Raw genomic sequence first — 110,017 nt, forward strand, 5'->3', positions numbered from 1 at the left:
CCCGCAAGGGGGAGGGGCGTTGTTGATCGCACCGCCCTAGTCCAACACGCCCGTGAGAGCATCGCGCGGGGATCAAAATCCTTTGCCCTCGCCTCCCGATTGTTCGACCCCAAGACCCGGGAGCGGGCATGGCTGCTCTATGCCTGGTGCCGCAAGTGCGATGATATCGCGGACGGGCAGGACCATGGCGGCACGTTGCGGGGCGTTGCCGACGGTCAGGCGCGGCTGTCGATTATCCGGGCGCTGACGGACGCGGCGCTGCAGGGCGAGCCGACCGGCGACCCCGCCTTCGACGGCTTTGGCCTGGTGATGCGCGAATGTGCTATCCCAGAGCGCTATGCCCATGACCTGATCGAGGGCTTCGCGCTCGACGCCCGCGAGTGGCGGCCGCGTAGCGAAGCCGACATGCTGCGCTATTGCTATCATGTCGCGGGGGCGGTCGGCTGCATGATGGCGGTGCTGATGGGTGTCGACCCGTCTGATCAGGCGACGCTCGACCGCGCATGCGACCTCGGGCTTGCCTTCCAGCTCGCCAATATAGCGCGCGACATCAGCGAGGATGAGGCGGCCGACCGCTGCTACCTGCCCGAGGAATGGCTGGTCGAGATGGATATTCCGCCCGGCGAGCATATGAAGCCGTGGGTGCGGCCACGCCTTGCGCTGCTGGCGCGCCGGTTGGCCGACATGGCGGCGGACTATGAGCAGAGCGCGCGCCATGGCACCGGCGCGCTGCCGGCGCGTGCCGCCTGGGCAGTGCTGGCGGCAGCGGGCATCTATGGCGATATCGCGCGAGAGGTGGCGCGGCGCGGCGAACATGCCTGGGATCATCGGGTGGTGACATCGAAGGCGGGGAAGCTTGGCTGGGTGCTGCGCGCGGGGCTGCAGGTCCCGGGTTGCGCCCGGCGCTGGCCTGCCGCGACACCGCGCCCCGACCATCTCTGGCGCCGCTCCGCCTGAACGAAAAAAAGGGCCGATACTTTCGTACCGGCCCCAGGGTTGTTCGCAGGAGGAACAAGGTGAGGCGGGCGGGCCTTATTGGGTGGCCCGCCCGCCCTGCCAATCTCATGGGTTGTAGGCGCGCTCGCCATGCTCGCCGAGGTCGAGGCCTTCCAGTTCGACTTCGCGGCTGACGCGGAGGCCGGTGACCGCCTTGGCGATGAAGATGGCGATAGCGGTGCCGATCGAGGCCCAGACGATGGTCGTGAGCACCGCTTCGATCTGGACGATCAGCTTGGCGCCCATGTCATAGTCCGCAGCGCCCGGGCCGCCCAGCGAGGGCGAGTAGACGATGGCGGTGCCGATCGCGCCGATCATGCCGCCGATACCGTGGATGCCGAAGGCGTCGAGCGAGTCGTCGTAGCCGAGCTTCGGCTTCATGACGGTGACGGTATAGAAGCAGACGACCGAAGCGACAGCGCCCAGGACGATCGCGCCGAAGGGACCCGAATTGCCCGCTGCCGGGGTGACCGCGACCAGGCCGGCGATGATGCCCGAGCAGAAGCCCAGGGCCGAACCCTTATGGCCGTTGATGCGCTCCGCGAGCATCCAGAACAGGCCGCCCGCAGCCGTTGCGACGAAGGTGTTGATCATGGCGAGAGCCGCCGAACCATTGGCCTCCAGCGCCGAGCCGGCGTTGAAACCGAACCAGCCGACCCACAGCAGGCCGGTGCCGACGCCGGTCAGCGTCAGGCTGTGCGGCGGCATCGGTTCGCGGGGGAAGCCCAGGCGCTTGCCGAGGATGAGGCAGGCGACCAGCGCGGACACGCCAGCGTTGATGTGAACCACGGTGCCGCCCGCGAAGTCGAGCGCGCCGGCCTTGAAGAACAGGCCGCTCGCCGCCCACACCATGTGCGCGATCGGGAAGTAGACGATGGTCAGCCAGACGGCTGCGAACACCATGACGGCCGAGAATTTGATACGCTCGACCACGGAACCCAGCACCAGCGCTATGGTGATCGCGGCGAAAGTCATCTGGAAGCAGATGAACACATATTCGGGGATCTCGACCCCAGCGGTAAAGGTCGCCGCCTGCGACGCCGGTGTGACGCCCTTCAGGAAGGCCTTGTCGAAGGTAGCGATGAAATTGCTGAGGCCGTTCGTATGATCAGGACCGAAAGCCAACGAATAGCCGTACATCACCCAGATCAGCATCGCGAGACATGCGACCGCGCCGACCTGCGTCATGAGCGAGAGCATGTTCTTGGTACGGACCAGACCGCCGTAGAACAGGGCGAGGCCGGGCAGGATCATCAGGAAGACGAGGACGGTGGAGGTCATCATCCAGGCGGTATCGCCCTTGTCGACCGTGGCCGCGGGCGCCGCCGCCTGTGCCCAGGCGGGCATCGCGGCGAACAGCGAGAGGCCGAGCCCGCCCGCGACGCCGCATAGTTTCTTGGAAAAGGTCATCAATTCCCCCCTTACAGTGCGGTTTCGCCGGTTTCGCCGGTACGGATGCGCACCGCCTGCTCGACATCGAGGACGAAGATCTTGCCATCTCCAATGGCGCCGGAATTGGCCGCTGCCTGCGTCGCCTCCACGACGCGCGGCGCGAGGTCGTCGTCGCAGACCACCTCGATCTTGATCTTCGGAACCATGTTGGTCGAATATTCGGCCCCGCGATAGATTTCGGTCTGCCCCTTCTGGCGGCCGAAGCCCTTAACCTCGCTCACCGTCATGCCGGCGATGCCGAGCGAGGAAAGTGCCTCGCGGACATCGTCAAGCTTGAACGGCTTGATGATAGCCATGACAAGTTTCATGTCGCCCCCTGTAACTGGTGTGCAGCCAAGTACCAGCAAGAGGCGTGCCAAAAGGTGAAAAGGCGTGTTTTCTCAGCTTTTTTGGAAGGCCGGTTTCAGAAGCCGCCGAATTTTTGGGCAGCCGAACCCTGCTGCCTAAAAAATGGGCAGAGGCCTGGAACTTATCCTGCTCCCGCGAAGGCGCTCGAACGGGACTACTGGCTCATGAGAGGCTGGATCAAATAGCCGAACTGGGTTCCTGCCTTCGCAGAAGCGCGTGTCCTACCAGTCTCCGCCTTGTTCGACGGCCTGTTGCTCCTCGGGCAGCGTCTTGCGCCCCAAAGCCGCATTCCGGTGCGGGAACCGGCCGAACCGCTCGATAATGGCTGAATGCTGCCGCGCGAAGTCGAGGGAGCGGTCATCGCCCGCACCTTCGAACAGGCTCAGCGACAGTCTCTGGTCGTCCATATCCTCGCTATGCTGGAACGGCATGTAGAAGAAGAGCCGGCCCGCGCCGCCGATCTGGATGTCATAGCCCTGCGCGATGGCGCCGCGCGCGACATCGCGGGCCAACCCGTCGGTGGCGAAGGCCTGCGCCGATCCGCGGAACATGTTGCGGGGTAGTTGGTCGAACAGCAGGACCGCTGCCAGCGCATCATCGGCACGGACGAGAAAATCGGTCGCGGCGACATGGCGCTTCTCTTCCCACAGCGCGGCAAAGCGATCCGCGCATTGGCGGTCCAGCGCAACGCCGCCGTTCCACCAGCGCTCCTCGCCCACCTGATTGAACCAGAAGTCGAGCAGGGCCGCGGCCCAATCGGCCGTCACCGCATCATGGCTGTCGGTCAGCATGTTCATGAGGGATCAAAGATGGAGCGGCGCTCCGGTTCCTCGACCCACGGCGTCGGCGGCTCAGGTCGCCGTGCCGCCCACTGTCAGCCCCTCCATCAGCAGGGTAGGCTGGCCCACGCCGGCGGGCACGCTCTGCCCGCCCTTGCCGCACATGCCGACGCCCTCGTCCAGAGCCCAGTCATTGCCGATGCCGATCACCTTGGTGAGCGCGGTCGGCCCATCGCCGATCAGCGTCGCGCCCTTGATCGGCTCGCCCAGCTTGCCATTCTCGACCTTGTAGGCCTCGGTGCAGGAGAAGACGAACTTGCCCGACACAATATCGACCTGACCGCCGCCAAAGCTCTTGGCGAAGATGCCCGACTTCATGCGGGAGAGGAGTTCGGCCGGGTCGTCCTGCCCGCCCTTGATGAAAGTGTTGGTCATGCGTGGCATCGGCGCATGGGCATAGCTTTCGCGGCGGCCGTTGCCGGTGGGCTCGACGCCCATCAGCCGGGCGTTCAGCCGGTCCTGCATATAGCCCTTGAGAATGCCGTCCTCGATCAGCACATTCTCGCGGGTCGGCGTGCCCTCGTCATCGATCGAGAGCGAACCGCGACGGTTCATGATCGATCCGTCATCCACCACTGTGACGCCGGGCGCGGCCACCCGCTCGCCCAGCCGGCCGGAGAAGGCGCTGGTGCCCTTGCGGTTGAAGTCGCCCTCCAGCCCGTGGCCGATCGCCTCATGCACCAGCACACCGGGCCAGCCGGGGCCGAGCAGCACGGTCATCTCGCCCGCAGGCGCGGCGACGGAGCGCAGATTGACCTGCGCCTGGGCGAGCGCCTCGTCGATGGCGCGGCTCCAGATCGCGGGGTCCATCACCTGATCGTAGAGATAGCGGCCGCCGATGCCGAAGCCGCCGGATTCGCGACGGCCATTCTCCTCCAGAATGAGGGAGACGTTGAGCCGCACCAGCGGGCGGATGTCGCTCGCGGTGAAGCCGTCGGCGCGGACGATCTCCACCACCGACCAGCTGCCCGAGAGGCTGACCGACACCTGCGCCACGCGCGGATCGCGGGCGCGGGCGGCGGCATCGATCGCGGCGCAGAGCGTCACCTTCTCGGCGAAGGGCACGATCTCCAGCGGATTGGCGTCGGTGTAGAGGTGGCGGTTGGTGTGCTGCGGCGGCGGAGCGGGCGCGCCCTTCGCGGGATCGAGCAGCGTCAGCGTCTCCGCCGCCCGGCGGATCGCCGCCTCGCTGATGTCGTTCGCATGGGCAAAGCCGGTCATCTCCCCCGACACGCCGCGCAGGCCGAAGCCCGCATCGGTCGAATAGTCGGCGGTCTTCAGCCGGCCGTCATCGAAGCCGAAACTCTCGCTCGCCCGATATTGCAGGTAGAGTTCGCCATCGTCGCAGCTTTTGAGCGCGTCGGCGGTGAGGCGGCGAGCGCCGTCCGGATCAAGCAGACCCGCACGATAGAGAAGGCCGCGGGCATCGGTGAACTGAGAGGCGATTTCGGTCATACCGCCCGATATAGGAGCGGTCGCCGTCAAGCCCAATGAAAATCACGATTGCCGCTTATTCGCCGACGTCGGTCGTTCCCGTAGGGGGGCGGACCCTCCCAGCTTACAGCCGTAAGCACGCGCGGGCGATGGACCCCACCTGCGCGGCGATGACAGGCGCCGGGCTAGCGCTGCTTAAATGCTGGCGCTGGAGGGGATGTCGGGCAAGCCGGCGACTTCTGGCGTGTCGGCCGGCCCGCCGATCAGCACGAAGCGGCGATCGCAATAGCCGCAATCGACATAGCCGTGCTCGTCAATTTCCAGGAAGACGCGCGGATGGCCGAGGGCTGCGGGGATGTCGCCGGAGCCATCGCAGGCAACGCGGGGCTTGGTGACTCGAAGGATTTCGGGCGGCTGGATCATGACCGCCGATTAGCAGCGGCGGCGCGGCGCCGCAATATGGTGGTACAGCAGGAAGGATGGTGGGCGATGACGGGCTCGAACCGCCGACATTCTCGGTGTAAACGAGACGCTCTACCAACTGAGCTAATCGCCCCCGTGGGGATTTCTCGGCGCTTCTAGGCTTATTCGGCTGCTGGTCAAGGGCACATTTGCGGAACGGATCGGAGAGAGAAAAGCAAAAGGACCTGTGAGTCCCGAGCTGTTCCCGAAGTCTATCCGGAGGACGGAGGTGCCTTACAAATGTCGGTGAAGAGCCACAGGTGGCCGCGCCACTAGAAGCCGAGCAGTTGATCCAGCGCAGCCAACAACCGGCGCTCGTTCGTCGGCTTTCCGGCGTTTGGGACGCCCGCTAAGACGTCGCCGCCATATTGTTCGGGACAGGCATAGGCGGTCGCCACAGCGAACGGAATGCTGTTCGCCTTCAGTGCCACGGCCACCGGGGTTACGAGTTCCCTGCCAAGATTGACGTCGAGAAGGGCGACCAACGGCAATTCGACCTCTAGCAGAGCCAGCGCCCCTCTGACGGTCGCCACCGGGCCAATGACCCGCCATCCGTGTCGTTCAAGTAGAAGCTGGAGGTCCATCGCTATGAGATATTCATCTTCAACGATCAGGACCGTCTTCTGCATCATTCGCTGTCAGTCTTCGGGAGAGGCACTCCCCAGCGGAATGACGATCTCGGCGTTAAAACCGTCGATGGCAAAATCCAGTTCCACCTGCCCGTGCAGGTTGTAGGCCGCCGCCGATTGGATGAGGCGGGTTCCATAGCCGCTCGCCGCTGGGCTGGCCACTGGAGGGCCGCCGCTTTCGGTCCACTTGATCCGTAGCGTCTTGCCGCCTTCCTCCACCAGCCAACTGACACGCACCTGGCCGGTCGGCACCGACAGCGCGCCGTACTTCACAGCGTTTGTCGCTATCTCATGCATGATAAGGCCCAGCGACATGATGATGTGCGGAGCCAGCACCACAGGTTCGCCGGGCTGGATAAGGACGGCATGGGGATTTGCGGAATAGGGCGCCAATATGCTACCGAGCAGTTCCGCGAGGCCACTCTCTTCTTGCTCGGCGAAGGCGAGGTTCTCGGCCTCGATCAAGGCAGCAAGCCGCCCTAGAAAAGCGTCACGATATTCCTCAGCCGTTCGGCCTTCTGCAGTTGTGTGACTGGCCAACGATTGTATCACGCCGAACAGGTTTTTCATGCGGTGGCGGAGTTCGCCAAAGAGCAGGTCCTTGGCGACGTCGCGCCGACGCTGATCAGTTGCGTCCATGATGGACACCAACATGGAACGGCTGCCCCCATCCGGCTGGTGTAAGGTGCGCGCGGTCAGCAGCATGGTTCTTCTGCCGAGGGCGGGAAAATCGTGCTGGACCTCGTAATTGATGATCGCGGTCGCCTTCGGGATCACCTCCTCAAGCAGGTGGCGTAGCTCCGGAATATCCCACTGGCCATTGCCCAGCTCGTAAATGGGCTGGCCGATTGTCTCATAGCTGCTGACGCCGAAGGTTTTGAAAAACGAGCGGCTGGCAGCTTGAACGCAGAGACTAGCGTCCAGTACCAGTAGCGGTTCGGCTACCGTATCCACGATGCCCTGCGCCTGAGCGTGGTTGGTGCGAAGAAGGCGATAGAGATCGTCGGTGTTCATAGAGGATGTGTCGCACCGAAATGTGGATCAGACAATATCGATGGGGGCAATCGCCCGACATCCTCGGTGGCCGCAAATCTACGGCAATCGGGCCGCTGGTCAAGCGGGACATGGCTTCAGGCGCAGCGGAAACGGCGGCTGGCGACGAACCACTGGCTGATCGCGTCCACCGCCCGGTCGGCAAGCGCAATGAATACGCGGCGACCGTCATGCGGATCGGCCTGCCGATCGACAAAGCCCCGCTCCGTCAGGGTGCGGATCCAGCGCAGCGCCGTCGTCGGCGGCACGGCCGACGCGATGCACAGGCTGGACACGGACACGCGCTCATGCTCCAGCCGGGCGGCGAACAGGTCGAGCAGCATGTCCCAGGCCGGATCTGCGAACAGGTCTGAGGGCATATACTCCTCCCGAAGCCGCCGGGCGCGCAACAGGTCGCGCACCTGAGCCGCCTGGATCGGCGCGGTATCGGCGGACTTTTTCGCGCTGCCGATCGGCTCCAGCGCGGGCATGCCGATATAGTCGCTCGGCTGGTCGGAGATGCGCGGGCCAAGATCGAAGGAGGGCGTCGCCTGTCGAGGGCGCAGGGTCAGCGCTTCGAGCGTGCGGGCAAGGCGGCTCACCTCCTCGCTCAATTGCTGCAGCCGCACGCCATCGCCATCGCGATTGGCTTCATGAAGCGTGTGCGAAGGCGCGTAGCTGGCGGCCGCCAGGAGCGCGGCGGCAAGGTCGGCATGATCAGGCGAGCACAGCAGCTGCGTCCGTTCGCTGCGGAGACAGGCATAAGCGAGGTCCAGCGTGTCGATCCCCGCGACCGTCACCACCGGCATTTCATTCTGAAGCGCCATGGTTTCAAGCTGAACCAGCAGCCGCTCCAGCATCGCGGTGCGGGCCGGGCAGAAGAGCAGGACGATGTCGCAGCCCACCTGCGCATCCAGCCGGGCGCAAGCATGGTCCAGCGGTACCGCTCCCAGAAGCCGCAGGCCCGCCGCTTCGCTCAATGCGCGCACCTCCTCGGCACACATATCATCGGCCAGGATCAGCAGCCCCTGCCGGTCATCCCTCGCCCCCAGCGGCACGTCGAAAGATGAGCCCAGACCTGGCTGAAAATGATCCATTTCCATGAAACTCCCCTGACGCTGTTCCGCCCAGCTTAGCGGATTATGACCGCAGCGCAGCCCAACCATCCTCCAAAATGAAGGAGAATGCACCGGAAGCGTCTTTTTACTGACGCTGGAGAAGCCAACGAAAGCGCCTTGCCGTACAGGAACAGCCAAAATGGAGGCAGCATCGGTCGCAAATGGCGCAAGCGGGACGGCGCGCCTGCTTCATCCGAAATGGATGAAGTTTTGCGTATATTCAGACCGCCGTGCGCCGCGCGAAGTCGATGTAGAGGGTGCGCAGCCGCATCGCCACCGGGCCGGGCGTGCCGTCGTCCACCGTCTGCCCATCGATGCGGACGACCGATTGGCAGAGAGTGGAGGCGCTGGTGATGAAGGCTTCCCTTGCGGCGAGTGCCTCCGCGACGGTGAAGGCACGGCGGATGACCGACAGGCCGCTTTCCTCAGCCAGCGCGGTCAGCGCCGCACCCGTGCAGCCGGCAAGCACCGCCTGCGAATAGGCGCGGGTGACGATGCCTTCGTCGGTGACGATGAAGGCGGTGGAGGACGCGCCCTCGGTCACGAAGCCGTCCTCGACCATCCAGGCCTCCTGCGCGCCAGCGTCGGCAGCAGCCCGCTTGGCGAGCGCCTGGGCGAGCAGGCCCACGCTCTTGATGTCGCGCCGCGCCCAGCGCAGGTCGGGCATGGTCGCGACCGCGATCCCGCTGTGGACGGCGGGCGCATCGAGGAAGGACTTGACCTGCGCGAACAGAAACAGCGTCGGCTCAATGCCGGGCGAAGGGATGAAGTCGCGCGTCTCGTCGGCGCCGCGCGTCAGTTGCAGATAGATCAGCCCCTCCGACAGATCGTTGCGGGCGATCAGTTGCTTCTGGACCGCCTCGACGTCTTGAAGCGGCAGCGGCAGGCGGATGCCGATCTCGCCATGCCGATCTCGCCCGCCGATCGTTCCAGCCGCGCCAGATGGGACGCGCTGTCGACCAGCTTGCCGTCAATCACCGCCGCCACCTCGTATACGCCGTCCGCGAACAGGAAACCCCGGTCGAGCGGCGAAATGCGGGCCTCGGCCAAGGGCAGATAGCTTCCGTTCAAATAGGCGGTGGACATGCGGGGGAAATCCCTGGGAGAAGAAGGAGCGTGCCCCCTGCTGTTGCGCGCAGGGTGGCCGCCGTCAAGCGGCCTTGCCGCGCAGCGCCTGTTGCCGCCGCCTCTGGACCGACGAGCCGATGCCCAGCGATTCGCGATATTTGGCGACGGTGCGGCGGGCGATGTCCATGCCTTTGCCGCGCAGCATGTCGACCAGCGTGTCGTCGGACAGGATGGCGTCGGGCGTCTCGGCCGCGATCAGCGCCTTGATGTGGCTCTTGACCGCCTCGGCCGATATCGCCCCTTCCCCGCCGGCCACAGCGACGCCGCTGGTGAAGAAATATTTGAGCTCGTAAAGCCCGCGCGGGCAGGACAGATATTTGTTCGAAGTAACGCGGCTGACCGTCGATTCATGCATCCCGATCGCGTCGGCGACCGCCTTGAGCGTCAGCGGCTTCAGATGCTCGACGCCCTTGCGGAAGAACTCTTCCTGGCAGCGGACGATCTCGGTCGCGACCTTGATGATGGTCTTCTGCCGCTGGTCGAGCGCCTTCACCAGCCAGTTGGCGCTGGCGAGGCAATCGGCCAGCCACGCCTTGGAAGCCTTGTTCTGAGGCCCGGTAGCCAGCTCGACATAATAGCTGTGGTTGATCAGCACGCGCGGAAGGGTGGCGGCATTGACCTCGATCGACCAGCCGTCGCGCGTGGGCCGCACGAACAGGTCGGGCGTGACCGGGGCGGCGGTATCGGTCGAATAGCGCAAGCCGGGCTTCGGGTCATAGGCGCGCAACTCGCGGATCATGTCGGCGAAGTCTTCCTCATCGACGCCGCAAATCCGGCGCAGCTGCGGCAGCGCGCCCCTGGCGAGCAGGTCCAGATTGGCGAGCATCTTCGCCATGCAGGGGTCGTAGCGGTCCGCCTCCTTCGCCTGAAGGGTGAGGCATTCGGCGAGCGAACGGGCCCCCACCCCGGTCGGATCGAAGCTCTGGATCAAGCCCAGCACCCGTTCGACCGACTGGAGCGCCACGCCCATGCCATGCGCGGTTTCGAGCAGGTTCGCCTCCAGATAGCCCGCCTCGTCGATCTGGCCGATCAGTTGCGTCGCGACGGTCAGGTCCATGCCCGACAGGCTGCTGCGCGCCTGATCCATCAGATGTTCCTGAAGCCCCTGTTGCGGATTGGCGAAGCTGTCGAAATCGGGCGCCTCGCCGCTGCCCTCGCGCAGTATATCGAGGCTGCCAGCGCCTGAAGCGGCGGCGGCAACGCGGTCGGCGGGGCCATCATCGATGAAAGTTTCGGCAGCGAAATCAACGTCGAGCGGGGAGTCGGCTGCGCCCAACCCTTGGCTGATCAGATGATCGGCATCGCCGATTTCCGCAGGGAGCGCGGGCGCCTCGATCTCGCGGTCTATCCCGTCGGCGGGCGGATTGCGGTCTTCACCGGCAGGCGCGGATTCGAGCAGCGGGTTCTTCTCCAGCTCGCTTGCGACGAACGCCTCGATCTCCAGATTGCTCAGCGCCAGCAGCTTGATCGCTTGCTGAAGCTGCGGCGTCATCACCAGCGACTGGCTCTGCCGCAGGTCGAGGCGGGGCGCGAGCGCCATCAGCCGCTTCCCCTGCCGTCCGATGGGGGGAGAGGCGCGCCCGTCATGCTAGAGCGAGAAATTCTCGCCCAGATAGAGGCGGCGCACATCGGCATTGGCCACCAGTTCGGTCGGGCTGCCCGCGAACAGCACCTGCCCGTCATAGATGATGCAGGCGCGGTCGACGATTTCCAGCGTCTCGCGGACATTATGGTCGGTGATGAGGACGCCGATGCCGCGGGTCTTGAGTTGCTTTACCAGGTCGCGGATGTCGGCGATGGACAGCGGATCGATGCCGGCGAAGGGCTCGTCCAGCAACACGATGGAGGGGTTGGCGGCAAGCGCGCGGGCGATCTCGCAGCGGCGGCGCTCACCGCCCGACAGCGCCATGGCGGATGAATCGCGCAGCCGCGTGAGCCCGAACTCGTCCAGCAGCTGCTCCAGCCGCGCCGTACGCGCAGCCTTGTCCGGTTCCGCCAGTTCGAGCACCGCGCTAATATTCTGCGCCACCGTCAGGCCCCGGAAGATGGAAGTTTCCTGCGGCAGATAGCCGAGGCCCAAAATAGACCGGCGATACATGGGCAGGCCGGTGATATCCTGCCCGTCGAGGACGATGCGCCCCTGATCCGGCCGCACCAGCCCCATTACCGAATAGAAGCAGGTCGTCTTGCCCGCGCCATTGGGGCCGAGCAGGCCGACGACCTCACCCTTGCCGACGGTGAGCGACACGTCGGTCAGGACGGCGCGCTTATCATAGCTTTTGGCGATGGAGATGACGGAAAGGCCATCGCCTACTTCCTGGGGAGGAAGCGGTGAAGCTGGCGCAAACCGGTCCTGCATCATCACATCGTCCATAACGCGTCCTTGCTGCCACATGGTTGAAACCGGTCGATCAGGCATTCCCGGCGGCAATTGGCAAGCTTTGTGCATGGGATCGCCGCCGGGGCAAGGAGAAAATAATTTCCCCTGCCCCATAGCCGGGATTTGCCGGGACATCGGGATGCCGCAGTCAGCTTTCAATGGCCTCAGCGGCAGGCCGTCAACCCGCCGCGACCGGATCAGCCGCGATCGAGTGCGATGTCGGGTGCGTCCTCCGCCTTCATGCCGATGACATTGTAGCCCGCATCGACATGGTGCACTTCCCCCGTCACGCCCGAGGCAAGATCGGACAGGAGATAGAGGCCGGCCCCGCCCACATCCTCGATCGTCACGTTGCGACGGAGCGGGCTGTTGAACTCGTTCCACTTCATGATGTAGCGGAAATCGCCGATGCCGCTCGCCGCCAGCGTCTTGATCGGCCCGGCGGAAATGGCGTTCACGCGAATGTTTTCGGGACCAAGGTCCATGGCGAGATATTTGACGGAGGTTTCAAGCGCCGCCTTCGCCACGCCCATAACGTTGTAGTGCGGGATGACCTTTTCCGCGCCATAATAGCTCAGCGTCAGCAGGCTGCCGCCTTCCGCCATCAGTGCGCGGGCGCGCTTGGCGACGGCGACGAAGCTGTAGGCGGAGATGTTCATCGTCATGAGGAAGTTTTCGAGGCTGGTATCGACATATTTGCCGCGCAGCTCGTTCTTGTCGGAATAGCCGATGGCGTGAACGACGAAGTCGAGCTTGCCCCAGCGGCCCTTGATCTCGTCAAAGGCGGCGTCGAGCTTGTCCATGTCGGACACGTCGCAATCGATCAGCAGGTCGGAGCCCAGCTCCGCCGCCAGCGGCCGCACGCGCTTGGCGAGAGCCTCGCCCTGGTAGGAGAAGGCCAGCTCCGCCCCCTGTGCATGCAGCGCCTTCGAAATGCCCCAGGCCAACGACTTGTCGTTCGCGAGGCCCATGATCAGACCGCGTTTTCCCGCCATCAAGCCTGTCATTATGTCGTCCCGTTCCCTTTATCGACAGGCGCTGCCGCCTTGACTTCCTCTTCCGGGAATTCCGCCAGCGCCGCATTCAGTTCCGCGCCAATTACCACGCCAAGGCCAACGAGAAAGAAAAAAATGAGTGCAATCATGACGCCAGCCAGACTGCCATAGGTCATGGAATAGCCGCCGAGCAGCGAAAGCGTCGGCGGAAGCAGCATGGTGACGGCATACCACCAGAGCGCCGTCGCCAGCGCGCCCGGCCATTTGGGGAAGCGCGGGTCGCGATACAGGCTGGGGGTCAGGGAGACAAAGAGGTAGTAGAGCGCGACGCACAGGATCGCCATCGGCGCCAGTCGGGTCAGCGCGACGATCTGGATCGCCTGATCCGCGAAGGGCAGGATCTGATGCAGGAACTGGTCGATACCGGTGATGGCGACCTGAAGCGAGAAGGCGAACATTACGGCGAAGACGCTGATCAGGGTGATGCCGATCGAGGTCAGCCGATAATGGATGAAGGAGCGCGTGCTTTTCGTGCCATAGGCCCGCCGCAGAATGTCGCGGATCGTCTCGATCAGGCTACCGACCGTCCACAGGCCGACAAGCCCGCCGAACCAGAGCAGCGGCCCGGTGCGGGCGGTCAGCACGTCGATGATCGGCTTCTTGATGACGTCGGCGACGCCGGGCGGCACCGTCTGCAAGAAGGCGCTGACCGCCGCCAGCCCGTCCTGCGAGCGGCCGAAGATGCTCGCCACCGCCGCCGCGACGATGAAGAAGGGGAAGAGCGTCATAAGCGACAGATAGGCGAGGTTCCCAGCATGGATGAAGCCGTCGCTATAGGTGCCGATCAGGACGCGCTTGGCGATCTCGAACGGATAGGTGCCGGGCCTTACCTTGTCGATCTCCCGATCGAACCGGTCACGGACGCGCCCCGTGATGCGGTGGCGGCGGCTCTCCGGGGTGTAGGGCGAATGCGGCATCCTGCCCTAAACCACTCAGACGCCCAGATGGGTCCGCACGGCGCGCCTGTCCTGCCAGTTCTCGACCAGCGATTGCAGCGTCGGGTCATCGGCGGGAATGTCGATCATGAGCGTGACGAGTTGGTCGCCGCGCTGGCCGCTCTTCCCCGTGAAGCCCTTGCCGCGCAGCCGCAGCGTTTTGCCAGACGTGGCGCCAGCCGGAACGCCGAGCATCACCGGACCGTCGACGGTCGGCACCTTCACCTTGCCGCCCTTCACCGCCTCATCGAGCGTGATGGGGAGGTTGAGCAGCACATTGTCGCCGTCCCGCTCGAAGAAAGCGTGCGGTTTCACCTCGATCGTGACGATGGCGTCGCCCGCGCCGGCCGGCCCCGCCTGTCCCTTGCCGGAAAGGCGCATCTGCGTGCCCGTCTCGACGCCGGCAGGCAGTTTGAGGTCGATGGTCTTGCCGTCCTGCAAGGTAATGCGCTGCGGCGCCAGTGTCGCTGCGTCGACGAACTGCACCGCGAGGCGGTAGGTGACGTTCGCCCCCTTTTGCGGCGGGGCGTTGCGGCCAAAACCGCCAAAGCCGCCCCCGCCGCGCCGGCCAGCACCGCCGCCGCTGAACAGCCCTTCGAAAATATCGCCGAAATCCGCGCCTTCCTGGAATTCGAAGCCGCCGCCCTGACCCGGCCGCCCACGAAAGCCGCCGCCCGCGCCGCCGCCAAAGCCGAAGGGCGCAGCCGGATTGCCGTCTGCGTCGATCTCCCCCCGGTCGAAGCGCGCCCGCTTGTCCTTGTCGGACAGCAGGTCATAGGCACTGGTGACGGCCGAGAATTTCTCGGAAGCCTTGGGATTATCCTTGTTCCGGTCGGGATGCAGTTCCTTGGCAAGCTTGCGATAGGCCGACTTGATCTCTGCCTCGCTCGCGCCGCGCGCGATGCCCAGGGTGGAGTAGGGGTCCGCCATTGCTGGTGATTCATCCTTCTTGAGAAACAATTGAACGCTTTGGTCCCTATGTGGCGAAAGCGGGCGTTTCGTTCAAGCGCGGGGCAGCCTGTATCGACATGAGCCCGGCGCGCGCCTAGATCAGGGGCATGACCACCAATCCCTTCGCCCTGTTCGACAGCTGGTATGCGCAAGCGCGCGACAGCGAGATCAACGACAGCAACGCCATGGCGCTGGCGACGGCGGACGAGCGCGGCCGTCCCTCCCTTCGGATGGTGCTGCTGAAGGGCCATGGGCCGGACGGTTTCATCTTCTACACCAATTTCGAAGGGCGCAAGGCGGGCGAGTTGCTCGTCAATCCTCATGCGGCGCTGCTGTTCCACTGGAAGTCGCTGCGCCGCCAGGTTCGGATTGAGGGACCGGTGGAAGTTGTCGACGACGCCAAGGCCGACGCCTATTTCGCGACCCGCAGCCGTGACAGCCAGTTGGGCGCCTGGGCGTCGGATCAGTCGCGGCCGCTCGAATCGCGGCAGGTCTTCATGGCGCGCTATGAGGAAGCGCAGCTGCGCTTCGCGGGCGGGCCGGTGCCGCGCCCGCCCCATTGGTCGGGCTTTCGCGTCCGACCCGAGCGGATCGAGTTCTGGCAGGACCGCGAACATCGGCTGCACGAACGGCGCCTGTTCGAGCGCACCGATACTGGCTGGAGCGAAGGGCTGCTCTATCCGTAACCGGCCTTCCCCGGCCAGAGCAGGCGCGGAAACAGCCTTCCTTGTTCGTCTAACCCCTCGCGACCAATTCTACCCCCGATTGCAGGTGGTTCGGCCGCCTGTTACGACGTGGCGGTCCGTTGGGCAGGCGCGGAATAAGGGAATAAGATGCGAAATCGACTGACGGCGTTCATCCTGATCGGCATGCTGCTGGGGGCGGTGGTGGGCTTCGCCACCAATATGTGGGTGGCCGGCGACAAGGTGCTGGCGAAGGACATCGCCGGCCATTTCCACCTGCTGGCCGACATTTTCCTGCACCTTATCAAGATGATCATCGCGCCGTTGGTCTTCTCCACGCTGGTCGCCGGGATCGCGCATATGGGCGACAGCGCGGCGCTGGGCCGGATCGGCGGGCGGGCGCTCGCTTGGTTCATCATCGCCAGCCTCATCTCGCTGACGCTGGGCCTCATCTTCGTCAATTTCTTCGCGCCGGGCGAGGGACTGAACTTGGTCCGATCGGGCGCGGAATCCGGCGTCAACACCGAAGGGCTGAACTTCCGCGACTTCATCCTGCACGTTTTCCCCACCTCCATGGTCGGGGCGATGGCGGAAAATTCGATCCTGCAGATCGTCGTCTTCTCGCTGTTCGTCGGCGTCGCGCTGACCGCCATCGGCGAGAAGGGCAAGCCCATCGTCACCGTTATCGAGGCGATGGTGGAGCTGATGCTGCAGGTCACCGGCTATGTCATGCGCGTGGCACCGCTGGCGGTGTTCGGAGCGCTGGCGTCGGCCATCACGACCGAGGGGCTGGGCGTGCTCAAGACCTTCGGCGAGCTGGTGGGCGAATTCTACCTGTCGCTGTTCGCCCTTTGGGTGCTGCTGTGCTGCGCGGGCGCGGTGTTCCTCGGTCGGCGGATGATAAGGCTGCTCCGCTATGTGCGCGAGCCGCTGCTGATCGCCTTCTCGACCGCCTCATCGGAAGCCGCCTACCCCAAGATGCTGGAGCAGCTCGACCGCTTCGGCGTGCCGCGCCGCATCTACAGCTTCGTGCTGCCGCTCGGCTATTCGTTCAATCTCGACGGGTCGATGATGTATTCGACCTTTGCGACCATCTTCATCGCGCAGGCTTATGGCATCGACCTGCCGATCGCCACGCAGATCACCATATTGCTCGTACTGATGGTCACCAGCAAAGGCATCGCCGCCGTCCCGCGCGCCTCGCTGGTCGTGGTGGCCGCCACGCTCGGCCAGTTCGACCTGCCGGTGGAGGGGGTCGCCTTCGTGCTGGCGGTCGATCATTTCATGGACATGGGCCGCACCGCCACCAATGTGCTGGGCAATGCCATCGCCACCTCCGTCATCACCAAGTGGGAGGGGATGCTGGAGGTAGAGGAACCGGACTATGTGCCCCATCCCAAGGCACCGGCTCAGACGGCCGCCCACGGGCGCGCGGGGCTGGCGCTGGCGCCTGACATGGTCGAGGACGAACGGCAGGGCTGATCTACCAGAGAACGCCCCGTTCGGGCGTCCGCGGTTCGGGCGCTGCGTCGCCGATCGATTGCGAAAGGTCGATCTCGATCGTGCGGCACATGGCCGAAAGCGGGACGTCGTGCACCGAATTGGCGAAAGGATCGACAAGATCGTCGCCGATGCGCAGCACCGCCAGGAACATGAGCCCGGCGATCGTCGAACCAAGCGGCGTAGCGAAGCCCAGCGTTTCCACCAGGCCGATCGGCAGCAGCACGCAGAACAGATGCGTGAAGAAGGTCGGCAGAAAGCGATACTGGACCGGCAGCGGCGTATTCTTCAGCCGTTCCATGCCGCCCTGCGCATTGGCCATATCGACCAGCACCGCCTCCATCTGCGTCTGCTGGATGGTGTCGATCCAGCCCTGCCGCCGGGCAAGGTCAATCCGCCGCCCGGTACTGTCGAGCAGGCCGTTGGCCGGATTGGCGCGTGCCAGCGCCAGCCCCTTGTCGCGCTCCTCTAGATGATCCGTGACCGAGGCATCGATCGGCTGTCGCCGCAACTGAAGGCGCAGCGCGTTCACATAAGCAATCTGACGCTTCACGATCTCCCGCTTTAGATCGCGCGCTTCCGGGTCGGGCAGGAAGTTGCGGGTGGAACGCGCCAGGCTGCGCGAGGCGTTGATCATGGCGCCCCACAGGATCCGCCCTTCCCACCAGCGCTGGTAGGAGGAGTTGCTGCGAAAGCCGAGGAACAGGGCCAACGCCGAGCCGAACAGCGTCAGCGGCAGCTGCGGCGCGGTAAAGGGAAGCAGATAATAGGTTATGGTGACAGCGCAGTCCCACATGAACAGAAGCGCGAGCGGTTTCCACACTTCACTGGCCAGCCGGTGCAGGCTGGGTACGGCATTGACGATCATGCATGTCTCCGGACGAAAGGGACGCCAACGCCCGAGGGACGCAAAAGGCTATTCAAGCCTCGCTTCAGCTTCGCTTCCCTGCCGCAGCCCAATGAGCGAGACTGCGCGCGAAACCCGCAAAGCCGCGCTCCAGCGCAGCGCCGCCGTCGCCATGGGGGCGGCCCTCGGCATCCAGCGTGTCACCGATCTGGCCGACGCTCAACCGCTCGGGAATGACCGCCATGCCCATGGCGCTGAGCGTCACCGTCCAGGCGGCGTGGCTGTTGACGCCGGCATAGCGGCCCATCGAATAGCTGACGATGCCCGCAGGACGGCGGTCGAACTCCTTGAGATAATGGTCAACGAGATTCTTGAGGCCCGGCTGCACGCCGCGATTATATTCCCCTGTGACGAACACGAAGGCGTCCGCGGCGCTCAGCCGCTCCGCCAGCGCGGTCATGGCGGCGGGCGCTTCTCCGGCCGGATAGTCGCTGTAGCGCAGGTCCAGCATGGGCAGGCCGACAGCCATGGCGTCGACCAGTTCGGCCTTGTGGCCGAGGCTTCCAAACCCCTTCATCAGATAATCGGCGAGGCGGATGCCCAACCGGCCGCGGCGATAGGAGCCGTAGAGAACGAGGATGTCGAGCGGCATGGGAGCCTCCGTGGTGAGAGGCTGATGTTTTCCCATGAATGGAGCAGAGCGTCCAGCTTCTGGAGACGAACGACGTGCGCCTGTGGAGGCAGGAAACCAGTTCCAGCGTCCGCCAATCCAAGCATCGGCCGGACTGGGTTTCTGCATTCGCAGGAACCCAGATAGCGTCAGTCAGCGCAACTTCGCGATCGAAAGCCCGTCCTGCTTGGCACGGGCTTTCACCGATTCCTCGCTGCGGGTGAGCGCCTTGGCGATCGCCTTGAGCGCCATGCCCTTCTTCGCCAGCGTGTGAAGCTTTTGCAGCTCGTCCGCCGTCCAGGGCTGTTTGTGACGCTCGAAGCGGTCGCCGGCCATGAGTCTTCCTTTGTTTGGAACCGCATCGGCCCGCTCCCCACCCGGCCACCCGACGGCAGTATCATATGGGCGGTCGGGTGGGGGGAGCGGGCCGGTGCCGATCTGTTTCAGCTCAGCTGAACCAGCATAGCATCAGTCCGCGAACGGGTCGCGCACAAGGATGGTGTCGTCCCGCTCGGGGCTGGTGGAGACGAGCGTCACCGGGCAGCCGATCAGCTCCTCGATCCGGCGGATATATTTGATCGCCTGCGCCGGAAGGTCGGCCCAGCTGCGGGCGCCGGCAGTCGTGTCCTGCCAGCCTTCGATATCCTCGTAGATCGCTTCCGCCTTCGCCTGGTCCTGAGCATGGGCGGGGAGATAGTCGAACGTCTGGTCGCCGATCCGGTAGCCGGTGCAGATCTTCAGCGTCTCGAACCCGTCGAGCACGTCGAGCTTGGTGAGCGCGATGCCGGTGACGCCCGAGACGGCGACCGACTGGCGCACCAGCACGGCGTCGAACCAGCCGCAGCGGCGCTTGCGCCCAGTGACCGTGCCGAATTCATGGCCGCGTTCACCGAGGCGCTGGCCGACGTTATTTTCCTGCTCGGTCGGGAACGGACCGGAGCCGACGCGGGTGGTGTAGGCCTTGACGATGCCCAGCACGAAGCCTGCGCCGCTGGGGCCAAGGCCAGTGCCGCTCGCCGCCGTGCCGGCCACCGTGTTCGACGAGGTGACGAAGGGATAGGTGCCGTGATCGATGTCAAGCAGCGTGCCCTGCGCGCCCTCGAACAGGATGCGCTTGCCTTCCGCCTTCGCCTTGTTGAGCGTCAGCCATACGGGCTGCACGAAGGGCAGGATGAAGCCGGCGATGTCGCGCAGCTCCGCCATCAGCGCCTCGCGGTCGATCGGCGCTTCGCCGAAACCGGCGCGGAGCGCATCGTGGTGCGCGGTCAGGCGGTCCAGCTGGGGACCGAGATCATCGAGATGGGCGAGGTCGCACACGCGGATCGCGCGGCGGCCGACCTTGTCCTCATAGGCCGGGCCGATGCCGCGGCGGGTGGTACCGATCTTGCCGGCGCCGCTCGCATCCTCGCGAAGGCCGTCGAGGTCGCGGTGGAAGGGCAGGATCAGCGGGCAGGTTTCCGCGATCTGGAGGTTGCCGGGGTTGATCATCACCCCCTGCCCCTTGAGCTTCGCGACCTCATCGCGGAAGTGCCATGGATCGAGCACTACGCCATTGCCGATGACGCTGAGCGTGCCGCGCACGATGCCCGACGGGAGCAGCGAGAGCTTATAGACATTGTCGCCGACGACCAGCGTGTGTCCGGCATTATGGCCGCCCTGGAAGCGGGCGACGACGTCGGCGCGCTCCGACAGCCAGTCGACGATCTTGCCCTTGCCTTCGTCGCCCCACTGGGCGCCGATCACGGTTACATTTGCCATGGATACAGACCTCCGCCCGCCGCGCGGACCGGCCATGCCCTTCGACGGGACTCGGCATGCCGATAGGATCAATTGGGCGGAATTCGCCCTGTTGCGGGGCGCGCGTTAGCCGCGCTGCCCCAGCGGGTCAAGTCAGTAAGGCCGCGGTTCGTCGCCGTCGAGCCAATGGGTGCAGCGCAGCGCCTCGCCATTTTGATCAGGGCTGAGCGCCGCGAGCGTGCGCCAGCCCTCCCCGCGAAGCTGCGCGGCCCGGCCTGAGTCGTAGTGCAGCGGCAGGAACAGCCGCTTGGGACTTTCCCGGCCGAAGCCCGCATCGATCAGCGGATCGGGATAGAGGGAAAAGCCGATGGCGGGTTCTTCCGAACCGTCGGCGCGGGCGATGGCATAGCTGCCGCCCCGGCCGATCTCCCCGACGAAACCGTCCGCGAAGATCGAGAAGCCGAACCAGTTCTGATATTCAAAGCCGTGCCGCTCGGTCGGATCGAGCGTCAGGGTGATGTCCCAGCCGATCGGCTTCGCGATCGCGCGCAACCCCGCGATTCGGCCGTCCATCGCGCCGCCGAGTTGCCTGTTCAGCGCCTCGAGCTTTTCCATGGCGGGATGAAAGGGACCGGTCGCTTCGATCAGCGGCAGGTAGGCGGCGGCGGCCGGACCGAGCGCGGCAAGCGCGCCCGCGTCCTTCGCATCGAGTTCGGCGCGGACCGCTTCAATCTCGTGCGGCGCGAGGGGCAGCGGTCCCGCAGCGAGGCTGTCGATCAGGTCGGGCAGGGTGAAATCGATGGTGATCCCGGTGACGCCCGCGGCTTGCAGCGCCTCGATCGCGACATTCACGATCTCGACCGCGGCGGCGATGCTGTCGCTGCCGATCAGTTCCGCGCCAAGTTGCAGCCGCTCGCGCTCAGGCCGAAGCTGGTTCGCGCGCAGACGGATCACCGGACCGCCATAGGACAGGCGCAGCGGGCGCGGTACGCCGGCAAGGCGCGTGGCCGCGATACGCCCGATCTGCGCGGTCATGTCCGGGCGCAGGGCTAGGCTGCGTTGCGAAACCGGATCGACGGCGCGAACCAGGTCCTGCGCGCGCATGGATTTGAGGCGGCCGACCAGCGTGTCCTCGAACTCGGCGACGGGCGGCATCACCCGCTCATAGCCATGCGCCGCGACCGTATCGAGCACGCTGCGCGTCAGCCGCGCGGAAGCTTCGGCCTGCGGCGGCAGGCGGTCGGAAAGGCCTTCGGGAAGGAGGCCGGGCGGGATGGCCATTACAGCTCCCTCCCCCCTAGGGGGGAGGGTCGGGGAGAGGGGGCATCGCGCAACGCCTGCGCGATGGCGCCAAGCACGCCCTCAATATTTCCCATCACATCCGGGTTGCCGAAACGAAGCACGCGATATCCTAGCGATTCCAGAAATTCCGTTCGTCGTGCGTCATAGCGATCTTTGAAGCAATGTGTATCCCCATCGATCTCGATGATGAGCCTCGCGGCCTTGGAGGCGAAATCGACGATGTAGGGCGCGATGATTGTCTGACGGGTGAACTGCTGATTTTCAAAACGGTTGGCGCGAAGCGCTAACCAGAGCTTTTGTTCTGAGGGGGTGGGTTGGCGCGCATTTGCCTCGCGCGCTCCTTGAGCTTTGGGTCGAGACGCAATCTTGCCTCCCCCTCTCCCAAACCCTCCCCCCGAGGGGGGAGGGCTTTTCGGGTTGTTACGCGAAGCGCAGCAGCTTCACCGTCTTGACGCCTGCGAGCTTGCAGATGTCCGCCAGCACATCCTCGTTAACCGCGCCGTCGACCGAGAGCAGCAGCACGGCTTCGCCCCCCTGGTTGCGGCGGCCGAGGTGGAAGGTGCCGATGTTGACGCCCGCTTCGCCCAGCGTGCTCCCCAAGCGACCGATGAAGCCCGGCGCGTCCTGGTTGACGATGTAGAGCATGTGGCCGGCAAGGTCGGCTTCGACCTTGATGCCGAACAGTTCGACGAGGCGCGGCTGCGAATGGCCGAACAGGGTGCCCGCAACCGACTTGTCGCCGCTTTCCGTCTTCACCGTGACGCGCACGAGGGTCTGGTAGTCGCCTTCGCGGTCGTGGCGCACTTCGCGCACGTCGAGACCGCGTTCCTTCGCGAGGAAGGGCGCGTTGACCATGTTCACCGTGTCCGAATAGACGCGCATCAGGCCGGCGAGCACCGCCGCGGTGATCGGCTTCTGGTTGAGCTCGGCGGCATGGCCCTCGACCTCCACCGCGACGCTCTGGATGCGGTCGCCTTCGAGCTGGCCGACGAGGCTGCCCAGTTCTTCCGCGAGCGCCATATAGGGCTTGAGCTTCGGGGCTTCCTCAGCGGACAGCGACGGCACGTTGAGGGCATTGGTGATGCCGCCATCGAGCAGATAGTCGCTGAGCTGCTCGGCAACCTGAAGCGCGACGTTGACCTGCGCTTCGTCAGTCGACGCGCCGAGGTGCGGGGTGCAGATGAAGTTGGGGGTGCCGAACAGCGGCGATTCCTTGGCCGGTTCCTGCACGAACACGTCGAGCGCGGCGCCAGCGACATGGCCTGCATCCATGGCTTCCTTGAGCGCGGCTTCGTCGATCAGACCGCCACGGGCGCAATTGATGATGCGCACGCCCTTCTTCGTCTTGGCGAGATTTTCCTTGCTCAGGATGTTGCGCGTCTGGTCGGTCAGCGGCGTGTGCAGCGTGATGAAGTCCGCCTTCGCCAGCAGCGTGTCGAGATCGGCCTTCTCCACGCCCATTTCGACGGCGCGTTCGGGCGTCAGGAAGGGATCGAAGGCGACGACCTTCATCTTGAGGCCGAGCGCGCGGCTGGCGACGATCGAGCCGATATTGCCCGCGCCGATCAGGCCCAGCGTCTTGCCGGTGACTTCCACGCCCATGAAGCCGTTCTTGGGCCACAGGCCCTGCTGCGTCTGGGCGTTCGCCTCGGGCAGCTGGCGGGCCAGCGCGAACATCAGGGCAATGGCGTGTTCGGCGGTGGTGATCGAGTTGCCGAACGGGGTGTTCATCACGATCACGCCCTTTGACGAGGCGGCCGGAATATCGACATTGTCGACGCCGATGCCGGCGCGGCCGATGACCTTGAGGTTGGTTGCGTGGTCGAGAATGTCCTTCGTGACCTTGGTGGAGCTGCGGATGGCGAGGCCGTCATATTGGCCGATGATCGCCTTCAGCTCGTCAGGGGTCTTGCCGGTGATTTCATCGACTTCGACGCCGCGTTCACGGAAGATCGCGGCGGCACGGGGGTCCATCTTGTCGGAAATAAGTACCTTGGGCATCTGTGTTTCCTAAATTTCATCGTCATCCCGGACCTTATCCGGGGTCCCGCTTGACTGCGGGCGGACATGAAGAAGCGGGACCCCGGCTCAAGGCCGGGGTGACGCAGTTAAGCTAATCAGCCAGCCTTGGCCGTCGCATAGGCCCAGTCGAGCCAGGGGCCGAGCGCTTCGATGTCCGCCGTCTCGACGGTCGCGCCGCACCAAATGCGCAGGCCCGCCGGAGCATCGCGATAACCCGCGACGTCATAGGCGGCGCCTTCCTTCTCCAGCAGAGCCGCGAAGCTCTTGATGAAGGCTTCGTCCGCGCCTTCCACGGTCAGGCAGACGCTGGTGGTCGAGCGGGTGGCCGGATCGGCGGCGAGATGGCCCAGCCATTCACGCTCTTCGACCAGCTTGTTCAGCGCCGCTGCATTGGCGTTGCTGCGTGCGATCAGGCCCTGAAGGCCGCCCAGCGACTTGCCCCATTCCAGCGCGAAGATCGCGTCCTCGACCGCCAGCATGGAGGGCGTGTTGATCGTCTCGCCCTTGAAGATGCCCTCGGCCAGCTTGCCCTTCGCCATCAGGCGGAAGACCTTGGGCAGCGGCCAGGCGGGGGTGTGGTTTTCCAGACGCTCGACCGCGCGAGGGCCGAGGATCAGCACGCCATGGCCGCCCTCGCCGCCCAGCACCTTCTGCCAGGAGAAGGTGGCGACGTCGATCTTGGTCCAGTCGATCTCATAGGCGAAGACCGCGCTGGTAGCGTCGGCGAAGGTCAGGCCTTCGCGGTCGGCCGGGATCCAGTCAGCGTTCGGCACGCGCACGCCGGACGTGGTGCCGTTCCAGGTGAACAGCACGTCATGGGCGAAGTTCACACCGTTCAGGTCGGGCAGCTGGCCATAGTCGGCGCGGATGATCGTGGGGTCGAGCTTCAGCTGCTTGGCAGCGTCCGTCACCCAGCCTTCGCCAAAGCTTTCCCAGGCGAGCGTCGTCACCGGGCGGGCGCCGAGCATGGTCCACATCGCCATTTCGAAGGCGCCGGTGTCAGAGCCCGGGACGATGCCGATGCGGTGCGTTTCGGGCAGATTCAGCAGCTCGCGCATCAGGTCGATGCAGTAGGCGAGACGGGTCTTGCCGATCTTGGCGCGGTGCGAGCGGCCGAGGGATTCGGCGCTCAGCTTGTCGGCGCTCCAGCCCGGAGGCTTGGCGCAGGGACCGGAAGAGAAATAGGGGCGAGCCGGCTTGGTTGCGGGCTTGGCGGCAGGCGCAATGGTGGCGTCTGCGGCGAACGTTTCAGTCATGTACTGCGTCTCCTTACAGAGAGCACGCGCGGCGTTGGGACCGCGTGGCCCGCCGGCCGAACTAAAGTCTTCGCCCCAAGAGTCAAGCCGTCAACGAGTCCGGATGATGGTCTGGACGCGACGAACCGTTGGCGATGTTAACGCAAGGCCCAGCATGTCGTGGTAAATGGTCAAGTCATGACTATGCGGGTGTGGGGAAAAGCGGTTTATCGCCAGGCGGGACTGGCGGCGGTCACGGCGGCCGGGCTGACTCTGGCGGGCTGTGGCGGCGATCTGGTGCCGCGGGGCCGCGTCGAACGGCCGTCCAAACCGGTTAAAAGAGCCGCCCGACACCCCGCTCCGCCGACGATGGAAGTGCGCCAGTGCATGGCGAAGCTGACGTCGCAATCGGTCGCCTTCACGCCCCTGCCGGACCAGAATTTCGGCGGCGGGTGCAACGCGCTGGGCAGCGTCAAGCTGCTCGACATCGGGGTTCCGACCAGCAATCTAGGGGCCATGACCTGCAATCTCGCGGCCAATTTCGCAGCCTGGGCGCGCTACGGCGTGCAGCCCGCCGCGCGGCTGATCCTGGGCGCGGAGATCGAAAGGATCGAGACGTTCGGCACCTATAATTGCCGGCCGATCGCGGGCAGCGGCAGGCTGTCCGAACATGCGCACAGCAATGCCGTCGATGTGTCGGCCTTCGTCCTGAGTGATGGGCGGCGAATTTCCATCGAAAAGGACTGGAACGGCGACAGCCGCGTGCAGCAGTTCCTGAAGATCGTGCATGCCAGTGCTTGCAAACGATTCCGCACGGTACTGAGCCCCGATTACAACGCGGCTCATCACGATCATTTTCATTTCGACATGGGCGGAAAAGGTGGCTTCTGCCGCTAAGCGCCCTTGGCTTTGCCGCACGCCGCCCTAAGTTGGAGCTAATGACAAGACAAGAAATCGAAGAGCGCAAATTCCGGCCCGCGCGTCAGGAAGCTGCCGATGCCCGCAAGACCGTAGGCACTCCCCAGACCAACAGCGCCGCCTACCGCCTGGCCTTTCAGGATACCGAGTTCCTGCTGCGCGAGGATCTGCGACCGGTGCGGTTCCAGCTGGAACTGCTGAAGCCGCAGCTGCTGATGGACGAAGCGGGCATCGAATCGACTTTCGTCTTCTACGGATCGGCCCGCATCCCCGAGCCTGAACAGGTTCAGGCGCGGATCGATGCCGCGACGACCCCGGACCAGCGGCGCATCGCGGAGAATCTGGGCAAGAAGGCCCGCTATTATGAGGAAGCGCGCAAGCTGGCCCGGATCGCTGCGGAATATCCGGTGAACGAGGCGGGGTGCCGCCATTTCGTGGTCTGCTCAGGGGGCGGGCCGTCGATCATGGAGGCCGCCAATCGCGGCGCGGCGGACGTGGGCGCGCAGACGATCGGCATGAATATCGTGCTGCCGCACGAGCAGGCGCCCAACCGCTTCGTCACGCCGGAGCTGAGCTTCCAGTTCCATTATTTCGCGCTGCGCAAGATGCACTTCCTGCTGCGCGCGCGGGCGCTGGCGGTATTTCCTGGCGGCTTCGGGACGTTCGACGAGATGTTCGAGCTGCTGACCCTGATCCAGACCGGCAAGATGAAGCCGATCCCGGTGCTGCTGTTCGGACGAGACTTCTGGACGCGCGTGGTGGATTTCGAGGCGCTGGCTGAAGAGGGGGTGATTTCGCCCTCCGACCTCAACCTGCTGACCTGGGTGGAGACGGCCGAGGACGCATGGGCGGCGGTGCAGACCTTCTATGAGGATAGCGCCGCGCCGGGCTGCGGGTGACTGCACAACTTCAAAGTCCCGTCATTGCCGCGAAGGCGGGAATCCATTTCCGGACCTAACGCCAAGCACAGCCGTTGGGAGATGGATCCCCGCCTGCGCGGGGACGACGATTAAGGAGAGGTGTTGCAAGGCGTCGGCCCTTGCCCTCCCCGCCCGGTAGGACTAGGGCGCGGCCATGCGCGCGGACCTTGCCCATGTCGACAGCTGGATCTTCGATCTGGACAATACGCTCTACCCGGCAAAGGCGGACCTGTTCGCACTGATCGACGTCAAGATGGGCGAGTTCATCCAGGGCCTGCTCGGCTGCGATCCCGAGGTCGCGAAGGCGACCCAGAAGCGCTATTTCATGGAACATGGCACGACGCTGTCGGGGCTGATGCACCATCACGGCATCGAGCCGCGCGCTTTTCTGGACTACGTCCATGACATCTCGATGGACCGGCTGGAAGTGGACGAGGCGCTGAATGCCCATATCGCCGCGCTGCCGGGCCGGCGGCTGATCTTCACCAATGGCGACGGCGCCTATGCCACGCGGGTGCTCGACAAGCTGGGACTGACCGGCGCGTTCGAGCTGATCCACGACATTCAGGCCTGCCAATATGTGCCCAAGCCTGATCCGTCCGGCTATGCCGAACTCTGCCGCGTCCACAAGGTCGACCCGACCCGCGCCGCCTTTTTCGAGGACATGGCGCGCAACCTGAAACCCGCCAAGGCGATCGGCATGACCACCATCTGGGTCAATAACGGCTCGGAAGCCGGCAATCACGAGCATCATCCCGACTTCATCGATTTCGAAACCGACCATCTGACGCCGTTTCTGGCGAGCATCTTGTAAGGACAGGCCATGAGCAACGAACTGATCGCGACCATCGACGCCGCTTGGGAGGACCGGGCCAATGTCAATCTTAAGACCCAGGGCGCTGTGCGCCAGGCGGTCGACAAGGCGCTGGCGCTGCTGGACAGCGGCGAACTGCGCGTCGCTGAGCCGACCGCGGATGGCTGGCAGGTCAACCAGTGGGCGAAGAAGGCGGTGCTGCTGTCCTTCCGCCTCAACGACAATGTCATGATCGACAATGGCCCGGGCGCGGGCCATTGGTGGGACAAGGTGCCGAGCAAGTTCGCCGGCTGGGACGAGGCCGCCTTCCGCGCCGCTGGTTTCCGTGCGGTGCCGGGCAGCTTCGCCCGCGCGGGCGCGCATATCGCCAAGAATGTCATCCTGATGCCGAGTTTCGTCAATATCGGCGCGTTCGTGGACGAGGGCACGATGGTCGACACCTGGGTGACGGTCGGCAGCTGCGCGCAGATCGGCAAGAATGTCCACCTGTCGGGCGGCGTCGGCATTGGCGGCGTGCTGGAGCCGCTGCAGGCCGATCCGGTGATCATCGAGGATGACTGCTTCATCGGCGCGCGGTCGGAAGTCGTTGAGGGCGTGCGCATCGGCAAGGGTTCGGTGCTGTCGATGGGCGTGTTCATCGGCCAGTCGACCAAGATCGTCGATCGCACCACCGGAGAGATCTTCATGGGCGAAGTGCCGCCCTATTCGGTGGTCGTGCCGGGATCGCTGCCCGGAAAGCCCCTGCCCGACGGCACGCCCGGACCAAGCCTCTATTGCGCCGTGATCGTGAAGCGGGTCGATGCGCAGACGCGGTCGAAGACCGGGATCAACGAGCTGCTGCGCGACTGAAACTGAAGGATTAGGAATTGCGTGCTCCTGCGAAGGCAGGAGCCCAATTCCGCCCTCTGATCTGGGCTCCTGCCTTCGCAGCACGGATGCTGAAGCCGCAAGGTTGAACATACTGGATGCGAGCGGCTCGAAAGCCTACATAATCCCCCATGCCGCCATCCACACCCGACAATAGCCCGCTCCCGCCCGTATGGGAGACGATGCGGCGCTTCTTCCCCTATCTCTGGCCGGCCGATGCGCCTGCGTTGCGACGGCGGGTGGTCATCGCCATGGCGCTGGTGCTGGTGGCGAAGATCGTCAGCCTCGCCATGCCCTTCGCCTATAAGGGCGCGGTCGACCGCATGGTGCCGGGCATGGAGGCGGGCGCCAGCCTCGCCATCGCGCTGGTCGTCGCCTATGCCGGCGCGCGCTTCGGCAGCGTGCTGTTCGACAATCTGCGCAACGCCATTTTCGAACGCGTCGGGCAGGAAGCCGGCCGGCGGCTGGCGGACGATGTGTTCGTGCATCTGCACCGCCTGTCGCTGCGCTTCCATCTCGACCGGCGCACCGGCGCGGTCACCAAAATCGTGGAGCGCGGCACGAAGAGCATCGACACGATGCTTTATTTCCTGCTGTTCAACATCGCGCCCACGGTGCTGGAACTGGCGGCGGTCTGCGTCATCTTCTTCTGGAAATTCGGCGCAGGGCTGGTCGCGGCGACGCTGGTGATGGTGGGCCTCTATATCTGGTTCACCCGGACGATCACCGAATGGCGCAACCAGCTGCGGCGCGACATGGTGGACATGGACACCAGCGCCGTCGCCCATGCGGTCGACAGCCTGCTCAATTTCGAGACGGTCAAGTATTTCGGCGCGGAAGAACGCGAAGCCGCCCGTTACGGCACTGCGATGCGGCGCTATGCCAATGCGGCGGTGAAGTCGGAGAACAGCCTTGCCTGGCTGAATATCGGCCAGTCGCTGATCACCAACCTCATGATGGCGGGCGCGATGGGCTATACGGTCTGGGGATGGAGCCGGGGGCAGTTCTCGACCGGTGACGTGGTGCTGGTGAACACGCTGCTGAGCCAGCTGTTCCGGCCGCTCGACCTGCTCGGCATGGTCTATCGCACGATCCGGCAGGGCCTGATCGACATGGAAGCGATGTACAAGCTGATCGATACGGAAACCGAGATCAGCGACGCGCCCGGCGCGCCGATGCTGCATGTGGAGGCGGGCGAGGTGCGCTTCGATCATGTGCATTTCGGCTATGATCCTGAGCGCGAAATCCTGCATGGCGTCAGCTTCACCGTGCCGGCCGGCAAGACACTTGCGATCGTGGGTCCGTCAGGCGCGGGCAAATCAACCATCGCCCGCCTTCTCTTCCGCTTCTACGACATTCAGGGCGGCCGGATCAGCATCGACGGGCAGGATATCGCGCAGGTGACGCAGCAATCGCTGCGTGCCGCGATCGGCATCGTGCCGCAGGACATGGTGCTGTTCAACGACACGGTCGGCTATAATATCGGCTATGGCCGCGACGGGGCGACCCAGGCGGAAATCGAGGCGGCGGCGAAGGCGGCATCCATCCACGACTTCATCATGGGCTTGCCGCAGGGCTATGCCACGCGTGTGGGCGAGCGGGGCCTCAAGCTTTCGGGCGGCGAGAAGCAGCGGGTGGCGATTGCCCGGACGCTGCTGAAGGACCCGCCGGTGCTGGTGCTGGACGAGGCGACCAGCGCGCTCGACAGCCGGACGGAGACGGAAATCCAGGATGTGCTGCGCAGCATTGCGCGCAAGCGCACCACGCTGATCGTCGCGCATAGGCTCTCGACAGTGGTGGAAGCCGATGAGATTATCGTGCTGGAACGCGGGCGGATCGTGGAGCGCGGCCGCCATGCCGATCTGGTGCGCGCCGATGGCCTCTATGCCGCCATGTGGGCGCGGCAGGCCACCGAGCGGTCGGACATGGCCAGCGAGCCGGTGATCGACGATCATATCCCCGGGGTTGAAGCGGTTGAGCGAACGGGATGAGGGAGCAGGTCTGATGGCGAAGGCAGGAACGCGGCTGGCGGTGGACCATCCCTGGCGCACCATCATCTGGTGCCTCGCCGCCGCGATCCTGCTGATGCCGCTGGTCGCGATGCAGTTCACGGACGAGGTGCGCTGGACCGCGTGGGACTTTGCGGCGGCAGGCGGGCTGCTGATCGGCGCTATCGGCCTGTATGAGGTCGCCGCGCGCGTCCTGCGTGATCGCCGGCTACTGCCTCTGATCGCAGCTGTGCTGATGCTGATGGTGCTGCTGATCTGGGCGGAGGGCGCGGTCGGTATCTTCGACTGAAGGCTGCAGATCGGGCCACAGCCTTCAGCCTGATGGCGATTTAGCGGTTGGTGACAGTCGTCGTGGTCTTCTCCACGACAGAGGCGCGGACCGGCGCTGTCGTCTTCTTGCGCACGACCTTCTTCGGCACCGTCTTGCGCACGGTGGTCACAGGCGCGGTCTTCACGGTTTCGGTGGTCACCGTCGTGGTCGCCGGCGCTGGCGGCGTCGCCAAGGCGGCAGCGCGGGCCGCTTGCGCGTCGGCGGCGGCGGAAGCAGCGGCCCGTTCGGCCGCGTCAGCGCGGGCATTGGCGGCGGCGGCATCCTGCTGCGCCGCGGCGGCGGTCGAGGCCTGGACCTGCGCATCCGTTTCCGTGCGCGCCTGGCTGCGGCCGATCGCGGTGTCGGCAAAGCCCTGCGCCTCGATCGCCGCCTTGATGGCATTCTGTTCCTTGCCGCTCTTCAGATTTTCCTGAGCCAGCCGCAGCGAGGCCTGCGCCTTTGCCAGCACGGCCGGGTCGAAGTCGCCGGCCTTCAGCTTGGCAGCCGCGTCGATCTTGCCCTGCGCCTGCGCAATGGCGGCGAGCGCCCGTTCCTCGTCCCCTGCCAGTGCGGGGCCGCTTGCCAGGAACAATGCCGAGGCTGCGGCCATGGCGCGCAGGGAATAGCCGAACTTACGCATATTCTCTCCTGTAGACGTTGGTGGCCGGGAAAACGTGCCACCCGCAGGGGAGGTTCCGAACCGTTACGGACCGAGAAAGGGCGCCGCGACTTCCGGGGGCACGCGCAGGATGCGGCCGCTGTCGCGGTCGATGATCGCCCAGGTGGATTTCGCCGCCACCTTCACCTTGCCGTCGGGGCCGGTGAAATCCATGTGCCGGTCGAACCGGGCACCGCGCGGACCTTGCGGAATCCAGGTGCGGGCAGTCACCGCCTCCCCCTCCCGCACATTGCCGCGATAGTCGATCTCATGCCGTGTCACGACCCAGACATAGGCGTCCAGATGCTCCGGCGCGGCGTCGCGGGTCCAATGCTCGGTCGCGACCTGCTCCATCCACTGCACCCAAACCGCATTGTTCACATGGCCGAGGACGTCGATATGCTCGGGTCCGGCGGTGATCCGGGTTGTGTAGGTGGACGCCATCAGCTCTCCACCCCAAGCTGCCAGAGAATGAAGGCGAACTCCTCGGCGGTTTCGTGCAGGCTTTCGAAGCGGCCCGATTTGCCGCCATGGCCCGCGCCCATGTTGGTCTTGAGCAGCAGGACCTTGTCGTCCGTTTTGGTGGCGCGCAGGCGGGCGACCCATTTGGCCGGCTCCCAATAGGTGACGCGCGGATCGTTGAGGCCGGCGGTCACCATCAGTGGCGGATAGTCTTGCGCGCGGACGTTGCTGTAGGGGTCATAGGAGCGGATCGTCTGAAACGCCGCCCGGTCCTCGATCGGGTTGCCCCATTCGGGCCATTCGCCCGGCGTCAGCGGCAGCGTCTCGTCCAGCATGGTGTTGAGCACATCGACGAAGGGCACATGCGCCACCACCGCGCCCCACAGGTCGGGATCGGAGTTGATGACCGCGCCCATCAACTCGCCGCCCGCCGATCCGCCGGAAATGCTGATGCGGCCCTTCGCCGTATAGCCGCGCTCAATCAGGCCCTTCGCCACGTCCACGAAATCGGTGAATGTGTTGGTCCGCTTGTCGAGCTTGCCGTCCAGATACCATTGCTGGCCGAGATCGTCGCCGCCGCGGATATGGGCGAGGGCGAAGGCGAAGCCGCGGTCCAGCAGCGACAGGCGGCTGGTGGAGAAGCCGGGCTCCATGGCGATGCCATAGGCGCCATAGCCGTAGAGATGCAACGGCGCGCTCCCGTCGCGGGGCAGGTCCCTGGGATAGACGATCGACACCGGGATGTCCGTGCCGTCGCGCGCTGGGATCATCAGCCGCTCGGTGGCATAGCGGCTCGCGTCGTAGCCGGAGGGGATTTCCTGCACCTTCAGGACCTCAAGCTCGCCGGTCGAGAGGTGATAGTCGTAGATGGTGTCGGGCGTGACCATCGATTCATAACCGATGCGCAGCTTCGTCACGTCATATTCGGGATTGTCGTCCAAGCTGGCGGAGTAGCTCGCTTCGGGGAAAGGGATGCGCTTCGCCTGATGAGTGGCGTAATCGCGCAACTCGATCTGGTCGAGGCCGTCCTGCCGACCCTCGGTCACATAGAAGCCTTTGAACAGCGTGAAATCCGTGAGGTAGAAATGGGCGTCGGCGCCGATCACCTCTTCCCACTCGGCGGGCTTTTCCAGCGAAGCCTTCACCAGCCGGAAATTGGGATGGGTGTCGTTGGTGCGGATGTAGAGCGTGCCCTCATGCTCATCGACATCATATTCGCGGCCAGCTTTGCGCGGCGCGACCAGCAGCGGCTCCGCCAGCGGATTGTCGGCGGGCAGCAGCCACACTTCGCTTGTCACATGATCGCCCGTCGCGATGACGATCCACTTTTCCGATGATGTGAGGCCGACCGAAACGCGAAAGCCCTCATCATCCTCGTGGAACAGCTCGACATCGCTTTCCACCGGCTGCCCCAGCCAGTGGAGGCGGGTATTGTCGGTGCGCCATTGCTCATTGGCGATACCGTAGAGCAGGCCCTTGCTGTCGCTCGTCCAGACGAGCGAGGACAGCGTGTCGGGAATGACCTCCGGGAGAAGCTCGCCAGTGAAGAGGTCCTTCACCCGCGCCTCGAACCGCTCCGAGCCATTATTGTCGATGGCGTAGGCGAGATAGCGGCCGTCGGGGCTGACCGAGAGGGCGCCGAGGCGGAAATAGTCGTGCCCTTCCGCCAATGTCGGCTCGTCCAGGATCAGTTGATCCTCGCCGCCTGCCACGGGCCGCCGATACCATTTGCGATATTGGGCGCCAACGTCGAAGGCGCGCCAATAGACATAGTCCCCATCCTTCTGCGGGACGGACCTGTCATCCTCCTTGATGCGGCCCTTCATCTCGGTGAACAGCGTGTCGAGCAGCGGCTTGTGCGGCTGCATCGCCGCCTCGAACCAGGCATTTTCTTGGTTCAAGTAGGCGAGCACATCCTTGTCCGTCACCTCCGGATAGCCGGGGTCGCGCAGCCAGGCATAGGGGTCCTCCACGGTGATGCCGTGATGGGCAATGCTGTGCGGGCGGCGGGCGGCGACGGGCGGATGGTTCGAAGCGGTCATTCAGGGTCCTGATCTGGTCGAAGTCGGGCGCTGGCATCTGCGCCCTGCCCTGCTTATGTTGGCTATGGCAGGGCCAGCGCAAGAGGGCCCTATGATCCAAGGGGTTTGCGATGTCGACTTATGAGGACCGTCTGAAGGCTTTGCGGGCGCAGCTGGCGCGCGTGCAACTGGACGGCTTCGTCGTGCCGCTCACCGATGAGCATATGAGCGAATATGTCGGTACCTATGCGCAGCGGCTTGCCTGGCTGACGGGGTTTCACGGATCGGCGGGCAGCGCCGTCGTGCTGCCGGAGGAAGCGGCGATCTTCGTCGATGGACGCTATACGCTGCAGGTGCGCGAACAGGTGGACGGCGCTCACTGGCAATATGAGAGCGTGCCGCAGACATCGGTGGCCGCCTGGCTTCAGGACCATGCGCCCCAGGGCGGCCGGATCGGATACGACCCTTGGCTGCACACGCGCTCCTGGGTGAAGGCGGCGGGCGAGGCGCTGGCCGAGCGCGGCGCCGAGCTGGTGGCGGTGGACAGCAATCCCGTGGATGCTGTGTGGCCGGACCGCCCCGCGCCCAGCGCCGCGCGACTGGTCGTGCATGAGGATCGCCATGCCGGGCAGAGCGCGGCCGAGAAGCGGCAGGCGATGGCGGACTGGCTGACGTCGAAACATGCCGATGCGGTGGTGCTGTCGGCGCTCGATTCGATCGCATGGACCTTCAACATTCGCGGCAAGGATGTGGACCGCACGCCGGTCGCCCTTGCCTATGCCATCGTGCATGCCGACGCGACGGCGGACCTTTATGTCGCGCCGGAGAAGATGGACGAGGCGGTGGCCGCGCATCTGGGCAACGCAGTGCGGGTGCACGATCGGGCGGAGTTCGCAGCGGCGCTGGCGGGGCTGAGCGGCAAGACTGTGGCGGCCGATCCGGATCGGGCCGTGGCCGCGATCTTCGATGGGCTGGATGCGGCGGGGGCGAAGGTTCTGCCGCTACGCGACCCGGCGGTGCTGCCCAAGGCGATCAAGAATCAGGTCGAGATTAGTGGGCACCGCGCCGCACAGGCACGGGACGGGGCGGCGCTCAGCCGCTTCCTCCACTGGATTGCGATTGAAGCGCCCAAGGGCAGTGTCGATGAACTGGGCGCGGCGGCGGAGCTGGAGGCGTTCCGCAAGCAGACGGGGCTTCTGGAAGACTTGTCGTTCGACACGATTTCCGGCGCCGGGCCGAACGGCGCCGTGGTGCATTATCGGGTGGAGCCAAAAACCAACCGGCCGATTGAAACGGGCAGCTTCTATCTGGTCGATTCGGGCGGTCAGTATCGCGACGGCACCACCGACGTGACGCGCACCATCGCGATCGGCACGCCGACGCAAGAGATGAAGCGCCGCTTCACGCTGGTGCTGAAGGGCCATATCGCTTTAGCCCGCGCGGTTTTCCCGCGCGGCACGCGCGGCGGGCAGCTGGATGTGCTGGCGCGGCAGTTTTTGTGGGCCGAAGGGCTGGATTATGCCCATGGCACCGGCCACGGCGTCGGCAGCTTCCTGTCCGTGCATGAGGGGCCGCAGCGGATCGCGACCTTCGGCGGGGGCGACGAGCCGTTGCAGCCGGGCATGATCCTTTCCAATGAGCCCGGCTATTACAAGACCGGCGAATATGGGATCCGCATCGAAAATCTGGTGCTGGTCGAGGACCGGGAGCTGCCCGGCGCGGAGCGGGAGATGCTGGGCTTCGAGACGCTGACCTTCGCGCCGATCGATCGCAACGCGATTGAAGTGGAACTGCTGACGCGCGATGAGCGGGCCTGGATCGACGCCTATCATGCGCGCGTGGCGGAGGTGGTCGGCCCGCAACTGGAGGGTGAGGCGCTGGCATGGCTGAAGGCCGCCTGCGCGCCGCTATAGGCCCTCAGTCCTTCCGCTCGGCTGGCGGCGTTGTTTCGGCGTCGCGCGATTCGCGGGCCTGCGCCTTGCGCCGCCGCAAATTGTCGCGCAGCGCCTGCGCCAGCCTTTCCTTCCGCTTGTCCTGCCCGCCTGTCATGGCCGGCTCCTAAGCAAATTGCATCGCCCGCCGCAAGCCGCCTTGACAGGAAGTCTTCGGGCGGTCATAGGCCCGGCTCCGCCGACGCGATGCGCCGGTTGGGACCGAAATAGTGCTGCCGTAGCTCAGTGGTAGAGCGCATCCTTGGTAAGGCTGAGGTCGCGAGTTCAATCCTCGCCGGCAGCACCATTTCTCCCCCTCCCCGACATTCCGCGGTCAGATGATCCACCAGCCGATGACCGTGCCCAGCTGAACGGCGGCGATCAGTTGCAGCTGTGTGGTGAAGGGCTGTTTGCGCGTCTTGTGGCGGAAGACGCGGCGGGCAAGAAAGGCGCCGGGTGTCCCGCCGATCAGCGCAAGTCCCAGCAGATCGCGCTCCGCGATACGGCGCTGCCCCCGACGCGCGCGTGCCTTGTCAGCCCCGAAGCGCTGGAAGGTCCAGAGGTTGATCAGCAGCAGCCAGGCGGCCGCAAGTGGCAGGAGCGTAGCGGACGAACCCATGGAGGCGTTCAGCGGCCAACCGTGAAGCCGATCCACAAAGTGCGCGGCGTACCCAGATCAATGGACGCGACGCCATTCGCGCCCGTCACCTTACGGGTGATGACGGCTTCGTCGAACAGATTTTCGCCCCGCGCGACCACAGCGATGCCATGGCCGAGCGGAATCCGCGCGACCGCGTCGACGGTCAGCGCATCCGGCAGCACGTCGACGTGCAGGTCATCCTCATATTGTTTCGCGACATAGCGCAAGGTGGCCGAGACTGCCGGTCCATACCGGGGCTGCCATGCGAGCGTGCCGCTGGCGGCGTGGCGGGGGCTTTGCGCGGGACTCAGCCCGTCGATATCCGGCAGGCCCGGCGCGTGGATGCTGCTGTTGCTGTGGGCGTAGGAGGCGAGCAGGCTCATATCCCCGCGTCGCAGCGAGGCGTTGAACTCGAGGCCCCTCGCGACGATCGCGTCGACATTCTCGCGCTGACGCATGTTCCGGTTGGCGGGATCGGGCGTCACATTGGCGATCGCATCCTCCAGCCGGTTGTAGAAAGCGGTCACGGACAGGCTGACGCCTTGAGCGGGGCTGATGTCGATCCCCGCCTCCGCGCCCCTGAGCTTTTCCGGGTTGAGGGCAGGATTGGCCTGCGTCGTGACCGGGAAGACGACGAAAGGCCGGTAAAGCTCGTTGAGTGTCGGCAGGCGAAAGCCGCTATAGGCCGCCGCGCGGAGGGCGACCGCGTCGTTCATCCGGTAGAGCGCGCCGGCTCGGCCGGAAAACTGCCAGCCGGAGCGATTTCCGATCGCGGGCGGCGGCGTGATCGCGCCGGTCGGGGCACTGACCTCGCGGAAGAAGCCATTGTCGATCGTCCAATGGTCCGCGCGCATGCCACCGGTCAACACCAGCCGCCCGCGCGTCCAGTCATCCTCCACGAAAAAGCCGGTCGTCCTCTGCTGACCCCCGGCATGGCGGCGGAAGGTGACCGCGCCCGCACCATTATAGGCGTCCTCATACATGTCGCCGCTGGCGAAGCGGGTGTCGGCGCCGATGCGCAGCAGATGCGCGCTGCCGACCGGCGGGCGCAACTCGATCTTGCCGCCGATGCCGGTAGAGGGAGTGTTGCGCTGGTCGAGCGACTTGCGCAAGCTGCTGGCCGAGATCACGACGTTAGAGAAATCGCGGGCCTGAAGATAGGCCAGCGCATCTACCTGCCATTTGCCGCGGGAAATGAAGCGGATGCTGGCATCCTGCCCTTCGCTGAGGCTGTCGGCTCCGCGAAAGCGCAATGTCCGCTCGTCATGGAAGAGCGTGCCGCGAAACTGGACCTCCGATATGGCCGACAACGGCGCGGCGGCGCGCAGATTGGTGGACCAGCCGTCATAGGCGGCGGGCACGGTGGCCGCGACGCGCTGATCCCGGGGCGTGGTCTGGAAGCCATCGCCCCGGTCCCACCGGCCTGACAGCGACACATAGCCGCTGCCGAGATCGGGCGAGAGGCTGGCGGAAAGCTCGGTCGCGTCCCCGCTGCCGTAAAAGGCGCTCATGCCCAAGCGGGGCAGCTGGTCGCGGGTGGCGCTGGCAAGTTCGATGGTCCCGGCCACCGCGCCCGCCCCGAAAGCGCCTACGCCGCCGCCGCGCGTCACGCGCACCACCGACAGGCGGTCGGGCACGAGCGCATTGAACGGGATGTAGCCGAAGAAGGGATCGGCCATCGGCACGCCATCGAGCAGGACCAGCGTTCGGCTCGACGCATTGCCCCCAAGCGCGCGAAGCGTCGCGCCCTGTGCCGACGGATTGGCCGAGCGGCTGTCCGACCGGCGGAACTGCTGGAAGCCGGCGACGTCGGCCAGCGCGCTTTCGATGCGACCTGACGCGCTGTCGGTCAGACGCTGCCGATCGATCAGCACTGAACCATAGGCCGGCGTCCCCGGCGGCAGGGGCAGCCCCTCGCCCGTCACGATGATGCGCGCCTCGTCAGACGCGGCCGGCTGTGCGGAGGCAACTGCCGGAACGCTCACAAGGGCAAGCGGAAGAGCGAGATGTTTCAAGATGGCGGCCCTTTTGCGCTCATTTTCTTGAAGAGCGCTCAGGCACGCCGCCATCGAGCTGTCAAGCGAGCGCGCTGCCCTCCCCCCGCTCAAGCAGCTTGTCGATCGTCAGCGGATAGTCCCGCAGGCGAATGCCGGTCGCGTTATAGATCGCGTTCGCCACCGCCGCGCCGGCGCCGCAGATCCCCAGCTCTCCCACCCCCTTGGCCTTCATCGGCGAGCTTTTGTCGTCCAATTCGTCGAGGAACAGCACATCCTGTTCGGGGATGTCGGCGTGCACGGGCACCAGATATTCGGCCATGTCGTGATTGACGAAGAAGCCGAAGCGCGTATCGACGCTCAGCTCCTCCATCAGCGCGGCGCCCACTCCCATGGTCATCGCGCCGATCACCTGGCTGCGCGCCGATTTGGGATTGAGGATGCGGCCCGCAGCGAAGGCGCCCCCCATGCGGCGGACGCGTACTTCGGCGGTGTCGATGTCGACCCCGACCTCGCAGAAATGCGCGCCGAACGTCGCCTGCGCATAGCGTTTGGCAAGATCGCCAAATTCGATCTGGTCTTCCGCCCACAGCCCCTCGCGGCCGGCCAGCGATCCGATCGGCTTGGACTGGTTCCCCTGGCGGATCATGCCGTCTTCGAACACGGCCTGGTCGGGGGCGAAACCCGCCTTTTCCGCCAGCTTGCCGCGCAGCGCCCAGGCGGCGGCATAGACGCCGGAGGTGGAACTGTTCGCCCCCCATTGCCCGCCGGAGCCGGAGGAGGCGGGGAAGCGGCTGTCCCCCAGCCGTACGGTCACAGCGGCCAGCGGCACGCCGAGCATCTCGGCCGCGGTCTGGGCGATGATGGTGTAGCTGCCGGTGCCGATGTCGGTCATGTCGGTTTCAACCGTCACATGCCCCTTGCCATCGACGCCGATCCGCGCACCCGATCGGGCGACCAGATTGTTGCGAAAGGCCGAAGCAACGCCCATCCCGACCAGCCAGCGCCCCTCACGCACCTGCCCCGGCTTGGGATGGCGGCGGCTCCAGCCGAACCGGTCCGCCCCCTGGCGCAGGCACTCGACGAACTTGCGGCTGGAAAAGGGGCGGCTGGGCCCGACTTCCGGATCATGTTGGACATCGTTGCGAATGCGCAGCTCGACGGGATCGACATTGCAGGCCTCTGCCAGCTCGTCCATCGCGACTTCCAAGGCGAGCAGCCCGACCGCTTCGCCCGGAGCGCGCATGGCATTGCCCTCCGGCAGGTCGAGCGTGGCGAGGCGGTGCGTCGTCAGCCGATGATCGCCGCGATAGAGCAGCCGCGTCTGCTGCGCCGCCGTCTCCGGCCCGCCGCCGGGCAGGTCGCCCGACCAGACATCATGCGCGATGGCGTCGATCACGCCGTTGCGGTTCGCGCCGATACGGACGCGCTGGATCGTCGCGGGCCGATGGGTGGTGTTGTTGGGCACCTGCGGCCGGGCAATGGCGACCTTCACCGGCCGCCCCACCGTCCGCGCGCCCAATGCCGCCAGCAGCGCGTCGGCGCGCAAGAACAGCTTCGCGCCGAAGCCGCCGCCGATATAGGGGGAAACCAGCCGGACATTCTCCTTGGGGATGCGCAGCGTCTTCGCCAGGTCCCCGGCGCTCCAAGACACCATCTGGTTGGACGTCCAGAGCGTCAGCTGATCGCCGTTCCACGCGGCGGTGGTGGCATGCGGCTCCAACATCGCATGGCTTTGATCGGGCGTGGTGTAGCGCTGATCGATTCGAACAGGGGCCCGCGCGAAGGCAGCGTCGAAATCGCCCGCCCGCGTGTCGGCAGGCCCGCCGAAACCGGTCTCCGGGGCGACGGCGCTGCCCATCTCCGCGGCAAGGTCGAACCGTCCCTTTTCGGGCGCATAGTCGATCCGCAGCAAGCGGGCGGCATCGCGGGCATTTTCCAGCGTATCGGCGATAACCAGCGCCACCGCCTGCTCAAAATGCTCGATCTGCGGCCCGCCGAGCAGATGCGCGGTGTTCATATTGCCCTTGTCGAGAGGCCCGGCATTCTGATGCGTCACGATGCCCAATACGCCCGGGGCGGCCTGCGCCGCCTGGCTGTCGATGGCCTTGATCCTGCCCTTGGCGATCGCAGACCCGACGATCCAGCCATAGACCGCGCTTGGGGCTGCATCATGGCGTTCATAAGCATAGGGCGCGGTGCCGGTCACCTTGGCGGGGCCGTCAATCCGGTCCTGCGGAATGCCGACGACGCGGCCGCGATCGATCGGATTACTGGTTGCGGGACTGTCGAATTTCATGCCCGAGCCTCCCTCTGGCGGAAGACCGATGCGAGGGTCCGCGCCGTCAATTGCTGCTTGAATGCGTTGAGCGGTGTGGGACGCGCGCCGTCGAGCGCCGCCTCCGCGACCGCCGGTGCCCCGGATCGGGCCGCGGCATCCGCTGCTGCGACCCGCCATGGCTTGGGTGCGAGCCCGCCAAAGGCGAAGCGCCCCTGTCCGTCGCGATCGAACACGGCTGCGACCGACACCAGCGCGAACGCGTAGGACGCGCGGTCCCGTACCTTGCGATAGACATGGGTGCCGCCGATCGGCTTGGGCAGCGTAACGGACGTTATCAGCTCGCCCGGCTTCAGCGCGTTTTCGATGTGCGGCGTATCACCCGGCAGCAGGTGAAAGTCGGCGATCGGAACGGAACGACGAGCGCCGTCCGCCCCGATGATGTCCACGCTGGCGTCCAGCAGCCGCATCGCCACCGCCATGTCCGAGGGATGCTGCGCGATGCAGGCGTCGCTGGTGCCGATGACCGCAAGGCTGCGGCTCATGCCCTTGATCGCAGCGCAGCCGCTGCCCGGCCGCCGCTTGTTGCAGGGCATCCGAGTGTCATAGAAATAGGGGCAGCGGGTGCGCTGGAGCAGATTGCCGGCCGTAGTCGCCTTGTTGCGCAACTGTCCCGACGCACCGGCGACCAGCGCGCGGCTCAGCACCGCATAGTCGCGGCGGACCGTCCTGTCGGCCGCCAGCTCGGTGTTGCGCACCAGTGCGCCGATGCGCAGTCCCCCCCCCGCCGTCGTCTCTATCCGGTCGAGGCCGAGATGATTGATGTCGATCAGATGGGCCGGCGTTTCGATCTGCAGCTTCATCAGATCCAGCAAATTGGTGCCGCCTGCGATGAAGCGCGCCCCCTGCACGCTGGACGCGGACCTGACCGCTTCCTCGACGCTCGCGGCGCGGGTGTAGGTAAAGGGCTTCATGCCTTGTCCTCCCCGGCGACGTCGCGAATGGCGGCGATGATGTTGGGATAGGCGGCACAGCGGCAGATATTGCCGCTCATCCGCTCGCGCACCTCGGCATCGGAAAAGGCGACTTTCTCCAGATCATCGGTCGCATGGCTGGGAATGCCGGCCTCGATCTCCTCCAGCACGGCCACCGCCGAGCAGATCTGCCCCGGCGTGCAATAGCCGCACTGATAGCCGTCATGGGTCACGAAGGCGCGCTGCATCGGATGCAGCCGCTCGGGCGTGCCGAGGCCCTCGATCGTCGTGACCTTGTCACCCTGGTGCATGACCGCCAGCGTCAGGCAGCTGTTGATCCGCCGCCCCTCGACGATCACCGTGCACGCACCGCACTGGCCATGGTCGCACCCCTTCTTGGTGCCGGTCAGGTGCAGATGCTCGCGCAGCGTGTCCAGCAGCGTGGTGCGCGGGTCGAGCTGAAGATGCGCCTCGCGGCCGTTCACGTTCAATTCGACGGCCACCATGTTTGATCCTTCCGTGCGGGACTGCCGACGATCGGCGGCCGCGGAAGCTGCGACCGGAGACAGTGCCGCCGCAGCGGCTCCCCCGCGCAGCAAGCCGCGGCGCGTCAACTGATCCAATGTCATGGCAATCAATTCTCCTGTTACCCGATGCCATAGGAGGACGGGAAAACTTAATCCACGCGACGCATCAAGGCCATGCGCTCTTGAGAAGACTAGCAGCTAGGCGCGGCGATGCCAGAGGCATCATGTATGTGCCGCAACGTCGAGGCAAAAAGAAATTCGCTTTCCTGCAAATTCACCCTTGCCGATGGGAAAAACCACTGCTAGTTGCCCGCCTCACCCGCCGAGAGGGACTTCTCCTCCGGCCGCCAGAGCGGGCGTAGCTCAGGGGTAGAGCACAACCTTGCCAAGGTTGGGGTCGAGGGTTCGAATCCCTTCGCCCGCTCCAGTTTTCCTTCGAAATCAGCGTATCAACGCGAAGCAGCCGCAGGCGCGCCGAGCAGCGCCGCGCGTTCGCATGTCGATCTCCCCTGCTGCGAATTAACCCTCCCGAAACTATTGGCTGCGAGCAGTGGCTCATGTCCATTTCAGCGATCGTAGAGCCACCGCCCGCATCGGCCGACCAGCGCCAGGCTGTCCGCTGGCGCATGCGGCTGGAACTGCCGGGCTCCCTGGATGAAGGGCGCGCGAACGTCATCATTCACGACCTGTCCACCGCAGGCATGCTGATGGAAACGACGTCCCGACTTGAGGTGGGGCAGAGCATCACCCTGTCCCTGCCCGAGGCGGAGAATGCGACAGCGCAGATCGTGTGGCAGGACGATCATCTGTTCGGCTGCCGCTTTGAACAGCCGCTGCCGCAGGTCGCGATCAGCGCGGCCAAATTGCGCAATCCGGCTGTCAGTCCTGCGGAGCCGCCCGCCGCCTCCCCTTCCAGCCAGCAGAGCCCGCTGGCCGAACGGTTGAGCCGCCTGCGTCAGGCGCGGGGCATGAGCCGGACCGCGCTGTCCGCCCGAACGGGGTTCAGCAAACCGAGCATCTGGGCCTGGGAAACCGGCCGGACGGTGCCGCGGCGGAGCAATTTGCTGGCTCTCGCCGAAGCATTCGGGCTGAACGAGGAGCAATTATTGCGGGGCGACGACTTGCCGACCCCTCCGCAGCCCTCCCCGGGCGGTGCGACAGCGGACCGGCTCCACGCAGCCATCGATGAGGCACGCCGACATATCGCCGCGATCGCGGGCGTGCGGGAGTCGAAGGTGCATATCTCCATCGAATTCTGAGCCGGTCGCTCTCCCGCAGCGAGCGCGCGCCGTTAAGCCGCGGCATAAGTGCGGCGAAGCGTCTTTCTTAATCGATGCTGGAATGTTACGGTTAAGTTGCGAATTTGGGCACTTCCCCATTCTTCGCTCGACTGGGTGTGGGGGCCGGAACGTCTCCAAACCCTTCCTGCCCTCGCCCCCAGTCGATCAGCTCCCATGCTGCTTCTTACGCCCTTACCCGCGTCGCCGCTTGCGCCCGGGGTTTGCCCTCCCTTTACCGCGCATGTAAACCTTAGCCTCTCGCGCTGTACCAATTTCGAACAATCAACTTTGCCGATAAAAAATTGATCGGGCGCGTTAACTTTCCTGTCCCTAGGAAAGCCGTGGGTCTTGGCCTTATGCTCCAGCTATTCCCGAGCTTTACTGGCCTTCGCAATGCCAATCTACTCAATTTAGGGTATATATCATTCGTTAGGCTTTTGTTAATCGCCCTATCCAGCGAAGGGTAGAGAACAAAAAGAGTCGCGGCCCTGCAGCAAAGTTGATTGATCGCTCCCAATGGAGACGGGGACGATCCTTCAATATGCGTCGAAAGTTGGGGAAGTGGTCCATGTCGAAGAAGAGCCTGATAGGCAGAGCAGCGGCGCTGTTCGCAAAAGCGATAAACTCTGCCGGATCCGGATACCGTCCCACGTCCTTTTGACGTGACGGTCCGCGCCCCGATTTCGGGGTTCCGTCCTTCTTAAAATAGCTGCTGCCCCGGACGCTTGACTGTTCGGGCACTGATGACGCGCACCTTCACGCGCAGCCCTGGCCGGCATCGGCGGGCGAGCGTGTGATGCAGCATAAAGGGCTTGAAAAGTGAAGCATCTACGACTGGCCATGCTTGGGGCGATCGCGTTGGCCGCCCCCGCTTCGGCGCAAGAACTGAAATTTGAGTTCCGCAATCCGTCCTTCGGCGGAAATCCGTTCAATTCGGATCATCTTCTCGCCACCGCCACCGCGCAGCGGCCTCCCCAGAAGTCGAGCGGCGCCGATGGCACCGGCGAACTGACGGAAGCGCAGCTGTTCGCCCGGCAGATTCAGAGCCGGCTCTTGTCGGCCCTGTCCTCCAGCGTCGTCGAGGCGATCACGGGTTCGAACCCGGGCACGTCGGGAGAGTTCACCGTCGGCGATCAGAAAATCTCCTTCGAACGGACGCTGAGCGAAATCCGCCTAAGCATCTTCGACAATTCGACCGGCGAAACCACCGACATCGTCGTTCCGGTGCTGACGCTCAACACCGCCAATGCGCAATCAGCCGCGAACACCGGCTCGGTCGAAAGCTCGCTGGCGCAGAGCCTGGCGGCGACCAACACTCTGACAGGGCAGTAAGATGAGCATCAGGGGGAATTTTTCAAAGCGCTCGGCGGCTGTCGCGCTCATCGGCTGCATGGCGGCCACATTGGGGGGCTGTTCGGTTCCGCGCGAGCTGACCGCGTCGGCCAGCGCACCGCCGCAGATCGCTCCGGTCACGCCGGTTCAGCGCGACCTTATCTATCTGCCGCCGCCGCCTCAGCCGGTGCCGATCGCGGTTTACAGCTTCACCGACCAGACCGGGCAGCTCAAGCCGTCCGAAAATATCCAGAGCCTTTCGCGCGCCGTGACCCAGGGCGGGACGAGCGTGCTGATCAAGGCGCTGCGCGACGCTGGCAACGGCAACTGGTTCACCGTGGTGGAGCGTGAGCGGCTGGATAATCTGCTGAAGGAACGGCAGATCATCCGCGAGATGCGCCAGCGCTATCTCGGCGAGGCGGAAACGCCCTCCAGCGTCCTGCCTTCGCTGCTGTTCGCCGGCATCCTGCTGGAAGGCGGCATCGTCGGTTATGACAGCAACACCCAGACAGGCGGCATCGGCGCGCGCTTCCTGGGGATCGGCGGCGACATGCAGTACCGCCAGAACACCGTCACCGTCTATCTGCGCGCCATCAGCGTGAAGACGGGCGAGGTGCTGGGCAATGTCGTGACCTCCAAGACGGTCGCCTCCGTCGCGCTCAACACCAACGTCTTCAAGTTCGTGCAGTTCGACGAGCTGCTGGAAGGCGAAGCGGGCGTCTCATCCAACGAGCCGGTCCAGATCGCGACACAGGCGGCCATCGAGAAGGCAGTCTACGCCCTGATCATGGAGGGCGCGCAGCCCGGCGGTCGCCAGCTGTGGAGCTTCGCCGACCAGGCCGCGGGCAAGACCTATCTCGACCACTATAAGGAAGAGAAGGACCGCGCCATCGCCGCCGCCTTCCGCCGCACGGGGCCTTATTACACCGATCCGATCGACGATCCGAAGAAGCCGACCCGCACCAGCCGCGCCAGGGCGCCCGGCCCGCAGGCACGCGCTTCGCAAACCCGATCGCGCCAGCCTGCACCGACCCAGGTCGCAGTCGGCAATCAATCGAATTCCGCCGGTCAACCGACCGCGCGGTGATGAAACTCACCCCTTCAAGCGGGGGGAGAGTGTGACGAGTGGGCAGGGAAATCGAACCCCGCCCGCCCGGCGCTACCGAACTGGGGAGCCGGTAAGCCTAGCCGCCGCAGACCATCGCGGCACTTGAGTTGAAACAGGAGGAATGTGATGATCAAGAAGCTTCTACTCGGCGCTTCGGCGCTGGCGCTGACGGCGGGTGCCGCCAATGCGCAGGTTGGCACCGGCGCTCCGGTTGGCGCCGTCTATGGCAACACGCCTAACTCGACCAACAATTATTCCGACGTTCAGCAGAAGGCCGACAACAACAGCGCGACGGTAACCCAGACCGGCCAGACCGGCGGATCCAAGGGGCGTTCGGTCATCAAGCAGGGGCTCGCCAATACCGCAGGTTCGGGTGACAACCATGCTAAGGTGACACAGTCGGGCAATGGTGCAAACTCGTCATTTGTCGAGCAGATCGGCACGGATCGCAATAACCTGCCCAATCACCCCGCCCCTGTGCCCGCCGGTATCCCTGCTGGCTATGAGCAGAGCGTCGAGATCACGCAGCGCAATGCTACCGGCTCCAGCAGCGCGAACAAGGCCGTTGTCTATCAGGGCAAGGCTGGCGCGGGCGGTCTCGCCAATCGTGCCATCGTCGACCAGGACGGCCGTGGCAACGAAGCCGCCATCGAACAGGGTCGCGTCAGCGGCGGTACGCCTGAAGAAGACGGCCGCATGTACGGCAAGATCGAACAGGACGGGCGCGACAACAAGGCGCAGACCCTGCAGGGCGAGATCGACTACTCGACCACCAAGCAGGACGGCCGCGATAACGTTGCCTATGTTTCGCAGTTCCCGGGCAATGTGAACGGCGCCGACACGCTGGGCCGCACCAGCACTGTCGATCAGGACGGCAACAGCAACGGCGCCTATGTGCTGCAGAACGCCAACGGCACCCGCAGCGGTATCGAGCAGGACGGCGACGGCAACAACAGCTTCGTCACCCAGACAGGCACGACCGCCATCAGCGACGTGGCGCAGGACGGCGACGACAACCGCGCCGATGTGCAGCAGGGCGGCGAACGCGCCAACAGCATCGTCGATCAGGACGGCAACCGCAACTATGCCGACGTCCTGCAGAACGGGGCCGACGGCACCAGCACGGTGACCCAGACCGGCAGCAACAGCTTCCTGTTCTGGTCTTATGACAACCACGAGGCTACTGTCCGTCAGACTGCCGGCGCGACCAAGGCCGACAGCGACATCACGCAGAACGGCAAACTGCATGAAGCCACTGTCGATCAGAGCGCCGATCGCGCCGACAGCGACATTCTGCAGAACGGCGCGCGTCAGGAAGCGATCGTCAACCAGAGCGGTGCACAGGCCAAAAGCGACATCGATCAGGCTGGTTCTGACCACACAGCCGAAGTCCGTCAGAGCGGTATCGAAGCGAACAGCGAAGTCGACCAGACCGGCATCGGCAACAATGCCTATGTCAATCAGAGCGGCAACTCGGCTGGTGGCTTCGTCGCCAAGAGCAAGATCACGCAGGGCGTGGTTGGTGGCAACGACGCCGACGTTCGTCAGACAGCGAACGCCAACAGCGTCGTCAACCAGCAGGGCCAGCTGAGCGAGGCCGATGTCCGTCAGGGCGGCTCGCGCGCCGACAGCGACATCCAGCAGAACGGCACGCGTCATGACGCATTCGTGACCCAGGATGCCACCAAGGCCAGCAGCAAGGTCTCGCAGACTGTTGGTTCGCTGCTGCTCGGCGGCAACAACGCCACCGTTACGCAGCGCGCTGGCGCCGATGACGTTGCAAGCGTCGTCGATCAGGCCGGTATCGCCAACACGGCGACCGTCGACCAGGCTGGTGCCGGCAACACTGCCAACAACGCGCCGGTGGAAAGCTACATCCAGCAGGTAGGCTACGGCAACAGCGCCAGCCTGACCCAGACGGCGACTGCCGATCTGGCCGTGAGCGACATCAACCAGAATGGTTCGACCAACCTGGCCGTCGTTTCGCAGGAGGCCTTGCGCGGCAAGAGCGACATCGATCAGATCAATGCCGACAACAAGGCCTATCTGAACCAGTATGCCGGCGCCACTGACGCATCCAGCAAAATTGGTCAGAACGGCCTGCGTAACCATGCGACGGTCAAGCAGTCTGCCGGCAATCAGGTGAGCGAAATCAGCCAGCTGAAGAACGACAACATTGCCGAAGTGACCCAGGGTTCGCTCGGCGCTCGCGCTCGCAGCACGATTTCGCAGGATGGCAACGGCAACAAATCCTATGTCACTCAGAACGCTGTGGATGTGAACAGCATCATCGCTCAGGCCGGCAACGGCAACCTGTCGACGGTGACGCAGAGCACGCAGGCTGCATCGTTCAGCACGATCTCGCAGAACGGCACCGGCAACATCGCCACCGTTTCGCAGTAATCGAGCCAGAGAAGTTGCGGGGCGGCGTCATGTCGCCCCGCACCCTTCTGCTCAGCGAAGCTGCGGCTTTGCTCAGGTGAAGGATGAGGGCCACCCGAGGCCAAGAAGCCGAAAGAGGAGCATGATATGCGGATGACAGGCAATTGGACGCGCAAGGCGCGCACGGTGGCGGCGCTCGGCCTGGCGGCTCTGACTGCGGGCACTGCATTCTCCGGCGCCAGCGCGCAGTCGATCGCCTTCATCGAGCAGGTGGGTGACAACAACCAGACCAGCATCGACCAGAGCGGCAGCACCGGCTCCACGGCCTCGGTTCAGTTCAAGGGGTCGGCCAACCTTCTCGACATCACGCAAACCGGACGAGACAACAGGGCGAGCATATCTGTAATCGGCAGCCGCAATGGACGCGGCGACGCTCCCGGCGGAACGGGCCGCAGCATGGCTTTCTCGCCGCGCACCCTGTCGGTCTATGGCGTCAGCAATGGCAACAGCAGCAACAACAACGGCAATAGCGGCCAAGGCAATCCTTGTGGTGGCGGCAATGGCAACGGAATCGGCAACCCCTGCAACGGCAATAACGGCAACAACAACGCCAACGGAAACGCCGGCAACAATAATGCTGCACTGACGCCGCTGGCCGGGCTGGAGTCGGGCGTGATCCGCCAGTCGGGGCAGCGCAACCTGGCCGGCGTGCTGATCAAGGGGGACAGCAACGACTTCCATGTGTCGCAGTTGGGCAATGACAACAAGGTGGCTCAGGCTCTGTCGGGATCGTTCAACCAGGCCGCGATCGTGCAAGGCACGCCGGACGGCGCGACGGGCAGCCGCAACTCGGCCGTCCAGGCTCAAAGCGGCGTCGGCAACACGGCCTATGCTCATCAGGCGGGGAACAACAACGTCGCAGTGCAGGTACAGGCCGGGTCCATCGGCGCCACGCAGCCATGGGCGGAAGCCGCCCTGACTCAGGCCGGGACGCTGGCCGGAGCCGCCGGCAGCGCCAGCTACGCCCAGTCGGCGGAAGCCGTGCTCGCCAGCTATAGCGCGCGCGGAAATGGCACGGGCAACAGCATCACGCTGCAGCAGAATGGGGACAATAATACAGCGGTGCTCGGCCAGTTCGGCAATGACAACAGCATAGCGCTGCGCCAGCCCGGCAATGCCTATGCAGCCGTTACCCAGATGGGCGATGGTCATGCCATCGGCATCGACCAGCGCGCCGGAACCAACGGCGTGAGCCCGATCAGCGTCACGCAATATTGATCCGTCGCTGCGGCGCACAGGGTGAGATCGGCCAGGAGGTGAAGATGCGCAACCGGACAAAGCTGCAGGTCATGGGGATGAGCACAGCGCTCGCCTTGTCGCTTGCCTCCCCTGCCCTGGCGCAGACGATCAGCGCCGGCGACGGCATTTTGATCACGGAGATCCAGATTGCCGATACGCCGCAGTCGTTCATCCAGGACCAGGTACTCGCCAACGCGCTCGGCAAGTCGCAGGATGTCGGCATCGTCAGCGACAATGTGCCGGATCGCAGCGATGTGCAGGGGTTCAACAAGGGGGATGTGCGCGGCGCCATCATCGCTGCCTTCAACTCAAGCGCTCAGTCGATCATCGGCAGCTTCAATCTCGATCAGGTGCCGGGGCTGCAATTCACCACCGTCGGCAACAAGGTCGCGGTCGAGCAGGATGGCCTGCGCAACCTTGCCGATATCAACCAGGCCGCGGGCAATGCGGGCTGGGCCGTGGTGAACCAGGCGGGCGAGGACAATGCGACGCTGATCGAGCAGGCCGACACCCGCGCACCGGGTCAGCGCTCGCTCAACCGCGCCTATGTGGGGCAGGTGGGCTCGGCCGTTCAGTCCGGCGCGCTGCTTTATTCCAACTATGGCCGGATCCAGCAGACGCACCGCAGCTTCGACCTGACCGCCGGACGGTTCAGCGGCAATAATCTGGCGAACAACGCCACGATCCAGCAGGGCGGCTTCCGCGATGTTTCCCTGCGCGAGGTGCCGGTGCAGTTCAACGCCGTCGCCGCACGCAACGACGCGCTGATCGAGCAGGAGGGCGCCGAAAATGACGCGGTGATCCAGCAGGGCGCGGAAAACCCCAACACCTTCGCATTCGAGATCGGCGATGCGATCGGCCGCAACAACCGCGCGATCGTCCGCCAGGTCGGCTATGGCAACCGCGGCGTGATCCTGCAGGAAGATGATGCCAACGCCATCACCCATCAATATGGCTCGGACAATCTCGCCTTCACGCGGCAGGATGGCGATGTGCTTGACGGCGGACAATATAGCCTGATCGAGCAAGGGCGGCTGGAAAATGGCGATCTTTCGGGCAATTTCGCGTCGGTATTCCAGCGCGGGATATTGCAGGAATCGACGATCCGCCAGAACAGCAGCCGCAATGACGCGCATGTGTACCAGACCGCCGAGTCGGGCTATGCCCGGTCCACCATCGAGCAGAGCGGGGGCAGCGGCAATTATGCGAGTGTGCTTCAGGCCGCTCCGGTGGCATCGATCGATCTCGCGGTGGTGAGCCTCATCGTGCAAAGCGGGGCGAGCAATGAAGCCTTTGTTTCGCAGCGGACCGCCGGCAGCTACAGCAATGTCGCGCAAAATGGCGATCGCAATTTCGCGCAGGTGCGGCAATAGGCTATGATAGGTCTTCCCCGCCGACCAGCCCATGAGATGCCCATGAGAAGCCTCGTCATCATGACCGCCCTGATGGTGGCCGCTGGCGCGTCCGCTGCCTTGGCGCAGCGCGGCGATCTCGCGGTCGAGCAGCTTCCCGCGCCGGTGGGCGGGCGAGCGGTCCCTCAGCTGGGCGCGAGCGGGCCGACGGATTCTCCAGCGCCGACGATCCAGGGCCAGATTTCCTCGGCCCGGTCGGGCCGGGAGCCGGCCGTGCGGCAGGTCGCCCCGCGCGCCGCTGGCGCCACGCCGACGTCGCAATTGGCCGACCGCAACGTCAATCAGCGGATCAATGCGCTGCCTCCCGGTCTGGTCGACGCCTGTGCCCGCGCGGCTGAAGGCCGGGGCACTCCTCCCCCGGGAGTCGACTGCGCGACGCTGGTCGAAGCGGCGCCGCCGCCGCCCCCGATCTCCGCGGAAGAAGCGCTGCTGACCACCGATGATGAGCGCGCCGCGCAGCGCATGGCAAGCGAGCGGCAGTCACGCGGCCAGACGCCCGACGCTGCGGAAGTCGCCCGGCGGCTGAGCGCGGGCGACATCTCCAATTCGCCCGTCGCGCAGGCGGTCGCTGCCCAGGCCGCTTCCGACGCCATCGCCAACTCCCAGCAAGCGCCGGGCAATACGCCGGTGATCGTGCCGGGAGGCGGAACGGTCGTCGTGCCGAGAGGAAATTGAGCCATGATACGCCGCCTTTGCCTGCTGCTCGCCGCAGCCTGGTCGATCATCCCTGCGCAGGCCGCCATGCCCGGCCTTGATGCGCGCCTTCTGGTCGAAGACGGCCCCAATGCCGGCAAATTATTCGTCGCCTATCTCACGACCCAGCAGCCGTTCGAAGGCCGCTATGAGCTTTCCGGCGAAAAGAAAGGCGTGGCAGGCAGCGCGCGCGTGAAACAGGCAGGCGCGGTAAAAGCTGTGCCACATCAGGCGCTCCGTCTTTCCCACCTCGCCTTCGGCGCGATTGCGGCGGACGATCATTATACTGTTCGACTGAAGATCTTCCGGGGCAGTGAACTGGTGAGTGAGGCCCAGATCATCAAATAGAGTGATAGACAACTCGGCCTGAACCAAGGTTATGCTAACGATATCTTCACCTCGGGATCCTAGGCCCGTTCTCCAATGCCAATTGGCCGGAGGACGAGATGACGCAGAAGTTCGGGCAGACTGTTTGGGGGGGAAGAGGGATAGCAGCCTGGGGGATCCTGGCAGCGATAGTTGTTCCAGGGTCTGCTTTCGCCGCTCAGTCGGACATTCTGATCGATCAGCTGAGCCAGGGTTCCGGTTGGGCGGCTCACGCGATGGGGCAGATTTCGCCTGTCGCGGCGGGCAGCGCTTTCGTGGCGCAGGCACAGCCAAGGCAGGGACTGGCTCCCGTCGCGTTTCAGGCCAATGGCGGTGGCCTATCCTTTGCGCAGGTCGCGCGCACCGAGCAGATCTCCCAGGATTTGTCTTCAGGCGGAGCGCCGGTCGAAATGGCCTTTCTTGGCTTTGGCCTTGACCTTGGCAATTATCACCACAGCGGCACAGGCGCCTTGTCGATGGAAGATGCCAACGGCAATGTCTTGCAGCAGGACTGGCGCGGCGAGGGCAATCTGCAGTTCGCCTCCCAGCAAGGGACCGGCAATCGCGCGGTCCAGCAGCAATATGGCGCGCGTAACATGGCGATCCTGTTCCAGCGCGGCACAATGAATGTAGGAGAGGTTCTGCAGCTTTCCGATCAGGGCGTGGTGACGTTGCTGCAAAATGGCGACCGCAATAGCGCGAGCGTTACGCAAGCGACGGCCGGCAGCTTCGCCAGTATTTCGCAAACCGGTGTCGCCAATATCGTTGCGGTGCGCCAATAAACGCACATCGAAAATCCGACATCGCCTATTTGGGGGCGCTCCCGGTCACTGCCGAGAGCGCCCTTATTTTTTGACGCCGGCTTGTTTGCAGCGTTGGAATTGCAGACGATGTTTGACCTGGATCAGGATGGAGCGGAGCCAGAAGATGTCCAACACACGCCAGAAGAAGAGTTTTTCGGGTTTTTCTTTGCACGGACAGTAATTTAGCCGCCTGATCCCATTGCAAAGAAAGCATTAACCTTATACATGCGGCGACAAATAAAGGTCTGGTCGCGCGGATAAATGGGGTAGAAATGCTGCAGGCCGATCGTGAACCATATAGCGCCCTGGCTTTGGGATGGCTTTCCGCCGATTTTCGCGGTCGCCTGATGATCGATCCTTCGCACCGCATCCAATGGTGGAACGACGCCGCGCAACGGGCGGTTACTGCCAGCCATGTCGTCAAGGAACTGGACGGCAAGCTGATTCTCGATGCGCCGGCGACCGCCAGGCTGAACGCGTTCCTGTCGAGGCTGAAGACCTGCTCGGACACGGAGATACTGACGCTGAAGGACGGCGACGGCCATGTCGCCCTGCTCGGCCATTATGACGCCGAGGCCGAGATGTTCTGTCTCGAAATCAGTTCCTCCCATGTCGAGGAACGCGCCCTCTTCGCCGACTTCCGCACAATCTACGGCCTGACAGAAAGCGAAAGTCAGGCGGCGCTTGCCCTGTTCCGGGGCAAGACGGTGGCCGAGATCGCGCTGGATCGGAACGTATCGATCGATACGGTGCGAACCCAGGTCCGCAGGATGTACGGCAAGATCGGGGCGCAATCGCGCGAGAAATTCTTCAAGATGCTGCTGCCGTTCCGCATCGCCTGAGCATCTTCGGAGCTATCCTGCCGCAGCTTGAAGGGGCGCCAAACAATCCGGCGCCCCTTTCCATCATCATTCGGCAGCGGGAAGGTAGATTTCGCTCCCCTGCTTTTTGAACGTCTCGCTCATCTCGGCCATGCCCGCTTCCACGTCGCCTGATGCCGAGGCGCGTGCCTGCTCTGCCGCAAGGAAGCTGTCGGCCGACTGATTCTGCTTCGCCGCGAAGTCCCTCACTTCCTGCGTGATCTTCATCGAGCAGAATTTGGGGCCGCACATGGAGCAGAAATGCGCGGTCTTGGCGCCCTCCGCCGGCAAGGTCTGGTCATGATATTTTTCGGCCGTGTCGGGGTCGAGCGACAGGTTGAACTGGTCGCGCCAGCGGAACTCGAAGCGGGCGCGGCTGAGCGCATCATCGCGGACCTGGGCCGCGGGGTGCCCCTTGGCAAGGTCAGCCGCGTGGGCGGCAAGCTTGTAGGTGACGACGCCCACCTTCACGTCGTCACGGTCGGGCAGGCCCAGATGCTCCTTGGGCGTGACGTAGCAGAGCATGGCAGTGCCATACCAGCCGATCATCGCCGCGCCGATGCCGCTGGTGATATGGTCGTAACCCGGCGCGATGTCGGTGGTGAGCGGCCCAAGCGTGTAGAAGGGCGCCTCGCCGCAAGCTTCGAGCTGCTTGTCCATATTCTGCTTGATCTTGTGCATGGGCACATGGCCCGGCCCCTCGATCATCACCTGCACATCCTGTTCCCAGGCGCGCTTGGTGAGTTCGCCGAGCGTATAGAGTTCGGCGAACTGCGCCTCGTCATTGGCATCCGCGATGGAGCCGGGACGCAGGCCATCACCCAGAGAATAGGCGATGTCATAGGCCTTCATGATCTCGGTAATCTCGTCGAAATGCTCGTAGAGGAACGATTCCTTATGATGCGCGAGGCACCATTTCGCCATGATCGACCCGCCGCGCGAGACGATGCCGGTGACGCGCTTGGCGGTCAGCGGGATATAGGGCAGGCGCACGCCCGCATGGATGGTGAAATAGTCGACGCCCTGCTCGGCCTGCTCGATCAGCGTGTCGCGGAAGATTTCCCAGGTCAGTTCCTCGGCAATGCCGCCGACCTTCTCCAGCGCCTGATAGATGGGCACGGTGCCGATCGGGACCGGCGAGTTGCGCATGATCCATTCGCGGGTGTCGTGGATGTTGCGGCCGGTCGACAGGTCCATCACCGTGTCGGCGCCCCAGCGGATCGACCAGACCAGCTTGTCGACTTCGCTCGCCACGTCGGAGGCGACGGCGCTGTTGCCTATATTGGCGTTAATCTTCACCAGGAAATTGCGGCCGATCGCCATCGGCTCCGATTCCGGGTGGTTGATGTTCGACGGGATGATGGCGCGGCCGCGCGCCACTTCCTCGCGCACGAATTCCGGCGTCACATAGTCGGGGATCGACGCGCCCCAGTCCTGTCCGTCACGGACATAATGGGCAAGGCGGGCGCGGCCCAGATTCTCGCGCTCGGCGACATATTCCATCTCCGGCGTGATGATGCCGCGACGGGCATAGTGCATCTGGGAGACGTTGCCGCCCGCCTTGGCGCGCAGCGGCCGCTTCACGACGTTGGGGAACGGCTGGACGCCGCCGCTGCGGTCAGGACCCTTGAGCCCATTATCCTCCGGCTTGATCATGCGGGCGTCATATTCCTCGACATCGCCCCGGCCGATGATCCAGTCGCGGCGCAGCTGCGGCAGGCCGGCCATGATGTCGATCTGCGCATTCGGGTCGGTGTAGGGGCCGGAGGTGTCATAGACGCGCACCGGCGGCTCGCCGCTGCCGGGCTCCAGGTCGATCTCGCGCATGGCGACCTTCAGGGGTCCGACATGGATTTTGCGGCTTCCCCGGATGGGGCCCGTCGTAACGCGCATCTCAGTACGGGCCGGGACATCTGCCATGGCTATTCCTTTCAGGTGATGACGGTAGCGCGGCCGGTAAGGCCAGCCAAAAAGAGGAGGATGCCGAGCAGGATCGAAACGACCGCCCAGGCGCGGGTGAATTTCAGCGACCAATTACCGATGCGGATGAGTGGCGCGGGGACGGCAAGCAGCAGCGCGCCTTCGATCAGCGCGGCATAAGCGATCAGGCTGACGATGACCGCCAACGGATCGGTCCAGATGCTGTGGATGAGGACCAGCGCCGCCCCCACGGCGAAGACCGCGAACCCCAACGTCATGACGAGCCCGGGCGAGCGGTCCAGATCGTCCATCATCGCCCGCCAGCGGTGCTGTGCGACAAGGCCGCCGATGCCCACCACGATCATGTAAAGACCGATGGCTTCCGCCAGGCGCAGGGTGAGGAGGGAAATGCTAGTCATGTGCGCCCTCCTCTTCATCTCCAAGGGGCGGAGAGCGGGAGCAGGCTGCCTTTGGCAACGAGCCTCCCTCCCTACGCCGGTTTCAGCCGGATCAGGTTCAACGGGTCGCGGCCACGTCAGCCGCCTCTCAACCGCCTGTGAGCGGTCCCCCGGGGATGGGCGAAAGCGATAGCTGAAGCCGCGCGGGAACGAAAGCCCTATTGCCGCGCTGGAAAGGCTGTCCGCCGTTCCGCACTGATGAGGCACATGAAATATTCCGACCTGTCGACAAAGGCTGGGCGCAAAGCGCACCGCCACGAGATGCGCATGATCGCGGTACGCCCGCGCCGATGGGGACTGTGGCTGCTGACCGCAGGCTTCCTTCTGCTGCTGGCGCCCTCCGCACTGGATATGCATAGTCTGGTCGGGCTCTGGCCGCCGATGCTGGGCGCGATTTGCGCCCTCCTCGGCGCGCCGCTGCTGGTGGCGAGCGTGGTGCTCAAGCGGCGCTATGTTCAGCAGCGTAGGACGGGGCGGGCGATGCTGGGGCGGGTCAGGGGGTGATGGCGCGATCCATGTATCACCGCCCTCACCCTTCCGCCGTGCTGCGCACGGCTCCCTCCCTCTCCCATAAGCGGAGAGAGATTGCCCCCCGTCAAACCACCGCTTCGAACATCAGCTTCATCCCCGTCCTTGGCCGGATCGTCAGGCGGCTGATCGGTTCCGGTTTGAAGCCGGGCGGCACCGACAGGCGGTAGCGGCGGATCACGCTGGCGATCACGGTCATCACCTCCTGCTGGGCGAAACCGGCGCCGACGCAGACGCGCGGGCCCCGGCCAAAGGGGAACCAGGCCTGTTTCACCATGTCCGCATTGGCGGGATCTTCGAACCGGTCGGGGTCGAAGCTGTGCGGGCAGGACCAGTTTTCCTTGTTGCGCTGGGTGAGCCAGGGGGCGACGACCAGCATCGCGCCTTCCTCCAGCTGCTTGTCGCGCATCGGCATGGGGCAGGTCACTTCGCGCGGGAAGAAGGCGACCGGCGGATAGAGGCGCAGCGTTTCACGGAAGATGTTGCGGACCGCGCCCATGTCCTTGAGCATGGCGGCGTCGAGCGGCGCGTCGCCGGCAAGCGCCGTCACCTCGGCGCGGGCAGCGTCCTGGATATGGGCGCATTCCGCCAGCATATAGAGCGCCCAGGTCATGGTGCTGGCTGAAGTCTCATGGCCCGCGAGGAAGACGGTCGACACCTGATCCATCACCTGCTGCAGGGTGAAGTGTTCGCCGGTTTCCGGATGTTTCGCCTCGATCAGCGACTGGAGAATGTCCTTGTGGGGCGCTTCGCCGCGCTCATGAAAGCCCCGATAGCGGGCCTCCACGATCGGGCGGAAGACGTCATGGATCGCCTTGGCCGGCTTTAGCGCGGCACGCTCGAACCAGCCTGCCGGAACACCGTAGAGGCGCAGCATCGAGGCGCTGTGAGCAAGGCGCTGAAACCGGCCAAAGGCAGTGTGGATGATGTTGGAGCGATACTCGTCCAGCGCTTCCGAAAAGAGCGTGCGGAAGATGATGTCGGCCGCGACATGGGTCATCATCGGGTCGATATCGACCGCCCGGCTGCGATCCGCCGCCTTGAGGCGGGCGAGCAAGTCGTCGGCCGCCGCGACCATCAGCGGCATGGAGCGGCCCAGCGCGGTATGCGCGAAGGCGGGGTTCACCATCGCGCGCTGGCTTTCCCAATCGGCGCCATTGGCGGAAAAGACGCTGTTGCCGATCAGCGGCGAGAGGTTGCGGACCAGTTCGCGATGCTTCGGGTACGCCGTGCCGCCGCGCAATATCTTATCCACCAGCGGCAGCTCGTTGGCGATATACATGGTCTGGCCGGGCATGCGGATTTCGCCCAGCTTCATGGTGTAGCTTTTTTCGAACAGCACATGGATCCAGCTGTGCCAGCCGCGAAAGAAGCGCTTGACGAGGCCGCGGCGCGTGCGGGGCGGCTGCGGATAGGGCGGGGTGAAATGCTCCGTCACGGGATCGTCCTGAACTGCGCTATGGCTTCATCGATGGTCCGGCGGCCGGCGGTCAGGCTGACATAGTCGACTGGGGACAGCCGGTCGCCCACGCGCAGATAGTCGAAATGCGCCTCATATTTGTTCGACCATCCGCCATGATAATTTTCCGGTTCATAGAACAGGTGAAAACGCGGCGAGAGCAGCTCCACCCGCGCGGCGCAGCGGTCCGAAACGAGGTGGATGGGATGGACGTCATGATAGGCGGCGCCGTCCGGCGGCGCGGAGAAGTCGATCAGGCGGAAGGGCTTGTCGTCCAGCGCCTTGAGGTCCGCATGATACCAGCGCGCGTCCTTGCGGAGGGCAATCACCGGCACCACCTGCCCCAGCGTCAGCACGATGAAATTGCCCGGCAGCGGCCTGCCTCCACGTAGTTCGAGGATGCGGCGCAGCACGCTCATCGCATAGATGGTGCCGTTGCTGTGCGAGGCGAAGACGACCTCGTCATAGGGGCCATCCATCTCCTCCACGATGCGAGCCGCGAACTGGTCGAGCCGCGCCTCCATCTCCGCGCCGGGGCCCTCGGCAGCGACCGTGTGGTTATAATACATGAAGCGCAGCAGCCAGGGCACGATCAGCTTGTTGAGCAGCCTGCCCGACAGGGCGGCGCTGATGCAGATGCCGATGAGCGCCGCAGCCCAGAAGGGTAGCAGCAGCGAAAGCAGCAGCGCCGGGATCAGCGCGAGAGCGAGCGGGATCAGGATCGCCAGCAGCGGCGGGTAGAGAATGGTGATGACCGGGCCCTGCCGCAGCTTGCGCATTCGCCAGAACTGCATGTGCCGCGCATGCGCGCTGTAGGTGCCGATCGACCGCCAGGCAAGAGCAAGGGGATTGCGTATCCACACCTTGCCGACCAGATCTTCCCAGCGGAGGAACTCATAGTCCGTCTCCACGCCGGCGCTATGGTTGGTGACGGTCCAGATCGCAGAGGAAGCAGGGCCGGCACGGCGCGCGCTAACCTCCAGCGCCTCCCCCGACAGGCGTGAATAGCGTTCCGCCTGATCGCGATAGAGCTGGTGGTAGAAACGCACCCCGCGCGGGTCGAAACCGCCCAGATAGAAGACTTTACGCTTGAACTTTTCCATGGCCCCTGTCCACATCGGGCCATGACGACACCCGAACGCGATTACTGCTATTTCATAGACCACCGCAAATACAACCGAAACATCGGCTGTCGGCGCCACGACAATGCCTATGGCATAAACGGCGGCGGCAGCGAGCGGGATCGGTGGCGAGCGGACCTGGCTTTTTACCGGCATATGAAGGGGGAAGGCGATCCCATGGCACTGCCCTCGCTACTTGCCTGCCTGGCCTTTGGCTGGTTCTGCTGGAATTATCATCCGGGCAAAGGGCTGTGGCGAGGGCAACTCTTGCGCCGTTTCGCGAAAGCGCCGAAGTGAGCGGCATGACCAAACATATTTCCGTGGGGCCGGTGACGATCGGCAACGACCTGCCCTTCGTCCTGATTTCCGGCCCTTGCCAGATCGAGAGCCGCGACCATGCGCTGATGATGGCGGAAAAGCTGCGCGGCATCGCCGACCGGGCGGGCGTGCCGTTCATCTTCAAATCCTCGTTCGACAAGGCGAACCGGACTTCGGTTTCCGGCCAACGCGGTGTCGGCATCGATGCGGGGCTGGCGATCCTGGCCGAGGTGAAGGCGGCGTTCGGCTGCCCGGTGCTGACCGACGTGCACGAGGCGGATCAGGTCGCGACGGCGGCGGAGGCCGTGGACATCCTGCAGATCCCGGCCTTTCTGTGTCGCCAGACCGACCTGCTGCTGGCGGCAGGCCGGACGGGGGCGGTGGTGAATGTCAAGAAAGGGCAATTCCTCGCCCCCTGGGATATGGCGGCGGTGGCGCAGAAGGTCGCATCGACCGGCAATGAGCGGATCTTGCTGACGGAGCGCGGGGCTAGCTTCGGCTACAACAATTTGGTCAGCGATATGCGCTCGCTGCCGGTGATGGCGCAGACCGGCTATCCGGTGGTGTTCGACGCCACCCATTCGGTGCAGCAGCCGGGCGGGCTGGGATCAGCGTCGGGAGGACAGCGGGAATTTGCGCCGGTTTTGGCCAGGAGCGCGGTTGCGGCCGGGGTCGCGGCCGTCTTTGCCGAGGCGCATGACAATCCGGACAGCGCGCCATCGGACGGGCCGGTGATGCTGCCGCTGGAGTGGGTCGGACCGATGCTCGAGAAGCTGAAGGCGATCGATGCGGTGGTGAAGGGATAACCAAATCTCCGTTCATTTCGAGCTTGTTGAGAAACGCTGGCACAGCGCTGCGTTTCTCGACTTCGCTTAAACGAACGGAAGTTGCTTTAAGGTCGGGTCTGCCCCGTGCCGCGGACCAGCCACTTGTACGTCGTCAGCCCTTCCAGCGCCACTGGGCCGCGTGCGTGCAGCCTGCCGGTCGAGATGCCGATCTCCGCACCCAGGCCGAACTCGCCGCCATCCGCGAACTGGGTCGAGGCGTTCCACATCACAATCGCGCTATCGACGGCGTTCAGGAAGCGCTCCGCCTTGGCCGCGTCCTCGGTGATGATGGCGTCAGTATGATGGCTGGCATGGGCAGCGATATGGGCGAGCGCCTCCTCCAGGCCGTCCACCATTCGCACCGAGACGATGGCATCGAGATATTCGGTGTCCCAATCCTCGTCCGACGCTGCGGTGACGCGGCCGTCCATCGCCTGCACCGCCTCGTCGCCGCGGACCTCGCACTTGGCGTCGAGCAACGCGGCCACGATGGCGGGCGCGGTCCCGAACGTCTTGTCGATCAGCACCGTCTCGGTCGCGCCGCAAATTCCGGTGCGGCGCATCTTGGCATTCACCACCAGCTTCTGCGCCATGTCGGGATCGGCCGCGCCATCGACGTAGCTGTGATTGATGCCGTCCAGATGGGCGAGCACAGGCACGCGCGCTTCTTCCTGCACGCGCGCGACCAGGCTCTTGCCGCCGCGCGGCACGATGAGGTCGATGAACTCGGCCGCCTTGAGCAGAGCGCCCACCGCGGCACGGTCGGTGGTCGGCACCAGTTGCACAACGTCGGCAGGCAGGCCGGCGGCGGCGATGCCCTCAGCCATGGCGGCGTGGATGGCGCGGTTGCTTTCCTTCGCTTCGCTGCCGCCGCGCAGGATCACGGCGTTGCCAGCGCGCAGGCAGAGCGCGGCAGCGTCGGCCGTCACATTGGGGCGGCTTTCATAGATGATGCCGATGACGCCCAGCGGCACGCGCACGCGGGAGAGCTCCATGCCATTGGGACGAACCTGCTTGTCGATCACGCTGCCCAACGGATTGTCGAGCGTCGCGACCTGATCGACGCCAGCCGCCGTAGCGAGCACACGGTCCTCGTCCAGCCGCAGCCGGTCGAGCATCGCGGGGGAAAGCCCGTTGGCGGCGGCATTTTCCATGTCGCGGGCATTGGCAGCGATGATCTGCGGCGCCTGATCCCGGAGCGCCTGCGCGGCGCGGCGCAGAGCGTCGATCTTCTGCGCGTCGCTGGCGGACGCCAGAACGGCGGCGGCGGCGCGCGCGCGCGCGCCCATCGTCGCGATCAGCATTTCAGGGGTCTGGGTAAGGTCGTTCATCTGTCATACTCGCCGAGGGTCGCCGCGCCCTTATCATGAAACGGGGTCGCAGCCAAACCAACGTCGGCCATGATCGAGGATCTGGGAAAGATGCCGGCGGCCGGGCCATGGGTCGCAAAATGCCCCAGCCGCCAGCGGGCAGATAAACCGCCTCTCACCGGCGCCTAGCGAAATCAGTAACTTAATTCATACCGCAAATAGGGTATGCGTGCAAAGAATCCGTCACGCGGCCTGCGCCAGCGCTTCCTCCCGCATGGCGTTGAAGGTGCGGCAGGGGGGAATGTTGCGCCATTCGACCCGCTCGCTGATCTCGCCGAAATAGGGCGTCAGCAGCTGGCGGACATAAGCCGAATATTGATAGACGAGGAAGGAGCCGCCCGGTTTCAGCACCGAACAGGTTTCAGCGCAGATCGTCTCGCCCACCCCGCTCGGCAGGGTCGAGAAGGGGATGCCGGACAGGATATAATCAGCCTGCCGGTAACCCGCCTCCTTGACGAAGCGGCGCACATCGGCCGCCGAGCCATGAGCGATGCGCAGGCGCGGATCATCGATCTGCGCCTCCAGCCAGGCGACGAAATCAAGGTTGAGGTCGATCGCGAGCAGAGTCGCGTCAGGGTGCATCCGCTCCAGGATCGGCCGGGTGAAGGTGCCCACCCCCGGGCCATATTCCACGAACAGGCGGGTGCGCTGCCAATCCACTCCATCCAAAACCGCGTCGACCAGCGCCGAGGAGGAGGGAATGATGGAGCCGATCATGCCAGGATGCTTGACGAACTGGCGGAAGAACATGCCCCACTGTCCCAGAAATGACGCGGGGCGCAGCGCCTTTGCTGCCGGCTTGGTCTTCTTCAAGGGAATGGAGGCCATCAACTCTCGCCTGTCTGTGTCGATGTGCCCGACTCGCAAATATCCGCCCGCCTTGCAAGCGGCTTCGCGGCCAGGGACAGGCTGAAAAGAACGTGTTTCGGGAGGAAGGGTTCAATCCCCTCCCCCCCGCCATCATCATTCAGCGCCGTTGCGTGCCCGAAGCATGCCCGGTGACACGAAACCGATCGGATCGCCCCGCATCGCGCTCTGCTTCAGTTGCGCCTGGATCTGCTCATATTCGCGTTCCATCTCCGGCGTGACGGAGGCGCGGGTGTCCTCCAGCGCTTCCTCGAAATGCGCCTGCGTCACCTTGTCGACGGATAGCGACTGGCGTAGCGCGACCAGACCGGCCCGGCGGACTAGGTCCTCCAGATCCGCACCGGTGAACCGCTCGGTTTGTTCGGCGAGCAGGTCCAGATCGACATCCTCGGCCAGCGGCATCTTGCCCGTATGGATGGCAAGGATGCGCTTGCGCCCCGCCCGATCGGGCACGGGCACATAGATCAGCTCATCGAAGCGACCGGGCCGCAGGAGGGCAGGATCGATCAGCGTCGGGCGGTTGGTCGCGCCGATGACGACCACCGATTGCAGCTCCTCCAGCCCGTCCATCTCCGCCAGGATGGTATTCACCACCCGCTCCGTCACCTGCGGTTCGCCAAGGCCCCCGCCGCGGGCCGGCACCAGGCTGTCCAGCTCATCGATGAAGATGACGGTAGGCGCGACCTGCCGCGCGCGGGCGAAGAGGCGGGCGATCTGCTGTTCGCTCTCCCCATACCATTTGCTGAGCAGGTCGGACGACTTTGTCGCGATGAAGTTCGCCTGCGCTTCCCGTGCGACTGCCTTCGCCAGCAAGGTCTTGCCGGTGCCGGGCGGGCCGTAGAGCAGGAAGCCCTTGGCCGGACGGATGCCGATGCGGCGGAAGGCTTCCGGGTCCTTCAGCGGCAGCTCGACGCCTTCCTTGAGGCGCATCTGCGCTCCGTCCAGACCGCCGATATCGGCCCAGCCGATGTTGGGCGCCTGCACCATCACCTCACGCATGGCCGAAGGCTGGACGCGCTTGATCGCGGCCATGAAATCCTCCCGCGTGACGGAGAGTTCCTCCAGCACGTCGGGCGGGATCGTCCCTTCCTCCAGATTGAGGCGCGGCATGAAGCGGCGAACCGTCTCGATCGCCGCCTCGCGGGTCAGCGCCGCAAGGTCAGCCCCGACAAAGCCATAGGTCATGCGCGCCAGTTCGCCGAGATCGACGCCCTCCGCCAGCGGCATGCCGCGCGTATGGATGCCCAATATCTCGCGGCGGCCGCGTTCGTCAGGCACGCCCACGATGATTTCGCGGTCGAAACGACCTGGGCGGCGCAGCGCCTCGTCAATCGCTTCCGGCCGATTGGTGGCGGCGATGACGATCAGATTGGTGCGCGGCTCCAGCCCGTCCATCAGCGTCAGCAATTGCGCGACAAGCCGCTTTTCCGTCTCACCCGTCACATTGCCGCGCTTGGGCGCGATGGAGTCGATCTCATCGATGAAAAGGATCGAGGGCGCCGATTTGGCCGCGGCCTCGAAAATTTCCCGCAGCTGTTTTTCTGACTCGCCATAGGCCGAACCCATGATTTCCGGGCCGTTGATCAGGAAGAATTCGGCTTCCGATTCATTGGCGACGGCGCGCGCCAGCCGTGTCTTGCCGGTCCCCGGCGGGCCATGGAGCAGCACGCCCTTGGGCGGATCGACGCCGAGCCGCTCGAACAATTCGGGATAGCGCAGGGGCAGCTCGACCATCTCGCGCAATTGGTCGATCGCCTCGGCCATGCCGCCGACATCGTCATAGGTGACGTCCGCGCGGCGCATGTCGCGCGGCTCCTCATATTCGGCGCGGAGTTCAACTTCCGTATCGGCGTCGATATGGACGATGCCCTTGGGGCTAGTGGAAACCACGACCAAACGGATTTCCTGCAGCGCATAGGCAGGCGCAGCCAGCATCTGGCGCAGCTGGGGCGGCATGTCGCTGGGCGGCACCTGCTGCTGCCCGGCGGTCGCGACGATATCGCCCGAGGTCAGCGGCCGCTGGAAGAAAACTCGCTTCAGCGCTTCCGGATTGCCCTGAAGGCGGAGGTTGTTTTGTGCGGGTGCGAACACCACCCTCTGCGCAGGACGGGTATCGGTCTTCTCGATCTGCACGAAATCGCCCGAGCCTACACCCGCATTGGCGCGCTGCAAGCCATCGAGGCGCAGGACGTCCAACCCCTCATCCTCCTTGTACGGGCGAACGACGCGGGCGGGCGTCGCCCGCTTGCCGACGATCTCAACCACGTCTCCTTCGGCAAGATGCAGTTCGGCCATCACGCTCAACGGCAGCCGCGCAAGGCCGCGTCCGGCATCTTCCGGGCGCGCGTTAGCTACTTGAATCCGACGTCCGGCACTTTCCTGATCAGCCACGGGCCATCCCCATTCTTGTCACTGCGTAACGAGATAGGAAACGCCAAACCGATCGGAAAGACCCGCCCGATCATATTAACGTGGCATAAAAAAAGGGCCGGCCCGAAGGACCAGCCCTGAAGTTTTTAGGAGAGGATGCCTGAAAGGCCTTTCCTATGTGCAGTGCGGAAGGTATTTTTGCAAGTGCGAAAAGAATCGGGGAGTTGCATTTTTTGCATCTTCCCGATAGCCGACGGTAGATCAGGGTAAGAAAGGATGTGCGAGCAGGATCGCGCCTTTTCCAGAAAATGACGGAATGCAGCGGACCCGCCCTTGAGATGACAAGCCATGCGTAGATTGCCGCCCCTCACCGCCCTGGAGGCGTTTGTTCAGGTTGCCCGCCTGGGATCGGTCAAGGCAGCCGCCGAGGAACTCGCCCTTTCGACACCTGCGCTCAGCCGCCGCGTGCAGGCGCTGGAGCGGTTCATCGGCCGTCCGCTGTTCGACCGCAAGCATCAGGCGCTGGAAATCAACGCGGACGGGCAGCGCCTGCTCGACGACATCGCGCCGGCACTGGATTCGCTTAATCAGGCGCTGGAGAATATCCAGAGCGGCGGCAATCAGCTGCGGCTGCGCCTGGCGGTCATGCCGCTGTTCGCGACCCAACGGCTCTTCCCCCATCTGGGCGCGCTGCGGCAGCGGCATCCGCAACTGCATATCGACATCGAAACCACCCCTTATGCCGTTGCCCGGCTGGGCGAAGGGCTGGACGCGGCGATCGTGCTCGCGAAGGATATCGATCCCGCGCTTTACGCTCATGAACTGGATCAGGACGAGGTTTATCTGATCGGGCGCAAAGCCCTCCTGGATGGGCCGCAAGGACTGACATCGCCCCAGGAGCTGGCGAACCACACCCTATTGCTCCACCGTGACATGGCGCTCTCCTTCGATGCGTGGAAGGAGGCGGTCGGCCTGCCCGACTTGCAGCCGCTGGCGATCGACAATTATGATTCAGGCCAGTTGATGCTGGAGGCTGCCGCTCAGGGCCTTGGCATCGCCGTCATGCATGCGAGCCACTTCAACGAGTCAGGCGATTCCCGACTGGTTCGCCTGTTCCCCGATACGCGGGTAGAGAGCCCCTATCGCTATTATTTCGTCTGCCGCCCGCGCGCGCTGCAGACCCGGGCGGTCCGCATCTTCCGCGACTGGCTGATCTCCGCCGATATTTAGAGGCTAAATTTCAGGAACTTCGTAAGTTTCGCCCGAGCGCCCTTAACCTTGTTCCGCCGCGTCCGTTCTAAGCGGCATGACTGGGGCAACATCTTCCGCTGTGCATGGGCAAAAGGGCCTTACCGACCGACTGGCTCGCTGGGCCCGCGGCCTTTCGGGCAAGGGCGACGAGGACGAGGGGGCAGAGGAGCAGGCTTCGCCGCAACGCGCCCGAAGCGGGAGCGCAAGCAGCCGCGAGATCACGCGCCGGCGCAAGTTATATGAGGATATTGGCGATTTCCTCTTTGCCCATGATCTGGACCTTACCCCGCTGAATTTCGGGGTCGCCCACGACTATCTGACCGGCGCGCAGATCGGCATGGAAAAGGCCATCAAGGCGGTGCTGGCGGAGCGCGGCCAGATCACCAACGGCTGGGTGGAGACGACCGTCGCCGAACAGCGCAGCGATGAGATCACGCCCGACGCGCTTGCCTCCATGCTCGACAAGATCGAGGAAAATCTCTCCCAGTTCACCGGCCTGATGACCGAATCGCGCAATTCCGCGAAGGATTATGGGGCCGCGCTACAGGAAGAGGTCAAGGTTCTTGCCGCCAGCGGCGACAATCAGCCGATCATGGCGCGCCTGGTCGCGCTGACCCGCTCGATGGTCGAAAAGACGCGGCAGGTCGAAGGCCAGCTGCGGCAGAACCAGAAGCAGACTCAACTGCTCAAGTCCAATCTGGAAAGCGCGCGCCGCGCGGCCGAACATGACCACCTGACCGGTCTGCCCAATCGCCGCGCGTTCGAAAGCGTGCTGCGCGACGAGTTGGCGCTGGCGCAGCGGCAGGGAGAGGCTCTGGCGGTGGCCTTTTGCGACATCGACCATTTCAAGCTGATCAACGACGCTCATGGTCATGAGACGGGCGACCGCGTGCTGAAGTTCGTCGCCGGCCTGCTAGCGAAAGTCAGCAACGACCAATGCCACGTCGCCCGCCATGGCGGGGAAGAGTTCGTCATGCTGTTCCGCGGCAAGACCGCGCCCGAAGCCTGCGAGGCGGTCGACGGCGTCCGCCAGGATCTGGTGACGCGCAGCCTGGTCAACCGCACCAATGGCGAGCGGATGGAACGGGTGAGCTTTTCCGCAGGGGTCGCCAATGTTCTGGCCTATGAAGACCCGCGCGCGGCGCTGAAGGCCGCGGATCGCGCGCTTTACCTCGCCAAGGAACATGGCCGCAACCGCGTCTATCTGGCGGCGGAAAACGACTGAGCGCGCTTAGAAATCCGGCTTTTCATAATGGGGCGGCGGGGTGATCACCTCCATCCGCTCCGAAAGCAGCGGGCGGAAGGACGGGCGTGACTTGAAGCCGGCGTACCAGCGCTTCACCGTCTCATGCCCGGCCCAGTCGATGCCGCCGAGATAGTCTGCGACCGACAGATGCGCCGCGGCGGCGATGTCCGCCAGGCTGAGCGTGCCGCCCGCCATCCAGCTGCGATGGTCGAGCAGATAATCCATATAGTCCATATGGACATTGGCGCGCTTCATCGCCTCGCGCAGCACGCGGGCGTCCGGCGGCGCGCGCTCGATCAGGCGCTTCTTCATGCGTTCATGCAACAGCGGCCCGACGACGTCACCGTAGAAATTCTGGTCGAAAAAGGCGGTGAGGCGCCGAACCTCCGCCCGTCCCGCCGCCGTTCCGGAAATCAGCGGAAATTTCTCGATCGTCTCCTCGAAAAACTCGCAGATCGCCTGGCTGTCGATGAGGGTCACCCCCTTTTCCTCATCCACCATCACCGGCGTAGTTCCGGCGGGATTGAGGTCCAGAAAATCGTCGCGCATCTCCCACGGGGATTCGCGCACCAGATCATAGCCGATGCCTTTTTCGCCGAGCAGCAGGCGGACCTTGCGGGAGAAAGGGCAGAGGGGAAATTGGAAAAGTTGCCACATATTCCCCTCCTGTTAGGCCGGGCGGGGCTGCGCGGGAAGCGGCAAATGGCATAGCGCCGCTTATTGGCGGACAATATCGGCGGAAACTGTGGCCGCGCGACCTGATCCCGACTTCCGATCCTTCCGGCGAAGCTCTAAAGCAGTCGTCAAACGAAGGTTTCGCAATAGAAAGGATGCCCGATGTCTGACGATTTTTTCCCGATCCCTGCGGAGTGGGCAGCCTCCGCGCTGGTCGATCGGGATGGCCGGGCGGAAGACTATCAACGCTCGGTCGAGGAGCCCGAAACCTATTGGCTGGAGCGGGCCAAGCGGCTCGACTGGCTGAGCTTTCCGACGCGCACCAATGAGAGCAGCTTTGCGGAGGCTGACTTCGGCGTCAAATGGTTCGCGGACGGCGTGCTCAACGTCAGCGCAAACTGCATCGACCGGCATCTCGGGACGCGCGGCGACCAGACGGCGATCATCTGGGAACCGGACTCGCCCGATGCCGAACCCCGCCGCTTCACCTACGCCCAGGTGCATGAGGAGGTCTGCCGCTTCGCCAATGTGCTCAAGGGCGCGGGGGCGAAGAAGGGCGACCGCGTCACCGTCTATCTGCCGATGATCCCGGAGGCGGCTTTCGCCCTGCTCGCCTGCGCGCGGATCGGCGCGATCCACAGCGTCGTGTTCGGCGGCTTCTCGCCCGAGGCGCTCGCCGGCCGGATCATCGACTGCGATTCCACCTTGGTCATCACCGCCGATGAAGGCTGCCGCGCTGGCAAGAAGGTACCGCTCAAGGCGAATGTCGACGCCGCACTCAAGGAATGTCCGGGCGTGCGCAACGTCATTGTCGTTCAGGCGACCGGCGGTGCCATCGCCATGAAGGAGGGTCGCGACCTCTGGCTCCACGAGGAAGCGGCCAAGGTTTCCCCCGACTGCCCGGCCGAGCCGATGAGTGCGGAGGATCCGCTGTTCATCCTCTATACCTCCGGTTCGACCGGCAAGCCCAAGGGCGTACTGCACACGACCGGCGGCTATCTGCTTTGGGCATCCCTGACGCACGAACTCTGCTTCGATTATCGGCCGGGCGACATCTACTGGTGCGCCGCCGACATCGGCTGGGTCACGGGGCACAGCTATATCGTCTATGGCCCACTGGCGAACGGCGCGACCACGCTGATGTACGAAGGCGTGCCCAATCATCCGAGCCCCAGCCGCATCTGGGAGGTGGTGGACCGGCATCAGGTCCAGACGCTCTTCACCGCACCCACGGCGCTTCGTGCGCTGATGAAGGAGGGCGACGCCTTCGTGACCCGCACCAGCCGCAAGTCGCTGCGCCTGCTGGGCACGGTGGGCGAGCCGATCAATCCGGAGGCTTGGCGCTGGTATCATCATGTCGTGGGCGAGGATCGCTGCCCGATCATCGACACCTGGTGGCAGACCGAAACGGGCGCGGCGATGATCGCGCCGATGCCGGGCGCCACGGACCTGAAGCCCGGCTCCGCCACGCTGCCGATGCCGGGCGTGGTGCCGCAGATCGTCGATAGCGAGGGCCATGTTCTGGAGGGCGCGGCCGAGGGCAATCTGGTGATCGCGCAGAGCTGGCCAGGGCAGATGCGCACCGTCTGGGGCGATCATGAGCGCTTCTTCCAGACCTATTTCACCACCTTCCCCGGCAAATATACGACCGGCGATGGCGCCCGCCGCGATGCGGACGGCTATTATTGGATCACCGGGCGCGTCGACGACGTGATCAACGTGTCCGGCCACCGCATGGGCACGGCCGAGGTCGAGAGCGCATTGGTGCTGCATGAGGCGGTTGCCGAAGCCGCCGTGGTCGGCATGCCCCACGACATCAAGGGACAGGGCATCTACGCCTATGTGACGCTCAACAGCGGCGAGGAGCCGAGCGACGAACTGCGCAAGACGCTGGTATCATGGGTGCGCAGCGAAATCGGGCCGATCGCAACCCCCGACGTCATCCAGTTCGCCCCCGGCCTGCCCAAGACCCGTTCGGGCAAGATCATGCGCCGCATCCTGCGCAAGATAGCCGAGGGCGAGGTTTCCGCTCAGGCGCTGGGCGATACCAGCACCTTGGCCGACCCGTCGGTGGTGGATAATCTGGTCGCCAATCGTCAGGGTTAGGGGGCCGCTGGATCAGGAGAAGCCCCTGGAAAGATACAGTCTCGTCGCGCGCACGCTGCACTGGATCATGGCGATCCTGATCCTCTTCAATCTCTGGCTGGGGCTCGGGCATGATTCTCTGCCCAGGGACTGGCAGGTCATGCCGGTGCACAAGTCGGTGGGCTTGACGGTCCTTGTGCTTGCCCTCCTCCGCCTGATCTGGCGGCTGACGCATCGGCCGACCCCGCTGCCCGGTGGGCTGCCGGCAGGGGAGAGTGCGGCCGCGAAGCTCACCCATTATATTTTCTACGCCTTCATGCTGCTGGTGCCGCTCAGCGGATGGATCATGACTTCGGCAGGCAACCGGCCGCTGAACTGGTTCTTCCTGTTCGATGTCCCGAAGTTCGCCGTGTCAAAGGGCGACGCCATCGTCGGCATTTCCAGCGAGGTCCATGAGTTGCTGGGCTATGCGTGGATCGCACTGCTCGTGCTCCATGTCGGGGCGGCGCTGCGCCATCACATCATCCTCAAGGATGATGTGCTGCGGCGGATGCTGGGGTAGATGACCGACTGATCGTTATGGACCCTTTCGCTTGAGGGAGAGGAACGTGAAGACTTGGCAGCTTGCTGCCTTAGTCGTAGCTGAGTGAGGGCCGGCGATCCAACGGATTGCGCGGGCATCTAGCCCGTTTCCAGCAATGCCACTTCGCCTTCCACGGGAAAAGGAACGCCCTGGCCCATCGCCAGCGACAAACTACACCATCTCGCCGGTCAGCAGCTTCGGCAGCGCGCCTGACTGGCCGCGCGCTTCGGCCATGAAGCGGTCCTTTAGCAGCGAGGTGCGTTGGACCGCCGCCAGCCCGGCCCGACGGACAAGGGAAGGAATGCGGCCGGGCACGTCGAACAGGCGGACAAGGCCGTCCATCGCCACGCTGGTCATCATCGCGTCCAGCCCGCGCCAGCGCTGGTAACGCGCCAGCAGTTGCGCGTCGCCGGGGTCAAGGCCAAGGCGCATGCCCTCGACCAGCACCTCCACGAGCGCAGCGACGTCGCGGAAGCCGAGATTGAGCCCTTGCCCCGCGATCGGATGGATCGCATGCGCGCTGTCGCCCACCAGCGCAAGCCGCGTGTCGGTGATGCGGGCAGCATGGTGGAAGCCCAGCGGATAGCTGGAGCGGGGACCGGCCAGCTTGATCTCGCCAAGGAAGCCGCCCATGCGCTTCTGCGCTTCGGCAAGCCAGGCGCGTTCGGAAAGCTTGAGCATGGCGGGCGCCTGCTCCGTCGGCACCGTCCACACGATCGCCGAGCGGGTTCCCGGCAGCATCGGCAACAGCGCGAAAGGCCCGCCGGGATAGAAAATCTCATAGGCCGTGTTGGCATGTGGCACTTCATGGTCGATGGCGGTGACCATCGCGACATGCTTGTAGTTCCAGCGGGTGGTGCGGATGCTCGCCGCTTCACGCGTCGGACTGTTGCGGCCCTCGGCGGCAACCAGCAGCGCGCCGCTGACGCTTTCGCCGCTCTCCAGCTTCAGCGTGATGCCATCGGCATGACGATCGACATGGGTCGCACGGTCGGGTTGGAACCGCGTGAGGTTTACTGCCCGCTCGGCTGCCTGCGCCAAGGCGACACGCAGGTCGCGATTGGGGAACATGATCCCCATAACGCCGTCATCCTCGTCCGGCGCGAAATCCAGCGCACCGGGCTCCAGGCCGTCGCTGACCCAGATACGGTCGATCCGGCATCCCTTGCCCTCCAGGAACTCGGTCACGCCGATGGTGGAGAGCATGGCATGGCTGGTCGAGCTGATCGCCGACACGCGGCCGTCGAAGCCGGCTGCGGTGGTATCGACAGGGTTTGCCGGGTCGATGACGGCGCAGCGCACGCCATGACCGGAAAGCGCTATGCCAAGGGTCAGGCCCACCAGGCCACCACCCAGAATGACGACATCAAAGCGTTGCATGCGGCTGGTTCTAGGCGGTTGGGAGGGGATTGGGAAGGGTGGCCCGCCGCATAGATTTCCGTGCTCCTGCTTTCGCGGGAGCACGCTGTCCAGCTTAGAGCCGGCGGACCCAATTTGCCGGGTCTTCGACGCTGCCGCGCTGGATGCCGGTCAGGTCGGCGCGCAGCGCTTCGGTGACGATGCCGCCATCGCCATCGCCGATGGTGAAATCGCCATCCACGCTCTTCACCGTGCCGATCGCGGTAACGACCGCCGCCGTGCCGCAGGCGAAGGCTTCGCGCAGCTTGCCGCTGGCCGCATCAGCGCGCCACTGGGCGAAGCTATAGGGCTCCTCCCGCACTTCATGGCCCTTGGCGCGGGCGAGCGAGATAATGCTGTCGCGGGTGATCCCCGGCAGGATGGTGCCGGAGAGCGGCGGGGTCACAATCGATCCGTCATCCATGACGAAGAAGACATTCATGCCGCCAAGTTCCTCGACCCATTTATTCTCGGCGGCGTCGAGGAAGACGACCTGATCGCAGCCATGCTGGATTGCCTCCTTTTGCGCGACCAGCGAGGCCGCGTAGTTGCCGCCGCACTTCGCCGCACCCGTGCCGCCGCGCGCGGCGCGGGTGAAATGTTCGGACACCCAGAGGGTAACCGCGTTCTTTCCGCCCTTGAAATAGGCGCCGACGGGCGAAGCGATGACGCAGAAAATATATTCGTCCGCAGGGCGCACGCCCAGGAACGTCTCGCTCGCGAACATGAAGGGTCGCAGATAGAGGCTGCCCTCCCCGCCCGGAATCCAGTCGGCGTCGATCTTCACCAGCTCCTCGACTGCTTCCATGAAGACGTCTTCCGGCAAGGCGGGCATCGCCATGCGCTCGGCCGAATCGGCGAAGCGGCGGGCGTTCTCCTCCGGCCGGAACATGGCAATGCTGCCATCCTCCAGGCGATAGGCCTTCATGCCCTCGAAGATTTCCTGCGCATAATGCAGCACCGCGCAGGCGGGATCGAGCTGGAACGGCTTACGCGGGCCGACGCTGTGGCTGTGCCACCCCTGCCCCTCGGTATAACGGATCGTCACCATATGGTCGGTGAAGAGCTTTCCAAAGCCTGGGTCGGTCAGCAATACCGCGCGCTGGTCAACCGATACAGCCTCGCTGTTGCGGGTGACGGTGAAGCGCGATGTCTGCCGGACGTCCATGATGAAAGCTCCTATGGGTTGGACGGGGCCGCCTATGTCACAGATGGCGGCACGAAACAATCGGTCAATATTACTGACCCATATTGTGCGCCATGGCCGATCCTGCACGACTGGCATCTTGGCCCTGCCATCCGCCGACGTTATTGGCGAGCGATGCATTTCTTCTCGGACAATTCGACGCCTGTCTGCCCAGAGGTCATGGCGGCCATCGCGGCTGCGGATCAGGCGGATCATGGCTATGATGGCGACCGCTGGAGTGCGCGGCTGAACGGCGCCTTTTCCGATCTGTTCGGCATGCAGGTTCACGCGATGTGGATCGCAACCGGAACGGCCGCGAACAGCATCGCGCTGGCCTGCCTCTGCCCGCCCTATGGCGGCATCATGTGCCATGACGAAGCGCATGTCGTCGTCGACGAATGCGGTGCGCCGAGCTTCTACACCCATGGCGCGAGCCTGATGGCGCTGCCCGGCGAGGGGGCGAAACTGTCGCCCGGCACCGTCGTCGAGCGGCTGAAGGGGATACGTCCCGACGTGCATCAGGTCCCCGCGCGCGCCATCAGCATCACCCAGGCGAGCGAATATGGCCTCGTCTATACGCCCGATGAGGTGGCCGCACTGGGGATGGTGGCGCAGGAACATGGGCTCGGCTTCCATATGGACGGCGCGCGATTTGCCAATGCGGTGGCCTTTCTTGGCTGCCATCCGGGCGACGTTACATGGCGGGCAGGCGTCGACATCCTCTCCTTCGGCTGCGTCAAGAATGGCGGGATGATCGGTGAAGCGCTCGTCTTCTTCGGTGACCAGGCGCAGGCGCGAGCGGCCGAGGGGGCGCGCTGGCGCAAACGGTCGGGCCACCTCTTCTCCAAGGGCCGCTACCTGGCGGCGCAATTGCTCGCGATGGTGGAGGGCGATCTGTGGCTGCGCAACGCGCGCGCGGCCAATTCGGCGGCACAGGCTCTGGCGGGGGGCGCGGCAGGGCGGCTGCTCCATCCCGTGGAGGCCAACGAGCTGTTCATCCGGTTGACGGCACAGGAAGCCGCGCAGCTGCGGGCCCAAGGCTTCGATTTCTACGATTGGGGCGACGGCGCGGCGCGGCTCGTCACCAACTGGTCGCACGACGCCGCCAGCGTGCAGCCGCTTGCCGACGCTCTGGCGGCGTTGCCGGCATGATGGAGCGCAAGGGCGGCGTCGTCCTTTCCTTCATCCTGGTGACGCTGATCTGGGGATCGACATGGATCGTGATCCGCGACCAGCTGGGCAGCGTGCCGGCGAGTTGGTCGGTTTGCTACCGTTTCCTGCTGGCCGGAGTCGCGATGGCGATCTTCGCCAAGGCGCGTCGCGTCCCGCTTGCGATCGGCAGCAAGGGCATGGTCTTCGCCGGGCTGCTCGGCGTCGCGCAGTTCGTGATGAACTTCAATTTCGTCTATCGCGCAGAACATTATCTGACCTCCGGCGTGGTAGCGGTCGTCTATGCGATGCTGCTGATCCCCAACAGCATCATGAGCTTCCTCTTCTTCCGCCAGCCGGTGAGCCGCGCCTTCATCGCCGGATCGGTGATCGCCGTTGCGGGCATCGTGCTGATGCTGGTCCATGAATATCGAGCGGCGAGCGTGCGGCCTGACATGGTCCTGCTGGGCGCAGGGCTTGCCGTCGGCGGGCTGCTGAGCGCATCGGCCGCCAATGTGATGCAGGGGATGAAAATCGCGCGCCGCCTGCCGATGGTCGGCGTACTCGCCTGGGCGATGCTGATCGGCGCAGCGGTGAACGCGCTCTTCGCCTGGATCACCGTAGGGCCGCCGGTGATCGAGACGCGGATCGGCTATCTTGCCGGCATCGTCTGGCTGGCGCTGGCGGGATCGGTGGTCAGCTTCCCCCTCTATTTCCAGCTGATCCAGCGGCTTGGCGCGGGCCGGGCGGCCTATACGAGCGTGATGGTCCCGCTGATCGCGATGCTGATCTCCACATTGATGGAGGGATATCGCTGGACGACGCTGGCGGGCACGGGTGCGCTGCTGGCGATAGCGGGGATGATCGTCGCACTCCGGACGAAGCAGGCCTAGCGCTGGGTGCGCGGCTGATAGAGGCGCTTGGCAGCGTTCACCTTGTCGATCAGGCTGGTGAGCGGCACTGCCGCTGAGCGGGTAGGCGCCGGCATGGGCAGCGTGGTGATGCGACGGCCAAGAGAGGCGAAGGCGTGATCGAAGCGGTCCATCTGTTCAACTCCCTGGCGAGCGGCCAAGGCGTGATGGACGATGGATGGTTAAGAAGGCGTTAGTGATGAGCGAGCTTCGCGGCGGGAGGAGTCAAAGCAGGCGCGCAGCCCGTCACGATAGGTCGGATAGCGCGGCGACCAGCCGAGCAGGCGCTTGGCACGGCCATTCGCCACCCGGCGGTTTTCAGCATAAAAGGACCGCGCCATCGGCGAAAGCTGCGCTTCCTCCAGCGTCAGCAGCGGCGGCAAGGGCCGGCCGAGAAGGGCGCAGGCTTCCTCGATCAACCGGTTCTGTGCGCAGGGCAGGTCGTCCGAGAGATTGTAGATGCCGGCAGGCCCCTGATGCAGCGAGGCAGCGACGCCGGCCACGATGTCGTCCACGTGCGCGCGGCTGAACACCTGATCGGGCAGGTCGATGCGATGTGCCCTGCCTTCCGTCACACGATCAAGCGCCGAACGCCCCGGGCCGTAAATACCGGGCAGGCGGAAGCGGCGGACATCGGACCGGAGCGCACCCCAATCCGCATCCGCCTGCGCACGCGCGGCGCGGCGGCCGAGGCGGATAGGGCTGCCTTCATCCACCCACGCACCCGCCGCGTCACCATAGACTCCCGTGGACGAGAGATAACCGGTCCAGAGCAGCGAAGCGTTCGCAATGGCGGTGCCATAGCGGGTGAGGACAGGATCGATCTCGCCCTCCGGCGGGACCGAGGAGAGGAGGTGACTGGCCTGCGTGATGGCGGCGCGGACGCCGCTGTCGTCATCAAAGGCGAGCGCTTCGGCATCGGCGGCGCGGCGCACGCCGGTCACCTGCCAACCCTCTGCGCGCAGGCGGGAAGCGAGGCGAGAGGCGGTGTACCCCATGCCGAGGATGAGCATATTGGGCATCTGATGATCTCCGTTCGGTTCGAGCTTGTCGAGAACGGAGCGCAGGGTTCTCGACAAGCTCGAACGGAACGGAGGAGATCCTTCAGACCGTGAAGCTCTCGCCGCAGCCGCAGCTGCCCTTGGCATTGGGATTGTTGAAGACGAAGCCCGCGGTGAAATCGTCCTCCACCCAGTCCATCGTCGAGCCGACCAGGTACAGCACCGAAGCGCCATCGATATAGAAGGTGCCACCGGGCGTTTCGATCTTCTCGTCGAACTTCGCTTCCTGCGTCACATAATCGACCGAATAGGCAAGGCCCGAACAGCCGCGGCGGGGCGTCGAGAGCTTGACGCCGATCGCGCCTTCGGGCGCCTGCGCCATCAGGTCCGCGATACGCTGCTGCGCGCTCGGCGTCAGGATGACGGCGGCGGGACGGGCGCGGGTCTTGGTTTCGCCATTGGGAGTAGGAGTCATCAGAGCATCCCTAATTCGAGCTTGGCCTCGTCCGACATTTTCTGCGGGTCCCATGGCGGGTCCCAGACGAGGTTCACCTGCGCGTCGCCGACACCGGGCACGGCGCCGACCCGCAGTTCGACTTCGCCCGGCATCGATTCGGCGACCGGGCAATGCGGCGTGGTCAGCGTCATGGTAACGACGGCATGGCCGTCCTCCGTTACATCGACGCCGTACACGAGGCCAAGGTCATAGATATTGACGGGAATTTCCGGGTCATAAATCTCCTTCAGCGCGTCGATGATCGCGTCGTAGAGATTGCCGCCCGGTTCGCTGGCCGGCACTTCCGCCGGCTTCGCGCTAAGGAAGCCGTCGAGATAATCGCGCTGGCGCGGAGCCTCTTCGACCCGCGCCTTGGTCGGGGTGTCGACCGTCTCCACCTCTTCCACCAAAATTTTTCGTTCCTCGGTCATCCGAAGATCTTCCTCACTCTTTCAATGCCCTTGACCAGCGCGTCCACATCGCTCTCGTCGCTGTAGATGCCGAAGCTTGCGCGTGCGGTCGCCTCGACGCCCAGATGGCGCATCAGCGGCTGCGCGCAATGGTGCCCGGCTCGGATCGCGACGCCCGTTTCGTCCAATATGGTGCCGACATCATGCGGATGCACCCCCTCCACCTCGAAGGAGAGAATGCCCGCGCTGTCCTCCGGCCCGAAAACGCGGACGCTGTTCAGCCCTTCCAACGCGGTGCGCGCCTTGGCGACCAGCGCGCATTCATGGGCATGGATGGCATCGAGGCCGATCGCCTGCACATAGTCGATCGCCGCCGAAAGACCGACGACGCCGGTGATATGCGGCGTTCCCGCCTCGAACCGGGTCGGCGCGGGGGCGTAGGTCGTCTTCTCGAACGTCACCTTGTCGATCATCGACCCGCCACCCTGATAGGGCGGCATGGCGTCGAGCAGTTCCTTGCGGCCCCACAGCGCGCCGATCCCCGTCGGGCCGTAGAGTTTATGCGCCGAAAAGACGTAGAAGTCGCAATCCAGCGCCTGCACATCGACGGCGAGGCGCGGCACGGCCTGACAGCCGTCGATCAGGATTTTCGCGCCAACGCTGTGCGCGATGTCGGCGGCGCGGCGGACGTCGAGCACGCTGCCCAGCACGTTCGACACATGGGCCAGCGCAACCATCCTGTGCGCCGGGGTGATCATCGCGGCCATGGCGTCGAGGTCGATCCTGCCGTCGGCCGTCAACGGCACCACGTCGATCTGCGCGCCGACTTTCTCGGCTACGATCTGCCAGGGGACGATGTTGCTGTGATGCTCCAGCATCGAGAGCAGGATGCGGTCGCCGGGCTTAAGCTGCGTGCCCCCCCAGCTGTACGCGACGAGGTTGATGGCCTCCGTCGCGCCCCGGACATAGACGATCTCGCTGTCCGAAGCCGCGCCGATGAACTGGGCAACCTTGCGGCGGGCCGCTTCATAGGCGAGCGTCATGTTGGCCGAACGCTCATAGACGCCGCGATGGACGGTGGCGTAGTCCGGCCCATAGGCGCGGGCGATGGCGTCAATCACCGCATGGGGCTTCTGCGCGGTGGCGGCGCTGTCGAGATAGTGCCAGCTGCCGACGCCGGGGAAGTCGTCCCTAAGCCGCAGCGCTTGGGCGAGGCTCGTCATACCAACGCCTCCAGCTTGGCGAGCGCTGCGGCTTCAAGCCTGTCCTTGACCGCTTCGTCGGCGACATCGTCGAACACGCCCGCGACGAAAGCCTTGAGCAGCAGCGTCTTGGCCGTCGCCGGGTCCATACCACGCGATGCCATGTAGAAAAGCGCCTGTTTGTCGAGTTCACCCACGGTCGCGCCGTGGGCGCATTTCACGTCGTCGGCGTAGATTTCCAATTCCGGCTTGGCGTTCGCCGTGGCGGTGCGGTCGAGCAGCATCGCCTTCACCGACTGGAAGGCATCGGTGCGCTGGGCGTTGCGCGCGACATTGATGGAGCCGAGGTAACTGCCGGTGGCGCGCTGCCCCAGAATCGAGCGGATCGTCTGGCCGCTGGTCGCGTCGGGCTCCGCATGGGTGACTTTGGTGATGATCTCCAGCACCTGATCGCCACCGCCGATGATAGCGCCGTTGAGTTCGAAATGCGCGCCCTTGCCCAGCGTGACGGTGAAGGTCACGCGGCCGAACTTGCCGCCTATGTTGAGGACGTGAAAATCGAGCCGCGCTTCGTCGGCGATGGTGATCGCATAGTCATGTACCGCCGCCGCGCCTTCGCCCGCATCCTGGAGCAGATGATGGCGCGCATTCTCGCCCGCCGCCACGTCGATGCGCGTCGGCGCGGGCGTCGGCCAGATGGCGGCCAGCGCGTCAAGGTCGCTGTAGCGCCATTCTTCCTGTCTGCGCGTGGGAAGGGTAAGCGTGGTCACGCTGCCACCACCTCGGCATAGCCCTCACGCTCCAGCTCCAGCGCCAGTTCGGGACCGCCCGACTTCACGATACGGCCGGCCGCGAGCACGTGCACATAGTCCGGCTTCACATAGTCGAGCAGCCGCTGATAATGGGTGATGAGCAGCACCGCCTTGTCGGGCTTGCGCATGATCGCATTGATGCCCGAACCCACGATCTTGAGCGCGTCGATGTCCAGGCCGGAGTCGGTTTCGTCCAGGATCGCGAGCTTGGGGTCGAGGATACCCATCTGCACCATTTCGGCGCGCTTCTTCTCGCCGCCCGAAAAGCCGACATTCACCGGGCGCTTCAGCATCTCCATGTCGAGCCCTAGCAGGCCCGCCTTCTCCTTGGCGAGCTTGATGAACTCGCCGCCCGACAGCGGTTCCTCGCCCCGCGCCTTGCGCTGAGAATTGAGGCTTTCGCGCAGAAATTGCAGATTGGACACGCCCGGAATTTCGACCGGATACTGGAAGCCGAGAAACAGGCCTGCGGCGGCGCGCTCATGGGGTTCCAAGTCGAACAAGTTCACACCGTCGAAAGAGGCACGGCCACCGGTAACCTGATACCCGGGGCGACCACCCAGCGTATAGGCCAGCGTCGACTTGCCCGCGCCGTTCGGCCCCATGATGGCATGGATCTCGCCCGCCTTGATGGAGAGCGACAGGCCTTTGAGGATCGCCTTGCCGTCAATTTCGTTGGTCAGATTTTCAATCGTCAGCATCGTTCAACCCTTATGCGCGCGCTGCAGCGTCCGCGCGGTCCAGAAGGCCATGTCGCGCACGTCGCCCGGCGCGGGAAAGAGCGTGTCGATATGGCGCTTGATCGGCATATAGGGCCACCAGTCCGCGCCCGGCTCGGGCGGGCCCTTTTCCAGCACGCCGGACACGAACTCCGTCACCGGCCCCATGCGGGCGAGATTGGGCGCCTTTGCCTTATGGAACGCCTTGTCGGACTTCAGCTTCTCGGTGAAGGCGAGATCGCCCTTCTCCAGCGCGGCGCGACATTCGGCCTGATAGGCGTCGAGGTCACCGAAATCCTTGCGCGCACGCGCTTCCAGCTCGCCATCTTCCAGCTCGTAATCCTCGGTTAGGATGCGGATCGCGGCGGTCCATGCCTGACCATTGCCGACATCCTCCGCGAAATCGGCGAGGGCATCCTGGATATCGTCTTCGTCGCTCAACTTTCAGTCCTTTGAACTTAGGTATTCTTCGTCACCCCGGGGCCGTTCGACAGGCTCAGGACAGGCTTGATCCGGGGCCTCGCTGTCTACGGCCGTCGCGCAGGAAGAAGCGGGATGCCGGATCAAGTCCGGCATGACGGGGGTGGAAGAGGGAAGGGTCAACCGACCGAACCCTCCAGCGAAATACCCAGCAGCTTCTGCGCCTCGACGGCGAACTCCATCGGCAGCTGTTGCAGCACTTCCTTGACGAAGCCGTTGACGATCAGGGACACGGCGCTTTCCTGATCCAGCCCCCGCTGCAGGGCATAGAAAAGCTGGTCGTCGCTGATCTTGCTGGTCGTCGCCTCATGTTCGATCTGCGCAGAGGGGTTTCGCACCTCGATATAGGGCACGGTATGCGCGCCGCACTGGTCGCCCAGCAGCAGGCTGTCGCATTGGGTGAAGTTGCGCACGCCCTCCGCGCCCGGCGCGACGCGCACCAAGCCCCGATAAGTGTTGTTCGAGCGGCCGGCGCTGATCCCCTTGGACACGATGGTCGAGCGCGAGCCCTTGCCATTGTGGATCATCTTGGTGCCGGTATCGGCCTGCTGCATATTGTTGGTGAGCGCGACGGAGTAAAACTCGCCGACGCTATTTTCGCCGTTCAGCACGCAGCTGGGATATTTCCACGTAATCGCGGAGCCGGTTTCCACCTGGGTCCAGCTGACCTTGCTGTTGCGCCCCTGGCAAAGCGCCCGCTTGGTCACGAAATTATAGATGCCGCCCTTGCCCTGCTCGTCGCCGGGATACCAGTTCTGGACAGTCGAATATTTGATCTCCGCATCATCCAGCGCGACCAGTTCCACGACGGCGGCGTGCAGCTGGTTCTCGTCGCGCATCGGCGCGGTGCAGCCTTCGAGATAGGAGACATAGGAGCCCTCATCCGCCACGATCAGCGTGCGTTCGAACTGGCCCGTGTTTTCGGCATTGATGCGGAAATAGGTGGACAGCTCCATCGGGCATCGCACGCCCTTGGGGATGTAGACGAAGGTGCCGTCGGAGAAGACCGCGCAATTCAACGTCGCGAAATAATTGTCGTGCATCGGCACGACCTTGCCCAGCCACTTCTTCACCAGATCGGGATATTCGCGCACCGCCTCACTGATTGAGCGAAAGATGACGCCGGCCTCCTCCAGCTCCTTGCGGAACGTGGTGGCGACCGAGACGCTGTCGAACACGGCGTCTACAGCGACCTTGCGGCTGCCTTTCACTCCGGCAAGCATTTCCTGCTCGGCGATGGGGATACCGAGCTTCTGGTAGGTCGCCAAAATCTCCGGGTCGACCTCATCCAGTGAGTTCAGTTCCGCCTTCTTCTTGGGCTCGGCATAATAATAGGCGTCTTGATAGTCGATCGGCGGGATGTTGAGCTTGGCCCAGTCGGGCGACTCCATCGCCTGCCACAGGCGGAACGCCTTCAGCCGCCATTCCAGCAGCCATTCAGGCTCCTTCTTCTTGGCGGAGATGAAGCGGACCGTGTCTTCGTTCAGGCCCTTGGGCGCGAAGTCCTGTTCGATGGCGGAGGACCAGCCATGCTCGTAGGTCGAGGCGCGCTCGGCGGCCTCATGCGCTTCGAGATTGCGGACGGTGGTGGCTTCTTCGGTCATAGGGCGATCTGTTTAGCTCCGCTGAACTCGGCTCCGCCTCGTTTCTCGACTTCACTCGAAACGAACCGGGAGGGAGGAATCTCTCGCGTCAGGCTGGCAATGGTGACGCCTGCCAGCGCCGAGCGAATCGCATTGTTGGCGACATTCATGTGCGGGCGGACGCGGCAATCCTGCTCCATCGAACAATCATGCGTGCCATGGTCGGCGCAGGCCGTCATCGCGATCGGGCCCTCCACCGCCTCCACCACATCGGCCAAGGTGATCGTGGCGGGCGGTCGGCTGAGGCGCACGCCACCGCCAGTGCCGCGGCTCGATTCGAGCAGACCGGCAGCCGACAGGCGGCTCACCAGCTTTTGCGCCGTCGGCAGCGGGATGCCGGTTTCCGCGCTGAGCGTGGTCGCATTCATCCTGGTGCCCCCGCAATGACGGGCGGCTGCTGACATCAGCACCACGGCATAATCTGCGAAACTCGAAAGCCTCATAAACCGGCGTCTTTGCGAACCATTCTTAATCGGACGGAATCAATCCGATTGCGCATGTGGTCGCACGGGGCGCCGGAATCAAGCCGTTTTTAGCGTCGCTGCGCTTCAGCTGTAGCGGTTGATCACCGCGACGTCGCCGCCCAGCGACCGACGCAGCAGGGTAAGCTGCGCCACGGCGCTTGGCTCCGACTGAAGCTGGTGCGGGGTCAACCCGATGAAATGCTTGATCTCCCGGATGAAATGAGACTGGTCGTAGAAGCGCCCGTCTTCGCACAGCGCCTGCCAGCTTTCATGATCCAGCGCGATCCGGGCGCTGCACCGAAGCGCGCGATATTTGCGCGCCAGCAGTTTGGGCGGACAGCCATAATAGCGGTTGGTGAGCCGCGCGAGCTGCCGCGGCGACAAGCCCGTCCTGCTCACCAGCGTTTCGATGCGCGGCGATCCTTCCTCCATCAGCCACCCATCGACGGTTTCGAGCAGCCGCCATGTCGATTCGGGCAGCGGCACGAGCTTGCTCGTCAGGAAGGACCAGCACAGGCCGGCGATCGCCTCTGCATCCTCCGCATTCTTCAGGGCGGCCAGCAGGTCGCGATAATCCTGTCCGCTGCCCATGTCGGTCACCCGATCCGTCAGCGCGCTGGCGTCACCGCCTTGCAGCGCCTGCCATCCCGCCGGCAGCAAGGAGATGCCGACGACCTTCGCGGGTCCCTCCAACTCGAAACGAGTCGCACCCAGCGTCGGTCCAAGCAGACAGATTTCCGGCGTGGGCGCCTGCCTGCCATCATGGAAATGATAAGCGCCGCCGCCCTTCAGCATGAAGCGGAGTTGCGGCACGTCCGCACGCGTCACATCGGAATAATGATCGGCATCGGCGGAGAAGATGTAGAGCGAGCCGAAATAGGTGTTCAGTTGATCGGGCAAGGCGAAATAGCGCAACTGCACCGGACCCTGCACGGCGTCGACACTATAGGAGAGCGGCGCCCACCCATCCTTTGCCGTGATGTTCCCCGTCCCCCCGGACGCTTCGCCGCGATGCGACATCATAGTCCTTATACCCCGCACCGGCACTATGCGTCATCTCGTCGCGGACGCAAGCGTCATGGTAAACAGGGAGGGATTTTTCCCGAAGTGGGACAAGTCTTGAAAAATGACCCGGCAGTTTTAGCTGCCGGGTCAGTAAAAGGTCTCGTCAGCCAAGTGGCCTAGAGCCTTCGGGTCGCAAGAGTCTCTTAAGTCCGAATCGGGTCCGGTTTATTGGATGGATCAGACATTTGACGGACCATTATGGCACCATTAACCAAGATTCTTCTGGGGCCTAGGACATTGGAAGGTCACTGTTGCCGCAGCGCAACAGCGACTCGACGCCGCGGTCTCGCGCTGGCATAGGCCGCCCATGTTCTACAGTCTTGCCCGCCCCCTTTTCTTCGCGTTCGAGGCCGAACGTGCACATCATCTCTCGATCGCGCTGCTGCGGATGATGCCTACTCCTGCGCCGCTTGAGCCCGATCCCATGCTGGAACAGACCGTTGCCGGCATCCACTTCCCGAACCCTGTCGGGCTCGCCGCCGGCTATGACAAGGAAGGGCGGGTTGCGCACAAGATGCACGGGCTGGGCTTCGGTTTTGCGGAGTTGGGAACGCTCACCCCCCTGCCCCAGCCGGGCAATCCGCAGCCGCGCCTGTTCCGTCTGGCCGAGGACAGGGCCGTCATCAACCGCATGGGCTTCAACAATGGCGGGCAGGCGGCTGCGGCGGAGCGAGTCGCCAAGCGGCGGCGGCCCAATGGCGCCGTCATCGGCATCAATATCGGCGCGAACAAGGATGCGGTGGACCGAATCGCCGATTATGCGACGGGCGTCACCTGCATGGCGCCGTTGGCGGATTATCTGACGGTCAACATCTCGTCCCCCAACACGCCGGGCCTGCGCGCCTTGCAGGACCGGGCGGCACTCGACGAACTGCTGGGCGCGGTGATGGCCGCGCGCGGCACCGGCCGCACTCCGATTTTCCTGAAGGTCGCCCCGGACCTGGAGCCTGCGGATGTGGAAGACATCGCCGCTGCCTGTCTGGACCACCGCATCGACGCGTTGATCGTGTCCAACACCACCATTTCGCGTCCGGCGCTGCGCTCGGTGCATGGCGGAGAGACGGGCGGACTGTCGGGTGCGCCGCTCACCGATCTGTCATTGCAGAAACTGCGCGATTTCCGCCGGCTGCTGGGCGCGCGGCTGCCCTTGATCGGCGTGGGCGGCATCGCCAGTGCAGAACAGGCCTATGCCCGCATCCGCGCCGGGGCGAGCCTGGTCCAGCTTTACAGCGCCCTCGTCTATGAAGGGCCCTATCTGCCCAAGCGGATCAATGCGGGGCTGAAGGCGCTGATGCGGCGCGATGGGGTCGCCCGGATCGGTGATGTGGTGGGCGCGGACGCCTGATCGCGCCGCAAGAACGGATAAGTGCCGCCAGCCATTGCGGAATATCGGTCCGGCTCTAGGGTGACGCCCATGACTTCGCACCTCCTTCGCCTCTTGGTTCCGCTCACATTCCTGAGTTTGCTGCCCGCCCCTCTGGCCGCGAGGGAGCCGGTGTCGGTCAGCGCCACCGTATCCGCCGCCGATCCGCGCGCGGCAGAGGCCGGGCGGGAGATATTGCGCCAGGGCGGCAGCGCCACGGATGCAGCCATCGCGATGATGCTGGCGCTGAACGTGGTGGAGCCGCACAATAGCGGCATCGGCGGGGGCGGCTTCCTGATGCACCATGATGGACGCACCGGCGTGCTTGAATCGATCGACGGCCGCGAGACGGCGCCGGCGGCGGCGCGTCCGGACCGCTTTATGGGCGAGGACGGCGAGCCGCTTTCCTTTCGCGATGCCTGGCCTGGCGGCTATTCGGTCGGCGTGCCGGGCAATGTGCGGCTCGCCTGGCACGCGCATCGCAAATGGGGCAAGCTGCCTTGGGCGGCGCTGTTCCAGCCCGCCATTCGTCTGGCGGAAGAAGGGTTTGAGGTACGCCAGCGGCTGGACACGGCGATGAAGGCGGTGGCGCCGATCTGGGCCGATTTTCCGGAGATCCAGACATATTTCTGGGTGAACGGCGCGCCCGCAGCGATGGGCACCATGCTCAAAAATCCGCCGCTCGCCGCCTTGTTCAAACGTATCGCAGCCGAAGGGCCCGACGCCTTCTATCTTGGCGACAATGCAAAGCTCATCGCGCAGACGGTGACCCAAGCGCCGAAAAATCCTGTGCCGATGACGGAAGCGGATCTGGCCGCCTATCAGGCCAAGCCGCGCAAGCCGGTCTGCGGCCCCTATCGCAGCTTTACCATATGCGGCATGGGGCCAGCTTCGGCCGGCGGCATCACCGTGTTGCAGGTGCTGGGGATGGTGGAACATTTTCCCCTCGCGAAATGGGGCAAGGACGATCCCCGGTCCTGGCACGTGATCGGCGAGGCCATGCAGCTCGCCTATGCCGACCGCGACACTTATCTGGGCGATCCCGAATTCGTACAGGTGCCGATCGCGGGGCTGATCGATCCTGCTTACCTTAAACAGCGGTCCGCGCTGATTTCGATGGGCAAGGCACTGAACGATTATCGCCCAGGCTCGCCGCCGGGCGCGCAGGTCCGCACGTCGGCGCTGCCCCAGCCCGAATCCGGCACCAGCCATTTCGTCGCCGTGGATCGCAATGGCGACATCGCCGCATGGACCTCCACGATCGAGAGCTTCTTCGGCAGCCAGCTGATCGCCAATGGCGTCATCCTGAACAATCAACTTACCGACTTCAGCTTCACGCCCGAGAAGAACGGCGCGCCGGTCGCCAACCGGGTGGAGGCAGGCAAGCGCCCCTTGTCCTCCATGTCGCCGACGATCGTCTATGATTCTGCCGGGACGCCCGTGTTCACGGTCGGCGCGGCAGGCGGCAAGACCATCATCATGCAGGTCGCCAAGGCGCTGATCGCGCATTTCGACTGGGGGCTGTCCGCGCAGGACTCGATCGCGCTGGGGCTGGAATTCTTCAACGCCGACGGGATCGTGCTCGAAAAGGGCACGTCATTGGAGGCGATGAAGGCGCCGCTGGAAAACCTGGGGCACAAGGTCAGCGTGGCGCCCATGGGGCTGAAGGCCAATGCGGCCGAGCGCCTGCCGGACGGGCACTGGATCGGTGCCGCCGATCCCCGGAGCCCGGGCGTATCACTCCAGGAGTGACCGCACCTTAGCTGTAGCGCGCGGCAGTCTGCCGGATGAGGGCGATCATGTTGGGGATGCCCTGGGTGCGGTTGGAACTGAGCTGATTGCGCAGGTCGAAAGGGGCAAGCGCGGCCTCGATATCGGTGGCGCCGATGACGGCAGGCGCCTGATCCTGTACCGTCAGCAGGACGAGGGCGATGATTCCCTTCGTGATGGCGGCATTGCTGTCCGCCAGAAAATGGAGGCGCCCATCGTCGAGCGCGGTGGGATAGACCCACACGGCAGCGGAACAGCCGCGCACCAGCGTAGCGTCAGTCTTGAGCGCGTCAGGCATCGGCTCCAGCGCCCGGCCGAGGTCGATCAGCAGCCGATACCGGTCGTCGGCGTCCAGAAATTCATATTCCTCGATCAGGTCGGCAAGCTTGGGCGTGTCGGTCATAGCCGCCATATAGGGGGAAAAGCGGCCGGCGGAAGCCGCCTTTTCCCCCGCTGCCGTCAAAGATCGACTCCGGCGGCAATGGCCTCAAGCTTGCGGACGCGTTCCCTGAGATCAGCCACTTCGATCCGTGCCACCGCGGAAGGCTGGCCGCCCTCGCCGGGTCTGCCGAGTTCGGCATGTTTGAAGCCGAGCCACCCGTTCCAGCCGCGCAGGGCCGCCGTTGCGACGATGAGCAGCGCCGACAGAGCAGCGGTCGCGACGATGAGAGTGTAAGCCAGGTCCTGCATTCACTATCCCTCCAAAGAGGCTCGCGCTCGATCCGCGCCGGTCAGCGAAGCCTGTCGATCTCGTCGGCCAGGCGTGTGTTGCGGCTGGTATAGAAGGTTTCGATGTCAGCCAGCCTGCGGTCGATGTCGCGGAATTTGGAGCGCACGTCACGCGTGGAGCGGGCCGGGTTGGTCCGCACGCCTTGCCAGAATTTCTCGTCATCACGATCGGCATAGAGGCCGAGCGGCTTGCTTTCGGCGAAATAGGCGGCGGCGAAATAGGCGATCAGCGTCCAGGGGAAAGCCCCCATCAGCGTCACCAGCACTGCGGCGACCCTGACCCAGACCACATCGATCCCGCTATAGTCGGCAATGCCGGCGCACACGCCCATCCATTTGCCATTCTGCTTGTCCAGATAATATTTGGTGCGGCGCGCAGCCATGTCAGTTCCTCCGATCGAGATTTTGGCGGCTGAAATCATAGTCATCGTCGTGCAGGGGCCGCGACGGACGGAATTCGGGATTGTCGGCAGCGATGATCCGCTCGACCGTCTGCAACCGCTCCTCCAGCCGTCGGGCGAGCAGGTGAAGCTCGTCCAGCAGCCGCTCATCCTCGTCGGTGATCTTGGGCGCCTGCTTCCACTTGGTGACATAGTGGAAGATCAGCCAGGGCATGCCGATGAACAGCATGCCGCAGATCATGATGGGCAGGAATATATCCTCCATGGATCAGCCTTCCCTGTTCATGCTGGCCTTAAGCGCCGCGAGCTCTGCATCGACCCTGTCGGATGCCTTGAGGTCGGCGATCTCCTCCTCCAGCGACTTCACATTCTGCCCCAGGCCAGCCGCATCGGCACGGCCCTCTGCCAGATCGACGCGGCGCTCCAGAATGTCGAACCGGGCGAAGGCCTCGTTCACCTTCTCGCCGGCATAGGCTTCGCGCAGGCGCAGACGGTTCTGGGCGCTCTCCATCCGAGTGACCAGGCCATTCTGACGGGTGCGGGCCTCGCGCAGCTTGGCCTGGAGTTTGGCAATGTCCTCCTCCGACGCGCGGAGCGATTCATCCAGGCCTTCAATCTCCTGCGACAGCTGCTGCGCCATGTCGGCGGCCTTCTGCTTCTCGACAAGGGCGGCCTTGGCCAGATCCTCGCGATCCTTGCTGAGCGCCAGTTGCGCCTTTTCCGTCCAGCTGAGCTGCAAGCCCTCAAGCCGTGAGATATGCCGGCTAATCTCTTTCTGGTCGGCGATGGTGCGGGCGGCGGACGCGCGCACCTCTACCAACGTTTCCTCCATTTCGAGGATGATCATGCGGATCATCTTGGCCGGATCTTCCGCCCGGTCGAGCAGATCGGTAACGTTGGCGGCGATAATGTCGCGGGTGCGGGAAAAGATACCCATTGGACTTTCACTCCTGATGCGCGGGGACTGTCGCGCTTGACCGGAGATCTGCAGGAGCCGTGCCAAACCGGACAGATGGCAGAATTGCGCGGTTTTCGTCGGAGGCCGCGAGGCGCCGAGGAAAACTATTGCCTAACAATGGTGAATTTCACCATATATTGGCAATGAAGAAGAACACACAGTTTGTCGGGCAGTCCCTGGCCTTCCTGGATGCGGTGGAGCAGGCGGGACGCGCTGCCGAACTCAACCGCCCGATACTGGTCATCGGCGAGCGCGGCACGGGCAAGGAACTGATCGCCGAGCGGCTGCACCGGCTATCGCCGCGCTGGGACGGGCCGCTCATCATCATGAACTGCGCGGCGCTGCCCGAGACGCTGATCGAGGCGGAGCTGTTCGGTCATGAGCAAGGGGCCTTCACCGGCGCCGCACGGTCGCGGGCTGGACGATTCGAGGAGGCGGACGGGGGCACGCTGTTCCTCGACGAGTTGGGTACGTTGTCGATGGCCGCACAGGAGCGGCTGCTGCGGGTGATCGAATATGGCGAAGTGACGCGGATCGGCGCATCGCGGCCAATCTCGGTCGATGTGCGGATCGTTGCGGCGACCAACGAGGACCTGCCCGCCGCAGCCGAGGCGGGGCGCTTCCGCCCCGACCTGCTCGACCGACTGAGTTTCGAGGTGATCACCTTGCCCCCGCTCCGTGCGCGGGAAGGGGACGTTGCGGTACTGGCGGATCATTTCGGACGGCGCATGGCGGCGGAGCTGAACTGGCCGCAATGGCCGGGCTTTTCTCCCGACTGCCTGGCCGAACTGGAAGCACATGACTGGCCGGGTAATGTGCGCGAACTGCGCAATGTGGTGGAGCGCGCCATTTATCGCTGGAACGACCCCGATCGGCCGGTGGCGGCGGTCCAGTTCGATCCCTTCGCCTCACCGTGGAAGCCAAAGTCGCCAACCCCTGCGCCGGCCCAAGCCGTGCCGGCCGCCCGGGCAATGACGGCTTGGGAGGAGATCACTGATTTGAAGGCAGCCGTTGACGCGCATGAAGCCGCGATCGTGCGTTCGGCGCTAGCGCGGCATCGCTTCAACCAGCGCGCGACTGCGAAGGGATTGGGCCTGACCTATGACCAGCTTCGCCATTGCATGAAGAAGCACGGGTTGAGGGAGGGGTGATCGGAAACGCCATGCCCCTGCTTTTGCAGGAGCACGAAGTCCATGATCACCGCGTCGGCACGGGCTCCACGCCGGAATAGTCATAGAAGCCCTTGCGGGTCTTGCGGCCAAGCCAGCCGGCCTCGACATATTTGACCAGCAGCGGCGCCGGGCGGTATTTCGGGTCGCCGGTCGTGTCCTGCAGCACCTTGCAGATCTCCAGGCAGGTATCCAGGCCGATGAAATCCGCCAGCGTCAGCGGACCCATCGGGTGGTTGAGGCCGAGCATCACGCCCTTGTCGATGTCCGCCACGGTGCCCACGCCCTCACCCAGCGCGAAGACCGCCTCATTGAGCATCGGCAGCAGGATGCGGTTGACGACGAAGCCGGGCGCGTCGAACGCATGGACGACCTGCTTGCCGAGGCTGGCCGCGAAGGCTTCGACGGCGCTCACCGTCTCCGCGCTGGTAGCAAGGCCGCGGATAACCTCGACCAGCGCCATCAACGGCACCGGGTTGAAGAAGTGGACGCCGACGAAGCGGCTCGCGTCGGGCGCCGCCTGCGCCAGCCGAGTGATCGGGATGGAGGAGGTGTTGGAGGCAAGGATCGCATCGGCGGCGAGCAGCGCGCCAACATTGGCGAAGATCGTCCGCTTGATATCTTCCCGCTCGGTCGCAGCCTCGATCACCAGTTGCGCGCCGGCGAGCGGCGCGACCTCGCCCACGGGCTGGATGCGGGCAATGGCGGCATCGGCGTCCCCCTGGGACAGCTTGCCCTTCTCGACCGTCTTCGCCAGTTGCCGGATGATGCCGTCGCGGCCCTTCTGCGCACGCCCCAGATCGACGTCGGACAGGATAACCTCATAGCCCGCCTGCGCCGCCACCTGCGCGATGCCCGCGCCCATCTGCCCGGCGCCGATTACGCCCACGGTTCGAATATGGGTCATGCTGCTTCCTCCGCCCTTTGATTCAAAAGTTGGCGGCAGCCCTAACGACAAGGCGAGCACAGTGCCACCATCCTCTGTCGATCAGCCGGTGCAGATGGGGTTCCGACCGATGGAAAGCCCGACAGGACCGGCAGAATGGTGTCATTACCGCTATTTCCGGCTTTGCGCGCGTCGTGCATGATGGTTAAAAGCCCCGCCATGTCCGTTTCTTTGCCCTTGCCCGCGCCGGCGACCGGAAGGTTCATTGCCGCCGAGCATTATTTCCCCCTGCGCGTCTATTTCGAGGACACAGATCTGTCGGGCCTGGTCTATCACGCCAATTATCTGCGCTATATGGAACGGGCGCGGTCCGACATGCTGCGGCTGGCGGACATCGACCAGCGCGGCAATCTGGAGGACGGCGAGGGCGTCTATGCCGTCACCGACCTACATATCCGGTATCGTCGGCCGGCGCGGCTGGACGATGAACTGATGGTGGTGAGCCGCGTCACCGCCGTTGGCGCCGCCACCTGCTCCATTCATCAGGGAGTCAGGCGGGGCGATGAAATACTGACGGACGGCGACGTCTCTGTCGCATTCCTGACACCCCAGGGCCGCCCGCGCCGGCAACCCAAGCCCTGGATCGACATTTTCAGCCGTTTGATGAGAGGGGAAGACTTCCACCCATGAGCCTTTCGATGCCCGAGGTTGGCGCCGCCGTGGGCGCGGCCGCCGCCAATGCCACCATTTCGCCGCTGGCGCTGTTCCTGCAGGCCGACATCGTCGTGAAAGTGGTGATGCTGGGGCTGCTGCTCGCCAGCATCTGGACCTGGGCGATGATCATCGGCTTCAGCTTCACCTTGCGCAAGGCAAGCAAGCAGAGCGCGGCGTTCGAACGCGACTTCTGGAAGGCGGAGGATATCGACCGCTTCTATGAAGCGCGCGGCAAGGCGGAGTTTCCCGCCGCCCGCGTGATGGCGGCGGGCGTCACGGAATGGCGCCGCTCCACCGCGCAGAAGGTGATCGACCGCGAAGGCACGCGCGACCGGCTGTCGACCACCATGTCGAGCACCATCGGCGCCGAAGTCGATCGGTTGTCGGATCGGCTGAACATCCTGGCCACCATCGGATCGGTGGCGCCTTTCGTGGGCTTGTTCGGCACCGTCTGGGGCATCATGCGCGCCTTTACCGCGATTGCCGCCGAGCAGAACAGTTCGCTGGCGGTGGTGGCGCCGGGCATCGCCGAGGCGCTGTTCGCAACCGCAATCGGCTTGTTCGCCGCCATACCAGCGGTGATCGCCTACAACCGCTTCAGCCACGGCATCAACCGAATGGAGTCCGGGCTGACGCGCTTTGCCGACGGCTTCTATTCGACGCTCAGCCGGGAGTTGGAGGCGCAGCGGTGACGGTTTCGAAAGCCCACAACCGCACGGCATTTCGTGGTGGAGGAGCCTTGTAATGGCGATGTCCGGCCCTCCCTCCGGTCGTCGTGGGCGCGGGCGTGCGCCGATGGCCGATATCAACGTGACACCGCTGGTCGATGTCATGCTGGTGTTGCTGATCATCTTCATGGTGACCGCGCCGCTGCTGGTAACCGGCGTACCGGTGAACCTGCCCGAAACCCGCGCCAAGGGGCTGGATCAGGACCAGAAACCGACTGTCGTGTCGGTCGATCGCGACGGCGGCGTCTTCATCGACGAGGAGCAGGTGAGCGACGCGGACCTGCCCTCCCGCCTTGCCGAGATCATGTCCGCCAACGCCGGAAAGGCCGAGCCGCCGCAGATTTTCCTGCGCGCCGACAAGGGGCTGGACTATGGCCGGGTGATGCTGGTCATGGGTGAGTTGAACCGCGCCGGCCTCAACAAGGTTGCGCTGGTGAGCACCGGTGCCGACGGTGGCACTGTCAGCAGCGGTTCAGAATAGGGGCCATAGGTCTTGGCGATGGATCGTGCGGAGAAAATCGGCCTTGGCGTGGCCACAGCGGGGCATGTCCTGCTGTTCGGCCTGCTTTCGGCCGGCTTTCTCTCGACCCCCAATCCGCTGAAGCTGAACTCGCCGCCGATGGATGTGAGCCTGGTGGATGAGGTGGCGCTGAAGTCGATGGCCCCGCAACTGTCGACCCAGCCCCCCCCGCCGAGCGTGGCGCCGGAGAAGGGACCGACGGAAGACGCCGCGCCGGCGCCCGAGCCTGAGCCACAGCCCATCCCGGAACCGGAGCCGGTCCCCGCTCCACCGCCGCCCAAGCCCGTGCCGCCCAAGCCGGTAGCGAAGCCTGCGCCGCCCAAGCCTGCGCCCGCGCCGCCAAAAAAGGACGTGCCCAAGGCCACGCCCAGGCCCAAACCCGCTCCGGAAAAACCGGCAGCACCGGCCAAGCCTGCGCCTGCAAAGCCCAAGCCCGCCGCCGCCGCTCCCGCAAGATCGGCGCAGAAGCCCGCCGCCAAGCCGAAGGCCGACGCGCCTGCGCGCGCTTCGGGCCAGGGCAAGGCCGAAAAGCCCAAGGGATCGCTGCTCGGCAAGGATTTCCTGAAGGGCATCGACACGGAGGCTGACGCGCCCCGCAAGGCCGCGCCGCCGCCCGCCGCCGCCATGGGCCCGGCCCAGAAGGCCGCGCTGGACGCGGAAATCCGTCGCCAGCTGAAGCCGCACTGGCGCCCGCCTTCGGGCGCGGATGCCGATCAGTTGGTAACCCTGCTCGAAGTGCGGCTCGACAAGAGCGGCAATGTGATCGGCGCGCCGCAGGTGATCGACCAGCTGGGCGTGACCGCGAGCAACCGCCCGCAGGCGCAACTACATGCGGAGCGCGCGATCCAGGCGGTGAAGCTGGCTTCCCCGTTCCGCAACCTGCCGGCAGAATTTTACGACCAATGGAAATGGCTGCGGCCACTCCGCTTTGACGCGAGGCTGAACCGATGATGACGACCTTGTTTCGCCGCCTGAGCGTGGCGACCGCCGCCTTCATGGCTCTCGCCGCCGCGCCCGCGCTGGCGCAGTTGTCAGTCGACGTGACCGGCGAAATCGACAGCAACCTCAAGATCGTCGTGCCCTCCCTTCCGGCACAGGCGGAGGTTTCGACCCCTGCGGGCGGTTCCACCGAACTGGGACGCAAGATCGCCGAGGTGATCGCGTCCGACCTCAAGGGGTCGGGCCTGTTCGACCCATCGGGGCCGGGCGGCATTCCCGCCATCAGCTTCGGCGAAGTGACCGCGCCTGCCTATGCCAAATGGGGTGCCTATCAGGCGCTGGTGCAGGGTTTCGTGCGCACCACAGGGGGAGAGGCGGACATCACGGTCGGCTGCTACCTCTATGACGTGGCGCTGAAGCAGGAACTGACGCGGCAGGGCTATGTCGTGAGCCCACGCGACTGGCGGCGCGCGGCACATAAATGCGCCGACGCCATTTATGCGCGCCTGTCAGGGGAGAGCCCCTTCTTCGACAGCCGCATCGCCTATATCGCGGAGAGCGGGCCCAAGGGGAACCGCACCAAGCGCCTCGCCATCATGGATTCGGACGGCGCCAACCACCGCTTCATCACCAACGGCCAGTCGATCGCGCTGACGCCGCGCTTTTCGCCCGATTACAAGTCGATCGTCTATGTCAGCTATCTGAACAACCGCGTGCGCATCTATGTCTATGACATTGGCACCGGGCGGCAAAAGCTGGTGACGGAGAGCAACAACCCAACCTTCGCGCCGCGCTGGTCCCCCGATGGCCGCAATATCCTTTTCTCGATGGCGATCGCGGGCAATACCGACATCTACCGCGTGTCGGCACAGGGCGGGTCACCGGTACGGCTGACCACGGCGCCGGGGATCGATGTCGGCGGCAGCTACTCGCCGGATGGCACGAAGATCGTGTTCGAAAGCGACCGTTCGGGCAGCCAACAGATTTATGTCATGAACGCGGATGGCTCGGGCCAGCGCCGGATCAGCCATGGCGGCGGGCGCTATGCGACGCCCGAATGGAGCCCGCGCGGCGACCTCATTGCCTTCACCAAGATCAGCGGCGACTTCAAGGTGGCAGTGATGACGCCCAGCGGCGACAATGAGCGTATCCTGACCAATGGCTGGCAGGACGAGCAGCCCAGCTGGTCGCCCAATGGCCGCGTGTTGCAATTCTTCCGCACGAGCCCCGGCCGCGACGGCAGCAGTCAGGTGTGGCAGGTCGACCTGACCGGCGTGAACGAACGGCGCATCCCGACGCCGCTCAGCGGCTCCGACCCCGCCTGGGGTCCACTGCTGCCCTGATACGGAACCACATCGTCGCGAAGACGTAACGACCTTATATTTTCAAGGAGCCAGACATGAAACTCTCCCGCCCCCTGCTGATCGCCGCTTCCGTGCTCGCGCTTGCCGCCTGCGGGAAGAAGGCTCCCAAGGAACTGCCGCCGCCGCCGGCCGACACCAGTGCGCAGACCGGCACCGGCTCCACCGCCCCGTCGGGCCCCACCAAGGGCAGCCAGGAAGATTTCGTCGCCTCCGTCTCGTCCGACCGCATTTTCTTCGACACCGATCAATATGATGTCGATGCGCAGGACCAGCAGACCCTGCAGAGCCAGGCCGCCTGGCTCCAGCAGAACCCCAATGTCCGCGTGACGGTGGAGGGCCATGCCGACGAGCGCGGCACCCGCGACTATAATATCGCGCTGGGCGAGCGGCGCGCGAACGCGGCCAAGAATTACCTCGCCTCGCTGGGCATCGATCCCAGCCGCATCACGACCGTCAGCTATGGCAAGGAACGCCCCGCGGCGCTCGGTTCGGATGAGGCGGCATGGGCGCAAAATCGTCGCGCGGTGACCGTCACCGTGCAATATTGAAGCCTTTGGGTCGCACCGATGCTTCAGGGGGCTCGCCAGTCATGCGCCGGCGAGCCTTTTATTTCGCCTGCCAACCGGTTGCCGTAGCCGATGATTAGGGTGGCGAAGACCAGCGGGCCAACGCCGCTCCAGCGGGCATGGCAGCCTATATCACGGGCGCGGCGCTGCTGGCGGTTGGCGGCATATATGTGAATTTGCAGTAGAAGCTGTCAGAATGCCGGGCCAGCGCCTGACGCTGATCCGACCCGCACCGCTTGGAGGACGAACTGCCGATGACCATAATCGACCGCCGCACCCTAATCACCGGAGCTGCCGTGACTGCGGCGCTGACGCCCGCCGCCGCCTTGGCGCAGGGCTTCCCGCTGCCAAAGGGGTTTGAGCGTTTTCCGATCTGGCCGGGCAAGGCGCCAGGCGGCGAGCGCGTCACGGTGAAGCAGGCCGAAGCGCTGCGCCGTCCGGAGAGCGGGCCGGAGGACAGCGCGATTTCCCATGTGGTGACGCCGACGCTCACCATTCTGCGCCCGGCGCGACCCAACGGCGCGGCGATGCTGATCATTCCGGGCGGCGGCTATGTGCGCGTGGCGATAGGCCACGAAGGCTACAGCGTGGCGCGGCGCTTCGCGGAAGCCGGCTATGTCTGCTTCGTCCTGCTTTACCGAATGCCGGGCGACGGCTGGGCGGCAGGACCGCAGGCACCGCTGCAGGATGCGCAACGCGCGCTGCGCATCGTGCGCAGCCTGGCGAAGAAGGAGAAGTTCGACGCGGCGCGCATCGGCGTCATGGGCTTTTCCGCAGGCGGTCACCTTGCCGCCTGGCTCACCACCCGAGCGGTGGAGAGCTACAAGCCGGTCGATGCCGTCGATCGGGAACCGGCCAAGGCGTCGGCAGCCGCCTATATCTATCCAGTGATCGAGATGGAGGGGCCGCACGTCCATGCGGGGTCACGGACGCAACTGCTCGGCTCAAATCCGACGGCCGAACAGATGCGCAGCTATTCGCTCGACCAGAATATCGCCGACGGCGCGCCGCCCGCCTTCCTCGTCCATGCGTTGGACGACCAGTCGGTGCCGCCTGAAAACAGCCTCGCCATGCTGGCGGCACTGCGGGCGAAAGGCGTGCCGGCCGAGTGTCATCTGTTCGAAAATGGGGGGCATGGCTTCGGCCTGACCGCGCAGGCTCAATCCGCCGCCCCGTGGCCGGAGCTCTTTCTCTCCTTCGCCAAACGACACGGTTTATGAAGCAGCGGGTCGCCCTTTTCGTCACTTGCCTCGTCGATCTGATGCGGCCGCGCATCGGCTTCGCCGCGATCCAGGCGCTCGAAGCGGCTGGGCGCGAGGTGGTGGTGCCGGAAGGTCAGACCTGCTGCGGCCAGCCCGCGCTCAACACCGGCGATCGCGGCCATGCCGAGGCGCTGGCGAAACAGACCATCGCGGCGCTGGAGCCCTATGAGGCGGTCGTCCTGCCCTCCGGCTCCTGCGCCGGGACGATTTGCTGCCATTATCCCGAACTGTTCGAACATGATCCCGAATGGCTCCCGCGCGCGCAGGCGGTGGCGGGCAGGACGTTCGAGATCATGGCCTATCTGGACGAGGTCTGCGGCTGGAGGCCTGACAGCGTGTCGCTGAGCGCCAGCGCAACCTATCACGACAACTGCTCGGGCTTGCGCGAACTGGGAATCAAGGCGCAGCCGCGACGGTTGTTGAAGGCGATCGATGGCCTCTCCCTGACGCAGTTGCCGGGTGAGGAGACATGCTGCGGCTTCGGCGGCACCTTCTGCGTCAAATATCCGGCGATCTCCAATGCCATCGTGGGTGAGAAGGCCGAGGCGATCGAGGCGACCGGCGCCGACCTGCTCCTCGCGGGCGACTTGGGATGCCTGATGAACATGGCGGGCAAGCTCCATCGGGCTGGAAGCAAGGTGCGGGCCTATCATGCCATCGAGCTGATCGCTGGCATGGGCGATGGCCCGGCGATCGGGGAGGAGGCATGAGCACCTTCACCGACCGCGCCGACGCCGCCCTCGCCGACCCGCTGTTGAAGATCGCGGTCGAGCGCACCGCCGGAACCGCGGAAGCCAAGCGGGCGGCCGCCATCGCAGCCTTCCCTGATTTCGAAGCGGCGCGAGCCCGTGCCGCCGCGATCAAGGATCATGTGATCGCGCATCTCGGGGCCTATTTGGAGGAGTTCGAGGCCAATGCGGTCGCGGCCGGCGCGTGCGTCCATTGGGCAAGCACCGCCGACGAAGCCTGCCGGATCGTCGTCGAGATCTGCAAGACGGCCGGCGCGCGGACCGTCGCCCGCTCCAAATCCATGCTGGGCGAGGAAATCGGCCTGCCGCACGCGCTGGCGGAAGCCGGAATCCGCCGGATCGAAACCGATCTGGCCGAACATATCATCCAGTTGGCCGATGAGCGCCCCTCCCACATCATCTGGCCCGCCATGCACAAGACGCGCGAGGAGGTTTCGGCGCTGTTCAAGGCGCGGCACCGATCGCCGCACGAGGAGGAAACGATCGCTGCAATGGCGGAGAGCGCCCGGCGTGAGCTGCGCATGCAGATGCTGGGCGCGGATGTCGGCATATCGGGCGCGAATTTCCTGGTCGCGGATACAGGCGCCGTCTGCACTGTCACCAACGAGGGCAATGCCGAGCTTTCGCTCGTGCCGCCACGGGTGCACATCGTGACGGCGGGGATCGAGAAGATCGTTCCCTCCATGGAGCATGCCGTCCACATGCTGCGGATGCTGGCCCGATCAGCAACGGGCGCAGCGCTGACGCAATATACGACCTTCTATGCCGGCCCCAAACGCCCCGGCGATCGGGACGGGCCGGAGGAGATGCATATCGTGCTGGTCGATAATGGTCGGACGAAGATGCGCGAGGAGGGCCTGGCCGACATGCTCCGCTGCATCCGCTGCGGCGCGTGCATGAATCACTGCGTGGTGTTCCGGCAGATTGGCGGCCATGCCTATGGCGGCACCTATCCGGGGCCGATGGGATCGGTGCTGACGCCTGCCCTCGACGGGCTCAAGCAGAGCCGCGACCTTCCGAACGCCTGCACCCTCAACGGCAAATGCCAGGAAGTCTGTCCGGTCCGCATTCCCCTGCCCACGCTGCTGCGCGGCTGGCGGGAGAGGAGCTGGCGCGAGGGGCTGGAACCCGCATCCACGCGCGCAGGACTCGGGCTGTGGGCCTGGGTGGCATGCCGCCCAGCTCTCTACCGTGTGGCAACCGGCGTAGCCATGCGCGCCATGCGGCTGCTGAGCAGGGGCGGCTGGATCGCCCGGCTCCCGCTCGCCGGTGGGTGGACCCGCTATCGCGACATGCCAAAGCCTGCGCCGCGAAGCTTCATGGCCCAATATCGCAAGGAGCGCCGCGGATGAGCGCGCGGGAGGCCATGTTGGCGCGGCTCAGGGGCGCGCACCCGGACAAGGCGGAGGCCGACGCCCTGCTCGTCGCCCCCGACCGCCGGGCCGTGGACGAGGGCGCGCTGGAGACGGAGTTCCTCGCCCGCATCGCCCTGCCGAGCGTCAGCGCGACCCATGACATCATCGAACGGCTGGACGAGCTTCCCGTTGCCGTCGGCCGCTATCTGGAGCAGCAGGGCGAGCCCCTCACCCTCTGCCTGCCGCCCGATCCGCGCCTCTCCGCCTGCGACTGGAGCGGCTTCACCCTTCGCGAAAGCGCGGCGCCGGAAGAAACCGCCGCCCTTGCTATCGCGCGCAAGGGGATCGCGGAGACAGGATCGCTGATCTTCGAAACCTCCCCGCATGCGCCGATGCTGCCCAATTTCCTGGCGCTGCATCATATCGTGCTGCTCGCGGCCGGCGACATCGCCCCCTGGCTGGAGGATGCGCTGCTCCCCGGCCCCCAGCCGCGCGCGCATTATTGGGTGACCGGCGTGTCGGGCACGACCGATATCGAGGGCACCTATGTGCGCGGCGCCCATGGGCCCCGCTTCCTGCACGTCATTCTGCTCCGCTAGGACCAGCCGCCGCCCAGCGCGAGGAAGACCGCGATCTGATCCTGCACCAGTTGCACCCGCGCGGCGGCCGCCGACGCCTCCGCGCTGGCGAGGCTGCGCTGGGCGTCGAGCAGCGAGAGGAAGTCGCCCCGGCCGAAGCGGAAGAGCTTGCCCGCTTGCGCTGCCGACACCGAAGCGCTGTCACGCGCCCGCCCCAGCGCTGCTGCACGCTCGGCATCGCGGCGATAGGTTTCGAGCGCGGTTTCGGTCTGCCGCAGCGCCTCCAGCACGCTGCCCTCGAAGCTCGCCAGATCAGCCTGCACCTGAGCGTCGGCCTGGACGATCCGGGCTTTTACGACAGGGCGGTTGGGGAAGCTCCAGCTGATGAGCGGACCCAGGCTGAAACCGAAGGCAGAGCCGGAGCCGAAATCCTTGAGCGGTCCCGCCAGCCCGACCGACCCGCCTATTTTTACCTGCGGATATAGGTCCGCCATCGCAACGCCGAGGCGGGCGGTGTTCGCGGCGACGGTGCGCTCCGCCTGGCGAATGTCGGGCCGCCGCCGAATCAGCGCGGCGCCATCGCCCACCGGCAACGGCGTGCCCAAGGCCGGCGGGCGGGCGCAGCCCTCCACCTCGCGCGGATAATCGGCGGGCGGGCGGCCGAGCAGCGTTGCGAGCAGATAGAGGCCGGATTGCCGCTGCCCCTCGAAGCCGGGCAGCGCCGCTTCGCTCGTTTCCACCGCCGTCTGCGCCCGGCTGACGTCGAAGGCCGTGCCGCGCCCGCCCCGGAACAGCCGCTGCGTAGCGGTCAGCGTATCGCGCTGGAGGGCGACGACGCGCCGATTGACGACGAGCGAATAATTGGCGGTGCAGACCTGCGCATAGGCGCGGGCCGTCGCCGCCGCCACGCTGGTGCGCAGATAGTCGCGGGTGGCCGCGACCGCCTCGACATTGGCACCGCTCGCCTCGATCGCGCGGCGGATGCGGCCGTTGAGGTCGAGCGGATAGGAAGCGCTGAGCCCGAAATCATAGCTCATCGTGCCGGGCAGATGCTGCGTCACGCCCGAAGGCCTGGCGAGCGTCTCGCCGCCGCTGATGCTGGTGGTGATCTCCCGCCCCGCCTCCGTCTCGCGCAGGACGGCCTGCGCCGCGGTCAGGTTCGCCTCCGCGACGCGCAGATCAGTATTGGCGGCAAGTGCCTGCTCGATCAGGCCATCGAGCCGGGGATCATTGTAGAGCCTCCACCATTGGTCGGGCAGCGGGGCATCGGAAAAGCCCGACCCTTTCGCCGAGAGGAAAGCGCCCTGCGCGCCGGGCGCGGTCGCCGCCGATTGCTCCGGCGGGCGATAGTCAGGTCCGGCAGTGGCGCAGGCGGCAAGCGCTAACGCCAGCAGCGGCGTCCATAGCGATTTACGCATGGCGGCAGGCTCCGGGCTGGGCGTTCTTCCGGGCGGGTTCGATCGTTACGGTCGCGGTTCGCCCGGCGATCAGCTTCACCTCGGCCGGCACATGAGTCAGCTTCACCCGAACCGGGATGCGCTGGGCGAGGCGAACCCAGGAGAAGGTCGGCTCGACCGTGGGCAGCAAATTGCCGCTGTCGCTGCGGCTGGTGTCGTTGATGCCATAGGCGATGCTTTCAACCCGTCCGCGCAGGTCCTGCGCCTCGCCCATGAGCCGCACGGTGACCGGCGCGCCTATGCAGACGAGGGGGAGCTTGGTTTCTTCGAAATAGCCCTCGATGCGCAGGCTGTCGCGGTCGACCAGCGCCATCGCTTGCTGGCCCGCCGCCAAGAAGTCACCCGGATGCAGATCGAGATTGGTGACGACGCCGTTGACCGAGGCCACCACGCGGGTGCGCTTCAAGTTGAGCGCGGCGGCGTCGCGGGCGCTCATCGCCTCAGCCAGGGAAGCCTGCGCGGTTGCGACGCGCGCGACATTCTGCTCATGCGCTTCGGCCGCGACCAAGTTGCCGAGCGCCAGGTCGCGGGTTGCCTCGCGCCGGGCCTGACCGAGTGTCGCGCGAGCGCTGGCGATCTGCGATTCCGCCTGTTCCAGCGCCAGCGCGTAGCGCGGCCGGTCTAGCACGAAGAGCAGGTCGCCCGCTTTCACCGCCTGATTATCGTGCACTGCAACCGACGTGACCAAGCCGCTGATATCGGGCGTCACCCGCACCACGTCGGCGCGCACCCGGCCGTCGCGCGTCCAGGGGCTGCGCTCATAATGGTTCCACATCCAGATCGCCACCGCCAGCGCCGCGATGACGATGATGATGGTGGCGGCGCTGCGGAGCAGCGTGGCGGAAAGGCGGTTCATAGGCGGATTCCAAGGGTGGGGACGAGAAGCGCGAGCAGTCCCAGCATCAGCACGAAGATGCTGAGGTCGACCACCGCGCGATAGGCGAGGAAACGATAGAGGCCGAAGGCGCCGATCAGCCGGGTGACGCCCCAGCTCAGCAGCAGCGCAACCAGCGCGAGCAGCAGCAGTGTCGGCACATAGACGCCGCCGAGCGCGATTTCTCCAGTCATGCCGGTTCTCCGGTCAAGAGGGCGGCGCGGTACGCGGCGCTGTCCGGGAAAAGATTGCGGCGCAGGCTGACCAGCGCCAGCATCGCCTCCCGCCGGATCCCCGGTTGGGGGTGATGCGACAATCGGCCGATCGCCTCATCTATATCGTGCAGCAACTCGCGCCGCGCCGGTGCGGGTACATCCGGGTCCAACCCGCGATAATAGGCGCTGACGCCGCTCAGGACGTCCGCGAGCGGCGCTGCCTCGCCTGCGGGCAGGTCGATCCGCAAATGGCGCAGCTCCCCGATGGCGACGCCTGTGCGCAGGTCACGCAGCGCGTCGTAAAGGGGCTGCCCGCTGTCGGCGCGTGTCGCGGCAAGGCGCGGCGCGAGCAGGGCAATGCGGTCGAGCATGCGGTTGATCCAGCCACGAACATCCGGCGGCGACATGAGCGTGGCGCGATTGGCGATGTCGGCCCAGCCCGCGCGCAGCGTACGGCGGATAGCGCCCTCCACCCCGGCCGATTGCAACAGACCGGCCATGATGATGGCGAACCAGATGCCGACCAGCTGCGCCACCGTGCCGTTGGCATAGCTGGCGAAGGCGTTGACATAATGATCGCCGAGCAGAACGGGGCTGCCCAAGCCGAGCAGCGTCGGCAGCGCGATGCCAGCCCAGCGCGGCGAGGCCATCATCGCCCCCAGCAGCAGCAGCACCGGCGCATAGGCGGCCGCGAGCATGAGGAAGCCGTCGAGCCGCGGCATGATCGCATAGCCATAGACGGCGCCCAGCAGGGAAGCGACGATGGTGCCTACCATAAAGCCCTTGAGCGGCGCGAGCGGATTGTCGGCCGCGGAGAACAGCGCCAGGAACACGCCCGCCAACATGACGGCGCTGCCCCCGTCCTTCCAGCCGCTGCCGATCCAGAGCGCGCATCCTAGCGCAACCGTCAGGAAAGCGCCGAAGGCCCCCCGCAGCGCCCCGGCATAGTCGCGGTGCAGCTCGCGGTTGCGGCGGCCCTCCAGCAGTTCGGCGACGCGCGGCGTGACCGGCTGGCGGCTGTGAGTGACCATCTGGTCGTAGAGGTCGCGGCAGTCCCGATGCGCCGCGATCAGCGTCGACAGGCGCGCGAAAAGGCTGAGGCGCATCATGTCCGCCCAGCCCATGCCGCTTTGCGCTGCGGGCTCCATCGCGGCGCAGCGGGCAATCAGCGCGTCGGCGGCAGCACTGCGGGCGGTCCGGTCATCGTCGGGATCGACGATCCAGGCGCGGGCGTCGGCGATCAGCGCTTCTACCGGGGCGGGCACGCCGCCGCCGCTCGCCTGCCTGAGCGCGGCAAGCCTGTCCTCCACCGCCGCGCCCAGCGGCAGCAGCAACGAAAGCTGGTCCTGCATCGCACGGACGGTTCGCACGCGCGGTGCAAGACGGCTGATGTCGAAAGGAAGATGGACGGACAGCTGGTGCAGCTCGGTAATGTCCTGTGCGAGCCGCTTGCGCTCGGCATCCAGCTCTTCGACCGGCTCGACCGCGATGGCGTCATGCGACCAGCGCTCGGCATCACGCAGCATCGCATCCACACGGGCCAGCAGCAGCCCGGTGATCGACCCCGGGAAAACAACGCCATGGACGAGGCTGCCGCACAGGATGCCGAGCGTGATCTCCTGCACGCGCAGCGCGGCCACGGTGAAGATCGCCTCCGGCGCATCGACGTCGGGGAAGACGATGAGACAGGCGCTATAGCCTGCGAGCACGAACATGTAGGAGCGCGACGTGCGGTCCAGCAGCGAGAGGAAGACGCAGAAGGCGAGCCACGACGCGACGGCTAGCGAGAGCAATTCGGGCGCGTTCACCAGCACCGGCACGACCGCAACGGCGAACATCGCGCCGACGAGCGTGCCGACGATCCGGAACACCGCCTTGGAGATCACGGCGCCGGCCATCGGCTGCGCCACGATATAGCTGGTGAGGAACGCCCAATAGGGACGCTCCAGCCCGATGCTGAGCGCCAGGTACAGCGCCAGCATACCCGCCGCGAAGCATTTCAGGGAAAAGAGCGCCGCCGGCCAGCCGATGCGCTCGCTCACGCCCGTCTCTCCCTCATGACTGGCCGCGATGGTCGCTCATGCGGCGCTCCAGTAGGTTCAGGACATTGACGACGATCTCGACGGCAGCGTCGGGCACGCCATCCAGCAGTTCCTGTCGCAGCGCGCCTAGGCGTGTCTCGATCTTCCCCACGAGTTCCTGCCCTTCCGGCGTGAAGGCGAGTCGGTTGGAACGGCGATCATCAGGGTTGGGTAAGCGCTCGACAAGCCCTGCGGCCTGTAGCTGATCCAGCGTGCGGACAAGCGAAGGCTGCGTGATCCCCAGCTCCTCCGCCAAGTCTGCCTGCCGCGCATCGGGACCAAGCCGGCCCAGGAAGATCAGGCACCAGCCCGCGCTGTTGGAGATCGAGAGTTCAGCAAGCGCGCTATCGGCCAGTTGCCGCCACTGGCGTGCGACTTGAGGCAGTTTATGCGCGAGCGCGCGCAGATCGTCGGTGCGGGACATTTAAGTTAGATAGCTAACTAATTCCTGTTGTCAAGTAAGGTGGCTGCCTTCCTGTCAATGTGCTCCTGCGACCGGAGAAGCTGGACCAAGCGTCAACTGGGCTCCTGCTTTCGCAGGAGCACGTTTCGAATTCCGCAAAGTCGTTCAGGGACGTCAGGCGCGGCGCTGGCCGGAAAATCCCGCTGCGCCAAAAGCGCCTAATTGCATCGTGCCGGTAATCGCGTCGCCCGCAACTTCCGCTTCGCACTCCAGCGTCATCGGCATGGGCAAGGTCATGTTCATCTTCCAGCTCAGCTTGTTGCCGTCCACCCGGCCCTCGGCGACATCGAGCGAGCCCATCATTCCGGCGAAGGTGCCGTGGAAGCTATCACCCGAACTGACTACGGTCAGCACCCCGTTCTGGTCGCCCATCGGCGTCTTTGCCACGCAGTCATAGGCTCCGTCGACACCTGCCATTGCACTTCTCCTTTACGTAATCGTTAATCTGCCAATGTACCCATTTCCACCGGCAGGCCTACGGCGTCAAGCTGCGGCCGCACCAGCTTCGCATCACCAACAACGACCCAGATCAGCCGATCTGGATTGATTGCTTCCCGCGCCGCCTTGTCGAGGTCGGCGGCGGTCATGGCGCGATAGAGCGCGGGCAGCCTTTCATAGAAATCGTCCGGCCGTCCCAGCATATGGTTGCGCATCATCGCGGCGAGCAGGTCGGACGAGGTTTCGAAACTGCCCGGCAATGACAGGATCTGGCTGTTGATGGTCTGGTTCCGCTCCGCCTCGGTCGTGCCCCTCGCCGTCAAAAAGTCGCTGATGTCCTTGCGTGCCGCGATGATGGATGGGCCGGTCTTGTCCGTCTGCACCGGGGCATAGACCAGCAGCGGCATCGTCTCCTTGACGCCGGGAAGCGCGCTGCCCGCATAATAGGCCCAGCCTTTCGTTTCACGCAGGTCCATGATGAGGCGCGAGGTCGAGCTGCCGCCCAGCACCTCATTGGCCGTGGTGAGGGTGATTGGATTATCGGTGCCCTGCTTGCCCGTGAGTAGACCGGCGAGGATCATCGATTGCGGGCTTTGCGGCTTGTCGACCAGGATGATGCGCGAGGGCCGGAGCATGCGGTCGATGCGGAAAAGCTTGGCCCCCTTCGCCGCCTTTGGCGCCTTCCAGTCGCCGAAGCGCTTCTCCAGCAGCGGCATGACGTCAGCGAGATTGGTGTCTCCCGTGACGAAGATGGTCGCATTATCGGGCCGCAGCCATTTGTCATGGAACGCGACCAGATCGACGCGCGTCACCGCCTTAACCCCGCTTTCCGTACCCGAGCCGGTGAAGGGAATGCCGTAGGGATGCGCCTGCCCGTACAGCAGGGGCGGGAGCAGACGCTGGGCGATCGGCATGGGCTCGGTCTTCTCCGCGGCGATGCGGGTGAGCAGCTGGCCGCGCAGGCGCTCCACCTCCGGCGGGGCGAAGGCGGGGTTGCGGATCACGTCCGCCAGCAGGTCGAGCGATGCGTCGAGATTCGGCTTCAGCGCATAGAGGCCGACATTGGTCGCATCCATGCCGTTGCCAGCGCTGATCGACGCGCCGATCCGTTCCTGCTCCTCGGCGATCTGGACAGAGCTGCGGGTCTTCGTCCCCTCATCCAGCAAGGCCGTCGTCAGCGCGGCGGTGCCGAGCTTCGCCTTGTCGTCGGCGGCGTTGCCTGCGTCGAAGGACACCGACACCCGTACGACCGGGACGGTCGATCGCCGCGCGAAGACGACAGGGATGCCGTTACTGAGCTTGGCGTGCTCCACCGCCGGGAAGTCGAGGTCCTTGACCGGCTCGATGGCGGGCGCGGCGACCTTGGTCGGCGGCGGCGGCGTAGCAGCGACAGGGGCGGGCTTCTTGGGATCGCGGAAATAGGCAGGATGGTGGGTCGCGTTGCCCGCCAGCGCATTATCCTCAGCCGACCGCTCACCCGGCGCGACGGTCAGGCGGAAGACCGGGCGGCCAAGCCATTTGCGCGCAGCGCCGCCCACCGACTGCGGCGTGGCGGCGGCGTAAATGGCGAGGTCCTTCTTATATTTCTCCGGATCATTGGAATAGACCGCGCCTTCGGCCAGGGTCACCGCCTTGCCCGCGAAGCCGCCGACCTTCTCCAGGCCGCCTATGGTGCCGGACAGCTGCTGCGTCGCCGCGCGCTGGACCTCGTCTGCGCTGGGCCCCTTGGCGAGATAGTCGGCGAGCAGCTGGTCCAGCCGCTTGCCCACGGCCCCGGGGTCCTGACCCGGCTTCACGTCGACCGTGATCTCGGCAATGCTGAGCTTCTCAAAGGGCTGGATGCTGGCTTTGACGGCGACTGCGACCTTCTCGTCGCGCACCAGGACATTGTCGAGGCGGGAGGATTTGAGGCCGCCGAACACCGCCATGGCAAGGTCGAGCTGCGGCAGTTCGTCCGAATTGACGCCGGGCACGATCCAGTTGCGGTAGAGACGCGTCGCCGCGACATTGTCGTGCATCAGCTTCTCGACGTCCCGATCGAGCGTCGGGATGGTCGCATCCACATCCTTGGCGGCCGGGCCGGCAGGGATGTTGCCAAACCATTTCTCGACCTTCGCCTTCGCCGTGGCCGTGTCGATGTCGCCGGCCAGCACCAGCACGGCATTGTTCGGGCCGTAATGGGTTTTGAACCATGTCTGCACGTCGGCGAGGCTGGCCGCGTTCAGGTCCGCCATCGAACCAATGGTGGAGTGGCGATAGGGGTGCCCCTCCGGCAGCATCGCGGCGAGTTGCGCATATTCGACCAGGCCATAGGGCTCATTCTCGCCCATGCGCTTTTCATTCTGCACGACGCCGCGCTGCGTGTCGAGCTTGGTCTGGGTGACCGCGCCAAGCAGATGGCCCATACGGTCGGATTCAAGGAACAGCGCCCGGTCGAGCGCGCCGGTCGGCACCGTCTCGAAATAATTGGTGCGGTCGAACCAGGTGGTGCCGTTCCAGTCGGTCGCGCCGATGTCCTCCAGCCGGCCGAAGAATGGGCCGTCGGCGTTTTCCGATCCGTAGAACATCAGATGCTCGAACAGATGGGCAAAGCCCGTCTTCCCCTGGGGTTCGAAGCGCGAGCCGACATGATACCAGACCGACACCGCAACGACGGGCGCCTTGCGGTCGCTATGGACGATGACGCGCAGGCCGTTCTTCAGCGTGAACTGCTCATAGGGAATATCGACCGCGCTCACGAGGCTGGAGAGCGGCGCGGGCGCGGCAACCTGCACCGCTCGTTCCGCGGCCGCAGCCTGCATCGGCGGCAGGAGCGGCAGGCAAGACAGGCCGAGAGCCAGCGCCACCCGGCCGGTAAAACAATAGGAAGTCATGAGTGCCTCAAGAAGGTCGATTGGGTGGCGGGCAGCATAGCGAGCCGCCTTGGCCGCGCAACACGCATGTGAGGGTGCTGGACAGGCAGCGCTGGCGCGCTAGGTTCGACTTTCAATCATAAAAAGAGAGGTTTGCCGCCGATGTGCCTTCGCACCCTCGCCTTCGCTTCCCTCCTTGCGCTCGCTCATCCCGAAATCGGCATGGCCGAGGCTTCTCCCACCATTACCGGAGAGCAGATACGGGCCGATGTCGGATTTCTGTCTGACGATCTTTTGGAGGGGCGCGATGCGGGCACGAGAGGCTATGATATCGCGGCACGCTATGTCGCCGCCCGGTTCGAGGCGCTGGGCCTGCAACAGGCGGTACCGGGCAGCTGGTTCCAGCCTGTGACGCTCAGCCTCGCGCGGCTCGATGAACAGGCGCCGCCCTCGCTGACCATCGGCGACAGGCGCTTCTCCAGCGACGTCGCCATCGGCGCGTTCGGCCGCGAGGCGAAGCAGGGCCTCGCTGCGCAGGCGGTGTTCGTCGGCTATGGCCTCAAATCCGCGCGGGAGAAGATGGACGATTATGCCGGCCTGGACCTGCGCGGCAAATTCGCCGTCGCGCTGTCAGGATCGCCGCTCGGCATGCCGAGCGAGATCGGCGCGCATCTTTCCGCCGAAAAGGCACTGGCCGCGCAAGAGGCGGGCGCCATCGGCCTTATCACCATTCCCAGTGAAAGCTTCCTCAGCCGCACTTCTTGGGAGAGGTTGCGTGAGCGGGCGGGCGAGCCGGTCGTGAGCTGGATCGGGCAGGACGGCCAGGCCTATGTCCGTGCAGCGGGCATACGTGGCACAGCCTATGCGAACGGCGCGGCCGCCGAGGCGCTGCTGGCGGGGTCAGGCCGGACCCTCGCCGCGATCCGCGCGGAGGCGGCGAAGAAAGGCGCGCGGCCGCGAGGCTTCGCACTGAAGCCAATGATCCGGATCGAGCGCACCAGCATCGTCGAGACGGCCGCCAGCCGCAATGTCCTGGCGCTGCTGCCCGGTTCCGACCCTGCACTGGCAGGGGAATATGTGCTGCTGATGGCGCATCTCGATCACCTGGGGGTCAAAAAGAGCGCGAAGGGGTCGGACAAAATCCATAATGGCGCGATGGACAATGCCTCGGGCGTCGCCACGATGCTGGCGGTGGCGAAAGCCTTTGCCGAAAGCAGGCAGCGGCCGAGGCGATCGATCCTGTTCGCGGCGGTGACGGCGGAAGAGGACGGGCTGCTTGGGTCGCAATATCTGGCGAAAAATCCGGTGCTGCCCGCAGGCGGCAAGCTGGTCGGCGTGGTCAATCTGGACATGCCGATCCTGACCTATGACTTTCGGGACCTGATTGCGTTCGGCGCGGATCATTCGACATTGGGGCCGATCGTGAAGAAGGCCGCTGGGGCGGAAGGCATTGCGCTCTCGCCCGATCCTCTGCCCTCCGAAGGGCTGTTCACCCGATCCGACCATTACCGCTTCGTGCAGGAGGGCGTGCCCGCCATATTCCTGATGACAGGGTTCGCCGGCCCGGGACGAGAGGCGTTCGAGCATTTCCTGAAGACCGACTATCATCAGCCTTCCGACCAGATGAGCCTGCCCTTCCACTGGAATGCCGCCGCTAAGTTCGCCAGGGTGAACTATGCCATCGCCCGCGGGATCGCGGACGAGGCGCAGGCGCCGCTCTGGTACAAGGGCGATTTCTTTGGCGATGCTTTCGCGCCGGATGCTCCCAAGGCGGAAAAACCATGAACAATCCGGTAAGGAGAAAGATTTTCGCGGGCGCCCCTTGTGTGGCTTTTATGCAACATTACATCCGGGACAGCTAGAGCAAGGGCCAATCCCAAGGGGACGTTATGAACCTCGAAAAATTTACTGATCGCGCCAAGGGCTTCCTGCAATCGGCGCAGACCGTGGCGATCCGGA

At 65.0% G+C, this 110,017-nt stretch carries 107 protein-coding genes, 3 tRNA genes, 1 pseudogene and 1 riboswitch; of the genes and pseudogenes, 45 read left to right on the plus strand and 66 right to left on the minus strand.

The genetic code is table 11. The annotated features are described in order from the left end of the window. Positions 1-60: 60 nt before the first annotated feature. Positions 61-957: a phytoene/squalene synthase family protein gene (locus L858_RS0111600; protein WP_028056052.1), complete on the plus strand. Its 897-nt coding sequence runs from the start codon at positions 61-63 to the stop codon at positions 955-957. A 105-nt stretch (positions 958-1,062) separates the two neighbouring features. Here L858_RS0111600 and L858_RS0111605 read toward each other — a convergent pair whose 3' ends face one another. The 15 genes and pseudogenes from L858_RS0111605 to L858_RS0111675 all read right to left on the minus strand — a co-directional run bounded on the left by L858_RS0111605 (position 1,063) and on the right by L858_RS0111675 (position 14,738). Beyond that, positions 1,063-2,406, minus strand: a complete 1,344-nt coding sequence (locus L858_RS0111605; RefSeq protein WP_022683319.1) for an ammonium transporter — start codon at positions 2,404-2,406, stop codon at positions 1,063-1,065. An 11-nt stretch (positions 2,407-2,417) separates the two neighbouring features. Next, entirely contained in the window at positions 2,418-2,756 is a 339-nt protein-coding gene (locus L858_RS0111610) for a P-II family nitrogen regulator (protein WP_013847864.1), read from the minus strand. 261 nt (positions 2,757-3,017) lie between these two features. Then, positions 3,018-3,593, minus strand: a complete 576-nt coding sequence (locus L858_RS0111615) for a DUF924 family protein (protein ID WP_022683320.1) — start codon at positions 3,591-3,593, stop codon at positions 3,018-3,020. Positions 3,594-3,647: 54 nt separating this feature from the next. After that, entirely contained in the window at positions 3,648-5,090 is a 1,443-nt protein-coding gene (gene tldD, locus L858_RS0111620; protein WP_022683321.1) for a metalloprotease TldD, read from the minus strand. Positions 5,091-5,264: 174 nt separating this feature from the next. Beyond that, positions 5,265-5,492 carry a zinc-finger domain-containing protein gene (locus tag L858_RS0111625; protein ID WP_022683322.1) on the minus strand — a complete coding sequence of 76 codons (228 nt, stop codon included), beginning with the start codon at positions 5,490-5,492 and terminating at the stop codon, positions 5,265-5,267. 57 nt (positions 5,493-5,549) lie between these two features. Next, a tRNA-Val gene (locus L858_RS0111630) sits at positions 5,550-5,625 on the minus strand. Positions 5,626-5,803: 178 nt separating this feature from the next. Further along, positions 5,804-6,163, minus strand: a complete 360-nt coding sequence (locus L858_RS0111635) for a response regulator (protein ID WP_022683323.1) — start codon at positions 6,161-6,163, stop codon at positions 5,804-5,806. A 6-nt stretch (positions 6,164-6,169) separates the two neighbouring features. Continuing rightward, positions 6,170-7,174: an HWE histidine kinase domain-containing protein gene (locus tag L858_RS0111640; protein WP_022683324.1), complete on the minus strand. Its 1,005-nt coding sequence runs from the start codon at positions 7,172-7,174 to the stop codon at positions 6,170-6,172. A gap of 116 nt (positions 7,175-7,290) precedes the next feature. Beyond that, the gene (locus L858_RS0111645; protein WP_051132626.1) at positions 7,291-8,295 is read right to left on the minus strand and encodes a MarR family transcriptional regulator; all 1,005 of its coding nucleotides are present in this window, start codon (positions 8,293-8,295) and stop codon (positions 7,291-7,293) included. 235 nt (positions 8,296-8,530) lie between these two features. Beyond that, a pseudogene (locus tag L858_RS19955) lies at positions 8,531-9,396 on the minus strand (D-amino-acid transaminase). 64 nt (positions 9,397-9,460) lie between these two features. After that, positions 9,461-10,978: an RNA polymerase factor sigma-54 gene (gene rpoN, locus L858_RS0111655; protein ID WP_022683326.1), complete on the minus strand. Its 1,518-nt coding sequence runs from the start codon at positions 10,976-10,978 to the stop codon at positions 9,461-9,463. A 48-nt stretch (positions 10,979-11,026) separates the two neighbouring features. Beyond that, positions 11,027-11,812, minus strand: a complete 786-nt coding sequence (gene lptB / locus L858_RS0111660; protein ID WP_028056055.1) for an LPS export ABC transporter ATP-binding protein — start codon at positions 11,810-11,812, stop codon at positions 11,027-11,029. 203 nt (positions 11,813-12,015) lie between these two features. Continuing rightward, the gene (gene fabI / locus L858_RS0111665) at positions 12,016-12,825 is read right to left on the minus strand and encodes an enoyl-ACP reductase FabI (RefSeq protein ID WP_022683328.1); all 810 of its coding nucleotides are present in this window, start codon (positions 12,823-12,825) and stop codon (positions 12,016-12,018) included. Continuing rightward, on the minus strand, positions 12,825-13,790 hold the full coding sequence (locus tag L858_RS0111670) for a YihY/virulence factor BrkB family protein (protein ID WP_022683329.1): 966 nt from the start codon (positions 13,788-13,790) through the stop codon (positions 12,825-12,827). The genes fabI and L858_RS0111670 overlap by 1 nt, the downstream gene beginning before the upstream one ends. 15 nt (positions 13,791-13,805) lie before the next feature. Further along, complete coding sequence (locus L858_RS0111675; protein WP_022683330.1) at positions 13,806-14,738, minus strand: DnaJ C-terminal domain-containing protein; 933 nt, start codon at positions 14,736-14,738, stop codon at positions 13,806-13,808. Positions 14,739-14,866: 128 nt separating this feature from the next. Between L858_RS0111675 and pdxH the strand changes: the two genes are divergently transcribed. Then, entirely contained in the window at positions 14,867-15,445 is a 579-nt protein-coding gene (gene pdxH, locus L858_RS0111680; RefSeq protein WP_022683331.1) for a pyridoxamine 5'-phosphate oxidase, read from the plus strand. 147 nt (positions 15,446-15,592) lie between these two features. Beyond that, a complete protein-coding gene (locus L858_RS0111685; protein ID WP_022683332.1) occupies positions 15,593-16,924 on the plus strand; it encodes a dicarboxylate/amino acid:cation symporter in 1,332 nt (443 codons plus the stop codon). 1 nt (position 16,925) lies between these two features. Here L858_RS0111685 and L858_RS0111690 read toward each other — a convergent pair whose 3' ends face one another. The 8 genes from L858_RS0111690 to L858_RS0111725 form a co-directional block, all read right to left on the minus strand. Further along, complete coding sequence (locus tag L858_RS0111690) at positions 16,926-17,810, minus strand: bestrophin family protein (protein WP_022683333.1); 885 nt, start codon at positions 17,808-17,810, stop codon at positions 16,926-16,928. Positions 17,811-17,874: 64 nt separating this feature from the next. Continuing rightward, positions 17,875-18,441, minus strand: a complete 567-nt coding sequence (locus L858_RS0111695) for an NADPH-dependent FMN reductase (protein ID WP_022683334.1) — start codon at positions 18,439-18,441, stop codon at positions 17,875-17,877. A 171-nt stretch (positions 18,442-18,612) separates the two neighbouring features. Further along, positions 18,613-18,795, minus strand: coding sequence for a hypothetical protein (locus L858_RS0111700; RefSeq protein ID WP_021245469.1), 183 nt, complete (start codon positions 18,793-18,795; stop codon positions 18,613-18,615). 132 nt (positions 18,796-18,927) lie between these two features. Continuing rightward, positions 18,928-20,217 carry an adenylosuccinate synthase gene (locus L858_RS0111705; protein ID WP_022683335.1) on the minus strand — a complete coding sequence of 430 codons (1,290 nt, stop codon included), beginning with the start codon at positions 20,215-20,217 and terminating at the stop codon, positions 18,928-18,930. A gap of 132 nt (positions 20,218-20,349) precedes the next feature. Further along, positions 20,350-21,477, minus strand: coding sequence for an ATP phosphoribosyltransferase regulatory subunit (locus L858_RS0111710; protein WP_022683336.1), 1,128 nt, complete (start codon positions 21,475-21,477; stop codon positions 20,350-20,352). Then, positions 21,477-21,863, minus strand: coding sequence for an endonuclease domain-containing protein (locus L858_RS21280; protein WP_081643341.1), 387 nt, complete (start codon positions 21,861-21,863; stop codon positions 21,477-21,479). The genes L858_RS0111710 and L858_RS21280 overlap by 1 nt, the downstream gene beginning before the upstream one ends. Positions 21,864-21,918: 55 nt before the next feature. Continuing rightward, complete coding sequence (gene serA, locus L858_RS0111720) at positions 21,919-23,499, minus strand: phosphoglycerate dehydrogenase (RefSeq protein ID WP_022683338.1); 1,581 nt, start codon at positions 23,497-23,499, stop codon at positions 21,919-21,921. A gap of 116 nt (positions 23,500-23,615) precedes the next feature. Further along, the gene (locus L858_RS0111725) at positions 23,616-24,776 is read right to left on the minus strand and encodes a phosphoserine transaminase (protein ID WP_022683339.1); all 1,161 of its coding nucleotides are present in this window, start codon (positions 24,774-24,776) and stop codon (positions 23,616-23,618) included. Between the two features lie 177 nt (positions 24,777-24,953). On the opposite strand from L858_RS0111725, the gene L858_RS0111730 reads away from it, so the two are divergent. The 6 genes from L858_RS0111730 (at position 24,954) to L858_RS0111755 (ending at position 30,572) form a co-directional block, all read left to right on the plus strand. Next, on the plus strand, positions 24,954-25,652 hold the full coding sequence (locus L858_RS0111730) for an extensin family protein (RefSeq protein WP_022683340.1): 699 nt from the start codon (positions 24,954-24,956) through the stop codon (positions 25,650-25,652). 41 nt (positions 25,653-25,693) lie between these two features. Continuing rightward, positions 25,694-26,572, plus strand: coding sequence for an LOG family protein (locus tag L858_RS0111735; RefSeq protein WP_022683341.1), 879 nt, complete (start codon positions 25,694-25,696; stop codon positions 26,570-26,572). Positions 26,573-26,747: 175 nt separating this feature from the next. Then, on the plus strand, positions 26,748-27,407 hold the full coding sequence (locus tag L858_RS0111740; protein ID WP_022683342.1) for a pyrimidine 5'-nucleotidase: 660 nt from the start codon (positions 26,748-26,750) through the stop codon (positions 27,405-27,407). A gap of 9 nt (positions 27,408-27,416) precedes the next feature. Further along, positions 27,417-28,256 carry a 2,3,4,5-tetrahydropyridine-2,6-dicarboxylate N-succinyltransferase gene (gene dapD / locus L858_RS0111745; RefSeq protein ID WP_022683343.1) on the plus strand — a complete coding sequence of 280 codons (840 nt, stop codon included), beginning with the start codon at positions 27,417-27,419 and terminating at the stop codon, positions 28,254-28,256. A 149-nt stretch (positions 28,257-28,405) separates the two neighbouring features. Continuing rightward, a complete protein-coding gene (locus L858_RS19960) occupies positions 28,406-30,265 on the plus strand; it encodes an ABCB family ABC transporter ATP-binding protein/permease (RefSeq protein WP_022683344.1) in 1,860 nt (619 codons plus the stop codon). A gap of 13 nt (positions 30,266-30,278) precedes the next feature. Then, entirely contained in the window at positions 30,279-30,572 is a 294-nt protein-coding gene (locus L858_RS0111755; protein ID WP_022683345.1) for a hypothetical protein, read from the plus strand. A gap of 40 nt (positions 30,573-30,612) precedes the next feature. On the opposite strand, the gene L858_RS0111760 is transcribed toward L858_RS0111755, so the two are convergent. From L858_RS0111760 to L858_RS0111770, 3 genes are all read right to left on the minus strand, one after another. Beyond that, on the minus strand, positions 30,613-31,233 hold the full coding sequence (locus L858_RS0111760) for a hypothetical protein (RefSeq protein WP_022683346.1): 621 nt from the start codon (positions 31,231-31,233) through the stop codon (positions 30,613-30,615). Positions 31,234-31,296: 63 nt separating this feature from the next. Continuing rightward, entirely contained in the window at positions 31,297-31,695 is a 399-nt protein-coding gene (locus L858_RS0111765; protein WP_022683347.1) for an acyl-CoA thioesterase, read from the minus strand. After that, entirely contained in the window at positions 31,695-33,755 is a 2,061-nt protein-coding gene (locus L858_RS0111770; protein WP_022683348.1) for a S9 family peptidase, read from the minus strand. Before L858_RS0111770 ends, L858_RS0111765 begins: the two co-directional genes overlap by 1 nt. 110 nt (positions 33,756-33,865) lie before the next feature. Here L858_RS0111770 and L858_RS0111775 point away from each other — a divergent pair, with 110 nt between their 5' ends. Then, complete coding sequence (locus L858_RS0111775; protein WP_022683349.1) at positions 33,866-35,647, plus strand: aminopeptidase P family protein; 1,782 nt, start codon at positions 33,866-33,868, stop codon at positions 35,645-35,647. Between the two features lie 4 nt (positions 35,648-35,651). On the opposite strand, the gene L858_RS22435 is transcribed toward L858_RS0111775, so the two are convergent. Beyond that, positions 35,652-35,783 carry a hypothetical protein gene (locus L858_RS22435; RefSeq protein WP_274518606.1) on the minus strand — a complete coding sequence of 44 codons (132 nt, stop codon included), beginning with the start codon at positions 35,781-35,783 and terminating at the stop codon, positions 35,652-35,654. Between the two features lie 114 nt (positions 35,784-35,897). Between L858_RS22435 and L858_RS0111785 the strand changes: the two genes are divergently transcribed. Then, positions 35,898-35,972, plus strand: a tRNA-Thr gene (locus tag L858_RS0111785). Between the two features lie 27 nt (positions 35,973-35,999). On the opposite strand, the gene L858_RS0111790 is transcribed toward L858_RS0111785, so the two are convergent. From L858_RS0111790 to paoA, 5 genes are all read right to left on the minus strand, one after another. Then, on the minus strand, positions 36,000-36,284 hold the full coding sequence (locus tag L858_RS0111790; RefSeq protein WP_022683350.1) for a DUF1294 domain-containing protein: 285 nt from the start codon (positions 36,282-36,284) through the stop codon (positions 36,000-36,002). Positions 36,285-36,292: 8 nt separating this feature from the next. Further along, positions 36,293-38,320, minus strand: a complete 2,028-nt coding sequence (locus L858_RS0111795) for a TonB-dependent receptor plug domain-containing protein (protein ID WP_028056058.1) — start codon at positions 38,318-38,320, stop codon at positions 36,293-36,295. Positions 38,321-38,381: 61 nt separating this feature from the next. After that, the gene (gene paoC, locus L858_RS0111800; protein WP_022683352.1) at positions 38,382-40,598 is read right to left on the minus strand and encodes an aldehyde oxidoreductase molybdenum-binding subunit PaoC; all 2,217 of its coding nucleotides are present in this window, start codon (positions 40,596-40,598) and stop codon (positions 38,382-38,384) included. Beyond that, a complete protein-coding gene (locus L858_RS0111805; protein WP_022683353.1) occupies positions 40,595-41,551 on the minus strand; it encodes an FAD binding domain-containing protein in 957 nt (318 codons plus the stop codon). The genes paoC and L858_RS0111805 overlap by 4 nt, the downstream gene beginning before the upstream one ends. After that, on the minus strand, positions 41,548-42,180 hold the full coding sequence (gene paoA / locus L858_RS0111810) for an aldehyde dehydrogenase iron-sulfur subunit PaoA (RefSeq protein WP_022683354.1): 633 nt from the start codon (positions 42,178-42,180) through the stop codon (positions 41,548-41,550). The genes L858_RS0111805 and paoA overlap by 4 nt, the downstream gene beginning before the upstream one ends. A gap of 250 nt (positions 42,181-42,430) precedes the next feature. On the opposite strand from paoA, the gene L858_RS0111815 reads away from it, so the two are divergent. From L858_RS0111815 to L858_RS0111875, 11 genes are all read left to right on the plus strand, one after another. Further along, a tRNA-Gly gene (locus L858_RS0111815) sits at positions 42,431-42,505 on the plus strand. Between the two features lie 130 nt (positions 42,506-42,635). Next, positions 42,636-43,337 carry a helix-turn-helix domain-containing protein gene (locus L858_RS0111820; protein ID WP_022683355.1) on the plus strand — a complete coding sequence of 234 codons (702 nt, stop codon included), beginning with the start codon at positions 42,636-42,638 and terminating at the stop codon, positions 43,335-43,337. A gap of 840 nt (positions 43,338-44,177) precedes the next feature. Continuing rightward, positions 44,178-44,690: a curli assembly protein CsgF gene (locus L858_RS19965; RefSeq protein WP_238564961.1), complete on the plus strand. Its 513-nt coding sequence runs from the start codon at positions 44,178-44,180 to the stop codon at positions 44,688-44,690. A 1-nt stretch (position 44,691) separates the two neighbouring features. Further along, on the plus strand, positions 44,692-45,777 hold the full coding sequence (locus L858_RS19970) for a CsgG/HfaB family protein (protein WP_022683357.1): 1,086 nt from the start codon (positions 44,692-44,694) through the stop codon (positions 45,775-45,777). A 147-nt stretch (positions 45,778-45,924) separates the two neighbouring features. Further along, positions 45,925-48,201: a hypothetical protein gene (locus tag L858_RS0111840; RefSeq protein ID WP_022683358.1), complete on the plus strand. Its 2,277-nt coding sequence runs from the start codon at positions 45,925-45,927 to the stop codon at positions 48,199-48,201. Between the two features lie 132 nt (positions 48,202-48,333). Next, on the plus strand, positions 48,334-49,458 hold the full coding sequence (locus tag L858_RS0111845) for a hypothetical protein (protein WP_193742866.1): 1,125 nt from the start codon (positions 48,334-48,336) through the stop codon (positions 49,456-49,458). 44 nt (positions 49,459-49,502) lie between these two features. After that, positions 49,503-50,852 carry a hypothetical protein gene (locus tag L858_RS20995; RefSeq protein ID WP_152639811.1) on the plus strand — a complete coding sequence of 450 codons (1,350 nt, stop codon included), beginning with the start codon at positions 49,503-49,505 and terminating at the stop codon, positions 50,850-50,852. A 42-nt stretch (positions 50,853-50,894) separates the two neighbouring features. After that, complete coding sequence (locus L858_RS0111855) at positions 50,895-51,566, plus strand: hypothetical protein (RefSeq protein WP_022683361.1); 672 nt, start codon at positions 50,895-50,897, stop codon at positions 51,564-51,566. 3 nt (positions 51,567-51,569) lie between these two features. Then, positions 51,570-51,932 carry a curli-like amyloid fiber formation chaperone CsgH gene (csgH, locus tag L858_RS0111860; RefSeq protein ID WP_022683362.1) on the plus strand — a complete coding sequence of 121 codons (363 nt, stop codon included), beginning with the start codon at positions 51,570-51,572 and terminating at the stop codon, positions 51,930-51,932. Between the two features lie 254 nt (positions 51,933-52,186). Then, positions 52,187-52,732 (plus strand): hypothetical protein, encoded by a 546-nt coding sequence (locus L858_RS19980; RefSeq protein ID WP_022683363.1) that lies wholly within the window; start codon positions 52,187-52,189, stop codon positions 52,730-52,732. Positions 52,733-53,025: 293 nt separating this feature from the next. Further along, positions 53,026-53,595 (plus strand): helix-turn-helix transcriptional regulator, encoded by a 570-nt coding sequence (locus tag L858_RS0111875; RefSeq protein ID WP_022683365.1) that lies wholly within the window; start codon positions 53,026-53,028, stop codon positions 53,593-53,595. 66 nt (positions 53,596-53,661) lie between these two features. Here L858_RS0111875 and thiC read toward each other — a convergent pair whose 3' ends face one another. Continuing rightward, on the minus strand, positions 53,662-55,533 hold the full coding sequence (gene thiC / locus L858_RS0111880; RefSeq protein ID WP_028056059.1) for a phosphomethylpyrimidine synthase ThiC: 1,872 nt from the start codon (positions 55,531-55,533) through the stop codon (positions 53,662-53,664). An 11-nt stretch (positions 55,534-55,544) separates the two neighbouring features. Continuing rightward, positions 55,545-55,952: a DUF2065 family protein gene (locus L858_RS0111885; RefSeq protein WP_022683367.1), complete on the minus strand. Its 408-nt coding sequence runs from the start codon at positions 55,950-55,952 to the stop codon at positions 55,545-55,547. Positions 55,953-56,003: 51 nt separating this feature from the next. Continuing rightward, positions 56,004-56,114: riboswitch (TPP riboswitch) on the minus strand. Between the two features lie 84 nt (positions 56,115-56,198). Between L858_RS0111885 and L858_RS0111890 the strand changes: the two genes are divergently transcribed. Continuing rightward, on the plus strand, positions 56,199-56,495 hold the full coding sequence (locus tag L858_RS0111890) for a hypothetical protein (protein ID WP_022683368.1): 297 nt from the start codon (positions 56,199-56,201) through the stop codon (positions 56,493-56,495). Positions 56,496-56,586: 91 nt separating this feature from the next. Here the strand turns inward: L858_RS0111890 and L858_RS0111895 are convergent, their stop codons facing one another. Then, positions 56,587-57,957 (minus strand): cytochrome P450, encoded by a 1,371-nt coding sequence (locus L858_RS0111895; RefSeq protein ID WP_022683369.1) that lies wholly within the window; start codon positions 57,955-57,957, stop codon positions 56,587-56,589. Then, positions 57,954-59,081: a hypothetical protein gene (locus L858_RS0111900; RefSeq protein ID WP_022683370.1), complete on the minus strand. Its 1,128-nt coding sequence runs from the start codon at positions 59,079-59,081 to the stop codon at positions 57,954-57,956. The genes L858_RS0111895 and L858_RS0111900 overlap by 4 nt, the downstream gene beginning before the upstream one ends. A gap of 21 nt (positions 59,082-59,102) precedes the next feature. Between L858_RS0111900 and L858_RS0111905 the strand changes: the two genes are divergently transcribed. Further along, complete coding sequence (locus L858_RS0111905; protein WP_022683371.1) at positions 59,103-59,396, plus strand: hypothetical protein; 294 nt, start codon at positions 59,103-59,105, stop codon at positions 59,394-59,396. A 5-nt stretch (positions 59,397-59,401) separates the two neighbouring features. Continuing rightward, entirely contained in the window at positions 59,402-60,223 is an 822-nt protein-coding gene (gene kdsA, locus L858_RS0111910; protein ID WP_037504668.1) for a 3-deoxy-8-phosphooctulonate synthase, read from the plus strand. Between the two features lie 86 nt (positions 60,224-60,309). Here the strand turns inward: kdsA and L858_RS0111915 are convergent, their stop codons facing one another. The 3 genes from L858_RS0111915 to L858_RS0111925 all read right to left on the minus strand — a co-directional run bounded on the left by L858_RS0111915 (position 60,310) and on the right by L858_RS0111925 (position 64,872). Next, positions 60,310-61,575, minus strand: a complete 1,266-nt coding sequence (locus L858_RS0111915) for a glutamate-5-semialdehyde dehydrogenase (protein ID WP_022683373.1) — start codon at positions 61,573-61,575, stop codon at positions 60,310-60,312. A 222-nt stretch (positions 61,576-61,797) separates the two neighbouring features. Then, the gene (locus L858_RS0111920; protein WP_022683374.1) at positions 61,798-62,442 is read right to left on the minus strand and encodes a class I SAM-dependent methyltransferase; all 645 of its coding nucleotides are present in this window, start codon (positions 62,440-62,442) and stop codon (positions 61,798-61,800) included. A 135-nt stretch (positions 62,443-62,577) separates the two neighbouring features. Beyond that, positions 62,578-64,872 (minus strand): CDC48 family AAA ATPase, encoded by a 2,295-nt coding sequence (locus L858_RS0111925; RefSeq protein ID WP_022683375.1) that lies wholly within the window; start codon positions 64,870-64,872, stop codon positions 62,578-62,580. Positions 64,873-65,199: 327 nt separating this feature from the next. Between L858_RS0111925 and L858_RS0111930 the strand changes: the two genes are divergently transcribed. Together L858_RS0111930 and L858_RS0111935 are read left to right on the plus strand one after the other, a co-directional pair. Continuing rightward, positions 65,200-66,081: a LysR substrate-binding domain-containing protein gene (locus tag L858_RS0111930; RefSeq protein ID WP_022683376.1), complete on the plus strand. Its 882-nt coding sequence runs from the start codon at positions 65,200-65,202 to the stop codon at positions 66,079-66,081. Positions 66,082-66,157: 76 nt separating this feature from the next. Next, on the plus strand, positions 66,158-67,327 hold the full coding sequence (locus L858_RS0111935) for a GGDEF domain-containing protein (protein WP_028056060.1): 1,170 nt from the start codon (positions 66,158-66,160) through the stop codon (positions 67,325-67,327). Between the two features lie 6 nt (positions 67,328-67,333). On the opposite strand, the gene L858_RS0111940 is transcribed toward L858_RS0111935, so the two are convergent. After that, the gene (locus L858_RS0111940) at positions 67,334-68,005 is read right to left on the minus strand and encodes a glutathione S-transferase family protein (RefSeq protein WP_022683378.1); all 672 of its coding nucleotides are present in this window, start codon (positions 68,003-68,005) and stop codon (positions 67,334-67,336) included. Between the two features lie 180 nt (positions 68,006-68,185). Here L858_RS0111940 and acs point away from each other — a divergent pair, with 180 nt between their 5' ends. Beyond that, a complete protein-coding gene (gene acs / locus L858_RS0111945; protein ID WP_022683379.1) occupies positions 68,186-70,129 on the plus strand; it encodes an acetate--CoA ligase in 1,944 nt (647 codons plus the stop codon). Positions 70,130-70,154: 25 nt separating this feature from the next. Beyond that, positions 70,155-70,670 (plus strand): cytochrome b, encoded by a 516-nt coding sequence (locus L858_RS0111950; RefSeq protein ID WP_028056061.1) that lies wholly within the window; start codon positions 70,155-70,157, stop codon positions 70,668-70,670. A gap of 192 nt (positions 70,671-70,862) precedes the next feature. Here the strand turns inward: L858_RS0111950 and L858_RS0111955 are convergent, their stop codons facing one another. Together L858_RS0111955 and L858_RS0111960 are read right to left on the minus strand one after the other, a co-directional pair. Continuing rightward, positions 70,863-72,071 (minus strand): FAD-dependent monooxygenase, encoded by a 1,209-nt coding sequence (locus L858_RS0111955; protein WP_022683381.1) that lies wholly within the window; start codon positions 72,069-72,071, stop codon positions 70,863-70,865. A gap of 94 nt (positions 72,072-72,165) precedes the next feature. Then, positions 72,166-73,257 carry a branched-chain amino acid aminotransferase gene (locus L858_RS0111960; RefSeq protein ID WP_022683382.1) on the minus strand — a complete coding sequence of 364 codons (1,092 nt, stop codon included), beginning with the start codon at positions 73,255-73,257 and terminating at the stop codon, positions 72,166-72,168. Between the two features lie 153 nt (positions 73,258-73,410). Here L858_RS0111960 and L858_RS0111965 point away from each other — a divergent pair, with 153 nt between their 5' ends. Together L858_RS0111965 and L858_RS0111970 are read left to right on the plus strand one after the other, a co-directional pair. Further along, positions 73,411-74,427 carry a threonine aldolase family protein gene (locus tag L858_RS0111965; protein ID WP_028056062.1) on the plus strand — a complete coding sequence of 339 codons (1,017 nt, stop codon included), beginning with the start codon at positions 73,411-73,413 and terminating at the stop codon, positions 74,425-74,427. Further along, the gene (locus L858_RS0111970; RefSeq protein ID WP_022683384.1) at positions 74,427-75,317 is read left to right on the plus strand and encodes a DMT family transporter; all 891 of its coding nucleotides are present in this window, start codon (positions 74,427-74,429) and stop codon (positions 75,315-75,317) included. The genes L858_RS0111965 and L858_RS0111970 overlap by 1 nt, the downstream gene beginning before the upstream one ends. On the opposite strand, the gene L858_RS21995 is transcribed toward L858_RS0111970, so the two are convergent. The 11 genes from L858_RS21995 to L858_RS0112025 all read right to left on the minus strand — a co-directional run bounded on the left by L858_RS21995 (position 75,314) and on the right by L858_RS0112025 (position 83,585). Next, positions 75,314-75,469, minus strand: coding sequence for a hypothetical protein (locus tag L858_RS21995; RefSeq protein WP_022683385.1), 156 nt, complete (start codon positions 75,467-75,469; stop codon positions 75,314-75,316). The genes L858_RS0111970 and L858_RS21995 overlap by 4 nt on opposite strands. 48 nt (positions 75,470-75,517) lie before the next feature. Beyond that, positions 75,518-76,357, minus strand: coding sequence for a Rossmann-fold NAD(P)-binding domain-containing protein (locus L858_RS19985; protein ID WP_051132627.1), 840 nt, complete (start codon positions 76,355-76,357; stop codon positions 75,518-75,520). Between the two features lie 82 nt (positions 76,358-76,439). Beyond that, positions 76,440-76,811, minus strand: a complete 372-nt coding sequence (locus L858_RS0111985; protein ID WP_022683387.1) for a HesB/IscA family protein — start codon at positions 76,809-76,811, stop codon at positions 76,440-76,442. Continuing rightward, on the minus strand, positions 76,811-77,263 hold the full coding sequence (locus L858_RS0111990) for an SUF system Fe-S cluster assembly protein (RefSeq protein WP_022683388.1): 453 nt from the start codon (positions 77,261-77,263) through the stop codon (positions 76,811-76,813). Before L858_RS0111990 ends, L858_RS0111985 begins: the two co-directional genes overlap by 1 nt. Next, the gene (locus L858_RS0111995) at positions 77,260-78,465 is read right to left on the minus strand and encodes an aminotransferase class V-fold PLP-dependent enzyme (RefSeq protein ID WP_022683389.1); all 1,206 of its coding nucleotides are present in this window, start codon (positions 78,463-78,465) and stop codon (positions 77,260-77,262) included. The genes L858_RS0111990 and L858_RS0111995 overlap by 4 nt, the downstream gene beginning before the upstream one ends. Beyond that, the gene (locus tag L858_RS0112000) at positions 78,462-79,214 is read right to left on the minus strand and encodes a SufD family Fe-S cluster assembly protein (RefSeq protein WP_022683390.1); all 753 of its coding nucleotides are present in this window, start codon (positions 79,212-79,214) and stop codon (positions 78,462-78,464) included. Before L858_RS0112000 ends, L858_RS0111995 begins: the two co-directional genes overlap by 4 nt. Continuing rightward, the gene (gene sufC, locus L858_RS0112005) at positions 79,211-79,957 is read right to left on the minus strand and encodes a Fe-S cluster assembly ATPase SufC (RefSeq protein ID WP_022683391.1); all 747 of its coding nucleotides are present in this window, start codon (positions 79,955-79,957) and stop codon (positions 79,211-79,213) included. The genes L858_RS0112000 and sufC overlap by 4 nt, the downstream gene beginning before the upstream one ends. A gap of 3 nt (positions 79,958-79,960) precedes the next feature. Beyond that, positions 79,961-80,416 carry a hypothetical protein gene (locus L858_RS0112010; RefSeq protein ID WP_022683392.1) on the minus strand — a complete coding sequence of 152 codons (456 nt, stop codon included), beginning with the start codon at positions 80,414-80,416 and terminating at the stop codon, positions 79,961-79,963. Between the two features lie 158 nt (positions 80,417-80,574). Then, positions 80,575-82,059 (minus strand): Fe-S cluster assembly protein SufB, encoded by a 1,485-nt coding sequence (gene sufB / locus L858_RS0112015; protein ID WP_022683393.1) that lies wholly within the window; start codon positions 82,057-82,059, stop codon positions 80,575-80,577. After that, the gene (locus L858_RS19990) at positions 82,056-82,541 is read right to left on the minus strand and encodes an RrF2 family transcriptional regulator (RefSeq protein ID WP_022683394.1); all 486 of its coding nucleotides are present in this window, start codon (positions 82,539-82,541) and stop codon (positions 82,056-82,058) included. The genes sufB and L858_RS19990 overlap by 4 nt, the downstream gene beginning before the upstream one ends. A gap of 105 nt (positions 82,542-82,646) precedes the next feature. Then, positions 82,647-83,585 (minus strand): helix-turn-helix domain-containing protein, encoded by a 939-nt coding sequence (locus L858_RS0112025; RefSeq protein WP_022683395.1) that lies wholly within the window; start codon positions 83,583-83,585, stop codon positions 82,647-82,649. Positions 83,586-83,934: 349 nt separating this feature from the next. Here L858_RS0112025 and L858_RS0112030 point away from each other — a divergent pair, with 349 nt between their 5' ends. Together L858_RS0112030 and ggt are read left to right on the plus strand one after the other, a co-directional pair. Then, entirely contained in the window at positions 83,935-84,972 is a 1,038-nt protein-coding gene (locus L858_RS0112030) for a quinone-dependent dihydroorotate dehydrogenase (RefSeq protein WP_022683396.1), read from the plus strand. Positions 84,973-85,041: 69 nt separating this feature from the next. Next, positions 85,042-86,742 carry a gamma-glutamyltransferase gene (gene ggt / locus L858_RS0112035; RefSeq protein WP_022683397.1) on the plus strand — a complete coding sequence of 567 codons (1,701 nt, stop codon included), beginning with the start codon at positions 85,042-85,044 and terminating at the stop codon, positions 86,740-86,742. Between the two features lie 7 nt (positions 86,743-86,749). On the opposite strand, the gene L858_RS0112040 is transcribed toward ggt, so the two are convergent. Genes L858_RS0112040 through pspA form a run of 5 tightly spaced genes read right to left on the minus strand, consistent with a single transcriptional unit; the run spans position 86,750 to position 88,827 of the window. After that, complete coding sequence (locus L858_RS0112040) at positions 86,750-87,172, minus strand: SufE family protein (RefSeq protein WP_022683398.1); 423 nt, start codon at positions 87,170-87,172, stop codon at positions 86,750-86,752. A gap of 47 nt (positions 87,173-87,219) precedes the next feature. Further along, on the minus strand, positions 87,220-87,450 hold the full coding sequence (locus L858_RS0112045) for a hypothetical protein (RefSeq protein ID WP_022683399.1): 231 nt from the start codon (positions 87,448-87,450) through the stop codon (positions 87,220-87,222). A gap of 41 nt (positions 87,451-87,491) precedes the next feature. Next, positions 87,492-87,872 (minus strand): envelope stress response membrane protein PspC, encoded by a 381-nt coding sequence (gene pspC, locus L858_RS0112050; protein ID WP_022683400.1) that lies wholly within the window; start codon positions 87,870-87,872, stop codon positions 87,492-87,494. Position 87,873: 1 nt separating this feature from the next. Next, positions 87,874-88,155 carry an envelope stress response membrane protein PspB gene (pspB, locus tag L858_RS0112055; protein WP_022683401.1) on the minus strand — a complete coding sequence of 94 codons (282 nt, stop codon included), beginning with the start codon at positions 88,153-88,155 and terminating at the stop codon, positions 87,874-87,876. Between the two features lie 3 nt (positions 88,156-88,158). Continuing rightward, positions 88,159-88,827 (minus strand): phage shock protein PspA, encoded by a 669-nt coding sequence (pspA, locus tag L858_RS0112060; RefSeq protein WP_022683402.1) that lies wholly within the window; start codon positions 88,825-88,827, stop codon positions 88,159-88,161. 164 nt (positions 88,828-88,991) lie between these two features. Between pspA and pspF the strand changes: the two genes are divergently transcribed. Continuing rightward, on the plus strand, positions 88,992-89,999 hold the full coding sequence (pspF, locus tag L858_RS0112065; RefSeq protein ID WP_022683403.1) for a phage shock protein operon transcriptional activator: 1,008 nt from the start codon (positions 88,992-88,994) through the stop codon (positions 89,997-89,999). Between the two features lie 46 nt (positions 90,000-90,045). Here the strand turns inward: pspF and L858_RS0112070 are convergent, their stop codons facing one another. Further along, entirely contained in the window at positions 90,046-90,924 is an 879-nt protein-coding gene (locus L858_RS0112070; protein ID WP_022683404.1) for a 3-hydroxybutyryl-CoA dehydrogenase, read from the minus strand. Between the two features lie 198 nt (positions 90,925-91,122). Between L858_RS0112070 and L858_RS0112075 the strand changes: the two genes are divergently transcribed. From L858_RS0112075 to L858_RS0112120, 10 genes are all read left to right on the plus strand, one after another. Then, positions 91,123-91,593, plus strand: a complete 471-nt coding sequence (locus L858_RS0112075; RefSeq protein WP_022683405.1) for a YbgC/FadM family acyl-CoA thioesterase — start codon at positions 91,123-91,125, stop codon at positions 91,591-91,593. After that, positions 91,590-92,309, plus strand: coding sequence for a protein TolQ (gene tolQ / locus L858_RS0112080; RefSeq protein WP_022683406.1), 720 nt, complete (start codon positions 91,590-91,592; stop codon positions 92,307-92,309). Before L858_RS0112075 ends, tolQ begins: the two co-directional genes overlap by 4 nt. 52 nt (positions 92,310-92,361) lie before the next feature. Then, entirely contained in the window at positions 92,362-92,826 is a 465-nt protein-coding gene (gene tolR / locus L858_RS0112085) for a protein TolR (RefSeq protein ID WP_022683407.1), read from the plus strand. A gap of 18 nt (positions 92,827-92,844) precedes the next feature. Beyond that, a complete protein-coding gene (locus tag L858_RS0112090; protein WP_022683408.1) occupies positions 92,845-93,816 on the plus strand; it encodes a cell envelope integrity/translocation protein TolA in 972 nt (323 codons plus the stop codon). Further along, positions 93,813-95,147 carry a Tol-Pal system beta propeller repeat protein TolB gene (gene tolB, locus L858_RS0112095; RefSeq protein WP_022683409.1) on the plus strand — a complete coding sequence of 445 codons (1,335 nt, stop codon included), beginning with the start codon at positions 93,813-93,815 and terminating at the stop codon, positions 95,145-95,147. Before L858_RS0112090 ends, tolB begins: the two co-directional genes overlap by 4 nt. Positions 95,148-95,203: 56 nt before the next feature. Beyond that, the gene (gene pal / locus L858_RS0112100) at positions 95,204-95,716 is read left to right on the plus strand and encodes a peptidoglycan-associated lipoprotein Pal (protein WP_022683410.1); all 513 of its coding nucleotides are present in this window, start codon (positions 95,204-95,206) and stop codon (positions 95,714-95,716) included. Positions 95,717-95,988: 272 nt separating this feature from the next. Beyond that, positions 95,989-96,954: an alpha/beta hydrolase gene (locus L858_RS0112105; RefSeq protein ID WP_022683411.1), complete on the plus strand. Its 966-nt coding sequence runs from the start codon at positions 95,989-95,991 to the stop codon at positions 96,952-96,954. Further along, complete coding sequence (locus L858_RS0112110) at positions 96,951-97,706, plus strand: (Fe-S)-binding protein (protein ID WP_022683412.1); 756 nt, start codon at positions 96,951-96,953, stop codon at positions 97,704-97,706. The genes L858_RS0112105 and L858_RS0112110 overlap by 4 nt, the downstream gene beginning before the upstream one ends. Continuing rightward, positions 97,703-99,097: a lactate utilization protein B gene (locus tag L858_RS0112115; RefSeq protein ID WP_022683413.1), complete on the plus strand. Its 1,395-nt coding sequence runs from the start codon at positions 97,703-97,705 to the stop codon at positions 99,095-99,097. Before L858_RS0112110 ends, L858_RS0112115 begins: the two co-directional genes overlap by 4 nt. Further along, positions 99,094-99,699: a LutC/YkgG family protein gene (locus L858_RS0112120; RefSeq protein ID WP_022683414.1), complete on the plus strand. Its 606-nt coding sequence runs from the start codon at positions 99,094-99,096 to the stop codon at positions 99,697-99,699. The genes L858_RS0112115 and L858_RS0112120 overlap by 4 nt, the downstream gene beginning before the upstream one ends. On the opposite strand, the gene L858_RS0112125 is transcribed toward L858_RS0112120, so the two are convergent. The 7 genes from L858_RS0112125 to L858_RS0112155 all read right to left on the minus strand — a co-directional run bounded on the left by L858_RS0112125 (position 99,696) and on the right by L858_RS0112155 (position 108,079). Continuing rightward, the gene (locus L858_RS0112125; protein ID WP_022683415.1) at positions 99,696-101,096 is read right to left on the minus strand and encodes an efflux transporter outer membrane subunit; all 1,401 of its coding nucleotides are present in this window, start codon (positions 101,094-101,096) and stop codon (positions 99,696-99,698) included. The genes L858_RS0112120 and L858_RS0112125 overlap by 4 nt on opposite strands. Further along, positions 101,089-101,991, minus strand: coding sequence for an efflux RND transporter periplasmic adaptor subunit (locus L858_RS0112130; protein ID WP_022683416.1), 903 nt, complete (start codon positions 101,989-101,991; stop codon positions 101,089-101,091). The genes L858_RS0112125 and L858_RS0112130 overlap by 8 nt, the downstream gene beginning before the upstream one ends. After that, a complete protein-coding gene (locus tag L858_RS0112135; RefSeq protein ID WP_022683417.1) occupies positions 101,988-102,203 on the minus strand; it encodes a DUF1656 domain-containing protein in 216 nt (71 codons plus the stop codon). The genes L858_RS0112130 and L858_RS0112135 overlap by 4 nt, the downstream gene beginning before the upstream one ends. After that, positions 102,200-104,266, minus strand: coding sequence for an FUSC family protein (locus L858_RS0112140; protein ID WP_022683418.1), 2,067 nt, complete (start codon positions 104,264-104,266; stop codon positions 102,200-102,202). Before L858_RS0112140 ends, L858_RS0112135 begins: the two co-directional genes overlap by 4 nt. Positions 104,267-104,279: 13 nt before the next feature. Further along, positions 104,280-104,729, minus strand: coding sequence for a MarR family winged helix-turn-helix transcriptional regulator (locus L858_RS0112145; RefSeq protein WP_022683419.1), 450 nt, complete (start codon positions 104,727-104,729; stop codon positions 104,280-104,282). Between the two features lie 153 nt (positions 104,730-104,882). Then, positions 104,883-105,185: a hypothetical protein gene (locus L858_RS0112150; RefSeq protein ID WP_022683420.1), complete on the minus strand. Its 303-nt coding sequence runs from the start codon at positions 105,183-105,185 to the stop codon at positions 104,883-104,885. Between the two features lie 23 nt (positions 105,186-105,208). Then, on the minus strand, positions 105,209-108,079 hold the full coding sequence (locus L858_RS0112155; RefSeq protein WP_022683421.1) for a M16 family metallopeptidase: 2,871 nt from the start codon (positions 108,077-108,079) through the stop codon (positions 105,209-105,211). Between the two features lie 141 nt (positions 108,080-108,220). Here L858_RS0112155 and L858_RS0112160 point away from each other — a divergent pair, with 141 nt between their 5' ends. Next, entirely contained in the window at positions 108,221-109,843 is a 1,623-nt protein-coding gene (locus L858_RS0112160; RefSeq protein ID WP_028056065.1) for a M28 family metallopeptidase, read from the plus strand. Positions 109,844-110,017 lie beyond the last annotated feature (174 nt).

It is taken from the genome of Sphingobium bisphenolivorans (genome assembly GCF_000412635.1).
GTDB lineage: Bacteria > Pseudomonadota > Alphaproteobacteria > Sphingomonadales > Sphingomonadaceae > Sphingobium > Sphingobium bisphenolivorans.

Excerpts from the sequence above, each read along its gene's own strand:
- L858_RS0111605 (WP_022683319.1), bottom strand. The coding sequence starts at position 2,406 with ATGACCTTTTCCAAGAAACTATGCGGCGTCGCGGGCGGGCTCGGCCTC.
- L858_RS0111610 (WP_013847864.1), bottom strand. The coding sequence starts at position 2,756 with ATGAAACTTGTCATGGCTATCATCAAGCCGTTCAAGCTTGACGATGTC.
- L858_RS0111615 (WP_022683320.1), bottom strand. The coding sequence starts at position 3,593 with ATGAACATGCTGACCGACAGCCATGATGCGGTGACGGCCGATTGGGCC.
- tldD (WP_022683321.1), bottom strand. The coding sequence starts at position 5,090 with ATGACCGAAATCGCCTCTCAGTTCACCGATGCCCGCGGCCTTCTCTAT.
- L858_RS0111625 (WP_022683322.1), bottom strand. The coding sequence starts at position 5,492 with ATGATCCAGCCGCCCGAAATCCTTCGAGTCACCAAGCCCCGCGTTGCC.
- L858_RS0111635 (WP_022683323.1), bottom strand. The coding sequence starts at position 6,163 with ATGATGCAGAAGACGGTCCTGATCGTTGAAGATGAATATCTCATAGCG.
- L858_RS0111640 (WP_022683324.1), bottom strand. The coding sequence starts at position 7,174 with ATGAACACCGACGATCTCTATCGCCTTCTTCGCACCAACCACGCTCAG.
- L858_RS0111645 (WP_051132626.1), bottom strand. The coding sequence starts at position 8,295 with ATGGAAATGGATCATTTTCAGCCAGGTCTGGGCTCATCTTTCGACGTG.
- rpoN (WP_022683326.1), bottom strand. The coding sequence starts at position 10,978 with ATGGCGCTCGCGCCCCGCCTCGACCTGCGGCAGAGCCAGTCGCTGGTG.
- lptB (WP_028056055.1), bottom strand. The coding sequence starts at position 11,812 with ATGGACGATGTGATGATGCAGGACCGGTTTGCGCCAGCTTCACCGCTT.
- fabI (WP_022683328.1), bottom strand. The coding sequence starts at position 12,825 with ATGACAGGCTTGATGGCGGGAAAACGCGGTCTGATCATGGGCCTCGCG.
- L858_RS0111670 (WP_022683329.1), bottom strand. The coding sequence starts at position 13,790 with ATGCCGCATTCGCCCTACACCCCGGAGAGCCGCCGCCACCGCATCACG.
- L858_RS0111675 (WP_022683330.1), bottom strand. The coding sequence starts at position 14,738 with ATGGCGGACCCCTACTCCACCCTGGGCATCGCGCGCGGCGCGAGCGAG.
- pdxH (WP_022683331.1), top strand. The coding sequence starts at position 14,867 with ATGACCACCAATCCCTTCGCCCTGTTCGACAGCTGGTATGCGCAAGCG.
- L858_RS0111685 (WP_022683332.1), top strand. The coding sequence starts at position 15,593 with ATGCGAAATCGACTGACGGCGTTCATCCTGATCGGCATGCTGCTGGGG.
- L858_RS0111690 (WP_022683333.1), bottom strand. The coding sequence starts at position 17,810 with ATGATCGTCAATGCCGTACCCAGCCTGCACCGGCTGGCCAGTGAAGTG.
- L858_RS0111695 (WP_022683334.1), bottom strand. The coding sequence starts at position 18,441 with ATGCCGCTCGACATCCTCGTTCTCTACGGCTCCTATCGCCGCGGCCGG.
- L858_RS0111700 (WP_021245469.1), bottom strand. The coding sequence starts at position 18,795 with ATGGCCGGCGACCGCTTCGAGCGTCACAAACAGCCCTGGACGGCGGAC.
- L858_RS0111705 (WP_022683335.1), bottom strand. The coding sequence starts at position 20,217 with ATGGCAAATGTAACCGTGATCGGCGCCCAGTGGGGCGACGAAGGCAAG.
- L858_RS0111710 (WP_022683336.1), bottom strand. The coding sequence starts at position 21,477 with ATGGCCATCCCGCCCGGCCTCCTTCCCGAAGGCCTTTCCGACCGCCTG.
- serA (WP_022683338.1), bottom strand. The coding sequence starts at position 23,499 with ATGCCCAAGGTACTTATTTCCGACAAGATGGACCCCCGTGCCGCCGCG.
- L858_RS0111725 (WP_022683339.1), bottom strand. The coding sequence starts at position 24,776 with ATGACTGAAACGTTCGCCGCAGACGCCACCATTGCGCCTGCCGCCAAG.
- L858_RS0111730 (WP_022683340.1), top strand. The coding sequence starts at position 24,954 with ATGACTATGCGGGTGTGGGGAAAAGCGGTTTATCGCCAGGCGGGACTG.
- L858_RS0111735 (WP_022683341.1), top strand. The coding sequence starts at position 25,694 with ATGACAAGACAAGAAATCGAAGAGCGCAAATTCCGGCCCGCGCGTCAG.
- L858_RS0111740 (WP_022683342.1), top strand. The coding sequence starts at position 26,748 with ATGCGCGCGGACCTTGCCCATGTCGACAGCTGGATCTTCGATCTGGAC.
- dapD (WP_022683343.1), top strand. The coding sequence starts at position 27,417 with ATGAGCAACGAACTGATCGCGACCATCGACGCCGCTTGGGAGGACCGG.
- L858_RS19960 (WP_022683344.1), top strand. The coding sequence starts at position 28,406 with ATGCCGCCATCCACACCCGACAATAGCCCGCTCCCGCCCGTATGGGAG.
- L858_RS0111755 (WP_022683345.1), top strand. The coding sequence starts at position 30,279 with ATGGCGAAGGCAGGAACGCGGCTGGCGGTGGACCATCCCTGGCGCACC.
- L858_RS0111760 (WP_022683346.1), bottom strand. The coding sequence starts at position 31,233 with ATGCGTAAGTTCGGCTATTCCCTGCGCGCCATGGCCGCAGCCTCGGCA.
- L858_RS0111765 (WP_022683347.1), bottom strand. The coding sequence starts at position 31,695 with ATGGCGTCCACCTACACAACCCGGATCACCGCCGGACCCGAGCATATC.
- L858_RS0111770 (WP_022683348.1), bottom strand. The coding sequence starts at position 33,755 with ATGACCGCTTCGAACCATCCGCCCGTCGCCGCCCGCCGCCCGCACAGC.
- L858_RS0111775 (WP_022683349.1), top strand. The coding sequence starts at position 33,866 with ATGTCGACTTATGAGGACCGTCTGAAGGCTTTGCGGGCGCAGCTGGCG.
- L858_RS22435 (WP_274518606.1), bottom strand. The coding sequence starts at position 35,783 with ATGACAGGCGGGCAGGACAAGCGGAAGGAAAGGCTGGCGCAGGCGCTG.
- L858_RS0111790 (WP_022683350.1), bottom strand. The coding sequence starts at position 36,284 with ATGGGTTCGTCCGCTACGCTCCTGCCACTTGCGGCCGCCTGGCTGCTG.
- paoC (WP_022683352.1), bottom strand. The coding sequence starts at position 40,598 with ATGAAATTCGACAGTCCCGCAACCAGTAATCCGATCGATCGCGGCCGC.
- L858_RS0111805 (WP_022683353.1), bottom strand. The coding sequence starts at position 41,551 with ATGAAGCCCTTTACCTACACCCGCGCCGCGAGCGTCGAGGAAGCGGTC.
- paoA (WP_022683354.1), bottom strand. The coding sequence starts at position 42,180 with ATGACATTGGATCAGTTGACGCGCCGCGGCTTGCTGCGCGGGGGAGCC.
- L858_RS0111820 (WP_022683355.1), top strand. The coding sequence starts at position 42,636 with ATGTCCATTTCAGCGATCGTAGAGCCACCGCCCGCATCGGCCGACCAG.
- L858_RS19970 (WP_022683357.1), top strand. The coding sequence starts at position 44,692 with ATGAGCATCAGGGGGAATTTTTCAAAGCGCTCGGCGGCTGTCGCGCTC.
- L858_RS0111840 (WP_022683358.1), top strand. The coding sequence starts at position 45,925 with ATGATCAAGAAGCTTCTACTCGGCGCTTCGGCGCTGGCGCTGACGGCG.
- L858_RS0111845 (WP_193742866.1), top strand. The coding sequence starts at position 48,334 with ATGACAGGCAATTGGACGCGCAAGGCGCGCACGGTGGCGGCGCTCGGC.
- L858_RS20995 (WP_152639811.1), top strand. The coding sequence starts at position 49,503 with ATGCGCAACCGGACAAAGCTGCAGGTCATGGGGATGAGCACAGCGCTC.
- L858_RS0111855 (WP_022683361.1), top strand. The coding sequence starts at position 50,895 with ATGAGAAGCCTCGTCATCATGACCGCCCTGATGGTGGCCGCTGGCGCG.
- csgH (WP_022683362.1), top strand. The coding sequence starts at position 51,570 with ATGATACGCCGCCTTTGCCTGCTGCTCGCCGCAGCCTGGTCGATCATC.
- L858_RS19980 (WP_022683363.1), top strand. The coding sequence starts at position 52,187 with ATGGGGCAGATTTCGCCTGTCGCGGCGGGCAGCGCTTTCGTGGCGCAG.
- L858_RS0111875 (WP_022683365.1), top strand. The coding sequence starts at position 53,026 with ATGCTGCAGGCCGATCGTGAACCATATAGCGCCCTGGCTTTGGGATGG.
- thiC (WP_028056059.1), bottom strand. The coding sequence starts at position 55,533 with ATGGCAGATGTCCCGGCCCGTACTGAGATGCGCGTTACGACGGGCCCC.
- L858_RS0111885 (WP_022683367.1), bottom strand. The coding sequence starts at position 55,952 with ATGACTAGCATTTCCCTCCTCACCCTGCGCCTGGCGGAAGCCATCGGT.
- L858_RS0111890 (WP_022683368.1), top strand. The coding sequence starts at position 56,199 with ATGAAATATTCCGACCTGTCGACAAAGGCTGGGCGCAAAGCGCACCGC.
- L858_RS0111900 (WP_022683370.1), bottom strand. The coding sequence starts at position 59,081 with ATGGAAAAGTTCAAGCGTAAAGTCTTCTATCTGGGCGGTTTCGACCCG.
- L858_RS0111905 (WP_022683371.1), top strand. The coding sequence starts at position 59,103 with ATGACGACACCCGAACGCGATTACTGCTATTTCATAGACCACCGCAAA.
- kdsA (WP_037504668.1), top strand. The coding sequence starts at position 59,402 with ATGACCAAACATATTTCCGTGGGGCCGGTGACGATCGGCAACGACCTG.
- L858_RS0111915 (WP_022683373.1), bottom strand. The coding sequence starts at position 61,575 with ATGAACGACCTTACCCAGACCCCTGAAATGCTGATCGCGACGATGGGC.
- L858_RS0111920 (WP_022683374.1), bottom strand. The coding sequence starts at position 62,442 with ATGGCCTCCATTCCCTTGAAGAAGACCAAGCCGGCAGCAAAGGCGCTG.
- L858_RS0111930 (WP_022683376.1), top strand. The coding sequence starts at position 65,200 with ATGCGTAGATTGCCGCCCCTCACCGCCCTGGAGGCGTTTGTTCAGGTT.
- L858_RS0111935 (WP_028056060.1), top strand. The coding sequence starts at position 66,158 with ATGACTGGGGCAACATCTTCCGCTGTGCATGGGCAAAAGGGCCTTACC.
- L858_RS0111940 (WP_022683378.1), bottom strand. The coding sequence starts at position 68,005 with ATGTGGCAACTTTTCCAATTTCCCCTCTGCCCTTTCTCCCGCAAGGTC.
- acs (WP_022683379.1), top strand. The coding sequence starts at position 68,186 with ATGTCTGACGATTTTTTCCCGATCCCTGCGGAGTGGGCAGCCTCCGCG.
- L858_RS0111955 (WP_022683381.1), bottom strand. The coding sequence starts at position 72,071 with ATGCAACGCTTTGATGTCGTCATTCTGGGTGGTGGCCTGGTGGGCCTG.
- L858_RS0111960 (WP_022683382.1), bottom strand. The coding sequence starts at position 73,257 with ATGGACGTCCGGCAGACATCGCGCTTCACCGTCACCCGCAACAGCGAG.
- L858_RS0111965 (WP_028056062.1), top strand. The coding sequence starts at position 73,411 with ATGCATTTCTTCTCGGACAATTCGACGCCTGTCTGCCCAGAGGTCATG.
- L858_RS0111970 (WP_022683384.1), top strand. The coding sequence starts at position 74,427 with ATGGAGCGCAAGGGCGGCGTCGTCCTTTCCTTCATCCTGGTGACGCTG.
- L858_RS21995 (WP_022683385.1), bottom strand. The coding sequence starts at position 75,469 with ATGGACCGCTTCGATCACGCCTTCGCCTCTCTTGGCCGTCGCATCACC.
- L858_RS19985 (WP_051132627.1), bottom strand. The coding sequence starts at position 76,357 with ATGCCCAATATGCTCATCCTCGGCATGGGGTACACCGCCTCTCGCCTC.
- L858_RS0111985 (WP_022683387.1), bottom strand. The coding sequence starts at position 76,811 with ATGACTCCTACTCCCAATGGCGAAACCAAGACCCGCGCCCGTCCCGCC.
- L858_RS0111990 (WP_022683388.1), bottom strand. The coding sequence starts at position 77,263 with ATGACCGAGGAACGAAAAATTTTGGTGGAAGAGGTGGAGACGGTCGAC.
- L858_RS0111995 (WP_022683389.1), bottom strand. The coding sequence starts at position 78,465 with ATGACGAGCCTCGCCCAAGCGCTGCGGCTTAGGGACGACTTCCCCGGC.
- sufC (WP_022683391.1), bottom strand. The coding sequence starts at position 79,957 with ATGCTGACGATTGAAAATCTGACCAACGAAATTGACGGCAAGGCGATC.
- sufB (WP_022683393.1), bottom strand. The coding sequence starts at position 82,059 with ATGACCGAAGAAGCCACCACCGTCCGCAATCTCGAAGCGCATGAGGCC.
- L858_RS19990 (WP_022683394.1), bottom strand. The coding sequence starts at position 82,541 with ATGAGGCTTTCGAGTTTCGCAGATTATGCCGTGGTGCTGATGTCAGCA.
- L858_RS0112025 (WP_022683395.1), bottom strand. The coding sequence starts at position 83,585 with ATGATGTCGCATCGCGGCGAAGCGTCCGGGGGGACGGGGAACATCACG.
- L858_RS0112030 (WP_022683396.1), top strand. The coding sequence starts at position 83,935 with ATGTTCTACAGTCTTGCCCGCCCCCTTTTCTTCGCGTTCGAGGCCGAA.
- ggt (WP_022683397.1), top strand. The coding sequence starts at position 85,042 with ATGACTTCGCACCTCCTTCGCCTCTTGGTTCCGCTCACATTCCTGAGT.
- L858_RS0112040 (WP_022683398.1), bottom strand. The coding sequence starts at position 87,172 with ATGGCGGCTATGACCGACACGCCCAAGCTTGCCGACCTGATCGAGGAA.
- L858_RS0112045 (WP_022683399.1), bottom strand. The coding sequence starts at position 87,450 with ATGCAGGACCTGGCTTACACTCTCATCGTCGCGACCGCTGCTCTGTCG.
- pspC (WP_022683400.1), bottom strand. The coding sequence starts at position 87,872 with ATGGCTGCGCGCCGCACCAAATATTATCTGGACAAGCAGAATGGCAAA.
- pspB (WP_022683401.1), bottom strand. The coding sequence starts at position 88,155 with ATGGAGGATATATTCCTGCCCATCATGATCTGCGGCATGCTGTTCATC.
- pspA (WP_022683402.1), bottom strand. The coding sequence starts at position 88,827 with ATGGGTATCTTTTCCCGCACCCGCGACATTATCGCCGCCAACGTTACC.
- pspF (WP_022683403.1), top strand. The coding sequence starts at position 88,992 with ATGAAGAAGAACACACAGTTTGTCGGGCAGTCCCTGGCCTTCCTGGAT.
- L858_RS0112070 (WP_022683404.1), bottom strand. The coding sequence starts at position 90,924 with ATGACCCATATTCGAACCGTGGGCGTAATCGGCGCCGGGCAGATGGGC.
- L858_RS0112075 (WP_022683405.1), top strand. The coding sequence starts at position 91,123 with ATGTCCGTTTCTTTGCCCTTGCCCGCGCCGGCGACCGGAAGGTTCATT.
- tolQ (WP_022683406.1), top strand. The coding sequence starts at position 91,590 with ATGAGCCTTTCGATGCCCGAGGTTGGCGCCGCCGTGGGCGCGGCCGCC.
- tolR (WP_022683407.1), top strand. The coding sequence starts at position 92,362 with ATGGCGATGTCCGGCCCTCCCTCCGGTCGTCGTGGGCGCGGGCGTGCG.
- L858_RS0112090 (WP_022683408.1), top strand. The coding sequence starts at position 92,845 with ATGGATCGTGCGGAGAAAATCGGCCTTGGCGTGGCCACAGCGGGGCAT.
- tolB (WP_022683409.1), top strand. The coding sequence starts at position 93,813 with ATGATGACGACCTTGTTTCGCCGCCTGAGCGTGGCGACCGCCGCCTTC.
- pal (WP_022683410.1), top strand. The coding sequence starts at position 95,204 with ATGAAACTCTCCCGCCCCCTGCTGATCGCCGCTTCCGTGCTCGCGCTT.
- L858_RS0112105 (WP_022683411.1), top strand. The coding sequence starts at position 95,989 with ATGACCATAATCGACCGCCGCACCCTAATCACCGGAGCTGCCGTGACT.
- L858_RS0112110 (WP_022683412.1), top strand. The coding sequence starts at position 96,951 with ATGAAGCAGCGGGTCGCCCTTTTCGTCACTTGCCTCGTCGATCTGATG.
- L858_RS0112115 (WP_022683413.1), top strand. The coding sequence starts at position 97,703 with ATGAGCACCTTCACCGACCGCGCCGACGCCGCCCTCGCCGACCCGCTG.
- L858_RS0112120 (WP_022683414.1), top strand. The coding sequence starts at position 99,094 with ATGAGCGCGCGGGAGGCCATGTTGGCGCGGCTCAGGGGCGCGCACCCG.
- L858_RS0112125 (WP_022683415.1), bottom strand. The coding sequence starts at position 101,096 with ATGCGTAAATCGCTATGGACGCCGCTGCTGGCGTTAGCGCTTGCCGCC.
- L858_RS0112130 (WP_022683416.1), bottom strand. The coding sequence starts at position 101,991 with ATGAACCGCCTTTCCGCCACGCTGCTCCGCAGCGCCGCCACCATCATC.
- L858_RS0112135 (WP_022683417.1), bottom strand. The coding sequence starts at position 102,203 with ATGACTGGAGAAATCGCGCTCGGCGGCGTCTATGTGCCGACACTGCTG.
- L858_RS0112145 (WP_022683419.1), bottom strand. The coding sequence starts at position 104,729 with ATGTCCCGCACCGACGATCTGCGCGCGCTCGCGCATAAACTGCCTCAA.
- L858_RS0112150 (WP_022683420.1), bottom strand. The coding sequence starts at position 105,185 with ATGGCAGGTGTCGACGGAGCCTATGACTGCGTGGCAAAGACGCCGATG.
- L858_RS0112155 (WP_022683421.1), bottom strand. The coding sequence starts at position 108,079 with ATGACTTCCTATTGTTTTACCGGCCGGGTGGCGCTGGCTCTCGGCCTG.
- L858_RS0112160 (WP_028056065.1), top strand. The coding sequence starts at position 108,221 with ATGTGCCTTCGCACCCTCGCCTTCGCTTCCCTCCTTGCGCTCGCTCAT.